Origin of the sequence: Gillisella terrae, assembly GCF_004801395.1 — a bacterium.
Lineage (GTDB): Bacteria > Pseudomonadota > Alphaproteobacteria > Rhizobiales > Rhizobiaceae > Allorhizobium > Allorhizobium terrae.
Map to the genome: position 1 here is coordinate 173,015 of NZ_SSOA01000003.1, position 115,343 is coordinate 288,357.

Consider the following 115,343-nt stretch of genomic DNA (forward strand, 5'->3'; position numbering starts at 1 on the left):
GATTGCCAGCTACGGTCTGACCGATGCCAAAGTGCTGGAAGATCCTGATTACGCCGGAAAGCAACTGCCCAATGTGGCAAGACACACGGGCGCGCTGTCACTGGCCTATGATTTTGGCGAGGTGAACGGCCGTGGCGATACGCTGAAGGTTGGCGGCGGTGTTCGCGCCGTTGGCAAGCGGGCTGGCATCAATAACAACAGCTATTATCTGCCGGGCTATGCGGTGTTTGATGCCTTTGCCGCCTATACCATGAAATTTGAACGGCCAATGACGGTGCAGGTGAACCTGAAAAACCTGTTCGACAAGACCTACTACACCTCCTCAATTGGCTCGACCAATTATGCCAATCAGGTGGGTGAACCTTTCAATGTTTCTGTGACGGCCTCTGTTAAATTTTAGGGGTATTGTCACACCAGTGTCAGGGAGATGGGCGAGAAGAAGCTCTTTTCCATCAAGGCTGATTCCCCATGTCCCCAGATAGCATTCTTCCCCGCCTTGGCCCTCACGCCTCGGATCGTCTCGTCACACTTGCTTCCACCGTGGTTGAGGCGGGCCTTCTTGCCCGCTCATCGCTCAAGCGTCGCTATTCAAGCCAGATGGTGTCGAAAGCGCCGCGCGATTATCAGACCGAGATTGATGTTGCCGTTGAGCAGATCATTGTGGATCGGATGAAGGCGGCTTTTCCCAAATATTCCATCACGGGCGAAGAGCAGGTGGGCAATGTTGAAGCCGGTGCGGATGCGCCGCGCATTTATATCGATCCCATTGATGGCACCACCAATTACGCCTGGGGCCTGCCGCATTTTGGCATTGTGATTTCCATCGTCGAGCGGGGCGAGGTGGTCTGCGGTGTGGTGTATGATTGCATGCTGGATGAGCTTTTCAGCGCAGAAAAAGGCAAAGGGGCCTATCTCAATGGGGAGCGGCTCGCTCTTACGCCTTTTTCCGATGTGCAGGATGCCTTGATTGGCGCGGGCCTGCCTGTGCCGGGGCAGGTCAAGACCATTTCTGAAGAGGCCTATCAGGCAGCGCTGCGCCGCTTGATGGATAATACGGCCGGTGTGCGCAGGCTTGGTTCGGCAGCACTGTCCACGGCCTATGTGGCCTGTGGGCGGCTGGATGGCTTTTTTGAAGACGGCCTATCCATGCATGATTATGGCGCATCCATGCTGATCGTGCGCGAAGCGGGTGGTGTTGTCACCGGCTTTTTGGGTGGAGCAATCGGTCCGTTTGGCGATCTTCTCGTGGCCAATCCGGCTTTGCATCCCTGGTTGGTTGAGGGGTTTCAATCGGCTTAGAGTTTGTCAGGGTCTATCTCCAGAGTGCGCGGCGCAATGGTTTTTGGCTTTTAAAAACCCCTCACCAACCCTCCCCACAAGGGGGAGGGGGCAGGTCGAATGCGTCGCCCCTGTTGTTCGATCCAATGATTTATGATCAAAAACAGTCACTTGCGAGAAATTAAATACTCCCTCCCCCTTGTGGGGAGGGCTGGGGAGGGGCCTTTCATTTTGGGTTGCGTGCCAAAGGCAATCTTGATCTGAAAAACTCTAAATTTGATGTTGTCAGGTTAACTTCGCCAGTCCGAGAAAGGCTAGCGGTTACAGAATTTTCAGGCGATGGAGGCCGCAATTTTCCATGCATTGAATGCTTCGAGGCGATGGTAGCGAATTGTTTGTGCGACTCGGCGGCGGGATGGAACTGAAAAGAAATTGCGGGTAGCGGAGTGCATGGAGACGAACCGTTGTAATGCTCCCGGTGATCGTTAGCCCTGCATTGTTCGTTCCCTTTTTTCGAAACGGCAGGTGGCTGTTTTCGGCCCGATTGTTGAGGCCCTTGTGCGACCAATGGTCGAGGCCGGGTGCCACGTCCGCCTTTGCCGCAGTGTATCAGTGATGATACGTTTGGGAACAAAGCAATAGCGTTTCATCAACGCCACTAGTAGCCGCTTGGCCGCCTTTTTGTTGCGTCGCTTCTGCAAGATTTCTTCAAGAACAGTGCCATGCTGATCGACTGCACGCCAAAGCCAGAATTTCTCTCCAGCGCATTTCACAACGACTTCATCCAGATGCCAAACATCGCCTGGGCGGGCCTGCCGTCTCCGCAAGTTGCGAGCGATCTGAGGTCCGAACTTGGCGATCCAGCGGCGGACGATCTCATAAGAAACATCGACACCACGCTCGAGCAGCATTTTCTCAACTTCACGCAGGCTCAGATTGAACAGCAGGTAAAGCCAAACTGCGTGAGCAATGATTTGCGCAGGAAAACGGTGATGCTTGAAACTGATTTCGGATGTTTGCATCGTTGAAATCTACGACCAACCCTAAACGTAGGTAACTTTGAGCCGATTAACGTGACAACACCCCAGCAGGGCATTGAGAGTGAGGTCTTGACACTTGACAGATCAAGGATGTTGAAAATATAAGAATTAATATTCTGATTTTATTTTAAAGTTCAGAGATGTTCGGCTCGCGCAGAGGCGTGCAGTCCTACTAGAGGGGTGTCGCCGGTGGCTGCAGCCACGGGTGGCGCTTTATCCGTCATTATGCCCATCGCATCTGTTGGGCGTCCTTTTGGAGGAGGAATGGAATGACCTATGATATTAAACGGGGCGTGAGCCTTTACAGTTTTCAGAACGATACGTTTCTGGGGCGAATGACCCTTGAGGATTGTATTCGCACCTGCGCCGAAATGGGCGCTTATGGTATTGAGATTGTCGGGGAGCAAACCTTCCATGGATGGCCGGAAGCGAGCGTAGCGGATGCGGACATTGCCGCCTGGCACGACCACATGAAACACTATGGCACGACGCCGGTTTGCCATGATTTCATGCTGGATTACAAGCGTTACAAGGGCCGCGAGATGCCTTTTGACGAGCAGGTGGCCAGTGTTCGCAAGGACATTGATTTCGGTGCGCGTCTCGGTGTGAAGTTCATTCGCTCCCTCGTCTCCGTCGATCCCTCGGTTCTGGTGGCGGCAGCACCCTATGCGGAGGAAAAGGGCATCACGATCCTCGTGGAAGTGCATGCGCCGCTGCACTTCGATCATCCGTGGATCATGCGTCATGCGGAAGCTTACGAAAAATCCGGCAGCAAGGCACTCGGTTTTCTGCCAGATATGGGCGTGTTTCTGGATCGCTATCCTCGCGTCTGGAAGGAGCGTTTCATTCGCAATGGCTGCCCGCAGGATGCGGCGGATTTCATTGAGCGCTGCTACGAAGACCGTCGCCTGAGCGAATACGTCATCAACGATGTGATGTTGAAATGGGGCCCAGGCCCGCAGGTGGCCATGGCTGAAACGCTGCGGCATAACTCTGCCTTCAGCCCCAAGCGCATGCTGGATTACATGCCACGCATTCACAACATCCATGCCAAGTTCTATGAGATGACCGAAGAGTTGACCGAATGGTCCATTCGCTACGATGAGGTCTTCGAGGTGCTGAAAAAGGGCGGGTACAAGGGCTATATCTGCTCTGAATACGAGGGCAATCGATGGGTTGAAGATGTTCAGGAGGTTGAAAGCGTCGAACAGGTGCGTCGTCAGCAACTGATGTTCTGCAAACTGCTCGGCGAAAAGGCTCCCCAGACATTGACTGCGCGTGCGGCTTGAAAGGAATTAGACCATGTTTGACCATCATATCATCTGCAAGGACGGCTTCCGCAACACGGTTGAGAACGACAGGGTCGTCGGCTTTGAGTTCCAGGCACGTTTGCCCTATTATCGGGGTCTTGGACTTTCCATGGTTGAGGACCTCATTATCACCATCGATGGCGAAGCTGTCGCACGTGAGAACATTCGCTTCTCGGTTCGCGGCCGTACATGGTCGCTGGATGAAATGGAAACCTGCTATGATGATCGCTGGAATTTTGGCGAAAAAGCCACGATCATCGTTCTGCGTGAGGGAGGCCTGAGCGCTGGCCCGCACAGGCTGAAGCTGGGCGAGCGTCTACGCATTTCCTATCTGCCCTTCGTACCAACCACCAGCTTTGAGACCCAGATCGAACTGGCTGCGTAATGAGCAGGAATGATGTATTGATTTAATCAATGCATCATTCCTCAATGATCAATTTCAAATGTGATCCATGTTTGTATGCCGTCCGGCTTCGTGTCTGCGGGCGCACGGCATTGTAACACTTTTAATATGCTGCATAATTCCTTAAATCGATTTCGATTTAAGGAATTATGCAGTGGCTGATTTTCAGAAAGATGCTGAGCGGTTTTTCGTCTGGAAATTTTGAAAAACAAAGAGTCAGAGCGGTTCACTGTTTCGTTGAAACAGTGAACCGCTCTTGATTATCTCATTCCTGTTTTCTTTTTGGGAAAAGCGGCTTCCACTTTTCCCTGAAAACTTTAGAATCTGTGCTGTAGGCGTACCCTGAACTGCACCTGATCAAGGTCATTTTTCCAGGATTTCCGATCATTCCAGCTTGTATAGCTCACTTCCGGCATCACAATCAGCTGGGGGGCCAGCGTGTAGACAATATTGGCCGTGGCCGCAAAGGTCCGGGTTCCATCGTAGCCAAGCTGCACATTCATCTTGGTCTTGTTGGTCAGCTTATACGCTAAGCCTGTCCAGCCTGCGGTACTGCCGCCCCAGGTGCCATAAAAGCTATCGACCAAACGAGTGCTTCTTCCGGAAGAATCCAGCGCATAATGATCTTCGTTGGTCTTGTAGCCAACCATGGCCCAGAGATTGAAACGATCATTCACATCATAGCTGAAGCGCGTTTTTCCGGCAAAGGCTTGATTGAGACTGTCATAGGCAGCTCGCAAAGATGTTGAAAAGCCCCCTTGCTCATAACGCACGCCACCGACGATATAGGGCATGTCACGCGCTTTGACATTGACATTTGCATCATCGTTGCCCCCTTCCTCGACCGATACGGTAAAGGCCAGGCGCGGATCGAGCTTTGCCGTGTAGCTGATCAGGAATGTGCGGTAACCGCCTGCGGGTATCACGCCATCATTGATAAATTCTCCATAGTCATCATCAATGGTTTTAAAAGCGGTTTCATCAAGACCGGCTTTGAAACCATCCACCTGAATGTAATTTCGATAGAGGCGATACCCCTGAAAATTACCATTAGAATAGCTGAAGCGATGCTCTGTCAGTGTCCTGAGCGTGCCCAATTCGCTATCGGAAGCCGTGCTGAAACGCAGCGTTGGCCGCAACACGGTAAAATAACCATTGGGATCAGCGCCTGACCCCACATCGCCACCAGCTCCAATTTCTGCACGGATCTGGCCCTGAATGGAAAGACACGTCTCTGTGCCAGGAATATAAAAATAGCCCCGACCGAACAGACTGCAGGCCCTGACATACTCCAGCGGCTCCTCCAAAAGTTGCTGCGCATAGCCTTTTGAACACGGCAGCACCGCCGCACAGGCCAAAAGACCTGCGCCGATCACTCTTCTCCCAAGCATTACATCCTCCCAAAGAGGCAACAAAAATTTGACGTGGCGGTGGGTCACCACGCACAAACGCCTCTGATCTATGTCTTAAAAAACGTCACGCACCGCGATAAGGTGACAGGCCATCGTTACCTGGCGAACTTACCTTTCATGGACGAAACAAAGGATCGTCCCGGTATTGTTATTCTGTTTGAGGTGCATAACTCACTCCCATTCATTATGCAGGCACGACATTAAGTTGCGGATCGTCAAATCAGAAATTTTAACTCTGCATAGCTGTATTTATCAGCTGAATAGGACAGGCCTATGCACCCGGCACCAAGACCTGGGTTGAGCTGCCATCCCGTTATGCCGCTTTCTCTCCGAGGATAGCACCTTGACGCCTCTATGGAGGGTTGCGGAACGGCCGCTTGACAATTGACTTCAGCTCATTATAAGAATTAATATTCTAATTCATATTTCGCATTTTTGGGAGGATTGTATGCGTTTTTCCTTGTTTCTAAATGCCCGTGCCACGGCACCTGAGCAGGACCGTTTTGTCATGATGGCTATGCGCGACCATGCCTTGCATGCTGAAGCGCAGGGTTTTGAGGCAATTTTCACGCCGGATCATCATTTTACTGGCTATGCACCCTGGGCCTCGGATCCCATGATGTTTGCGGCCTGGCTGCAACCGCAATTGAAGCGCAAGACCACGTTGGGCTTTTCTGTCACCTCGGTTCCACTGCACAGCCCGGTGCGGTTCACCGAGCGGGTCAATCTGCTGGATCAGTTGAATGACGGGCGCGTCCTGATTGGTGTTGGCTCAGGCACGACACCAGAGGAAATGATCGGCTTTGGCGTGAATTATAAGGATGCCTCTGGGATTTCAGACCGTAATCTGGACATTGCTGAAGCTCTTTGGGCCAAACAACCGGAAGACGCCCCTATCGAGTTCGACAACGGCCCTTATCAGGGTAAGGTGATCCAGCGTATTTCCCCGGTTGCCTACAGCAAGGGGCATGCGCCTTTGATGCCGGTTGCCTTTAAGGAAGCGTCCGTGCGGCGTGCAGCAGAAATGGGTTGGCCAGCTTTTATTCCGGCCTTCAGCCCACCGATCATCAACAATCTCGAACCGATGACGCATGTCACCAGGCATTTCACCAAATATCGTGATCTGTTGATGGCATCGGGTCATGATCAGGCGCGGCTTGATCACGCGTTGGCCTGGACAACTCATACCTATCAGTGTGTGCATGTGGCAGCGTCTGCCGATCAGGCACGGGCAGAGCTAGAAGAGATTTTGCGCGCCTATCAGGACGCTGTGAACCGGGAAAACGCCTTTGCGCGCAAGGCCGAGGCCGATGACGCCAACAAGAAGACGGATGTTAATCTGGATGCCTTGACTGAGGAGTGGATTGCCACCTGGTGCCTGTACGGAACGCCGGAGCAGGTGATTGAGCATCTTGAACCGTATGCTGCTCTCGGCATTGGCAATGTTCTGTGCGGCACCACCACTGGTCCTTTGACCGAGCGCCGTCTGGCGCTGGCAGAGCAGACCATTTCGCTGATGGGCCAGCGTGTGATTCCACATTTTGCCGCAAGCCGGAGGGCCGCCGCATGAGCCAGCCTTTTATTGTCGGCTTCGGTGGTACAACGCGGCCAGGTTCTTCCAGCGAAAAGCTGGTTCGGGCCGGTCTTGCTGCCTGCGAGGCGCACGGGGCGAAAGTGCGCTTGTTTGATGGTGCCTACCTTTCCACCTTGCCGCATTACGCGCCCGAAGACCCGCAGCGTACGGCGGCCCAAACCGAATTTGTCGAAGCGATCCGCCAATGCGATGGCCTGATCATTGGAACGCCCGCTTATCATGGCGGGATTTCCGGGCTGGTGAAAAACGCGCTGGATCTGTTAGAGGATCTGCGTGCAGATGCCCGCGTCTATTTTGACGCGCGTCCGGTGGGACTGATGGTGTCTGCCGCGGGATGGCAGGGAACGGGCATCACACTTTCGGCCCTGCGAGATATGGTTCATGCCATGCGCGGTTGGCCTACACCGATAGGTGTGACCGTCAACTCACTGGCAGGCCCGATTTTCAATGATCAAGGCAAAATTGCCGATCCGCAGGTGGCCGCAACAGTAACGGCACAAGCAGAGCAGGTCATCCGCTTTAGTCACGCATTCAGGGCAAGTCCTGCGCTTTCCGGCCAGGACTTGCAAAGGGCAAGCTGATGGACAACACCGTGTTGGAGAAAACCCAAAAGCCACTTGCGCAGGAAGACAAGGCACTTCTCACCGCCGGTGCCACCATGTGGGGCACGGCTGCTGTGGGCGGTCTGCCTGTTCTCAATATGGCGGATGGTCCCATGGGCGTTGCCAGCGGCCGCGTTGATGAACGTGATGTCGCCGTACTGACCCCTGCCCCCGTTGCGCTTGGGGCAAGCTGGGATGCAGATCTCGTGTACCGCATGGGACAAGTGATTGCCGCTGATGCAGCGCGTACTGGCGTCGATGCGCTGCTGGCTCCCAATCTGAACCTGCCACGCTCGCCCCTGGCAGGGCGTGCCTTTGAATATTTTTCGGAAGATCCCTTTCTGACCGGCAGCCTCGGCTTTGCCTGGACACAAGGCTTGCAGGCGGAAGGCGTGGGGGCCATTCCCAAACATATGGCCTGTAACGATAGCGAAACAGACCGCAACACGGTGGACATTCAGGTGGATGAAGCCACATTGCGCGAAGTTTACATGCTGCCATTTGAAATGCAGCTTACGGCCAGACCCGCGGGCTTTCTCATGGCCTATAATCGGGTCAACGGCTCCTATTGCGCCGAACATGCCTTGATGATGCAGCGGATTGTCAAAGGTGAGTGGCGCTATGACGGCATGCTGATTTCCGACTGGTTTGGGGTGCAGAATGGTTTGGCATCGGCGCAAAACGGGCTGGATCTGGAAATGCCGGGACCGGGCCGGCATATGGGGCAGCACGTTCTCTCCATGCTGGAAGACGGTACTCTCACACAAGAGCGACTGAATGATGCGGCGGAGCGTGTTGCATCCGCGGCCCGCCGCTTTGCGGGCAAGGGCAGACAGGCCCCACTGGATCGGGAGGCACTTGCGGAGGCTGCCGCAGCAGGCATGGTGCTGCTGAAAAATGAAGGCGATGTTTTGCCACTTGATCCTGAGCGGCATCGACGTATTGCCCTGATTGGTCCAAACTGGACTGCTCCCTGTTATCAGGGCGGCACTTTTGCCAAGATCGCGGTGGACCCGGCTTTGCCAACGCCTTATCAGGCTGTCACCTCAGCGCTCAAGGGGCGGTTTGATCTTGTCTTTGCGCAAGGATGTCTGTCAGAACCTATCCTGCCACCGATGCCAGTCAGGCCCATTCAGGACCTCGGCGATGGCCGCAGCGAGGGCATGACAGTATGCTATTTCGATAGCCATGATTTCACCCGGCAACCCGTGGCACAAGAGACCCGCGCAACCAATTCGCTGACATGGTTTGCCCGCACCGCCGTTGCCGCCATCATTGATCGTGCCGCAGGCGTGCGGGCCAGCGGCCTGTTTATACCGAAGCATACGGGCCGCCATCTGTTGTATGTAGGCGGTACAGGGTCTATCCGGGTGCTGGTCAACGGCGTTTTGTTGCATGAGGATCATGCCGTCTATGCGCCAGCGGATATTATGGGTCGGCTCAAATCCGGCGAGGCTGATTGCATTGAGGTGATGGTTGATAACCTCAAACCCATCAAAATAGAAATCGAGCTGCGCTATCCGCCAGCCCATGTGCAGGGCCTGTGGTATGGACTGGCAGAGCCGGACCGCAGCGAGGACATGTTGCGGGAGGCCGAAAAGGTAGCCGCCAGCGCCGATCTGGTGCTGTTGATGGTGGGGGAAACCTCGGATGCCAGCGTGGAATCCAAGGATCGGCAGGGGCTTGATCTGTCAACGCGCCAGCTTGAGTTGATCCGGCGGGTTTCGGCAGCCAATCCCGCCACTGTCGCCATCGTCAATGTTGGCCATGCCTTGTCGCTCGGCTTTGATGATCAGGTCAGGGCGCTGATGCTTGCCCTGTATCCGGGCCAGGAATTTGGCACGGCTTTGGCGCACGTGCTGACGGGCACGCGCGAACCGGGCGGGCGTCTGGCCTTCAGCATCGCACGCAGCGCAGACGATTACCCGGCTTTTGGCTTGCAGCCCGATGCCCAAGGCAGGCTCTCCTATGATGAGGGGCGGCTCATCGGCTATCGTGGTTTGCAGGTCCGCCAGCGAAAACCGCATTTTGGCTTGGGCCATGGGATGGGCTATGCCCGGATTGCGCTCACTGCAACGAAGTTTGCAGAAGGGCGGCTCTCCGCCACTATGACCAATTCGGCCGATCGGCCCGGAAAAGCTGTGGTACAGCTCTACGCTCAACTTTCGGGCGAGGATTTTCTTAGCCTGGTCGGCTATGCCTGCGGCATGGTGCCCGCAAAAGGTCAGAGCCAGATGACTGTTGTGCCGGATATGCGCCCGTTGCGTCGCTGGCAGAACGATCAATGGATAACACCATCCAACGTTACGTTCTACGCTGGAGAAACCCTGGAATCGGCCTTGCAGCGCGGTGAGATTGGCACACTGCCGTAAGGATCGTGCCGTAAGTAAACGGTATACTCACAAGAAAAGCCACCGCCGAGATCAAAGGCGGTGGCTTTTTCGACGTCGCATTTCTTGCTGACAGATGCTCTTATTGTTGTTTTCGCATCATAGCCACGGCATGATCTGCGGCCATAACCGCAAGGGCCACGGCCGTGAGCGTCGGGTTGCAGGCTGTAGGGGTTGGAATAATACCGTTGCCGCCCAGATAGAGATTGTCAAAACCCCAAACACGGCTGTTGGGATCACAGGTGCTGGTGCCATCATCCACACTGCCCATTCGGTATGAACCTTGATAATGGAGCGATGTGCCAGCGGGAAGAATAATGGGTTTGCCAACAACCCGGCCCAACGATGCACCAACCCGCTCAACAACATCATGCGCTTTGGCCTGAAGAGAGCGATCAGCCTCACTCAGACAATAATCCAGCCTGAACCGCGGCATTCCCAGCGCGTCTTCACCGCCATCAAAGATGATGCGATCTTCGGCTCTTGGCTGTTTGGCAGCAAACAGCCCAAGCCCGACGACAGGCCGTCCAGATCCATCAGATTTTGGCTCCAGTGGAATGGGTGACGTATCCATCTGCATCAATTGTGCATGAAAAGGAAAGTCATCATCCGCATAAGGAATCCAGCTCACACCGGTTACGCTATCGCGCTGGTCGTTTGTCTCCGCATCCTGCTGGGTCTGCCACTGTCGATCAGGATCGAGTTCAATCAGCGAGATAACCTGCGGCTGATCATTCAGATAACGCCCCAAAGCGTCAGGCCTTATGTTGGAGGCATAAAGAAGTTGTGGCGTGCGAAAAGCATCGGCGGCAATCATCACAATTCCCGAAGAAACATTATACTCCCTGCCGCTGGCCAGATCACGCAGGCTCACCCCTGTCACACGACCATTGGAATGCAGCACACTGCGGCAGAGAGTCCCGGTGCGCAACTCCACGCCCTTTTCTGCACGGGTCGCAGGATCGGCCAGAGGCCCCAAGACCACATCCACACCCGCCCAGATCGGACCATCGACCCCGGGCCGGCAGGCAAGCGGCATGGGCTGCGGCAAACGATTTGGGGTGCGGCCTGCCCCAAAATCACGGCGCAATCGCTCAACGATGAAATCGGCTTGCGGGCTGGGCGGAAATCCGTCCTGACGAACCGATAGATACTGTTCCGCCACCGTAAATGCTGCGTCCTGCTGCTGCGCGGGCAGAAAATCGATTCGCTCCGCGCCGCCGGGACGAGGGCAAGCACAGGTCCAGTGGGCAGCCATGCCGCCGACGTTGCTTGACATTGCCGCTGCAGGCATAGCCACGTCATCAGGTTCCGGCAGCGCATCGTGCCGCGCCAGAAACGTGCCGGGCCGCGCCTTCAACCTGTTGTCTGGTAAGCCATCGGGCAGGCGGGCAAGGGGAAAACTTTCCGCCTGGGCATAGGCTGCCACGCGATCCTGCGGCTGAAGATTGCGAATATTGGTACCACCGCTGCCTTTCAAATCTTCTCCGGCCTCCACCAGAAGCAACTTGCATGGCCCATTTTGTTCGATAATCCGCCGTGCAAACCCCGATCCGACCGGTCCGCTGCCAATCACGATAACATCAAAGACTTCCGGCATTTTTCCTCTCCTCCATGCGTCGTCCCATCATCTCGGCTTATCGCGGTCTTTCCTGAATCAGTAATGAAAAGCGCAGATGCATGGATCATTCCCATGAATGCATCCAGAGGATAGCCCGCAAATTTTCGAGGCGGGGGTATCAATTTCATGAATAGCCGAATCTGTAATTCTCATTTTCAAAGAAGCACCAAACGCGCGTATCCTGCGACAGATTTACACAGCAAGTTGCCACAATGTCCGTTTTCAAACAGGCCGGAAAGGACCGGTCCCTGATCGAAACCGGGTCATTTCAAGACTAAGGAGGAGAATGTCTTGAGCACTGCCCCACTTCCCCGCCAAGCCGGCGTAGCGCAAGGTCTGGTTATGGCCGTTACGTCATTTCTGCCAATCATGGCCATTATATCGCTGGTGCCTGCGGTGCCCAGTCTGATTCAGCATTTTTCAGCCACACCCAACGCGCAAACGCTGATTCCGCTGATGCTCACCGCGCCGGGCTTGATGATCGCAATCCTTTCACCCTTTGTGGGCTGGGTTGTAGATCGCATTGGCCGCCGCACTCTGCTGCTCTGGGCCACGCTTTTATATGGTATTTGTGGCACTATGCCGCTTTACATCCATGAGCTCAGTTCGATCTTCATAACACGGCTTGGCGTGGGCGTATCCGAAGCGGTGGTGCTGACCGTCGCCAACACAATGATGATGGACTATTTCGGCGTCAATCGCCGTCGTTTCTGGCTGATGATTCAGGGCCTCGTCGGCCCCCTGTTTGCTTCCGGCATCATCGCCATTTCTGGCTTTCTCACGGCTGTGCAGTGGAATGGAGCCTTCTGGATCTATGCCGTGTCCTTCCCGCTTTTCATTGCCATGTACATATGGATGTATGAGCCTGAGGTGATCGGTCGTCATGCCGACGAACCGGACATTGATGACCGCAACTTCCCCTGGAAGCGAATTCTGACCGTTGTGTCTGTCACATTTTGCGTGGCGATTCTGTATTACATCTACACCATAAACGGTGCTTCGGCATTCCATTCGCTGCAGGGTGCCCCGGTTGAACGTGTTGGTCTGATCTTGTCGATTGTCTCTCTGGTCGTGCCGATCGGTTCCCTTTTGTTCGGCTATCTTTCCAAACGCATTTCTCCCGAACACGTTCTGGGCGTCATGATGATTTTAATCGGTGTCGGCATGGGTGGTGTCGGTATCGCTACCAATGAAGTCAGGATGGGCATTGCCGGAGCTGTTCAGCAGCTCGGCTCTGGTATGGCCGTCAGCGCGATGATCTTCTGGGTCTCGTCTTTGTTTGGTCCTGCCCATCGCGGGCGCGCCATGGGGGCCTGGTGCAGTGCCTTTTTCGCGGGTATGTTCGTCAGTCCACTTTTCTTCAGTGCCCTGCGCAACATGGCCGGTAACGATGTTCTCTACCCTTTCCGGATCGCAGGACCGCTGGCGATTTTTGTCGGCGTTCTGTTTCTTGGTTTCGCTGTTTCGTCCTTCGCGCGCGCTCTTCGTTTCGCCAAAGCACAGTAACACAGCAAAGAGCACATGAAGACAAACGAGCGCGATGCATGATCATGAAGATCAGCATCGCGCTTTTTTAGCATTGCGAGTGGGAGCAAATCATTTTACCAGATCAAACGATGTGCGCCTGGTGAATACAGGGTCGCACTCGAAACAGATCGCCAGATCTGTACAGGGGCTTCACTGTCGCGGCTCCGTTTGAGCAATCTGATTGTGGCTGCACGTGCCCGCAGTCCAGCAAAATCAGCTTCGAGGAGGTAAAATGCGCAGCGCCGAGACCCGGAATAACGAACCTAAACAGGAGCGAAGTCGGATAAGCCAGGCCAAGGTTGTCAATGCAGCAAGCCATCTGCTGGCACGCCATGGCTATGACGGCTTTACCCTGCAACAGGTCTCAGCGGAGTCGGGGGTGTCGATTGGCTCTATTTATGGCCGCTTCGCCAGCAAAGACGAGCTGGTGCATTTCATCCACCGCAACCTTCTGGACCATATGGATGCAGTTCACAACAACCTTTTGGATGCGCCCGAATGGCAGGACATGCCGCTTTTTGATCTTGTGCCACCGCTTTTTGATCGGATTGCCGAAACGCTGCGGGAAAATGCACCACTCTTGCGCGCCTTCATGCTGCGTGCGGTTTATGATGATGTGATTTCCACGGTGGGCAGCCAGTCATTCAAGGGTTTCGTCAGCCAGATCACCGCTCTGCTCATGCGCCACGCCCATGAACTGCAGACAGATCAACCTGAGGCCATTTTCCGCCATTGTATCACTTCAGCCTATTCGACCTATGGCAATTTCCTCGGCCTCGGTTCCAATCGCGGCGAGCGACGGGAAGTGGATTGGGATTGGTACAAGGCTGAAACAGGGCGGATGCTGGTGTCCTATCTCGTCTCCTATGGTATGCGCGGAGCGCAAGGCTAATATTTAGAATTAGTATTTTAATTTTTATTCTTCTGTTGCTATGAGATCTCAGGGAGGTGGCGACTGCAACAAGGTGTGACTATGACAATGATTGATAAGACAATGCTGAAAACAGGCAACGCCCGCGGATTTGATGGCCAGGGCCTTGTGCGTCTCCTCATGGGCGGCCTCAATCGCAGCGGTCATCCTCTGGCAGAACTGGCCAGTGGCGAAAGGGGCAAAACCAGAACACCGAGCGCTGTGGGCTTTGGTCTGATCCTCTGAGCTGACAAACATTCCGCTTGGCTATTATCGCACGATGCCCCAGGCAGTCAAAGCGTGTATCAAGGTAAGGTCAGCTTTACCTCTCGATAGAGCGTCATGAATGAAGCCGCTCAACGGCGGCACATTCCTTCACAAGTTTTCGCAACCAGATCAGCCCCGGATCGCGAGACCTGTGCCTATGCCAACGCAACGTCTGCTCAAGAGGTGGCACCGCAATTGGCGGGGCCATGATCCGAAAACCACCCTCCGCCATGGCAAGACGTGCAAGCCGTTCCTGAATAAGGGCGATACGGTTGGTTCCCTTCAACAGATTGGCCATCGAGCTGAAAGCATAGGTGGAAATGGCCTTGCGCGGCTCGATGCCTGCGGCCCGCATCGCCAGAACAGCAAAGCTGTCCTGCCCAAAGAACGGTTCCATCACAACCATCGGCGCATCAATAAAACTTTGGCGGTCCATGATGTCTGGCCCCGGATAATCCGCACTGGCCAGCACCACAAGCTTATCTTCAAACAAATGCTCGCGTGTGTGATTATCAACGGCAATTGATGCTGGCACAACGAGCAGATCAATATCACCACGCTCCAGTAGTTTTTCTGGAGATGCCATTTGAGGCCGCAGGTTTAGGCGGACGCCGGGGGCATCCTCCATGATCCGCCGCGACAGTTCGCCGCCAAGAACCGTCAGTGAGTAATCCGAAAGCACAATGGTGAATTCCCGGTCGCTCTCGATTGGGGCAAAAGACGGACTGACAATGATGGAGCCATCGATACGCATGATAATGTCGCGCAAAGGATCTGACAGAGATTGCGCCAGCGGCGACAACTCCATCTGCCGCCCCACCTGAACCAGCAGCGGATCAGAAAAAAAAGAACGCAGACGGCCCAGGGCATTGCTCATGGCTGATTGGGTAATAAACAACTCATCAGCAGCTTGTGACACGCTTTTCGTGCGCAAAAGCACATCCAGAGCGGCAAGCAGGTTCATATCGAGTTTTTTATATCTCATGGACCTCCCACCCATAAAATAGAATATGGATTCTATTAAATGCTGGAGCGATTACGGTCAAGGGTTACTTACCTATCGATTCCGTAAATTCTCAGATTTACGGAATATGATTTATAAATGGATTGTTCCTCCCTAGACTTCTCTCCTGAGGAGACTTTGCACGCGGGTAAAAACAGAGGGTTAGCGCTTGGCGACGTTCCGGTGAAAAGCGGAACCGCTGTTACGCACGATCATGCGAAGCAAGAACGAGGAGAATGAGATGCGGATTATTGGGCCTGATTATCTGGTATTTGGTGCGGAAGATCTGAAGGGTTGCCGTCAGTTTCTGGAGGATTTCGGCCTTCATCCTGTTGATGTCGATGACACCGGCGGGCTGTTTGAGGCATTGGACGGGACCGGTGTGATCATTCGTCACCGTGATGACCCACGGCTGCCACCACCGCTGCCCACCCGCAACATGTTGCGCCAACAGATTTTTGGTGTGGAGGATGTTGCAAGCCTTGATGAGATCGAGGCGGAAATATCCAAAGATCGTCGTGTGAACCGTTTGCTGGATGGCGGCCTTGAATTTCAAGATGATATGGGGTTTGAGCTGCGTTTTCAGCTCACCAAACGCCGCAAGCTTGATATGCCCGCAGAAAAAATCAATGCACCGGGTGCACCAGCACAGCGCGGACCGAACGAACTGGGCGTCTGGGATGAAATGCCGGCAAAACCCAGAAGCCTCAGCCATATTGTGCTTTTCGTGCCGGACATTCCGAAAGTCGTTGACTTCTACACCAAGCGTCTGGGCTTTGTGATCACAGATGTCTTGCAAAATGCTGGACCGTTCCTGCGTCCACGCGCCAATGATGATCATCATACGCATTTCTTCATCCGTACCCCCGATTATATGAAGGGGTGCGAGCATCTTGCTTTCCACATGGGCGGCCCGACAGAATTGATGGTGGCTGGAGATCGATTTACCCGCAAGGGCTATCAGAGTTTCTGGGGACCCGGACGTCATAAATTCGGTTCAAACTGGTTCTGGTATTTCAACAGCCCCCTTGGTTGCCATTTTGAATATGACGCCGATATGGACAAGCATGATGATAGCTGGGTGGCGCGGGAAGCGCCCAATGGCCCTGAAGCATCACAGATGTTTCTGCTGCAATGGCGGGAAAAATGGGCTCCCGGCGGCGGACCAGAAGGCAAGCCTTAATACCGGTGCGCTGGCATCCCCTGTGTCATCGTCGCTGCGCGGTTTTCGAAGATACGGCATAGGGTTTTTCCGGTTCCGGATGCACGTTGCAAGATTATCGTGCTTCGGCGCACAGGGCAGCTTTTGCCTAACTGGACAGTCGCCCTCATGACGCAAGTGGTTCCCATGGCCTGGCGCAAAGATGCTTCTCTCAGTGGCAATGAGCAACATCTGTCCTGTCGTTCTTGCCCTGCTGAATGCCATCTGAGCCGCAGTACAATAGCCATTTCCCGCAGTGCCGTGCGTGTTGCCAAATGCACAGAAGGTTCCGTAACATTTTCAATTTTCTAGATAATCTCGAAGGAGGAAAAGATGAAACTATCGCCATGTATTGAATGGCTGTTTGCCGATCAGCATCCGAACATGTCTGATCGCATTCGTGCCGCTGCGGCGGCGGGCTATGAGAAGGCCGAATTTCATCTCTGGCGCGATAAGGATGTGGATGCTTGCGCAAGCGCCTTGCAGGAGACCGGGTTAGCCCTCACCAGCATCTGCGTTGATCCGCGCCGCTCCATGGTGGACCCGGCTCAACACGATGAACTCCTGGCTGCCCTTACGGATTCGATCGAAACTTCAAAAAAGCTTGGCCATGTGCCGCTCATTCTGGCCTCCGGCTTTACGCGGGATGGTGTTTCTCAACAAGAGCATATCGCCGCTGCCATCGATGTGTTGAAACGCGCCGCGACTATAGCCGAAAAGGCTGGCGTTCTGCTGGTTGTCGAACCGCTGAATGACCGGATTGATCATCCGAGCATGTTTTTGGTGAATACTACCCTCGCACTGGATATTCTGGAGGCGGTTGGCAGCCCACATGTTCGGCTGTTGTTCGATCTGTATCATTCACAGGTCATGGGTGAGGATCTGGCGCAAGTGCTATCGGGTCGTATGCATCTGATCCACCACATTCAGGTGGCCGATCTGCCTGGACGCAACGAGCCGGGAACCGGCCAGCACGATTGGCCTTTTCTGCTCAAAACCCTGACCGAACTTGGTTACGACGGTGCACTTGGCCTTGAATATCGCCCGACCTTGCCAACGGATGCGTCATTGGCAAAAGCTCGAGCAACACTTGGGTTATAAAATGAGAGTCTGTCAGGTTTCGATCGAACCTGCCAGACTCTAGAACAGACTCGAGAGGGGTGGGTCGCAAAGCTGGTGATAGGAGGATTTTAAGCGAAGTATACCCGCATCTTCGCTCTATTAACTGTTCAGTGCCCGGCTATTTTTAATGCTGCATAAGTGCAATGGGCGTTGTCACGTTGTTTCACTGAGGCCGACGAAGCGCTTTCATTTGAATCAGGGCGCTGCGCCGGTCACGGCCTTCCACTGCGCCATAGCGCGGATCCGATGAATGTGGGTGGCAAGGGCTGAGTGCTTCTGGTGCGAGAGGACGAAATGATTTCGGACTGCTGAAAACACCGAGATAAACCGTTGCAAGCCGCCCACGGATTGGAAGCCCTGCATCAGGCGTTCTCGTTTTCTCAGCGGCAGATGGAAATTCTCCGCACGGTTGTTGAGACCCTTGTGTGATCTATGTTCTACGGCCGGCATTACATCTCGCTTTGCCGCCGCGTATGAACGCAGTTTATCGGTGACAATCCGCTTTGGCGCGAGGCCTTGCTTCTTCAGCAGTCTGATCAGCAATCGCTTGGCGGCCTTGGTGTCGCGACGGGCCTGCACAATCTCGTCGAGAACATATCCGTCCTGATCGACGGCTCGCCAAAGCCAATGCTTTCGACCGTCGATCGTCACGACCATCTCGTCCAGATGCCAGATATCCTTTCTCGACGGCGTCTTTCTGCGCAGTCGCTTTACGTAGGCCGCGCCGAATTTGCGGCCCCAGCGCAGGATCGTTTCGTAGGACACGACAATGCCGCGTTCCAGCAGCATTTCTTCCACCAAGCGCAGGCTTAACGGAAACCGGAAATACAGCCAGACCGCATGGGCGATGATCTGCGGTGGGAAACGGTGGTTCTTGTAGCTTATGGACGGCGCGCTCATCACGTCCAATTATCCGGCAACCGTTAAGCCCTGGATAGCGTGACAGCTCCGAAACATCGCCTGGGCGGGCCTGCCGTCTCCGCAAGTTGCGAGCGATCTGAGGTCCGAACTTGGCGATCCAGCGGCGGACGGTCTCATAAGAAACATCGACACCACGCTCGAGCAGCATTTTCTCAACTTCACGCAGACTCAGATTGAACCGCAGGTAAAGCCAAACTGCGTGGGCAATGATTTGCGCAGGAAAACGGTGACGCTTGAAACTGATATCGGATGTTTGCATCGTTGAAATCTACGACTAACCCTAAACGTAGGCAACGTTGAGCCGATTAACGTGACAACACCCTAAATGTGCATCAAAGCTTCCAACCCGACGGGATCATCGGTGGTGATCTGGTCGCAGCGCAAAGCCAGCAAGCGGTTGACCACGGGCAGAGCCGCCTGATCGGCGGTTTTGATGGTGTAAGCATCGACCCGCTTGCCTTTCGCATGGAAAGCGCCAACCAGATCAAAGCCCAAATCATCTGCGGCCAGAATCAGCCGATGCTCCAGATAGATCATCTGCGTGTTGGCAATGGCGTTGACGGCATCGCTCACAAAGCCTTCGAAATCGCGCGAGGCCATAAGCCGCTCAATCGTCCCATCATGGCAGGGATCATAGCCAACGGGCAGATTTTCTACCGCATCGGCCAAAAGCGTTACCGCTTTGGCATCGCCGCAGGAGAGAATTAGGTGCTGCGCAATCGGCTGAACGGCCTGTTTGAAGGCTTCAATCTCGCGCTTACCAATCCGAGGCGCTGTTTCCTTCAAATCCAGTTGCAATACGGCACCCGCACCAACGGCTTTTTTGGCCAGAAGGGCTGCCAGATCTTCGAGCAGCATGATGTGGTGATCGGTGGGGATGCCAGCCTGATCGCGCAAGCGCAAGCCGCGTAAGTGATCAGAAGAGGCGTTTGCCACCGGCCCAAAACCAGTGGTGGCCTTTTCCAAATCCTCATCATGCAGCACGGCAAAGCCGCCGTCAGAATGGCAGAGCAGGTCCACTTCAACACTGGCACCCAGCATCATGCCTTCGATGATTCGCTCTGGCGTAAAAGAAATATCACCTGCCTGTTTATGGCCTCTGTGCCATTTGAGCATGGTGCGAAAGCCATCACGCTCAATATACAATCCCTCAGGCATGTTCCGTTTCTCTCGATACGTCATGGGTGTCTGTAGATGTATAGGCATGCTGCTGATCGCGAAAGATGGTATAGCTGTTGACCAGAACGGCAACCCGATCTCCCTTGCGCCAGCGGCTGGCGGGAGGCGTCATCGCCTTGATGCGGTGGCCATCGGCCAATTGCACATCAACCAGATGATAGCTGCCAAAATCGGTAAAGCGGGTGACAACGGCACTGGCCTCATCGCGGGTCGCCGTCAGCACCACGTCTTCCGGGCGGATGGCAAGGGTTGCCGCACCATCATTCAGCGGCACGGGCAGGCCGAGATCAGCGTGGTGGAAGCGACCTTGGCGCACCTCGGATGTGATCAGGTTCATGGTGCCAATAAAGCCCGCGACAAATTCGGTCTGGGGCTGGCGGTAAATCACATCCGCCGGGGCAATTTGCTCGATGCGACCGTCACGCAAAACGGCAATGCGGTCGGCCATGGCCAGTGCTTCGTCCTGTCCGTGGGTGACAAACAGGGTGGTAATGCCAAGGCGCTGTTGAATATCGCGGACCTCTTCACGCAAACGCTCGCGCAAATGCTGGTCAAGGCTGGCAAAAGGCTCGTCCAACAGCAGAATTTTCGGCTCCAGCACCAGTGAACGGGCCAGTGCCACCCGCTGCTGTTGCCCGCCGGAAAGCTGCGATGTCATGCGTGTGCCATAGCCACCGAGGCCCACCAGTTCCAGCGCGCTCTCGACCTTTTCACGGATCTCTGCTTTGGGCAGACGGCGCAGCTTGAGGCCAAAGGCAATATTGCCAAACACCGTCATATGCGACCAAAGGGCGTGGCTTTGGAACATCATTCCCGTGGGGCGGCGCTCGGGCGGCAGGCGGGTAACATCCTGACCGTCAATCAGAATAGCACCCGATGTTGGGTGCTCAAACCCACCAATCATGCGCAAAATGGTGGATTTGCCAGAACCGGACGGACCAAGCAGGCAAATCAATTCGCCATCTTCCACATGCAGGTTGACGCTATCGACCGCTGTGGTGCTGGCAAAGCATTTGCGAAGATTTTGAATGGTTAGCTGTGCCATATGGTCACCTGTGCGTTGAATATGAAAAATGTCATGCGCCAAACCCCTTGGCAAAGGCATCGCCGCTCATCACCCGGCGCGCAAACATCAGCGCGATAAAGGATGGCACCCACAGCATGACAGACAAGACGGCACCATATTGCACTACCAGCTGATTGTTGATGAAGCTGATCATCAGCACCGGCATGGTGCTGATTTGCGGCGCACCAATCAGCCAGGCACCTTCGGTTTCATAAAAGGTCGAAACAAAGGTCAGCAGAACGGCGGCAAAAATCGTCGGTGCCGCCTGTGGCAGCGTGATCGACCAAAACACTCGAAGCGGCCCGGCTCCAACATCGCGGGCGGCTTCTTCCATGCGCCGATCCACATTTTGAAAGGCAGCCACCGGAATCCAGATCATCAGCATCAAGGTGCCAACCAGCTGAATCAAAGCCACGCCCCAAAAGGTGGAGATCAGATGCAGTTGCAGGAAAATACCGGCAATGGTGACCAGCAGGCCAAATTTGGGAAAAGCGTGGGAGGCCAGAAACGACAGAAAGAAGATGTTGCGGCCCGGAAAATCCATGCGGGCAAAGGCATAAGCTGCCGGCAGGCAAATCAGGGCCGAGAGCAGGGTCACGGTGGTTGCCAGCCGAAGACTGAGCATCAGCGCGCTCCACACATCGGCGCGTGCCAGCGTCTGGTGCCAAAACCGCAGGCCAAACTGTTGCGGCAGCACCGATGGATAGCGCCAGACCTCGGTAAAGGCCCATGTGGCCACCACCAAAAGCGGCAGGATGATCACGATGGTCAGGGTCAATGCCAGAACAAGCCCGATCCAGTCGAGCTGTCTTGCGTGAGAGCGAAGGAGGGAGAGCGTGTTCATCGGCTCGTTTTCCCCTGATTGCGCGCGATCGAATAGACATAGAACAGGCCAAATACCAGGCAGAAGGCAAAGCAAATCACCGCTTGGGTCTTGGCGTTCAGCGGATCATAAAGATCATTAAACGTGCGCGACATGAACGGCCCCATCATCTCCGGCGAGGCGGGGCCAAGCACGTAAGGAAGGGTAAAGGACGAGAAAATACCAAGCACGGCAAAGGACGATGCTACCAGAATGGAATTGCCCATGCGCGGCAAAATAATATGGACAAACACCCGAAGCGGTCCGGCCCCGACATCGCGGGCGGCTTCCACCGAGCTGTTGGAAATGCTGCCCAATCCCGCAGTCAGCATCAAAACCGTCAAGGGCAGATTATCCCACACCAGGCCAATCACTGGCCCCCAAGGGGTGAGATAAGGTGTTGGCAATTTTGGCAGGCCAACAGAGTGGAGCAGAATATCAACCGCTCCATTGGGGCCTATGGTGCGAATCAGCGCGTAGGACAAAATCACCGACGGCACGAACATCGGAAAAATTGCCAGCCCTTGAATATAGCCCGCCAGTGGACTGCGCGAAAAGCGCAAGTAAAGCGCAATCGGCAGGCCGCAGACAATCAGCAGCACCGCGCAAACAGCGGTGGTCCAGAGCGTCAGCTTGAGATTGCCAAGGCTATAGGCATCGGAGAAGAGAAACCGATAGGAGGCGATGGTGAATTTTGCGCTTTCGCCATCGCCGACCCAGATGGTCGAGATGATGGCGGCAAAAATGGGATAGATAATCAACCAGCCGACCAGCAAAACAGGAATGGCAACAAGCAGGAGACCATTGAGCCTCCTGCTTGTTGGCATTGTGATGCTGTCCGCCGTGGAGAGAGAGGCGGTGGTGGTCATGATCAGCCGCGTGTCAGGTTTGGAGCTACGTTGCGATACCAGCCATCGTTAACCGCCGGGCTCCAATCGCCCTGCGGGAAGGTGGGGATGCTCTTTGGCACGACATCGGCGTATTTGTCGCGCAGATCCTTGGGCAGATAATCCCAGGATACCGCCGGGAAACCGCCAATTTCGGTGATAACGGCTTTTTGCATCTCGTCGGTCAGCAAAAAGGCCGCAAGCTTCATGGCTGCATCCTTGTTGGTGGCATTGGTCGGGACCACCATGCGATTGAAATCGCCGCACAGTGCCAGATCGGTCAATTGCACAAGGCCCGTGGTGTCGGGCAACACGCCTTCCTTGATGGCTTTCAGGATCTGGTCGGACCACACCGGCACCATGGTGACCACGCCTTGCGCCAGAAGCTGGATCGACTGGGTGTTGCCGGAGGTGTAGGCACCCTTGTCATAAAGATAGGGTGCGAGGTCCTGAAGCAGTTTCCAGGCCGGTGTCAGGGTCTTTTCGGCATAGGCGGGGGTGAAATTCTCAACCGTGAACTTCGACGGATCGCGACCATTGACCTCATGAATGGCGCGGCGCACGAAATTGCCACCAGAACCGCCCTTGTCGGGGCGATTGTAGATGAACTGGCCGGGATTGGCCTTGATCCATGCGGTCAGATCAGCCCAGGTCTTTGGAGCCTTCTTTGGGTCCAGTTTGGTGGCGTCATAGGCCAAAAGAACCTGAGAGCCACGATAGGGCAGGGAGTAATCACCCTGAAAGGCCATGGGGTTAATATGATCATAGAGCGGGATTTTCGACTGTTTGAAATCCACCCAAAGACCAGCCTTGATTCCGCCTGCTGGCAGCTTGGGGTCAAAAGCCTCAAACAGATCGGCGTGAGGATCAGACTTGCTGGCAAGAGCGGCCATGGCACGCTCGGCAATGGCACGCAGACCCGAATCATCACCCGCATCAATCACCTTGATGCTTTCTCCCGGATAGGCCTTGGCAAAGGCAGGACCAACGACATTGTTCCAGAAATCAACAATGTTGGCATCTGCGCCAGTGAACACATTGACCGGGCTGCCAGCAGCATAGCTTAATTTGGTCAGGGCTGGCATGATTGTCAGGGCCGAAGCGGCGGCCAAAAATCCACGTCTTTTCATCACAGTCTCCGAAGGAAAACAATTCCGCTTTCGAGAGCGGAAATAATCCCGCGGATATTTAGGGGTATTTCATGACGGCTGGATGATCAGTTGATGACAGTTTTGCGTCACCTGCGGTTTCCCAGATGAGGGAATGGTGTTTTAACCAGTGATCAAAATTCTGAAGCGAGATGCTGACAGGTGCCAATTCCAGTGTTTGAATAGATCTGATCAGAATAACCACGTTCCAATTTTCTCTGACAAATGCTGAAATTTTCATGCAATACTATGCTTATTACCAGATCTGGAAAGAATGATGACGCAGACGGCGGCCCCTGACGCCACAAACGCAAGCAACACGCATTTGCGCACGCCACAGAAGAGGCGACGTGGTCTGTGGCTGTTCGTCTGCATTTTGGCGCTGCTGGTGACGGCGCTGGGCGCAACGGTGCTTTTGGCCAATGGCGAGCGCAATCTTCGCCTATTAACGGAGCATCTCGGCATCCGCTGGCCGGTTTCTGCACCTGAGCAGGCTCAAACTGCGCCGCCGCAGCCTGTGCGCAGCCATCGGCTGGAGTCGAAAACGGTGCTTGTGCCGTCGCGGGCGTTTTTGGTGCCGCCGCTTCGTGACATGGCGGTATTTGTGCGCGACATTCCTTTTTCAGGCGAGACTTTGTGCCAAAAACTGAATGCAGATGGTCTGGCCAATAAGGGCTGGGCACAAAATGCCTATAATTCCAAAGTGTTTGATTGCTCTATTGAGATGTCTATCACGCCCGCCGAGGAAAATGCTGATGCCCCCTCTTTCTTCATGGTAGTCAATGGCGACAAGAGCGGGCAGATCAATCAAATTCGCTGGAAAATCATTGATGTGAAAGACAATCCGAAGGTCTGGGCGCTGTATCTCTCTTCCATCAACAGCATCGCCGCAATAAGCCGGTGGAGCGATTTTGCCGCCGAATTTGACCGTATGCGCGCCGTTGAGCCTTTTAACGTCAATCACTTTGGCATTGATTTCAAATTGTCGAAGGAAATGGAGGGAAAGGCGCGATACAATATTATGCTGATGCCGGAAAATGATGGCGAATTGCAACAAAATACCCGCGCTATTTTGGAGATGCAGCCCACTTTCCCATCGCCGCCTCTGCTGAAAACATTCTGGCCAAGGCAGCGGCTTGGATAAGCCCGCGCACCTCTACTGCATAATTCCTTAAATCGGAGTGGATTTAAGGAATTATGCAGCAGATTAAAAGTGTTACAGCGTCCTTTGTGCGCCATATATGGTGAGAGGCGCTGTAATAAAAAACCGCAGGCTCGGCGGAACCTGCGGCTGTCGAAGATTATAAGATCATATTCAGGTTTGTCAGGGAAAGTGGACTCCGGCTTTCCCGAAAATACAAACGAAAACAGAGGCTCTAAGCGACAAAGGTTGGTGCTGGCAAATTCGGTACAAACCGGGCTTCATTCAGCCTTTGCGCCAGAAAGTCTGTGTTTTGATTCGGATCGTCATGAGGATTCTGGAAGGATATATGGTTGATTTCCAGTCCAGCCTTGTCATGGCTCAGCACAAGCTTGGCATAGATCGTAATGTCACGAGGTTTGATTTCCAAATCAAGCGACACTTCCGGCATTTCGCCCCAATCACATTTATAGTCACCGCCAGCGCCAAAATTAACCGTACCGGGATGGAAGTATAGTTCCGCGGCCGACGAAACAAGGTCAGAAATATTGCCCAAGTAATCGAACCGTAGAAAAGATATTAAATCTGCCGCATCTAATAAACGCAACTCAGACGCGATTGGACTAAGGAATTCAGCAACTAATTTCTCACGATCTGTGGTATATTTGCATTTTTTCATGTGCTTTAGCTTAATCGCCTCTTTTTCTTAGCTTCGGCAGCGTACATTCTCTGAACGATTTCTGCTACAGCTCGGTAGAATATTGGTGGGATGACACTATCTACTGAGACTTGCGCAAACATGGAGCGGGCAAGCGGCGGGTCTTCAAAAATCGGGATATCGTTTTCGCGGGCGACTTCGCGAATCTTCAGCGCAATCAGGTCCTGGCCTTTTGCAAGCACCATTGGCGCATCCATTTCCTCTCGCACATAACGCAGCGCCACGGCAAAATGGGTGGGGTTGGTAATCACCATTGTGGCGCGTGGCACGCTGGCAATCATGCGTCGGCGCGCCTGATCACGCTGGGCTGAACGCTGCCTTGACTTGATCAGCGGATCACCCTGAGATTGCTTGTGTTCGTCTTTCACTTCCTGCTTTGTCATGCGCAATTTCTGATACCAGTCATAGCGCGTCCATGCCAAATCTACCGCCGTCAGCAAGCCGGTCGAAAACAGAATGATGATCAGCATTTCCTTGATGATTGATGTCAGCTTGACGAAAATCACTTGCGGATCGGAGAACATGGCGTCGAGCGTGGCGAAATATTCTTTGCGCAACGAAACGAACATGATGATCGCCACAATGACAATCTTGAACAGGGATTTCCCAAATTCAATCATGCCGGTAACGGAAAACAAACGGCCAAACCCTGCCTTGATCGAAATGCGCGATGCCTGGGGAGCGATTCGGTTCAAAACAAAGCCCGGCAGATGCTGGGCAAAGGATTGTGTAAGGCCAAAGACCATGAACAAGATAAGTGCCGGGGCAAGCAGGGCTGCCATGGACCAGCCAAGATGCACGAAAAGCGACATCACATCAGGGCCGGTGCCAATCAGCCATTGATCCGGCTTTTCAAACAGATCGCGCAGCGTGTTGTACATTTTCGACATGCCCTCGGGCAGAAAGAAAACGAAATAAATGTAGAAGGCCAGCGTTGTTGCAAAGAATGCGGCTTCTCTGGAAACAGGGATATCGCCCTTTTCCATCGCGTCTCGGATTTTTTTCTCCGAGGGGTCTTCTGTTTTACTGTCTTTATCCTCGTCGTCTGCCACGTTTTGACCCCTCTTTTATAGGCGGCAACGCACCGATTTTTGCGGACGCCGGAGACGTATCAAGTAATTTTACTGCCTAAGGCCTTAAACCGGCACCGATTTAAGGAGAAAATTATGCAGCAGATTAAAAGTGTTACAGCGTCCTGTTGTCTGGACACAGAAAAGGCCGCAGAACACAGCGTAACGCTGTCTTCTGCGGCCTTCAACCATTTCTGCTAAAGAACGATGAGCTCTTCGGGTTTGTGCACAGACGTTATGCTGCGGCTTCGCCTTCTTTGGCGGCTTCTGTCTCTTTCAACTGAATCTGGCCAGCATTGGCGAGACGAATCGCTTCCTGCGCCACGGCCCGCCGCGCGATGGCGATTTCTCTTGGATTGGTGCCTGCTGTTCCGGCCTGGAGATCGGATTCGATCATGCGGCGAGAGCGAGGGCTGATCGCACTCAGGACGCACTCGCGAATGTCCATAGGAGCTCCTCTGAGCGCCATGGTCAGAATATCGCCGGAGATGTCGTTGAGAAGCAGAACGCGGCTTCGCTGCGGCATGACCAGCAGATCCTCGAAGAGGAAGATCTTTGGACGAACCTTGGTTGCCGATTCCTTGCTGATCGATTCGAGCGAGTCCAGCAGGGTTTCGACCTGTGGCTTGTCGAGTTCGTTCATCAGTTCGGCCACCTTGGCGGTACCGGTCGAGTTGCGCTCGGCGTCAATTTCGCCAATCAGTTCCACCACCCGGTTTTCAATGATCTGGGCGGCCTGAGCGCTGACGTTTTTCAGGTTGACCGTACGGTTCATAATGTCAGCCCGGCGGCTGTCAGGCAGCTTGATCAGAACCTTTGCACCAAAGGACGATGGCAGCATGGAGAGAATGTAAGCCACGGTCTGAGGATGTTCGCGCAACAGGAAATTGGCGATAAAGTCAGGATCTGCATCCTGCAAGCGGTCCCAGATCGACGTCTCGAATGCCTGAAAGGCAGCGCGGCGGCCGAGAAGGCCGTCGACTTCTTCCGGGGTCAGGCCTTCTTCGAGAATTTCCTCAATGGCTTTGGCGTTGTCCATCAGACCTGCACCTTCGGTGAACAGGTCTTCGAATTCATTGACAAGTTCTGCCAATTCATCCGGCGGAATGGTGCGCAGGGTTTGCGCCGAGTTGATGATTGATTGCAACTCGGCCTGGGTGAAGTATTTCAGCAGTTTTCCGGCCACACCTTTTCCCATGGCCAGCAGCACCGCTGCGGCCTTGTCTGTCGGGCTAAGGGGCTTTCCTGCAACAGGGCCGCCAAAATCGTCAAAGTCCATCATGGTCTTTCCTCTCTGACCCAGTCAGCGGGTCAGGACGTCTTGCTGGTCATCACTTCAATCAGTTTCACACCGAATCGCGTATCATCATTTTCGAGAACTGTAATCTCACCACGGCCGATACGTCGACCATTTACCATGATCTCCACAGGCTCGCCGATCTTTTTATCCAGAGCTATGATGGCCCCTTCTTCAAGATTCATCAAGCCCGCAACGGGCATACGGCTGGTGCCAAGTACAATCTGGACATCAATCGGAATGTCCATGATCAGGCCGAGATTGGCTTCCAGAGCGCTGCCGGGGGCCTGTGGAGCAGAGCCTGCATCATCGATGCCGCCGAAGCTTGCGCCCGCACTATCGCTGCCAAAATCGCTGGTACCGAAGTCACCGCCACCGAAATCACCGCCACCAAGGCCCGTATCTGCGGTGCCACCGCCGAAGTCGCTGTCAAAATCTGACAGGCCGCCGGCTGTATCGCCACCGAAATCGCCGCCGATGTCGGAGCCGAAATCCGAACCGCCAAAATCAGCCAACGGATCGTCGCCGCCGCTTTTCAAAACGCCACGCAGATCGTCGATCGCCTGATCAAGATCGGCGTCGCCTGCCGGCATTGCCAGCGCATCATCTTCGCTCAAGGGTGTTTTGTTCGTAGCCATGCAATCATTATTCCTGTTGAAACTTGCCTCAACCTGCAGTGTTGTTCACTGCGGGGAAAAATTGTCATTTTATAAGATGACGCAGAATCTCGTTATCAGAGCTATGGGTGGATTTTATTCGGACCGTGTATTGATCACCCGCTCGCCCGAATTCACAGGCGTAGAGCTCTTTGCCATTGGCGCTGACGTCAACGGTTATATCGCCTTTTTCCAGAAAAGGAATGACATCACCGACAGCCAACCTGGAAACCGTATTCAAGCTCAGTGATTCCAGACTCACGCGGGCTTCCAGCGTGACCTGGCTTTTGCGCACCTGAATAGCCAGTTGCTCGGCCCATTCCTTGCGTGCCTTGGAAACCTGGCCCTTTGACTTTGGTGCCGTGACTTGCGTTTTCAAAAGTGCTTTTTGGGGAATGACAAGGCCAAAATCGGAGGTGATCTTGCCGAGCTTGACACTCATGTGGATAAAGGCACCGTATTCGTCAGCGTCATCCTTGTCTGGCTTTGGTCGGCTTTCCCAATTGTGGGGCCGCTCAAAAATAGGCTCAAATCCGCCAGGAGCATTGACGCCAGAGCGCAAGACGTTGGCAAAACGCTCAAACAGCATCACAGCCAGATCGATCTCGATGTTCGAGAGCGGGCGCTTGATGGGTTCGGCGATGAACTCGGCTTGCGCGCCCAGCAAGGTTTCCATCAGGGTGATGACAAAGCCATTGCCGCAGACCATGACGAAATTTGGGGACCAGTTGCGCAGCGCCGTATCCGCGAGCACATAATTGTCGCCCAGATCTGCAATCAGGTCGCGCATTAGGCCAGTTTTGTGGCCAAGATAGCCAACTTCAATGGTCAGGTTGGTTTCGCTGTGAAAAACATCCGGCAGAAATTCGCTGTAAAGCGTGCCAAAATCCTGGCACAGCTTTTCAACAGTGGCACGATCGCCCAATCCGCCCGTAAGCCGGGCGAGGAGGGCTGGATCCAGAGGTTTGACAGTGTGCTGTTTGTTCTCAGTCATGGTCAGGCTGCCTTTTCGCCACCACCGCCACCGGGGTTCATCATTTCCTGCTCTACGGCGTCAATGGAAGGACGCTCATAAGAGGAGATTGTCTTGCGGCCATACTCCAGCGCAACCTGCGGCACAGAGCCATTCATATAGGCCAGCAATGTCTGTTTTACGATGATATAGAGACGGTGTTGTTTGGTGCGAACAATTTTGATTTGGGATGTCAGAGGATTGACCACGCAATAAGACAAAAGAATACCCAGCATGGTTCCCACCAGAGCGGCACCAATCAACTCACCCAGCACGGCCGGTGGTTCGTTGATGTAGCTGAGCGCCTTGATAACCCCAAGAACCGCCGCCACGATACCGATGGCCGGAAAGCTGTCGCCAACCGCGGTGAGCTGATGATAGGGCTTCATTTTGTCGTGCAGGATGGTGTTGATTTCTTCATCCATCAGCGCTTCAATTTCGTGGCTGCGGGCATTGCCGATGATAATCAGGCGAACATAGTCACAAATGAAGGCTGTCAATTCGGTGTTTTTGAGCAGGTTCGGCGCGGTCTGGAAAATGGATGATTCGGCAGGATTGTCGATATGGGCTTCGATTTCGTTGCGTGATTTGGTTCGCAAGTCGCGCATGAGCGAATAGAGTACACCCAGAACATCCAGATAATTGCGTTCCTTCGGCACTTTATGGGCGAAGGCTTCAGCGATTGCCTTGCCCGAATCCTTCACCACTTTCATGGTGTTGGCCATGATGAAGGTACCGACACCAGCACCACCAATAACCAGCAATTCATAGGGCTGGAACAGTCGCTCGACCGGGCCATGCTCTGCCATGAAGCCGCCGATAATACTGCCGACGATAATAACAAATCCGATAACGATGATCATGTTGGGCCTGCATCCGCACGTTTCTCTATCGTTGTAACCGATAAGTAGTCTGCCTTGCGTGAAGCTGATGAATAAGGCGGTGCTGAATTATTGTCGAGCAGACAGTTTCGCGCAAGTAATGGCATGTATTTCTCGTCTCCAAACAACGGTCATCCACGTACCTTGATGGAGGCGAGCAACCGTGACGGAGCGCAGAACACTTGATGCTTGGGCAAACGGCATGATTCCGTTGACCTTGCACTGTTCAGTGAAGGTCATGCCTGCTGGTCTTGTTGGTCACCCAAGACTCGGAGGTAGCATCTGATGCAATCTGGAATGTATGTTTCGCTGTCAGCACAGCGCGCACTGGACAAGCGTCTCACAACCATTGCCGATAATATGGCCAATGTGAACACGGTTGGCTTTCGGTCAACGGAAGTCAAGTTTGATGATATCGTTGCGCGCACTGGCAATGAAATGAATGCCAAGGTGGCCTTCGTTTCGCAGGGTAATGATTACCTCAATACCGAAACCGGTGAATTGAAGGAAACAGGCAACACTCTGGATTTTGCTGTCAAAGGCGATGCCTGGATGGCGTTGGAGACACCAGCCGGTCAGGTTTTAACCCGCGATGGCCGATTTAATCTCACAACCAACGGCGAGCTTATCTCCGTGAAAGGCTATCCGGTTCTGGATGTGGGTGGCGGGCGGATCCAGCTTGATCCGAATGGTGGTGAAGCAGGCGTCGCAAGAGACGGCACGATTGTTCAAGACGGCAGGACGGTAGGCAAGATCGGTCTTTTCACGGCAGATATTTCCAAAGGGTATCTGCGTTATGACAATAGTGGTGTCAAAACTACGCAAGCGCCGCAGCCAGTGGTGGATGATCCCACTGTCGGTATTTTGCAAGGCTATGTTGAACAGTCAAATGTGAATGGCATCAGCCAGATGACCCAGCTTATCCAGGTCAGCCGCGCGTTCGAGAGCATTTCGAACTCGATGAGCCAGTCCGAGACCAACATGAATGAAGCGCTCAAGACGCTCGGCGGCAGCAAATAATCATGATTGGGTGCCTTTGCGATGAATGCTGAATTTACCCCCCAGATTTCGAAGAATACCAGATTGGCGGCCATGGCAGCCTTGGCAGAGCGTTATGCCAAGGCCGAAAATTCCGTGGCCCATGGGGGGCATGTACGCACCATTGCAGCCGGGCATTATACGGTTGCGGGCCTGTCGAGGCATTTGCATCTGGGCGATTTTGTTGCCCACCGAAGTGCAACAGGCATTCATCTGGGGGAAGTGGTGCGGGTCGAGCCGGAGCTGGCCTATGTCTGTCCGATTGAGCCAGGCGAGCCCATTGCCATCGGCGATACGGTTATTCGCAAAGGGGCTTTTCGGGTCGCGGCCCAAGACAGCTGGTGCGGTCGCACCATCAATGCCCTTGGTGATCCCATTGATGGCCTGGGGCCTTTGGCCTCCGGTCTGGTCCGGCGTTCGATTTCCAACACGGCACCTTCTTCCATGGGACGTATGCGAGTCGAAACCGGCTTTAGAACCGGTGTGAAAGCCGTTGATATTTTCTCTCCGCTTTGCCTTGGCCAGCGCCTTGGCGTTTTCGCTGGCTCAGGCGTTGGTAAATCCACCTTGCTGTCCATGCTGGCGCGTGCGGATGCCTTTGACAAGGTGGTGATCGCGCTGGTGGGCGAACGTGGTCGCGAAGTGCGCGAGTTCATTGAAGATACGCTCGGCTCCAACATGGCCAAGACGGTTGCTGTGGTGGCAACCAGCGATGAAAGCCCGATGCTGCGCAAAATGGCCCCTTTGACCGCCATCACCATTGCAGAACATTTCCGCGATCAGGGCGAAAACGTCTTGTTCATCGCCGACAGTATTACCCGTTTTGCCCATGCCATTCGCGAAGTGGCAACGGCGGCTGGTGAGCCTCCGATTGCCCGTGGTTTTCCGGCGTCCGTGTTCACCGAATTGCCCCGCCTTTTGGAGCGGGCAGGCCCCGGCGAAGAGGGAACAGGCACAATTACGGCGATTATTTCGATTCTGGTGGATGGCGACAATCACAACGATCCGATCGCAGATTCCACGCGCGGCATTCTGGACGGCCACCTTGTGCTCGATCGCAGTCTGGCCGACGAGGGGCGCTATCCGCCGATCAATCCCTTATCGTCGATTTCGCGTCTTGCCCGCAAGGCATGGACGCCCGATCAGGAAAGATTGGTCTCGCGTTTGAAAACGCTCATTCACCGCTTTGAAGAAACGCGCGACCTTCGCCTCATCGGCGGTTATCGTGCAGGCAGCGACCCGGATCTCGATATGGCGATCAAACAGGTCCCTGTTCTGTATGAAGTTTTGAAGCAAACCCCGTCCGACCTGCCGGTTATGGATGCTTACGCTGACCTTGCCAACGCCTTGAAGGCCGCCAATAGTCCAGGATACCACGATGCAAGATGAGCCTGATCTGCGCGATTCCGACGCCGATGAACCTGTGGCACCTCCTGAAAAGCCTGCGGGCCGATCTTCCGTGCTCGTGGACAGGTTGCTGGCCACGACAGGTGTTTGCCTGGCTTTTGGCTCGGCAATTTTCCCCTGGTATGTCTTTCTGAACCCGGACAAATTCGGCTTTGGCTCGGAATCGCTTAACAATGGCCGTGATCTGTCGCTGGTGGAAGCACGGAATGTCTTCAGTGTCTCGCCACTGGCTTTGATCTCCAAGGAAAAGAAGGAGCCTAAGCTCCCGGACAACTTGGACCAGATCAAAACGGCGACCGTGTCAAACGTCGGGCAGACGGCGAAAGAGGCGATGCCTGCCAAGGTTGAGCAGCCGTTTCCGGGGGCTGAAGCATTCCGGTTGCTTCATGTTGCCAATGGCCGCGCGTTGATCGAAGATGCCTCTGGCATGTTCATGGTCAAGGTCGGCTCCATTCTGCCTGACAACAGCAAGGTGGCGGTGTTGGAAAAGCGAGATGGGCAGTGGGTGATTGTTACCAGCGATGGCGCAATCTATAAAAACCAGTAGGGCAATCCTGCCGACCGCACCGCGCGCCATAATGGGCGCACAAAGCGAACAACGCCGCAGATGTCTGCGGCGTTTTGCATTTCAGGGTTGCTGCATAATTCGTTAAATCGGAGTGGATTTGAGGAGAAAAATTATGCAGCAGATAAAAAGCGTTACAGCATCCTTTGTGCACCCTATATGGCGCACGCTGCTGTAAGCACACCTCGCTTTTTCAGACATGAATACAGGATCGCAAGGGCTTGATCGACCACGCCTCAAGAAACCGGTATTTGTGAAATATCTATCTGAAATTATTGAATTATTTTTATTGTATTTTGCCGCTCATCGCAATGAGATCCGTCATTATTTCAGGCAATTTGCATTCTCATAAAATGGCAGGTTTTTCCGTAAGTCCCACGCAAGATTACCAGCCTATTCTCCACAGTGTAAATTGGAGAAAAGCTATGCAACCGATACAACTTTTTGACTTGGCATCACGGCAGGCTGAATGGCTTTCCCTGCGTCAGGAAGTCGTTGCCAGTAACATTGCCAATGCCAATACGCCGAAGTTTGCCGCGAAGGACATTACGCCCTTCAAAGCGGTTCTGGACAGTAGCCAACAAATTGGAATGGCACGTACCAACCCCAATCATTTTGCCTCCAGCGACCTGAGCACCGACCTCAATGTTGACGTGCACGATGCACCTTTGAACGACGAGATCGGACGTCAGGTATCGGGTAACTCCGTCTCGCTGTCGGACGAAATGATCAAAATGGGCGAAATCCAGCGCCAACACCAACTTAACACCAGCCTCGTCAGTAGTTTCAATCGCATGATGCTGATGACTGTAAAGAGGTAAACCATGGATTCTGTGACTGCTACCGATCCGTTGTCGGCCGCCTTGAAAATAGCTGGCGGCGGGCTTGATGTGCAATCGACGCGTCTGCGGATTGTGTCTGAAAATATTGCCAATGCCCAGAGCACTGGCGACACCCCCGGTGCCGACCCTTATCGCCGCAAAACCATTACGTTTGGCTCTGAACTGGATCGCGCCTCTGGCGCAGACATCGTCAAGGTCAAAAAGCTTGGTTTCGACAAGTCGAATTTCACAGAAACCTACGACCCCAGCAATCCGGCTGCCGATTCGAAGGGCTATGTGAAAATGCCCAATGTGAACGTTCTGATCGAGATGGCGGACATGCGCGAAGCCAATCGCTCCTATGAAGCGAACCTGCAATCGGTACGTCAGACCAGAGATTTGATTTCCTCCACACTAGACCTGTTGAAGAGCTCACAATGATTGATTCTATCGGAAAAATGAGCTCGCTGACCAAGTCGAGCAGCATGAGCGGTATCGGCGGTGAAAGCTCAAGCACATCCTCGATTTCCGGCGGCATGTCTGATCTGGGCATGCAAGGCGTTACCCAGGCCGGCACCACACCGGGCACCGCCACAGGCGTCAGCTTTGGCGAGGTGATTGGTGGGATGATGACGGATGCCGTCAAAAATTTGCGAACAGCTGAATCCAACTCTGTTGGCGGTATGTTGGGCAAGGTCAGCACACGTGAGGTCGTGGATTCCATGATGTCCGCGGAGCGGTCTTTGCAGACCGCCATCACACTGCGCGACAAGATCGTGTCGGCCTATCTCGATATCACCAAAATGCAGATTTAACCCTCTAGGAACGTAGCACATGAGAGCTCTTGCAATTGCCGCAACAGGCATGAATGCCCAGCAGACCAACCTTGAGGTGATCTCCAACAACATCGCCAACATCAATACGACCGGCTTTAAAAAGTCGCGTGCTGAGTTTTCGGATCTGCTTTACCAAAGCGAAAAGGCCGTTGGGGTTGCAAATCGTGCCAATCAATCGACTGTGCCAGAAGGTGCAAACATTGGTCTTGGTGTGCAGACGGCAGCGGTGCGCACGCTTGATAAGCAGGGCGAATTGACACAAACGTCAAACGAACTGGATGTGGCGATTGTTGGTCGTGGCTATATTCAGGTGCAAAGCCCGGACGGCAATAACACCCTCTATACGCGCGCCGGTGCATTGAACAAGGATGCCAATGGCAATTTGGTCACCACCGAAGGTTACCGGATTGTTCCAAACATCACCATTCCGGCCGATGCCACGGAAGTGAAGATCAGCGAAACGGGCACCGTGTCCGTTTTGCAGGGCAACACGGCAACGTATACTGATCTTGGCCAGCTGCAAATTTCGGCTTTCGTGAATCCAGCCGGTTTGAAAGCCATTGGCGACAACCTGTTTCAGGAAACGCCATCGTCTGGCAATCCGATCAACGGTGTTCCAGGCGATCCTGGCTACGGCTATCTGAAACAGGGCTATCTGGAAGCATCCAACGTGGATCCCGTTTCTGAAATCACCAGCCTGATTTCCGCACAGCGCGCTTACGAGATGAACTCCAAAGTCATCACCACCGCTGATGAAATGGCTCAGATTGTCAGTAAAAACCTGAAGTAAACATCAAAGGGGCAGACATGATGTTTCGCCGAATAAACAGAATGTTCAATTTGACGGGGGCGGTCCTCCTGGGCGTGGTGATGGCTATCGTCACCACAGGTCCCGCGTTGGCCGCAGATCGCTTTGCTGTCGTTCCCACGGACATTATTTATCCCGGCGAAGCGATTGCCGACAACAAGCTGCAACTGGTGAAGGTAACCAACCCCAACCTTGGCGGTGGTTACGCGGAAACCCTGTCCGAAGTCACGGGGATGCTCAGCACCAAAACACTGTTGCCCGGCAGAACAATTCCGCTGACCTCTTTGAAAAGACCCTATGCGGTGACGCGCGGCTCAAAACTCCGTCTGGTGGTCAGCATTGGCAATCTGACAATTTCGGCGGGCGGCAGCCCGATGGATGACGCCAATATCGGCGACGTGATTCGTGTGCGCAATCTCGATTCCGGGCAGATCGTGAATGGCACGGTTATGGCCGATGGCACTGTGCAGGTGATGGCAAAATGAGCATCCGGTTTTTACTCTATACAATTTTGACCGGTATGGTGCTGGCTGCGGCCGGAACTGCTGTGGCTCAGGGCTCCCGTATCAAGGATATTGCATCCTTGCAGGCTGGCCGAGACAATCAGTTGATCGGCTATGGTCTGGTTGTTGGCTTGCAGGGCACGGGCGACAGTCTGCGCTCTTCGCCGTTCACGGACCAATCCATGCGCGCCATGCTCCAAAATCTTGGCATCTCGACCCAGGGCGGCCAGTCGGCGGCCAAAAACGTCGCAGCCGTGATGGTCACGGCGACTTTGCCGCCCTTTGCCAGCCCCGGTAGCCGCATTGATGCAACCGTCAGCTCCTTGGGCGACGCAACATCGTTGCGCGGCGGCACGCTGGTCATGACCTCCCTGTCGGGTGCCGATGGGCAGATTTATGCTGTTACGCAAGGCTCTGTTGTTGTGTCGGGCTTTACGGCTCAGGGCCAGGCAGCCACCGTAACCGAAGGTGTCACGACCTCGGGCCGTGTGCCCAATGGCGCGATTATCGAACGGGAACTGCCATCCAGATTCAAGGATTCGGTCAATCTGGTGCTGCAACTGCGCAACCCTGATTTCTCGACCTCGCTTGGCATGGCGCGGCGCATCAACAATTATGCGGCTGCTACCTACGGCGGCCCCATTGCTGAAGCGCGCGATAGCCAGGAAGTGGTGATTCAAAAGCCGAAGACTGCCGATTTGACGCAACTGATGGCAGATATTGAAAATCTGGTTGTGGAAACAGACACGCCTGCAAAGGTGGTGATCAACGAACGCACCGGTACAATCGTGATTGGCGCTGACGTGCGGGTGTCAAAGGTCGCTGTCTCTTACGGCACGCTGACCGTTCAGGTCAACGAAACGCCTCAGGTCGTGCAGCCTCTGCCATTTTCAAATGGGCAAACCGCCATGCAGCCGCAAACAGATATTACGGCCCAGCAAAACGGCGGCAAGGTCGCCATCGTGGATGGACCAGATTTGCGCACGCTGGTGGCGGGCCTCAATAATATCGGCGTAAAGCCCGATGGCATCATCGCGATCCTGCAAGGCATCAAATCTGCCGGTGCCCTTCAAGCGGAGCTTGTTCTTCAATGATCTCTTCTCAGACATCGAAACAGAGTTTTGGCTTTGGTGCTATGGTTTTGGCCTGCGGATTTCTGACGCTTTCGGTTTTGCCGGGTAGCGCCCAGAACGTGGTGCCCCCCGCAAATGCGACAATGGATGACATTCAGCGGTTTTGCACCAACATTGCCGATCCGGCACGCGACCAGCGGTATCTTTTGCAAAAGCAGGATCTTGAGAAACTGCAAGCGCAAGTCGATGAGCGCATCAAAACCCTTGAAGCGCGCAAGGCCGAGTATCAGGATTGGCTGTCGCGCCGCGATGAGTTCATGAAGCGCGCCGAAGTCGGCATTATCGATATTTATAAAAACATGAAGCCGGATGCCGCCGCACCCCAGCTGGAAAAGATCAATCCCATGCTGGCCGCAGCCATTGTGATGAAGCTGCCGCCCAAGCAATCGAGTTTGATCTTTTCCGAAATGGCACCCGACAAAGTGGCTGCGATTGCCTCCATTATGGCCAGCGCCGCTGATCCTACGACCTCAAAGGACCCCTCATGATGAAGCGCAGCGCCGTGGTGTTTTTCGCCGCCATTCTTAGCGGATGCGGAAACCAGACCCTTCAGGAAATTGGCAATGCGCCAGCCATGAGCCCCGTTGGAAGTGGTCTGCGCTATACCCAGGCACCGCAAATGTCCAGCTATCCCAAGCAAAGCAAAGCGGTCAGCAGCGGCTATTCCTTATGGAACGACAATCAGGCGGCCTTGTTTAAGGATTCACGCGCCTTGCACGTGGGTGACTTGCTGACGGTCAACATTCAAATCGCCGATCGGGCGAAATTCAAGAATGATACCTCACGCAGCCGCAAAAACTCGACCTCGTTGAAATTGAAAACGGCGCTGAATATTTTTGGCATCACCGCACCGGCCTCCAGTACGGATTTGAGCACAGACTCCAATTCAAGCTCGGATGGCAAGGGCTCGGTTGATCGTTCGGAAACATTGACCTTGATGGTGGCCGCTGTTGTGACCAGCATTTTGGAAAACGGCAATCTGTTGATCAGTGGTTCGCAGGAAGTGCGGGTCAATCAGGAAATTCGTATTTTGAATGTTGCCGGTATCGTGCGTCCGCAGGACGTGGATTCCAAGAATACGATTTCCTATGAAAAGATCGCCGAAGCCCGTATTTCCTACGGTGGCCGTGGGCGCCTGACCGAGGTTCAGCAGCCTCCGATTGGCCAGCAGGTGGTCGATATGTACTCGCCGTTCTAAAACACTTCCAGGAAAAGTGTGTAACGGTTTTCGGATAAATCCGATGGGACGTCAAAATTGATGTTATCGGTCAGGAGAGGGGCGCAGTCGCTCTCCGGTAAAAAAATTAGAACCACCGTGTGGCGGGGTGCTGTGTGGAGCACGCAGAGCCATCATAGCACATCAGAGACAGGAAAATGTGATGGTTGATCCTTTAGCCTTGGAAGGCCCAAAGAAAAAGGCGTCTCCTGTTTTGCTGATTGCGGCGCTGCTGGGTTTGACAGTGGTCGGGGCAGGCGGAGGCTGGCTGGTGGGAACCATGGTGGCTCCGAAGATCAAAACAGCAAACGAAATTCAGGAAAAAGCAGCGGCAGAGGCTGCAAAAAAAGAGGGTGGCAAGGAAGGCGAGAAGGACAAGGGTGCAATCCCAACGATTCCGGCCGCGGAAAATGGCATTGTGCAGCTGGATCCAATCACCACCAATCTTGCTTATCCCTCGAATAGCTGGGTGAGAATGGAAGTTGCCCTTGTGTTTAATGGTCCGACAGATGTAAAACTTGCGGAAGACATCCAGCAGGACATCATGACCTATATGCGCACAGTGAGCTTGCAACAGATTGAAGGGCCTCGTGGCTTCAATTATTTGAAGGATGACTTGCAAGAGCGCGCAGACCTCCGCTCGGAAGGCCGGGTATCGAGGGTTATGTTCAGGACCTTTGTCATACAATGATTCGATATCTTATTCTGATTGCTGCGATGCTTGCTGTGCCAGAACTGGCGCAGGCGCAGCAGTTTCCGGGAAACCTTTTCGGTGGTCCCGTGGATGGCTCTGCCGCATCATGGATCATTCGCACGTTTGGGCTGCTGACGGTTCTATCGATCGCGCCCGGTATTCTGATCATGGTGACGAGCTTTCCACGGTTCATCATCGCTTTTTCGATTTTGCGATCGGGCATGGGGTTGGCCAGCACGCCTTCCAACATGATCTTGACGAGCCTAGCTCTTTTCATGACTTTTTACGTCATGTCGCCGACCATGGACCAGTCCTGGCGAGAGGGTGTTAAACCCTTGCTGGATAATCAACTGACGGAAACGCAGGCTGTGCCGAAAATGGCAGAGCCTTTTCGCACGTTCATGACCGCAAACACCCGTGACAAAGATCTGCGGCTGTTTGTTGATCTTGCCAATGAGCGTAACCAAAACCCGGTGGTGGACGGCAAAGTTGATTATCGCGTGCTGATCCCCGCCTTCATGCTGTCAGAGATCCGCAGAGGGTTCGAAATTGGCTTTCTGATCATTCTGCCATTTCTGGTGATTGATATGATCGTATCAACCATCACTATGGCGATGGGCATGATGATGCTGCCGCCAACCTCTATCTCTCTGCCCTTTAAAATCCTGTTCTTCGTGCTGATTGATGGCTGGAACCTGCTCGTCGGCAGCCTGGTGCGCTCGTTTCATTGACTGATCGCTCAGGCAAAGGTGAGCGTTGCGCGTGAAATATGGTGCGCAACGCCGTATAGCGTTGCAAGTGCTTCTGACGTGAAGGGGCTTGATTCCCATAGTTTCATTGTCATGCCTGAGCAAAGCCGGTCCTCGCGTTTTTTTGTGAGGCTGCGGAGTGCCAGCCGTTGCTGGCGAGCTTCCTCTGTTCCAATATCGTTAAAGCACAACCTTACGTCTGAGTTATTCCGACGTCGCGGTTGCTTGCGTCATACTGATCACTCGCATCGCAAAAATAGTCAAATTTTCAATGTTTTGTAAACCATAAGCAATGGTAACTCCTCTTGTTATCCCTTAAACGAGGGCTTTAAAGGCTTTTAAGGGTTTCTTAACTAGTTTTATTCAGTTGGTCTTAAACCGCCGCGTGGTTTTGTCATCCTCAGAGGCGAGTTAATATACACTCAGATTAACTGACATGATGTCGATCGCTTCTGTCGGTATACAAGTCCGACATGTCCCTCTTTAATATCTCGTAACCTAAGGGACAGATATCATGACAAGTATCATGACAAACAATTCGGCTATCGGCGCTCTTGCAACATTGCGCTCTATCAACGACAGCCTGGATAAGACGCAGAACGCCATTTCATCTGGCTACAAGGTGAAGGACTCGTCGGACAATGCAGCTTATTGGTCGATTGCGACCACCATGCGTTCTGACAGCAAAGCGATGTCCGCCGTTCAGGACGCGCTCGGCATGGGTTCTGCCAAGACCGACACAGCTTACACCGGTATGAATGCCGCGATTGATGTTGTCAGCACCATCAAGTCCAAGCTGGTTGCAGCCCGCGAACCAGGCGTTGATAAAGACAAGATCAACAAGGAACTGACAGAGCTGAAGAACCAGCTCGGCTCGATCGCCAAGTCTTCCTCGTTCAACGGCGAAAACTGGCTGTATGACAACAGCAACACTGCTGGCACAACTCAGGAAATGGTTGGCTCCTTCGTTCGTGGCAATGACGGCAACGTATCGGTCAAGACGATCACCTTCGACACATCGAAGTCGATGCTGATCAACGACAAGGCTGCGGCTGGCGGCTTGCTCACAGCTGGTACGACTGCAACATATGCAAGCGGCACCACCACAACAACCGGCACCTACTACCTGGTCAAGTCCACGGCTGGTAGCGGTACAGGTACCGAAATTTCGCTGTCGTCCACGACCACCAGCGCAACAATTGATGGCATGGTTGCTTCCGTTGACAAGATGTTGTCGAACATGACGGATGCGGCTGCAACGATTGGTGCAACCAAGAGCCGTATCGATACGCAGTCAAATTTTGCCAAGAATCTGATGGATACGATTCAAGTTGGCGTCGGTAAACTCGTTGACGCTGACATGAATGAAGAATCGACCAAGCTGAAGGCTCTCCAGACACAGCAACAGTTGGGCATTCAGGCACTCTCGATTGCCAATTCCAGCAGCCAGAACATCCTGTCACTTTTCCGTTAATAGGATAAGTGTTCAGTATAACGTAAATGATACGGCCGGATATTTGTCCGGCCGTACTCTTTTTGTTGAATAACTTAAAATTAATTTAAGTTTATTTTTCCTTAATTTATAATATTTTTCCTAAACCTGTTGGTGTAAATAGAAATTTAACCATCCTGGTGTTTATTAGGCTCATCAGAACGGCAGGTTAACTTTTTTAATTATTAGTTAATAGCATGACGCAACATGTCGTTCACCGGGGGAGCGAGCCCGGAATGTCCCTTCAGTTTTTTGTCACATCAAAGGGGCAAGTCCTATGACAAGTATTATGACGAATAATTCAGCTATTGCTGCACTCTCGACAATGCGTTCTATCGCTGAGGATATGGATAAGACGCAGAGCGCGATTTCCTCGGGCTATAAGGTCGAAAAGGCTTCTGACAACGCAGCTTACTGGTCGATTGCAACCACCATGCGTTCTGACAACAAGGCCCTCGGCGCTGTTCAGGACGCGATTGGTCTCGGTGCTGCCAAGACCGATACTGCCTACACCGGTATGAAAGCCGCGATTGATGTTGTCACCGACATCAAGGCCAAGCTGGTTGCAGCCCGCGAACCAGGCGTTGATAAAGACAAGATCAACAAGGAACTGACAGAGCTGAAGAACCAGCTCGGTTCAATCGCCAAGTCTGCTTCGTTTAACGGCGAAAACTGGTTGTATGACAACAGCAACACTGCTGGCACAACTCAGGAAATGGTTGGTTCGTTCGTTCGTGGCAGCGATGGCAACGTTTCGGTCAAGACGATCACCTTCGACACATCCAAGTCGATGCTGATCAACGACAAGGCTTCGGCTGGCGGCCTGCTCACAGCAGGTACGACTGCAACATATGCAAGCGGCACCACCACAACAACCGGCACCTACTACCTGATCAAGTCCACGGCTGGTACCGGTACAGGCACCGAAATCACCCTGACGACAACCACAACGAACAACACCATCGACGGTATGGTCGCTTCTATCGACAAGATGTTGCAGAGCATGACGGACGCGGGTGCAACGATTGGTGCGACCACATCACGTCTCAAGCTTCAGGACAGCTTTATCAAGAACCTGAGCGACACGATCACGACAGGTGTTGGTCGTCTGGTGGATGCCGACATGAACGAGGAATCAACCAAGCTGAAGGCATTGCAGACGCAGCAGCAGCTGGGCATTCAGTCCTTGTCGATTGCCAATTCCAACTCGCAGAACCTGCTGTCGCTCTTCCGTTAATCGGCTGAGTTGCTTCCATGAGGTTAGAAAGGTCACGCGTCAGCGTGGCCTTTTTTGTTATGAAGTAAATAAACCTCCGCCTTCGGTGGAGGACTGGACGTGTTCTACATGGTAGTTGAGAGCGCCTCCACGCTTGGACCGTTACAGCGCCGTGCGCCAAATATGGCGCACAAAGGACGCTGTAACACTTTAAATCTGCTGCATAATTTTCACCTTAAATCGATTCCGATTTAAGGAATTATGCAGTAGATTGGCCGAGACGTAGAACAGAGGTTTTATGGACGAAGGATCTCAAACACACGCGACGTGAGACTCCAAATGCCATGTGGTTTTTGCGAGTAAGTATCGCACGAAACGCCTTTACGCGGACGTGCGGCGAGAATTAGGCGACCTGTTGCATACTCTTGCTCGACAGAAGGGTTGCCGGAATGAGGAAGGCTGCCTGATGCCCGACCATGTACACATGCTGATATCGATCCCGCTGAAGTACTCGGTGTCCCATATTGTGGGCTTTTTGAAGGGCAAGACGGCGATCTCCGTGGCCAACAAGTACGCACGTAAACGCCGCTATAAAGGCTATCATTTTTGGGCGCGGGGATATTTTTTGTCCACGACGGTCTACAATAAGCAGTTCGTCAGACGCTATATCCGTAATCAAGAAAAGGTCGACAACGCTTCCGACTCTGCCGACCTGCTTAACCGTAGCTACTAACACATAGCAAAACCGCTTCTGGCGGTTCAAGCGCAGCGTTTCAAACCTCCACCTCTGGTGTAGGTTGTGGCTTGTCTTGTGTCGAAATGGCGATATCGGTCTGACGGTATGACCGCTGGATAAAGAATCAATGAACCTCCAGATGGAAAAAGCGCCTCCGCCGGACATGCCTTGGTTATTGATTGTTCATTTTTTCGGCCCCATTTTTGAGCGTAGAAGATTTTTGGCGTCCATATTTTTTTGAGTTTGTTGATTTAAATTCCTTTTAAAATCAGAAGTTTAATTATATTTCGTATTTTATTTTCGTTAATCTCTTAACGTTGCTTTCCTGCGTTTAGCGTTTGTTAACCATAATAGTATTTTCTGGCCTCACAAAAGCATTGGGCCGATCAAACAAGCACGATCACGGCGGGCATGAAGCTGACCAATGTTACCGGTACCGATCCGGTCTGTCCCTTCCAATTTCACGACCTTAAGGGGCAAATCTTATGGCAAGTCTGATGACGAACAATTCCGCAATTGCAGCGCTCTCCACCATGCGTTCGATTGCGGCCGATATGGACATGACGCAGGGCCGGATCTCGTCTGGTTTCAAGGTCGAAAAGGCCTCCGATAACGCAGCTTACTGGTCGATTGCGACCACCATGCGTTCTGACAACAAGGCCCTTAGTGCTGTTCAGGACGCGATTGGTCTCGGTGCTGCCAAGACCGATACTGCCTACACCGGTATGAAAGCCGCGATCGATGTTGTTACCGACATCAAGGCCAAGCTGGTTGCAGCCCGCGAACCAGGTGTAGATAAAGGCAAGATCAACAAGGAAATCGTTGAGCTGAAGAACCAGCTGGCCTCTATTTCCAAGTCTGCATCGTTCAACGGCGAAAACTGGCTGTATGACAACAGCAACACTGCTGGCACAACCCAAGAAATGATTGGCTCCTTCGTTCGTGGCAGCGATGGCAACGTTTCGATCAAGACGATCACCTTCGACACATCGAAGTCGATGCTGATCAACGACAAGGCTGCGGCTGGCGGCCTGCTCACAGCTGGTACGACTGCAACATATGCAAGCGGCACCACCACAACAACCGGCACCTACTACCTGATCCAGTCCACGGCTGGTACCGGTACAGGTACCGAAATCGCGCTGTCAACCGCCACCACTGCCGCCGCAATTGATGGTATGGTCGCTTCTATCGATAAGATGTTGCAGACAATGACGGATGCGGGTGCAACGATTGGTGCGACCACATCACGTCTCAAGCTTCAGGACAGCTTTATCAAGAACCTGAGCGACACGATCACGACGGGTGTTGGTCGTCTGGTAGATGCCGACATGAACGAGGAATCAACCAAGCTGAAGGCATTGCAGACGCAGCAGCAGCTGGGCATTCAGTCCTTGTCGATTGCCAATTCCAACTCGCAGAACCTGCTGTCGCTCTTCAAGTAAGGCAAGACCTGCTCTAAAAAGCACCCATATTTGTTTGACATTAAAAAGCCGTGGCGATCGCTACGGCTTTTTTTTGTTTTTTGCCGGCTAGCGCTTGAAAAATTAGGATTTTGTTTATAGTGGTTAAGAAATCAATAATGCCGTTAACCATTCGTTAACCATTTAATGATTAATAATACGTAAATAATGTTGGGTTGGCCACCAGGGCAAAAATGTGGTCGACGTGCATGATGCAAACCAATGTTGCCGGTAAATTTTGAAATCCGGTATGTCCCTTAAACGACTTGGGGCACTCTATGACCAGTATCATGACCAATACAGCCGCAATGGCGGCTTTGCAGACTCTCCGTTCCATCGACGACAATATGCAGACCACGCAGGCGAGGATTTCCTCTGGCTATAAAGTGGCAAATGCATCCGACAATGCCGCCTATTGGTCGATTGCAACGACGATGCGCTCAGACAATAAGGCGCTGGCGACAGTTCAGGACGCGCTGGGGCTTGCAGCATCGAAGGCGGACACAGCTTACACGGGTCTTCAATCATCTGTTGATGTCATCAGCTCGATCAAGTCCAAGCTCGTGGCGGCGCGCGAGCCGGGCGTCGATAAAAACAAGATCAATAAGGAAATTGCCGAGCTGAAAAACCAGCTTCAGTCGATTGCTGAATCAGCGTCTTTCTCGGGCGAGAACTGGTTGTACAACGCATCCACGGCAGCCCCCGGCACGAAGGAAATGGTTGGCTCGTTCAACCGTGCCAGTGATGGTACCGTTTCGGTTACCACCTTGAAATATGATAGCTCCAGCTCGACCCTGATCGACACCAACGATGTCAGCCGTGGTATTCTGACCAAGGGCACTGTTGCCACCTGGGCGTCCGGGACGACCACCACAACCGGCACATATTATCTGCTCAAGGTCGGGTCGGCGACGACAGCCACTGGTACGTTAATTGAAATTTCGAGCACTACAACCAATGCCAACCTGGACGGTATGATTTCAGCTGTCGACACCATGCTGCAAACCCTCACCGATTCGGCATCGACCCTCGGTGCAATCACCAGTCGTATTCAGTTGCAGGACAGCTTCGTCAAAAACCTGAGCGATACGATTGATAAGGGCGTCGGCCGTCTGGTGGATGCGGACATGAATGAGGAGTCCACCAAGATCAAGGCGCTTCAGACACAGCAGCAGCTGGGCATTCAGTCTCTCTCCATCGCCAATACCAACGCGCAGACTATTCTCACGCTGTTCAAGTAAAAGGCGAGGACAACCGGCCGGAGTTGAATCTTTTCCTCTACCGTGCCGCCGGTCATCGGCATTAGGTGGAACTGTTGGACCGCGCACTGCCCTTGCGCGGTCCAACGCCTTTTATACTGCTGCATAATTCCTGAAATCGGAGTAGATTTCAGGAATTATGCAGAAGATTAGAGTTTGTCAGGGAAAAGTGGAATCCGGTTTTCCCGAATAGACAAACTCAAACAAAGAAGTTTAGAGTCTGTCTGGTTCAATCTGAACCTGACAGACTCTAGAAGTGTTACAGCGTCCTTTGCGCGCCATATATGGTGAGAGGCGCTGTAATGCTGAGGCGCTGCAATCCGTTGCGTTATCGGCTCAATCTGTTGCACCGCGCAGGAATGGCATAGTCGCCTGATTTGAAGCCAGTAAGAGCGACAACATTGTTTCAAAAACCAGGCTTACTGGTAGAATAATAGAGATTTTGGGCTGCTCGAAAATCCTCGCGCAAGTTTGACCTCCTAACGTCGAGCGAAGCAAATGACGTTTTTGTTCGGCTTGTGAGGTTCATCGCACGTCAGAGCGATAATGCGCCTACTGTCTATCCTGAAGTCGCGATGGATTTCAGAATGAAGCAGTGGATTTGAAGTTTTACAGCAGCCTTTGTGCGTCATGCGCAGTGTGCGGCGTTGTAGGTAAGAGAGCGTTGCAGCGTTTTGGGGTGTCGCAATTGGCACTTTGCGCTGTTGGCAGGAGAAATGACAATGAGTATGCCGCTGGCCCACTATTTGAAGGATTTCTCTTCGCCCAAGCCGAGCATGCTTGTCTCTGACGCTATGGGTTTTGACGCAGATCCCTTTGGTCTGGATGACGGGCCAACGCTTGAACTGCCGCAACCAGATCCGGTCGATCTGGAGGCCGAGCGCAAACAGGCCTATTCTGAAGGATTCAACGCCGCATCAGAGCAGCTTTCTGCGCAACACGCTGAAGAGATCGCCGAGATTGAAGCGAGATATGCACAACAGCTTCAAGAAAAAGAAGAGGCACATCAGGCAGCTCTTGCACAGGTGATTGCCGAAGGGCTGGAAAAAATAGCAACCGCCATCGCCGAGACCGTTGGTGAGCAGGCGGTGACGGCTGTTGCGCCCTTTTTGGAGGAATCGCTGATTGAGACGGCCCTGCACGATCTTTCGACACTGTTGAAGGAAGCCATTCTTGAGGGGGAGGCCAGCGTCGTCACGGTGCGCGGTCCTGAAGCGCTGTTTGAACGCCTGAGAATGCAGATGGACGGCCACGAAGGTCTTTTGCGCCACATCGATGCGCATGATCTGGATTTGACAGTTGACGTGCAAGACGCCGCGCTTGTTACACGTATTTCGGCTTGGACTGCGAGCCTGAAGAAAGTTCTGGCATGAGCGACGCAGAAAATCATCACCACGGTAAAAACGAAGTCATCATCATCAAGCGTCATGGCGGCGGTGATCATGATGGTGCGCATGGTGGCGCTTGGAAAATTGCCTACGCTGACTTTATGACGGCGATGATGGCCTTCTTTCTGGTGATGTGGCTGGTCAATGCCTCGAACGAGGCCACGAAAGCCTCAGTGGCCAGTTATTTTAACCCGATCAAGCTGTCTGATGAGAAGCCTTCACAACAGGGCAAGAAAAAGCCGGTTGATCAAGCGGAAGGTGAAGAGCAAAAGCAACGCTCTAAAATCAAGGCAGATGAGGCGCAGCTGGGCAAGGCTGCGGCGACCGGCGAAGACATGACCTCCACATCGGGTGACAAGCCGGTTTATTCTGAAGCGGATCTGTTTGAAAATCCCTATTCGGTTCTTGCAGAAATTGCGCAGGAAGTTGGCCAGCAGGCCAATGTCAGCGCGAAGGGCGAGGGTGGTGCCAGTGATTCCGGCCCATCAACCGGTGCCTCTGGCGGTGAGGCCTATCGCGATCCATTTGATCCGGATTTCTGGAGCCAGCAGCGCCAGACGGTTGATGCCAAGCCCGGAAAGCAGACGCCTTCCGATGTCACCATGGTTGAAAAGAACCCCGATGTGGCGTCCGATCCAAATGCCAAAACCGCCGTCTCCAGTGCTGCTGACGTGAGTGCGCAAAACGCCAATGACAAGCAGGCGGTGAAAGGCAACGAGCAGCAGGCCGCTCTTGTCACGCCCAAACCGCGTCCTGATAGCAAAGCGCAACAGGCCCAGGATGAAGCCAAGAAGGCGGATGAGCAAAAGCAGGCCGATGAGCTGAAAGAGCAAATTGTGCAGCAGATGACGGGCGTTGTGGGCAAGCTTGCGGAAGGGTTGATCGTAACCCCTGCCGAAGGTGGTTTGCTGGTGACGTTGAGCGATCAAAATGATGATCAGATGTTCAACATTGGCTCTGCCGTGCCAAGCAAAGAAATGGTGCTGGCGATGGAAAAGATCGGAAAGTTGCTGGCTGAGCGCAAGGGTGCGGTTCTTATTCGAGGCCATACGGATGGCCGGCCGTACAAGGGCCCCGATAATGACAACTGGGGTCTCTCCATGGCGCGTGCGCATGCGGCCTATTACATGCTGGTGCGCGGCGGGTTGAATGAGCAGCGGATTACGCAGGTGTCTGGCTTTGCCGATCGTCGTCTGTTGAAGCCGGATGATCCTTATGCGGCCGCAAACCGCCGTATCGAGATCCTCGTGCAGGGGGATCAGAAGTAAGGTGAGGATCTTCAGCCCATTCCGGCTATCGAAGTTGCTATTGTGTGGCGTTGCCATGGTGCTGAATGCTGTCAGCGTCATGGCTGCTGACCAGGCGGCCGGTAGCGACAATCTACCGCCCTATCTCATGGTGCGGTCGTTGCAGTTTGTGCAGGATTCTGTGGTCATGGGAGATCACTCTGCGGCTGACATGCAGCGGTTTGTTCTTGCAAAGATTGACAAGAGGCTCCGCGCTGCTGACCCGTCCGAGTTCCGGGATCCGCGCAATGTGGATGCGGCGCTGATTTACACCATGAGCGGTGGCAATCCCGCGACACTGGAATACCTTGTATCGCGCGACGTTGATGGTCATTTTGACAATCGCGTCACGGAAGTCTTGCGCAAATACCTCAGCGGTAAAGGGGTTCTTATTACCAATACTCTGGCCGATATGGTCGGAATCTACAAGAATACGCGGATTGGTGCTTATCTTGCGCTTGTTGCAGGCAATGTGACCTTGGTGAAAGACCCGGCTGGCGCGCTGAAATTTTATGATATGGCTCGTCTATTGACGCCGGGGACGATTGTGGAGGAGGCGGCGCTTCGTCGCTCGTTCTCTCTGGCCATCGAGACTGGTCAGGTTCAAAAAGCGATGAAATACGCCAATCGTTATGCGCGCCGCTTTCTGCATTCGCCTTATGCAAACCAGTTTGCGGATATGCTGGTGCAATTGATTGTCGACCATTTCAAGCAAATGGACGAGCAGGATGTTCTGGCAACCCTGGCGACAATGGACCCGGCACGACAACGCGAGATTTATTTGCGCATTGCGCGGCGCGCGTCAATAAACGGCAATCCGGAGCTTGCGGCGCTGGCGGCCGACCGTGCGCAGGCCTTGGCTGGCTTGCCCGGCGGAACCGATCCACAGGCGCTTCTCTATGGTGGTCTGGCGCTCATTCCAACCACAGATGTGCGCAGCGCACTCAAGACAATTGAGGGTCTGAAAGAAAGCGAGCTTTCAGATTCTGACAAGGCACTTCTCGCAGCAGCCCGCAAGGTCGCGGAGGACATTGTGACCTTGCCGACGGCTGCACCCGCTGTGGAGGCACCACCTGCTGAACCCAAGCCTGAGGTATCTGCGCCCAGTGCGGGAGCAGATGTTCAGCAGGATCCCACGGCACCTCAGGCTTCTAAGGTGCAGGCGGCGGCGCAACCGCCCCAGCAAGGCCAGTTACAACGCCAGTTACAGGGCCAACCCGTTGTGACGGACAGTCCAAAGCCGGATCCCGCCTTTGACGCTTTCTTGAGCAATGGCCGTAGCAAGCTTGATGAAATTGATAACCTTTTAAAACGCAGGGGTGGAGAATAATTATGGCTGTTACCGTTTCATCGCCAAAAGCTTCAGACATTCCGACAGCCTACCCTGGTTCGCGCACGGAGCCGTCCTCGGCCCCAAGCGGCGGCTTTCGCTCGGCGCTGGAGGGTACATCCGCAGCACGTGAGCGGGGAAAGCGCGCTTCGGACGATGATGATCAGCAGGCGGAGGCTACACGCACCGCGGGCGATGCCCAAGATCGCGCAAAGAGCGAAGACAACCCCAAGCTGACCATCACTGCCGCCTGGAATAAAAAGAGTGATGATACTGTTGCTTCAGGGAAAACAACGCAGTTGAACGTTGATGCGCAGACGGCTGATGTTGCCGGTTCCGCCAAAGATGCTGCGACCACTCTTGCGGAGCTGGTGGCAGCCATGACGAAGACTGATGATGCCAGCGCCATCAATAAGGATGCAGTCAATAAGGATGCGACAGACGACGCTGCGAACAAGACCCCGGTAAAGCCGGGCGACAAGGATAATAATCAAATTGCGGCGCGTGCAGCGGCCGAGCAGGTCGTAGAAGCTGTGATGGCTGGAGCGGACGGTGCGAAGCCGACTGTAAAATTGCCATCGAACACCAAAACTGAGGCGAAGGATGCGGACGACGGCTCCAAACCCGCGCTTTCTCAGAAGGATGCCATCCCGGGTGCCCAGGACGTGTTGTCCTTGCTGGTCCAGGCGGCTCCAACGCAAACCGCAGTGCTGCCACAGCAGATCACACCGGCAGCCGATGGTCAGACAAAGCAAACTGTTGGCGGAAAGCTGAAAGACGGACTTGAGGCAAAAGTGGGCAATACCGTTCTTGGCAAGGCTTCGGATGATGTAGCCCAGCCAACAGCTGCGGCAACACCAACATTGCGCAGCAGTGCCGCGGATGCATTGCATATGGTGACAGCGGACAGCCCCGATCGAGTTGGCAAAGAAAGTGACTCATTGAAGGCCGCAGATTCTGCCACTCTTCGAAATTCAGCCATGATGCAAACGGTCGAGGTCGTTGATAGCCGACGGATCATTGCGCCGGTGAGCACCAGCAATGGCGCGAATATTGCCGCGACCATGACGGGCGACAGTGAGTGGTCGTCTGTCCTGCGCAGCCACGCAGCAAGCGATGTGGATATCCCGGACAGGCTGACAACTGATAAGACACTGAATACGTTGACAATCAAAATGACACCGGAAAGCCTTGGCACGGTCACGGCGAATTTGAAGATGGTGGATGGTCAACTCACCGTCAGCCTCGTGGTCGAGAACGGAACGGCCTATCGTAAACTGCACGAGGACCATGGCGACTTGATCAAATCGCTCAAATCGCAAGGACTGAGCGTTGATCAGATTCAGATCAGTATTGCCAGCCCGGAAAAATCGAGCAGTGACACCGCGCAGAACAACAGCCAGAATCAGCCAAACAATCAGAGCCTTGCACAGCAGAACAGCAATGGGCAAAATCATGCTGGCCATCGCCAGCAGACCCGGGCATCATTTGATAACTTTGGGCAACCGTCTGGAGGGATGGCCGATGACGCAATGTCTCCTGGTGCGTCTGGCGCAGGCAATAGCGGTTCTGGCTCTGGTCAGCTTTACCTCTAAGGCAGGCTTTGCTGCGGCCCCTGCGGGGCTTTGTGAGCGAGAAATCAGCCGTGCAGCCATCAAATATGGTATCCCCGAAGGCATCCTCTATTCTGTTGGATTAACAGAAACGGGGCGCAAGGGCTCACTCCAGCCCTATGCCCTCAATGTCGAGGGGCTACCACTTTTTCCCGGCTCGTTGAATGAGGCCTTGCGGACCTTTCATCTTGCCAAAGACATGGGTGGAAAACTGATTGATATAGGTTGTATGCAGATCAATTACCTCTATCATCACGAAAATTTTCGCTCAGTGGAAGAGATGTTTGATCCAAAACTTAACGTGGAATACGCCGCCGAGTTTCTCTCAAAACTGCACAAGAGGCACGAAACCTGGACCATGGCTGTGGCACGGTATCATGCCGGGCCGAACAATAATCCGGCTCAAAAGCAGTATGTGTGTCGGGTTATCAGCAATCTGGTTGCCACTGGTTACGGCAACTGGACGGCGAGTGCGCGTCAATTTTGTCAGTGAAAAACGTCCGTGCTGGCGGACAAATCGGGATGCATCGTCATCGATATGTTGGTGCGTTGTCAGCAAACACAACCATAAGCCTATTGCCCGTCGAAAAAATGACAAAAATAAAACGCATTTTGGACCGTGACAGGCACTGATTTTGGTCATGCATTGACCGTTGCCGTTAACCTTTTTGATGTCTAAATTGTGCCGAGTTTGAGCATGTGACACAAGATGTGGTGCAAATCACCCCTCAAAGGTTAAGCAACTATTAATAACTATCATTAACTTTCCACAGTTGTCGTTCAGAGCCGCGATTCGTACCCATTGACGTGTAGAAACACCACACTGATTCGGAGGCGGACGAATGATCGTAGTGGTTGATGAGCGCGAGCTCGTTAAAGACGGTTACACGTCATTATTTGGACGTGAAGGCATACCATCAACCGGGTTTGATCCGGTTGAATTTGGCGAATGGGTTGCATCTGCAGCTGATTCAGACATTGCAGCAGTCGAGGCATTTTTGCTTGGTCAAGGAGATCGCACAGCCGATCTTCCGCGTGCCATTCGAGATCGCACGACAGCACCGGTGATTGCAGTCAGCGATCATCCTTCGTTGGAGGCAACGCTTGCGTTGTTCGACAGCGGCGTGGATGACGTTGTGCGCAAGCCAGTGCATCCAAGAGAGATCCTGGCACGGGCGGCGGCTATTCGGCGCCGGTTGAAGGCTGTGGCCAATTATTCGGAAATTGGCGCAATTCGCGTCTATTCCGATGGGCGCGACCCGGAAATTGATGGTGAGATTTTTGCTTTGCCACGCAGAGAGCGTCGCATTCTGGAATATCTTGTCACCAACCGTGGACGTCGTGTTTCCAAATCGCAAATCTTCAATGCGATTTATGGCATCTTCGACGAAGAAGTTGAAGAAAATGTGGTTGAAAGCCACATCAGCAAGTTGCGTAAAAAACTGCGCAAGAAGCTCGGTTTCGATCCTGTCGATTCCAAGCGCTTCCTTGGTTACTCCATTGATTGGAAATAATATTTTGGCGGTTCGCCGCCAAAATTTCTGGCCTTGCATTCAATTTGCCATAAGCGTTCACTGAAACAGCTTCACGCAAGGCCCATTTCATAATCTTCTCACACGACGATCGAATTGGGGACGTGGCATGAGCCTTTCAGGCAGTATGAATTCAGCCGTATCTGGTTTGCAGGCGCAGTCCAGCAAATTGAGTACAGTGGGCGACAACGTCGCAAACGCCGATACAACAGGCTACAAGCGAGTCGAAACTGCGTTTTCCAGTCTTGTTGTTGGCTCTGCCGGATCAGGCAGTTACAATTCCGGTGGCGTGCAAACCACGACCACCCAGACAATTTCGCAGCAAGGTTCCTACCTGTCCACGACATCCGCCACGGATCTTTCGATCAAGGGTGACGGATATTTTGTGGTTCAGAACAACCAGGGCGACATTTTCCTGACGCGTGCCGGCGATTTCAAGCAGGATGCGAGGGGTTATCTCGTCAACTCTGCTGGCTATACCCTTTTGGGCTACTCTTATGCCAATGGTGAGCCAGCATCCGTTATCAACGGTTTTGATGGCCTGCAACCTGTGAAGGTTAACCTGGACAAGGGGCTTGCGACAGCGACCACCGCAGGTACAATTTCGGCGACCCTGAACTCGTCGAAGCCTGTGCACACGGGCAATGCTCCATCGAACAACGTTGCGACATCAACCTATACGGACAAAAGTTCGATGGTTGCGTACGACGCCTTTGGTAACTCGGTACTGTACGACATTTACTACACGAAGACGGCCAACAATGAGTGGAGCGTTGACGTTTACCGCAATTCTGATGCAACGCCAGGCTCGGGTTTCCCTTACAGCACGCTGTCTGTTGCGCATCAGGACATCAAATTTGATGCAACCCAGAAGCTTGATGCTGCCAGCCCGAAAACTCTGACGCTCTCGGACACGCATATTATACCGACACTGGGAATTACGCTCGATCTGAGCTCGATGACCCAGAGTAATATTTCGTTCAGCTCGCAGGGCACATTGAATGGTAACAAGGCCAGTGCTGGCGGCACCATTAGCATCGACAATAAGGGGAGCATCACCTCGACGAGTTCCGATGGTGTTGTTTCGAGCCTTTACAAGGTGGCCATGGCCAATGTGGCCAGCCCGGACAATCTCAAGTCTGTGAGTGGTACGGCTTATCAGGTCACGGCGGCTGCGGGAACAGTTGTGGTCGGCTTTGCCAACACTGGCAGTTTCGGCACCATCAATTCCAGAACGCTTGAAGCATCCAACGTCGATCTTGCTTCCGAATTGACAAACATGATCCAATCTCAGCGTAGCTACAGCGCCAACTCCAAGGTGTTCCAGACGGCTGCTGATATGTTGGATACTCTTATCAGTTTGAAGCGTTAATCGTTACAATGTAAAGGCAGTATCATGACGCTCTCGACTACTATGAACACGGCAAATGGAATTTTGGGCAACTCCAGCACCCAATCGCAGGTGGTGTCCAAGAATATTTCCAATTCCCAAACTGTGGGCTATGTAAAGCGTGATGCTGTCACCGTTGTGAACGCCACGGGTGGGTCTACGGTCAAGATTATCCGCGCTGAGGATGTTGTTTTACAAAAACAAATGCTCACGGGGCAGTCTACAGCCGAAGGCCAGGCGACGCTCAACAAGGGGCTTGACCAGTTAAAGGCCCTTCTTGGTGGCAATGATTATGACTTGGCACCAAGCACCTATATCTCCAAACTCCAGACGGCCCTGCAATCTTACGCAGCGCAGCCGAGTGAGACAACTCTTGCTCAGACGGCTGTGAGTACAGCTCAGGATCTCGCCAATTCGATTACGGCGACATCACAGGGGATTGCCAAGATCCGTGTTCAGGCAGATACGGACATCAAGGGTGGCGTTGATAGTCTAAATGATTTGCTGTCGCAGTTCATGACGGTGAACGAAGCTGTCATCAAGGCAAAGGCCGCGGGCGAAGACCCAAATGATGCCCTTGATCGTCGCGATAAGCTGGTTTCGGATATTTCCAAGCTCGTTGGCGTGTCAAAGACCGAACGCCCTAATGGCGACATGGCCCTTTACACCAATGAAGGCACTGTGCTGTTTGATAAAATTCCGCGTTCAATAACCTTCGATCCACGGGGATCTTACGGCGCTGGCATTGCGGGCAACTCGGTCTATATCGATGGTGTTCCTCTGAAGGCGGGCGTTGGTGGCAATACATCTGCGCAAGGCTCATTGGCAGCAAACCTGCAAATTCGCGACACGATTGCACCTCAGTTTGAGCAGCAATTGGATGAAACATCCCGTTCGCTGATTTCGATGTTTTCTGAAAAAGAAAAAGCCACGGGCAATAATCCCATGCCTGGTTTGTTTACCTGGCAAAATGGAACAACGCCACCGGCTGGCGCGCTTCAACCAGGCATTTCGGCAACCTTTGCTGTCAATCCGGCTTATGTGAAGGAGCAGGGTGGAGATCCTGTTCGATTGCGCGATGGCGGTGTCAATGGCGCATTGTATAAATGGAATACTGACAATACCGCCAGTTATTCTACTCTTCTTAACGGTTATGTGGCGGCTTTTGATACAAAGGTCGGCTTTGATGCAACGGTTGGTTTGGAAAGTTCTGCTACGGTAGGCAAATATGCCGCAAGCTCCGTTGGCTGGCTTGAGGCTTATCGTTCAACCGCGGATTCGGCCAACGAGACAAAAGCGGCACTGTCGCAAAGGGCCACTGAGGCCTATCAGAATAAGACCGGCGTGAGCCTCGACGAGGAATTGTCGAAAATGCTGGATATTGAACAATCTTATAAAGCATCAGCCAAACTGATCAGTACCGTTGATGAAATGCTGAAATCGCTCCTGGGGATCGCGTAAGTCATGAAGACATCAAGCATATCCAGTCTGACAATTCAAAATGCTATGCGGCTCACGATTGCTGATGCGCAAAAGCAGATGTCCGACGCGCAGAAAGAAGTTACGACGGGTAAATATGCAGATGTCGGCACGGCTTTGGGCGCAACAACATCAAATGCCGTCGATTTGACGAGTGATTCCTTGAGGCTGCAATCGCTGATCAGCACGAATTCAATCGTGAACACGCGGCTTGATGCATCCCAGAGCGCGCTTAATCAGATCGCAACCTCCGCACAAAACATTCAGCAGACTCTGGTTGGTCTGGGCAATAGCTATGAGAGCATCACACTCAGCTCGGCGAAAAAGTCCGTGAACGATGCGCTCGACATGTTTATTTCCGCGGCAAACACATCGGTGAACGGGGAATATCTGTTCTCCGGCGTCAATACTGATGTGAAGCCAATGAGTGACTACAATGCCGTGGATTCAGCCGGAAATCCATCTGCCGCCAAACAGGCATTCAGAAACGCCTTTTTCACGACATTTGGTATGAATCCGGAAGATCCAGGTGTGAGCTCCATCACGCCTGCCGCGATGAATAACTTTTTGACCAATACGCTGGAGCCCATGTTTACCGGTGCCGGCTGGAACACCAACTGGTCTGCCGCTTCGGATGATACAATGACAAGCCGGATCAGCAAGACCGAGACGGTGCAAAGCTCGACATCTGCCAACACCAATGGCTTTCGCTATCTCGGCCTGGTGGCCGTGGTCGGTAGTGAGATACTGGCGTCCAATTTCTCCGCAGAAACCCGCACCGCCATGGTTAACAAAGCGGTCGAATATTCGGGCAAAGCGGTGTCGGGCATTAATGAAGATCGCACGAAGCTGGGGTTGTCGCAGCAGCGCGTTAAAGAAGCGAATACCTCTTTGGGCGTGCAGAAAGACATTATCGAGACCCAGCTCGGCAAACTTACGGGTGTTGATGTCTACGAGGCATCAACACGTCTCAACAACCTGAAGTCTTTGATTGAAACGTCATACAGCTTAACATCGAGACTGCAGAAACTAAGCCTTGTAAGCTATCTCTGATGATCAGAGATAGGCAGGAGTAAAGGAAATCTAGATGTACCAGTTTTCCTACAATGAGATCATGGAGGACGGAGTCGCCGACGCCAGAGAGCGTGAGCGACAGGTTCTTGAAAGGTCGATGGAACTGCTGGCCCAGGCACGTGATGCCGGACGTTACGGGCGCGAAAGCATTGAGGCTATCTATTATACGCGGCGTGTGTGGATCCGCTTTATTGAGGATCTGAAACAGCCGGACAATCAGCTTGGCACGGAATTGCGTGCCAATCTTATCTCAATCGCCCTTTGGATATTGAAGGAATGCGACCGCATCAGACAGCGGGAGTCCGAAAATTACCAAGGCATTATCGATGTGGCAACCATCATCAGGGATGGACTTAAATGAAGAGCACCTTGCGAATCTCGCTGAAATCCGGGGAAAGAATCTTTATCAACGGTGCAGTGTTGCGCGTTGATCGCAAGGTTGCCCTTGAGTTTCTGAACGATGTGACATTCCTTTTGGAAAACCACGTGCTCCAGCCGGAAGACGCCAACACGCCTCTGCGCCAGCTGTACTTCATTGCCCAGATGATTCTGATCAACCCGGAAGGCAAAGAGCAGACGCTCTCCATGTTCCGCAAGTCGATTGTGATGTTGCTGACCTGCTTCCAGGACGACGAAGTTCTGGCCGAATTGAAGCGCATTGATGCCATGGTTGCGTCGGGTCGCGCCTTTGATGCTCTGAAGGCGATTCGTGGTCTTTATCCAATCGAAGACCGGATTTTGAACAATCAGGAAATGACACCTGGTACCATCGAGCAGATTCGTCGGGAAATTGCACCATGGCGGTAACAAGCACAGACCCTGTCGGCAGCGCGACTGCTTCTACGGCGACCTTCACGAACCCTTGGGCCAATGCGTCGGCAAACTCCGACGCGGCCAGCGCTTCGATGAACTACAACAGCTTCCTAAAGCTTCTGGTTGCGCAAATGCAAAATCAGGATCCGACAAAGCCAATGGATGCAACATCGCAAATCCAACAGCTTGCAACCTTTTCGCAAGTTGAGCAGTCGATCAAAACCAACACTTTGTTGCGCAGCATGCTGCAAGCGGATGCTTTGACAAAGGCTGGCGATATGATTGGCAAGACCGTGACAAGCTCCGACAATGCGACAACGGGCGTTGTTTCGGATGCGAAGGTGAGCGATGGTGCAGTGACGCTGACCACGGCAACTGGCGGTTCTATCAACCTGGAAACGGGTGTGAAAATCTCCAAGGGGTCTTAATGGATGTATTGCCGTTTGCCGGCTCTCATCCACCGTCAACAACAAGGCCTGAAGCCAATTTGGGTTCAGGCACACTGGTTAAGACGACCGGAAGATGATATCGTTTCTCGAAATCGGTCATAGGCATCGTTGCGTGCTGTGCAGTAGATGATTATCATGACCTTTGCGGGATAATGCCGCAGGAGAGACGTCAATGAATGAAGCTGATGCGCTTGATATTATGCGCACTGCCGTCTGGACAATCTTGATCGCTTCGGGGCCTGCCGTTCTTGCGGCCATGATTGTGGGTGTTACCGTCGCGCTTATTCAGGCCCTGACTCAGGTTCAGGAAATGACACTGACATTTGTGCCAAAAATTCTGGCAATCCTGATCACCATCGGCATTACGGCTCCCTTTGTCGGAGCGCAGATCTCGCTGTTTGCCAATCTGGTGTTTTCACGGGTACAAACCGGCTTTTGATGCCGCCCCTCTTTTGCCGTGCCTTCTTTTGTCGTGCCTGACCATCTTCGCGCAAGCTTTCTTCTATAGCTCTATCCGTAGTATGGGCGGATAATGTTGATCCGCCTCCTTCTCATGAAGAGACGGAACAGGATATGGCGCAAGCACCCACGACTGGAATCCCTCTAAAAATACCATCGAATGGCCGAGATATCGGCTTTGCGTTGGGTATTGTTACGATCCTCTGCATTCTCTTTTTGCCGATTCCTCCCTTCTTGATCGATATGGGATTGGCATTTTCGATTGCTTTTTCCGTCTTGATTCTGATGGTGTCTTTGTGGATCCAGCGTCCGCTTGATTTCTCGTCTTTCCCGACCATTTTGCTGATTTCGACTATGATCCGTCTGTCGCTCAATATTGCGACGACGCGCGTGATTCTATCGCATGGTCATGAAGGCCACGGGGCGGCGGGTAATGTCATTGCCGGTTTCGCCAGTCTGGTCATGTCCGGCGATTTTGTGATCGGTTTGATCGTCTTTGCCATTCTGGTCACTGTGAACTTTATCGTTATCACCAAGGGTGCCACCCGTATCGCCGAAGTTGGCGCGCGCTTTACCCTTGATGCTATTCCTGGCAAGCAGATGGCCATCGATGCCGATTTGTCGGCGGGCAATATCGACGAAGTGGAAGCTCAGCGTCGCCGTAAAGAACTGGAGCAGGAAAGCTCTTTCTTCGGTGCCATGGACGGTGCGTCAAAATTCGTCCGTGGTGATGCGATTGCCGGTCTGCTGGTCACGGCCATCAACATCTTTGGTGGTATCGTTATCGGCTATTTCCGCCATGGTATGCCGATTGGCGAAGCCGCAGACGTCTTCGTTCGCCTCTCGGTGGGTGACGGTCTTGTTTCGCAAATTCCTGCTCTGATCGTATCGCTCGCCGCAGGCTTGCTGGTGACGCGCGGTGGCAATGCGGGCTCGGCTGACGAAGCGGTTATCGACCAGCTCAGCGGCTACCCTCGGGCGTTGACGGTTGCTTCGGGCCTGATGTTTTTGCTGGCGGTTATTCCGGGTCTTCCTTTGTTGCCATTTGCTACTCTGGGCGGCCTCATGGCCTTTGGGAGCTGGTATATTCCGCGTCAGGTGGAAGCTGCCAATCTGGCCAAGCGGCAGATGGAAGAACAAAAGGTTAGCCAGATCAAGGAAGCCGACAAGGATTCGGTCAAGAGCGTGCTCAAGACCTCTGAAATCGAGCTGGCGCTTGGCAAGCTGGTATCAACCCGCCTGCTGGGCTCGCATCAGGAACTGGCCTTCCGCGTTGGCAAGATGCGCAAGAAATTCGCCAGCCAATACGGTTTTGTGGTGCCGGAAATCAAGGTGTCCGATGATATCGGCATTCCTGATAAATCCTATCACATCCGCATTCATGGAACGACGATTGCCTCCAATATCCTGCGCCTTGGCGAAGTGCTGGTGGTTACCGGCAATGGCCGTAAGCCGCGGATTCCAGGTGATGAAATTCGCGAACCAGCCTTTGGCATGCCCGCCGTATCGATCATGGAAACCTTTACGGAAGATCTGAAGCGTGAAGGCTTCCATCCGATCGACAATGTATCGGTGGTTCTGACCCATCTCAGCGAAGTCATTCGCAACAATCTGCCGCAGCTTCTGTCCTATAAGGATGTCAAAATCCTGATTGATCGGCTCGATCCTGAATACAAGAAACTGGCCGATGAAATCTGCTCGTCACATATGTCCTATTCCGGTCTTCAGGCCGTTCTCAAACTGTTGCTGGCCGAGCGCGTTTCTATCCGTAATCTTCATCTTATTCTCGAGGCGGTGGCCGAGCTTGCGCCGCATGTGCGCAAAACCGAGCAGATTGTTGAGCATGTGCGTGTACGCATGGCGCAGCAGCTTTGCGGTGACTTGACCGACAATGGGGTGCTGCGGGTTCTGCGTTTGGGCAGCAAGTGGGATATGGTGTTTCACCAGGCCCTCAAGCGTGACAATAAGGGTGAAGTTGTCGAATTTGATATTGACCCGCGCTCGCTTGAGGAGTTTAGCGAACAGGCAAGCAAAGTCATTCGCGAGTTCATGGATCGTGGCCTGCCTTTCGTGCTTGTCACGTCGCCAGAAACACGGTCTTATGTGCGCATGATTATAGAACGACTTTTCGCAACCTTGCCCGTGCTGTCTCACGTCGAGCTGGCCAAGGGCATCGAAATCAAGATCCTGGGATCCATTTCATGATCACAGACCCACAAGGAACAGTGCTTGCACTGTTCCTGGTCTTTTGTCGCATTGGTTCTTGTTTTATCACGCTGCCGGGATTTTCCTCTTCGCGCGTTCCTCCGCAGGTGCGCCTTCTGATCGCGGCGGGCGTGTCTATGGCCTGTCTGCCTTTGTTGTGGGATACGGTCTATCCCAAGGTGCAGGGCGGCGGTGTTATTTATATCGCCCTGATTGGCACTGAAGCGCTGATTGGTGCGATGTTTGGGCTGATTGCGCGTTTTTTCTCGCTTGGCCTGCAATTCGCCGGTTCCATTTTGACCATGATGATTGGCTTTAATGGATCGCCTGCACCAGATGTTTTGGAAGATTCGAGCGAAAATCAGCTCACCAACATGATCAGTTTTTGCGGGCTGATGATGTTGTTCATCCTGGATTTTCACCACGTTGTTTTTCGTGTGTTGATTGATAGCTACAATGTTATGCCCATGGGCGGGGTTCCCAATACCCAAAAAATGCTGATCACGCTCACCGACACCATCGCCAAAACCTATTTGCTCATGCTGCGGCTGACCAGTCCCTTCATTATTTATGGTCTGATGTTCAACGTCGGGGTTGGCCTGGTCAACAAACTGGCCGCGCAAATTCCGATTTACTACATCTCCGCACCCTATTTGATCGGTGGCGGTTTGCTGCTGGTCTATTGGTCGATTGGTGCCATGATGCACCAGTTTGCTTTGGCGTTCATGCCCATGATGCTTGGCAATTGATGAGGGTGTGCGATGGGACCGGCCAAAAAATCTCAAAAACTGAAACGACTGGTGGCCGTGCAACGGCATCTGGAAAAAATTGCCGAGCTGGATTTGGCCGATACTGCCCGCCAGCGTCAGGAGATCTCGGCTGGCCTGAACAGGGTGATTGACGCGCTTGGATCGATGGATCCGGTTCATCGGCTCTTTGCACAATCCTATGCCGAACGCTTCTCACGCCTGTCCAGTGATGATCGGCGTATGGCAGACGTTCAGCGCGTGCAGGAAAATGTCGTTTTGCGCCAGCGTACCAAAGCGGAGCGGCTGGAGGACAAGATGATTGAGGCCAGAGATCATGAAGATCGCGAAGCACAAGACAACACGCTTCAGGACTTAATTGATCTGACGTTCGCTACGCCAGCCTCCAGCAAGGTTCACGAGAGATAGTTATCCCAATGCACTAACCTATAGCCATTCTGATTCATGATGTGGGATCGGGGGCTGTATGAAAAGCGCCAATCAACCTCGCCGAGGCGAATGGATGCTTTGGCGCGTTTTGGCAAAATCTGATTTTCAGGGGACGAATACGGTGGCAATTTCTCCTTCAAGCGACCTTGTTATGGATGTTGTGCGAGCAGCGGATCCTTCCGCGATGGCCGAGGCGCAGCAAAAGCTTCAATCTGCGAAAGCAAGCCTTCAGGCCTCGCGTCTGAATGAAAAAAATGCTGGCTTTGAAGTGGCGATGAACACCATGAACAGTGCCGCTGCAGATGCGGGCCTCGGTAATCGTGCGACCAATGCCATCAAGACCGAAGATATTCCAAAGCCATACCGCCAGTATGAAGGTGTCGTTTTGCAAAACTTCATTTCCAGCATGCTGCCCAAAGACAGCGAGGCGGTTTTTGGCAAGGGCAATGCCGGTGAGATTTGGAAAAGCATGATGGCTGAGCAAATCGGCAACACAATTGCCGAGCGCGGCGGTCTTGGCATTGCAAAGCAGATGTATGCTGAGGAATTGTCAAAAATCAGAAACAAGGGCGCGCAGAACGTCACGACCGGTGCCGCTGACAAGCATCTCTCGCAACTGCGACTGGATGAAATCGAGCGCAAAGCGCTTGGTTTTGACAAAGCCAATGAAAATAAATTCGGTCAAGTGTTTGCATCCAGCATTGGATCAACAACGGCCTGAGCCTGCAAACCGGTATCAGCAGGTGATAATCTCCGGACGTTCCTGCTGAATTCCAAGCCCTTTCCAAGCCATTGAGCCTTCTTATAGCTCTTGACGTAAAAACATCTTGGTGATGCGTGTTTTGTGCTGCGCCTTCTCCAAGGATTCAAGGACGAAATTTACATGGAACATGTGTCCAACGATTACCGGATCAAGACAGTTCTCGGACGACTGGAAATGATTGTCGATAATGAGAATGTGCGGATCGGTACAGACCCGGAATTCGACCTTAAAGTGTCAAATGCCCACAAAAGTCGTTGCTTGTATGAATTGACCATGCTGTTTCGGGATACGGATCCAAAGGAAGTTGCGGACAATTATGTTGAGCAGATGCATGACCTCAAGCAGAAGCTGGCGCTGAATGCCCGCCGGGTTGAGGCCCATCTGCATGCCGTGCGCGCCGTTGCCGATATCTTGCGCAACGCCGTGGAAGAGGCTGACGGCGATGGTACGTACAGTCAGGAACAGTTTCTGTTCAGGGAAAATTGATGATCAAGATTGTCCTCGCGGGTGTCTGGGCCTGCATTGCCACGCTGGTTGCCGTCTATTTTTCGGTTCAGTTGGCCACCGCTCCTGCTCCTGCCGATGACGGGAACAAAAAGCCTGAACTGGAACTGGTTCGGGGAGAAGCCGTGACAATACCCGTCTTTTCCGACGGGAGTGTCAAAGGGTACTTTCTGTGTCGTTTTTCCTTTATGGTTCAAAAGGAAAAAGTTGAAAGCATCAAGCTGCCTCTGCCGCCGATGATGACCGATGAATTGTACCGGCTTTTGGTTGATAACAAAATCGTCGATCTGACCCAGGCAACCAAACTGGATGTGGAGGGCTTTCGCAACACCATCAAGGCCGATCTGAATAAGCATTTGGGTGATGGCGTGATTGCCGAGGTGCTGGTTGAGCAACTGGATTATCTTGCCAAGGCAGAAACGCAGGATGGTGGTGGCAAGCCAAAGCTGAAGCCAGCGGTGAAAATTGTCGAAGGCCAGGATCCTGCCGCGAAAACGGCCGAAAAATCCGGTCATTGAGCATAAACTTATCAGAAAACGGCGCTGCGAAGCGCCGTTTTCTACCTGCGAGAATGACGCAGCAGATTAAAAGCGTTACAGCGCTGTCGATGATTAAATTTTCCTTAAGCGGGAATGCGCAATTGTAGTGCGCGAGTTAAATCAGGTTTTATCCTTGGATGGTAATCTGAAACCAGTTTCAATCTGGTTCTCCAAGGTATATGAACAGAATTCACCAAAACTCAGTTGCCGTATTGGATGCTGATGAACAGGTTAACACTGCGCGCCTTATTCATCGGGTGCGGCAGGATCTGTCCCTCAATCTGCTGCGTCTTGGGCCATCCCCCTCTGATGATGAGTTCAGTCCGATGAATCTGATTGCCGCCGCAGAAAAGCTTGCTCGCAAGAAGAACATGTTTGGCGTGGATGTCTTCGATTTGTCGTGGGCGTCGGCGCTCAGCCTGATGGCGCAATATGCCTCAACCCGTGATGCGCATGCAAAGGTGTCGTTCCTCAACGCCAACAATGTCAATATCATGCTGGAGGATGAGGCCTATTTTCGGGTGCTTTCGCATCATCTTGTGCTTGCCGACGGTATTGGCATCGATCTGGCCGCAAAAATGCTGGATGGCGAGGCTTTTGCAGCCAATCTGAATGGAACGGATTTCATTCCAGCGCTCCTGACCTATCTGGAGAAGCCAAGCCGGATTGGGCTTTTGGGGGCCAAGCCGGGCGTTCTTGCCGGTGCAATTGCCAGTTTTCGCAAGCATACGCCTTGGCACCAGTTCATTCCGGTGGCCGATGGCTATTTTGATGCCGATGAATTGCCCGTCATTCTGGAGCGCCTGAAAGAAGCTGATCTCGATATTCTGCTGGTTGCCATGGGCACACCATTGCAGGAAAAATGGATCGACGAGCATATCAATCAGAGCCACGCCCGGCTGGTTTTCGGTGTGGGTGCGTTGTTTGATTTTGTCTCGGGCACTGTGCCGCGCGCACCTGTGTGGATGCGCAAGCTGCGATGCGAGTGGCTTTATCGGCTGACCCGTGAGCCAACCCGGCTGTGGCGGCGTTATATTATCGGCATTCCGGTGTTTCTTGCACATGTTTTGCGCTTCAGGCGGCGCAAAGCTGGATAAGCTGCGGTGTCTGGCGATTGAAGAAATCGCTGATCACCGATGTTTTTTCTTTTGATGGGCTTTGGACGGTGGTAGCTACTGCGTGGCGCTTTAAATAGCGCAAATTGTGCAGCAGATGAAAGATTACGGCGCATTCTGTGCGGTTTATAAAACGCAGGGCGCTATAATGCCGACCGATGAAGCTTTCAGCAAAGGGAATGCAGACGTGGCGACGGTGATTGACGGAAAACAGGTGGCGGCTTCGGTAATCGAGGCGATCAAGGCGAGCTCCGAGACGTTTGTGAGCGAAACCGGCGAGAAAATTGGCCTTGCAGTGGTGATTGTGGGCGACGATCCTGCCAGTCACGCTTACGTCAATTCCAAAGGCAAAATGGCCAAGGAATGTGGTTTCAACTCCATTCAGCATACATTGCCAGAAGAAACCACGCAGCAAGAGCTGCTGTCGCTGATTGCCGAGCTGAACAATGATGCCAGCATCCACGGCATTCTGGTGCAATTGCCTTTGCCAAAGCATTTCGATTCAGACGCGATTATCCAGTCCATCCTGCCGGAAAAGGATGTCGATGGCCTGCATATTGTCAACGCTGGCAAGCTGGCGACTGGCGATCTCAAAACCGGGTTGATTTCGTGCACACCGGCAGGCTCGATGTTGCTGGTGCGTCAAATCCATGGTGATGACCTCTCCGGCCTCAATGCGCTGGTGATTGGCCGCTCCAACCTGTTTGGCAAGCCGATGGCGCAGCTCTTGCTGAATGCCAATGCCACAGTCACCATGGCCCATTCCCGCAGCCGCGATTTGCCAGTCCTTGCGCGACAGGCCGACATTCTGGTGGCAGCCGTTGGCAGACCGGAAATGGTCAAGGCCGATTGGGTCAAGGACGGGGCAACGGTGATTGATGTGGGCATCAATCGTGTACCGGCTCCCGAAAAAGGCGAGGGCAAGAACAAGCTGGTGGGCGATGTTGCCTTTGCGGAGTGTGAGCCAAAGGCAGGGGCCATCAGCCCTGTTCCCGGCGGTGTTGGCCCGATGACCATTGCGATGTTGATGGCCAATACGGTGATTACCGCCTATCGCAGTGTCGGCAAGCAGCCGCCAAAATTTTAATTACACGCTGTTTGGTGCTGGGCCGGTTGAGGCCCGCACCACCAGTTCAGCCTGCCAGAGCTCCTGAAGGGGAGGGCCAGAGGTTGGCGCTGTCAGATCGGCAATCAGCCGTTCGGCAATGCGCCGACCGGCATCACGCAAAGACGAGCGGGTGGTGGTCAGGGGAACACGGAAATGTTCAGGTTTCAGCAGAGGCAGGTCATCGTCATGGGCGATGACGGAAATATCCTCGCCGACCACCAGCCCGGCATCATTGATGGCGCGCACAGCCCCCAAAGCCAGCACGGTACTGGCGCATAAAATCGCTGTTGGTGGTTGCTGCTGGCGCAACAGATCGGTCATCACCAGATAGCCATGCTCATCTGTCATCACAGTGTTGCTGGTTGCCGATGGTAGCAGATGCAGGCCGGCATTTTTGAGTGCCCGCTCGACACCCATTTGGCGGCGCACGGCAAAATCCAACTCCTTTGGTCCATTCAGAAGTGCGAAATGGCGATGGCCCAGGTCCAGCAGCATTTTTGTCGCATGGGCAAAGGCTGCTTCATTGTCGACATCGAGATAGGGATAGTCCTCGGCGACGCCAAAGGAACGGCCATGGACGATGAAGGGAACCGAGAGCGATTTTGCCATGGCGATACGCGGATCATTGGCCCGCAGATAAGCCATGTAATAGGCATCAACCGCGCCGCTGTGCACAAGGCCGCGGATGGCTTGCTCTTCTTTGGACGGATGGGCCGGAATGATCACGAAGTGAAATTCATGGGCCAGGCATTCCTGCGCCAGCCCGTTTTGAAATTCGGCAAAGTGAATATCTGAAAAGCGGTCTTCTGACACCGGCATAACCAGACCCAGCGAGCCAGCCTTGCCGGTGGCCAGACGCAAGGCAGCCCGGCTGGGCCGATAGCCCGTCTCGCTTGCGGCCTTTATCACCCGTTCGCGCGTTTCCGCATTCACCTCGGGATAGCCGTTCAAGGCGCGGCTGATCGTGGTCTGCGACAAGCCCAGCAGCTCCGACAATTGTTTCAGATTCACCGGTGTAAACTCTCCCATGCGCGTCCCAAAGCGCTTTAATAGATTACTATTCCTGTTGAGGCGTGCAACCGAAAAGAACATTTGTCCAGCGCAATGCTGTTTTCCACCCATTCGCTGGCCGTTGATTACAATTTTAGCGTCCGCGCGAAAAGAGCTTGACTCAGTGGCAAACTATGGAAACAATCGGCCCCCAAAGCGCTTTGAAAGCTTTGGAATGTGACAGGGTAGGATTGTTGCAGGCTGGGAGCAAAGTGCAGGATTGAAGCAAGGGAGGCTTTCCATGAAGACCCGTTTTTTGTTGGGGGTTGCAGCCGCGTGCCTTTTGGCAGGCAGTGCCGGTGCCGTTGATTTGAAGTTCAAGCCCGGTGAGGATAAGAAGTTCAATTGGGCCAGCTATGAGGAATTTGCCAAAGCGCATCCTCTGAAAGGTCAGACGCTGACGATTTTTGGCCCATGGCGTGGCGAAGATCAGGCGCTGTTTGAATCGGTGCTGAATTATTTCCGTGAGGCCACCGGTGCCGATGTGAAATATTCTTCCTCTGAAAATTATGAGCAGCAGATTGTTATTGATACGCAGGCCGGTAGCCCGCCCAATATCGCGATTTTGCCGCAGCCGGGTCTGATTGCCGATCTCGCCGCCAAGGGTGCGCTGGTGCCGCTGAGTGCGGATACCAAAAAATGGCTTTTGGACAATTATGCCGCTGGCCAGTCCTGGGTTGATCTCTCAACCTATAAAGGCAAGGACGGCAAGGAAGCCATCTATGCTTTCCCCTACAAGATCGATGTGAAGTCGCTGATCTGGTACGTGCCGGAAAACTTTGAGGATGCGGGCTATAAAGTGCCCAAAACCATGGAAGAGCTGAAGGCGCTGACCGAAAAGATTGCCGCCGACGGCGGCGTGCCATGGTGCATTGGTCTGGGTTCTGGCGGTGCCACCGGCTGGCCGGCAACCGACTGGGTTGAGGATATGATGCTGCGGCTCTATCCCGCCTCTGACTATGATAAATGGGTGAAAAACGAGATCAAGTTTGATGACCCAAAGGTGGTGAAAGCCATTGAGGAATACGGCTGGTTCTCGCGCAATCCAAAATTTGTTGATGGCGGCACGGCCGGTGTGGCTTCAACCGACTTCCGCGACAGTCCCAAGGGCCTGTTTACCTCGCCGCCCAAGTGCTATCTGCACCATCAGGCGTCGTTCGTGCCATCCTTCTTCCCGGAAGGCACGGTGGTGGGGCAGGATGTTGATTTCTTCCCGACCCCCAATTATGCCAGCAAGCCAGAACTGGGCAATCCGGTTGAAGGCGCAGGCACGCTGGTGATGATCACCAAGGAAAATCCGGCGGCCAAAGCCTTTATCGACTTCCTCAAAACCCCGATTGCCCACGAAGTGTGGATGGCGCAATCCAGCTTCCTGACACCATTCAAGGGTGCCAATCAGGATGACTATGCCAATGCGCCGATGAAAAAGCAGGGGCAAATCCTGCTTAACGCCACCACGTTCCGCTTCGATGCGTCCGATTTGATGCCGGGCAAAATTGGGGCCGGTGCCTTCTGGACCGGCATGGTCGATTATGCGGGTGGCAAATCTGCCGATGACGTTGCCAAAAGCATTCAAAAAGCCTGGGATGGCCTGAAAAACTAAACCACGGCGAGGAACCGCTGCAAATTTCGTGCAGCGGTTCTGATTGTTGCACAACGATAACAAACAGGCTGCATACGACCGGACGGGGAGGAGAGGGCTGTGGAACAATTGCTCAGCGCATTGGTAACAATTTTGATCGGCGTCGGGGGGGCGCTGGTCTATTTCTTTGGCTCAAACCTGATCCTCGATCGGATTTTTCCAGCCAATGCGTCTGATCTGAGTGTTGCCTCGCGCAATATGCGCGTGGCGGCGCTGGTGCGGCCCTGGCTATTTTTGGGTCCGGCGCTGATCTCGCTGGGTGTCTATCTCGTCTATCCGTTGTTTGCCTCGATCATCTATTCCTTTCATGGCCGCGATGGCGTGGAATTTGTCGGGCTGGATAATTACCGCTGGCTTCTTTCTGATCGCGAATTTCGCGAATCCATCTTCAACAATATCCTGTGGTTGATTGTGGTGCCGACCTTTTCCACCCTGTTCGGCTTGATCATCGCCGCCCTGACGGATCGCATCTGGTGGGGCAATATTGCCAAGTCGCTGATCTTCATGCCGATGGCGATTTCCTTTGTTGGCGCATCGGTGATCTGGAAATTCGTCTACGATTACCGCGACGCAGGCACCGCCCAGATCGGCTTGCTCAACGCCATTGTGGTCTATTTCGGTGGCAATCCGCATGTGTGGATCTCCATGCCGTTCTGGAACAATTTCTTTTTGATGGTCATCCTGATCTGGATTCAGACCGGCTTTGCCATGGTGCTGTTGTCAGCGGCCTTGCGCGGTATATCGGAAGAAACGGTGGAAGCGGCGGTGATCGACGGGGCTAACCCGTGGCAGATTTTCATCAAGATCAAAGTGCCGCAAATCTGGGGAACCATTGCCGTGGTGTGGACCACCATCACCATTCTGGTGTTGAAGGTGTTCGACATTGTTTTGGCCATGACCAATGGCCAATGGCAGAGCCAGGTTCTGGCCAATCTGATGTTTGACTGGATGTTCCGAGGCGGTGGTGATTTTGGGCGCGGGGCGGTGATTGCCGTGGTCATCATGCTGATGGTGGTACCGATCATGGTGTGGAACATCCGCAATGCGCGGCGCGAAATGAAGGGCCACTGATATGAGAACCAAAGCCCTTTCACCTCTGAACATTGCCGTTCATCTCTCTGTCCTGCTGCTGGTGATCCTGTGGACCCTGCCAACGCTTGGTATTCTCGTCACGTCGCTGCGCGATAAAAACCAGATTGTCGCCTCCGGCTGGTGGACGGCGCTGTCCAGCTCCAGCCAGAATTCCATGTATCGTGCGCCGGGAGCGGACGCTCAAAAGCAAGATGGCAACCTCTTTGTCATTGCTGGTAATATTCTCGAAGGCGCTGGCGGCACGGTGACGGGCTTTGGCACCAGCAGCCTCAAGCCCGAAGAATATAAAGCAGGCGAAACTGCCGATCTCAAGGATGGCGAAAAGCTGACGGTTGAGAAAAACGGTGATTTTCGCCTCACCTCCGAGACAAAATTTGAAGGCAATCGCGGCCAGCGTATTTTCTACACGGCCACCACGCCGCCGCGCTTCACGCTGGATAATTACCGCACGGTGTTGTCGGCAGAAGGCATTGGTCGTTCCTTTCTCAATTCGCTTACAGTCTCCATTCCGGCCACCATCATTCCTATTCTGGTGGCGGCTTTCGCGGCCTATGCGCTGGCGTGGATGCCGTTTCCGGGTCGCTCCCTGCTGCTGGCGGTGATTGTCGGCCTGCTGGTGGTGCCGTTGCAAATGTCGCTGATCCCGCTACTCAGAATGTATAACGACATCGGCTTGTTTTTTGGCGTGCCTTCAAAGACTTATCTCGGCATATGGCTGGCGCATATGGGCTTTGGCCTGCCGCTCGCCATCTATCTGCTGCGCAATTACATTGCGGGCCTGCCGCGCGAAATCATGGAATCGGCCAGGGTGGATGGTGCCAGTGATTTCGAGATCTTCATCAAGATCGTGTTGCCGCTGTCCTATCCGGCGCTGGCGTCCTTCTCGATTTTCCAGTTTCTCTGGACATGGAACGATTTGCTGGTTGCCATGGTTTTCTTAGGGACTGGCAATGATGAATTGGTGTTGACCGGACGTCTGGTCAATCTGCTCGGCTCGCGTGGCGGGAATTGGGAAATTCTGACGGCTTCTGCCTTCATCACCATCATCGTGCCGGTTTTGGTGTTTTTTGTCTTGCAACGCTATCTGGTGCGCGGCCTGCTGGCCGGTTCCGTCAAGGGTGGTTGATGTTGCGCTTTTGGTTTGTCGCATTTTTGAGAGCAAAATTTTGAAACCTGTTTGCTCGAAATGCGTCTCTTCTAACAGGATGATTGTTTATGAATGCACATTTTTCCCCGGTGTCTGCCGCTGAAAAGGATTGGTGGCGTGGTGCGGTGATCTATCAGATTTACCCGCGCTCCTTTCAGGATTCGAATGGCGACGGCATTGGCGATCTGAAGGGCATTACGGCGCGTCTGTCGCATGTAGCAACGCTGGGTGCGGACGCCATCTGGATTTCGCCCTTCTTCACATCGCCGATGAAGGATTTTGGTTATGACGTGTCCAATTACACCGATGTCGATCCGATGTTCGGCTCGCTCTATGATTTCGATGCCCTGATTGCCGAGGCCCACCGCTTGGGCATCAAGGTGATGATCGATCTGGTGATTTCCCATACCTCCGATCAGCATCCCTGGTTTATCGAGAGCCGCTCCAGCCGGTTTAATTCCAAATCGGACTGGTATGTCTGGCACGATCCCAAGCCGGATGGCACGCCGCCCACCAATTGGCTGTCGATTTTTGGTGGCTCTGCCTGGCAGTGGGATGCCACGCGCATGCAATATTACATGCATAACTTCCTGACCTCGCAGCCGGATTTAAACCTGCACAATCCGCAGGTGCAGGATGCCGTGCTGGAAGCCGTGCGCTTTTGGCTCAAGCGGGGTGTGGATGGTTTCCGTCTGGATACCATCAATTTCTATTTCCATGACCGGCTGTTTCGCGACAACCCGCCTTTGGCACCAGAGCGGCGCAATGCGGCAACGGCACCTGCTGTGAACCCCTATAACTTCCAAGACCACATCTATGATAAAAACCAGCCGGAAAATCTCGAATTTCTGAAGCGCTTCCGCGCTGTGCTGGAAGAGTTTCCAGCCATCGCTGCCGTGGGTGAAGTTGGGGATGGCCAATACGGTCTGGAGATTGTTGGCCAATACACGTCTGGCCATGACAAGATGCAGATGTGCTACGCTTTTGAGTTTCTCGCCCCCGATCCTTTGACACCGGCGCTGGTGGCCAATACGCAACAGGCCTTTCAGAAGGCCGCACCAGAGGGCTGGGCCTGCTGGGCGTTTTCCAACCACGATGTGGTGCGCCATGTGACCCGCTGGGGTGCGGAGGTGTCTGACCGCGAAGCCTTTGCCAAGCAGATGGCTTCCATTCTTCTCACCCAGCGCGGGTCGGTGTGCATCTATCAAGGCGAAGAACTGGGCCTGACCGAGGCCGACATTGCCTATGAAGATCTTCAGGATCCCTATGGCATTCAGTTCTGGCCCGAATTCAAGGGCCGCGATGGCTGCCGCACGCCGATGGTGTGGGATTCGCTGGCCCATCACGCAGGCTTCAGCTCTGGCGAAAAGCCATGGTTGCCCATTCCGCTGGAACATACGCTCCATGCTGTCTCCACCCAGGAGCACAAGAGCGACAGCGTGTTTGAACATTACCGCCGCTTTCTGCACTTTCGAAAGGAGCTGCCTGCGCTGATCAAGGGCGAGATCGCCTTCCATACGGTGAGCGAAACCGGTCTGGTTTACAGCCGCTCGCTGGATGGCCAGACGGTGCTGTGCGCCTTCAATCTCTCGCCGGACGCGGCCGAATTGCCGTTGCCAGAAGCAGACTGGCAGGCGTTGGAGGGTCACGGGTTCGAAAGCTCCGTTACGGGCGGCAAAGTCAGCCTGCCGGGCTGGGGTGCCTATTTTGCGCTGCGGAACCAAAAATAAACAAAGAGAAGAAGGGGGAGGATCATGGCTAGTCTGGTTCTGAAAGATATCCGCAAGGCTTATGGCGAGGTCAAGGTCTTGCATGGCATCAACCTTGAGATCGAGAAAGGCGAGTTTGTGGTGTTCGTTGGCCCCTCGGGCTGCGGCAAATCCACATTGCTCAGAATGATCGCGGGTCTTGAGGATATCACCAGCGGCGAGATGATGATTGACGGCCAAATCGTCAATGAGGTGCCGCCCTCCAAGCGCGGCATTGCCATGGTCTTCCAATCTTATGCGCTCTATCCGCACATGAGCGTCTACGACAATATGGCCTTTGGCATGCGGATTGCGGGTGAGAGCAAAACGGAGATTGATCGGCGTGTGCGGGCTGCCGCCAGCATTCTCCAGCTTGAAACCTATCTTGACCGCCTGCCCAAGGCGCTTTCCGGTGGTCAGCGCCAGCGCGTGGCCATTGGCCGCGCCATCTGCCGTGATCCAAAGGTGTTTTTGTTCGACGAGCCCTTGTCCAATCTGGATGCAGCGCTGCGCGTTGCCACCCGCATCGAAATCGCCAAGCTCAGTGAGCAAATGGCGGATACCACGATGATTTATGTCACCCATGATCAAGTGGAGGCCATGACGCTGGCCGACCGCATTGTGGTCTTGTCCGCTGGCCGTATTGAGCAGGTTGGCGCGCCGCTGGAGCTTTACGAGCGTCCGGCCAATCTCTTCGTTGCGCAGTTTATTGGCTCACCTGCCATGAACATCCTGCCAGCCACCGTTGTTGAGGGCGGTTCCAGCACCCGGATTGCGCTTCGCGACAAATCGGTGATCTCCGTTCCCATTGCCACGGATGCGGCAGAGGCGGGCAAGGCCTGTAGCTTTGGGGTGCGGCCGGAGGATTTGACGATTGCCGCCGATGGGCTGTCATTGTTCGAAGGCACGGTCTCTCTGGTCGAGGCTTTGGGCGAGGTCACGATGCTTTATGTCGACGGTCCGATAGAAGACCAGCCCGTTGTTGTGAAGCTGCCCGGCATCGCCTCCATCTCCAAGGGCGATAGACTGCGGTTTGCCGCAAAGCCTGACAAGCTGCACCTCTTCGATGCTGCTGGGCAAAGCTACAAGCGTTGATCTGTTGATATTATGAGTGCATTAACCAATCAGGTAAAGAACTCATCCCCCCGAATAATGGTGGGTTCTGCGCTCATTTTCTGTTAAGCTCACTCTTCTAGCGTAAGGTCATGTTTTCAGACGTGGTTGGGGTGGCTAAAATGGCTGTAGTTGGCGGTGGGGCAAACTATCTTCGGCGCGAAGAATCCTTCATGTACGACCGGGAAAACCGGTTCCGCATGGAAGACACAATGAATGCCGCGCGGATCGAATTTACCGAAAAAGGCATGACCCATGTGGCGTCACGCCGTTGTGATGTGGTTCGCATTTCGCTGAGCGGTGCGGTCATTTCTCTGCTCACCCAGTTCAATCTGCCGCAGCAGTTTTATCTGGATATTCCCGATGCGCGCATTACCAAGGTTGGCAGTTTGCTGATGAAAACCTTTGCCAATAATACGGCTGAGGTGCGGTTTTTGCGGCTTTTGACGCAAAAGGAGCTGGACAGGATTTTTGTTTTCAGCACCCATCCAGCCCATAAAGACCGGGTTCTGGATGTCCGATCCTGGTAAACATTTCGCGATATAAAATGTGATCGTAAAAGGGTGGCTTTGGCCGCCCTTTTGTTTTTTCAACACAAATCGTCAAAATTCAGCTCGTTTTTACGCCTACCGCTGGCGGCCAAGACAGAATGAACGAGTTTGTAAACACTTTAGTTACCAAGTTTCTTCATCCTTTATCTCAAGCGCATGTATCTCGTTTGCCGATGAGGCGGGCGGTTGCTTGTTCGTATTGAGTAAGGGTGTGGCATGTGAGCCGCCGGTCCTTTGTCGGGCTGTGAAGTGTAATGAGTTGCGAGTATGGCGTTGGCGATGGATTTTTTTCCGGGATCTTATGGTGCCCGGCGTGGCGTTTCCAATATGATTCCCCGGCTCATGTCAGGTGCTGCTCTGGTTGGCGGTGGCTTGGCGGCCAGCCTGTGTGTGGCGATCACCTTTAGCGCTCTGCACGGAGTAGGCGCTTCGTCCGTTGCTAAAATCGGCAATTACGAGCGCGATATGGCATCCGATTTGCGCGCAAGTTTAATGCTGCCGAAGGCTCCGGTTTTGGCTGAGCATGACCGTCTGGCTCTGCAAAATCGCGTCGTGCCAACATGGCACGAGCAAGCCAGCAAGCGTCAGGATATGGGCTTGACCATGCCACAATCTCGACCGCTTGACTCTGCCGGTCGTGCCATTCTGGAGCAGGCTTTGGCGGTTTCTATTGCCGAGAGAGCATTGGCTGAGCGCTGGAACACCGACACCGGCGCGCAGATTGCGCTGGCGGCTGCCAAAGCTGCCACGCCTGCCATGCCACCCAAGCAGGTGGCTGAAGCAATTTTGAAAAATGCAGCACCATTGAAATTGGCGCAGGCCCTCCCTGCACAGTTGCAAGCACCGGCCCCGTTGATGGCGACTGAGGTGCCACGCCCCTCCGTGCAGGTGGCAATGCTGCCAAGCTCGGGTCCGTCGCCCATCATGCGCCCGCGTGAAGATCCGTTTGTAAAAGTTCTGGCGGATGAGCGCAGTGTGGCAGGCGACAAGCCGGCAACCAAAACCATTCCCCTCAAGCCAGCCCCTGAGCGCACCGCGCCAAAGACGCTGATGGCCTATGCCCGCTCGGAAGACACGATGGATGGCGATGACAGCCCATCGATTTTCGGTCGACGTGCCTCGCTTCCCGGTCGCGGCAGCGGTGTTGCCGTTTATGATATTTCGGCGGCAACGGTATATATGCCAAATGGTGAAAAGCTGCGGGCGCATTCGGGGCGTGGTGAAAATCGTGACAACCCGCGCTCTGCGCACATTAAAAACCGTGGCGTGACGCCTCCGAATATCTATCGCTTGTCTATGCGTGAAAGCCTTTTCCACGGCGTACAAGCCCTGCGGATGACCCCAGTGGGCGGCAACAACATGTATGGCCGCGACGGATTCTTGACCCACACCTTCATGCTGCGCGTTCGCGGCGATTCCAGTGGCTGTGTGGTGTTTGAACAATATCCGAAATTCCTCAGCGCTTACAAGCGCGGCGATATCAAGACATTGATTGTGGTGCCATCTGTCTCGGAACTGCCCAAATATATGGCCAAGCTATAATAGCGATAAAAGAAGCGGCGGGATGGATCATCCCGCCGCTTCTTTATTGTGAGGCTGTCAGCCTCAAGATTCATTGTTTTGAGTTTGTCTTTTGGAAGCCGGATTCCACTTTGTCCCTGACAAACTCTATACGAGATGCTGAAATGCCAAAATGGCGCAGGTAACGGTGATGGCGCCGCCAATGCGGGTGGCAATCTGCGAAAATGGCATCAGGCTCATGCGGTTTGCGGCGGTGAGAATGGCAATATCACCAGTGCCGCCCTGGCCGCTGTGACAGCCCACCACCACCGCAACATCAATCGGAAACATCTTGACGAGGCGAGCAGAAACAAAGCCTGTGCCAATCAGCGTCAATACGGTAGCGACCACCGTGACCACGGTTTGAAGCGTGAAGGCGCTGACAAAGGATTGCCATGGTGTGTAGGAAATGCCCATGGCAAACAGCAGGGGCCATGTCACGATACGCGAGAAGAAGGCATAGACCTCCCGGCCACCATCTTCAAGGCTTGGCGAAATCAGTTGAGCGAGCTTTGCCGCGACAATCAAAAACAGCATGGTGATAGGGGCGGGGAAATCGAACAATCTTTGAGCCAGAACACCAACCAGATAGAAACTGACAATGGTGACGCCCGCCGTTGCGATCATGGCGCGATCAATCGGTTCAGGGGCCACGGCTTTGCGGTTGACATCCACGTTCAGCAGGCCAGCCTGCAAGCGTCCTTCGCCGGTGAGGGTGGGATAGCGCTTGCCCAGAACATTGAGAAGGCCGCAGGTGACAACAGCGGTAAAACTGCCCAGCATGACCACCGGGATGATTTGCGCAAAGATCTCGGTCTGCGGTTGCGACAGAACGCCGGAATAGCCCATGGAGAGGGGGATAGCACCTTCGCCAAGCCCGCCCGCCATGATTGGCAAAACGACGAAAAACAGGCTGTGCTGAAAAGTCATGCCCATGGCCATGCCAATCAAGGTGCCAACCACCATGGCAGTCACGGAACTGATCGCCAAGGGCACAAAGATTTTCAAAAAGCCGGCAATCAGTACGCTCCGGTCCATGCTCAAAATGCTGCCAACGATAATGGCTGCGATGTAAAGATAGAGAAAGTTCGAGCTTTTGACAAAAACATCAATGGCTTGAGCAACAGGTGGCGGGATGATGCCATAAAACACCATGGCCGACGGCACGACAAAGCACATGATGGCAGCACCGCCCATCAGGCCCAGCCATGGCAGCCATCGACCAAGCTGCATGAAAAAGAAACCGCCAAAGGACAAAATCGCGATCGACATGGTCAGGTCTGACGGCACCTTGCCGGTGAGGGTGAAGGCGACGATCAGCAGAAAAAGCAGAATGTAGATGGGCACAGGAATGACGCCGATCTTCATATCCACGATGCGCCACCATTTTTCCCGCCATCCCGCATCATGGACGTCAAATGTTTCGCTTCCCTGGCTATTGGTGTTGGAACCACCAGATTGATCAGGACGGGGGATGCCTGCGTTGTGACCGCTGTTTGAAAGTGAAGACACTCTGAACTCCTGTCTGTCTGTGTTTTTTTGTTCTACAGAACCAGCAGCAAAGGTAAATTGAAATTCGTCGTGATCAGCGACAGCACCTAGCGCCCTATATGGTGCTCAAAGGATGTTGTCGCGCTTAAATCTGCGGTATCATTGCTTAAATCGATGCCGATTCAAGCAATTATGCAGTCGCCAGCCATGATGGTGTTGCGTTGTGTGGAATCACAAACGGCGGAGCTGAAGGCCCCGCCGTTTTCATCATAACGCCTTTTGTGATGGTGTTCTCAGGCCGCCCGGCGCATGCCGTGGTTGCTGGCATCAATTTTGAAGCGGGAAATCAGATTGAGGAGATTGATCGTTTCATCCGCAAGCTTTGAGGTGCTGGCAGCGGCCTCTTCAACCATGGCAGCGTTTTGCTGGGTGACCTGATCCATCTGGTTCACAGCTGTGCTGACCTCGCCAAGGCCGGTGGATTGCTCGTTGGCAGCTGTGGCGATGGAGGTGACCTGGGCTGCAATGCCGATTACTTTTTGCTGGATTGACCACAGAGCCTCGCCGGTGCTGGTCACCAGTTTGACGCCGGTTTCCACCTCGTTGGAGGATTTGGTGATCAGGGATTTGATGTCTTTGGCGGCGGTTGCCGAGCGCTGAGCCAGCTCGCGCACCTCTTGCGCCACGACGGCAAAGCCCTTGCCAGCTTCGCCAGCGCGCGCAGCTTCAACGCCCGCATTGAGCGCCAGAAGGTTGGTCTGGAAGGCGATCTCATCGATCACGCTGATGATGCTGGAGATCTCGCTGGAGGCCTGTTCGATACGGCTCATCGCAGCGGTGGCATCCTTGACAACACTGGCGGAGCTTTCGGCATATTGACGTGCCTCGGTCACCATATTGCTTGATTCCTGCGCCCGCTCTGTTGATGTTTTGACGGCTACAGTGATTTCTTCAAGCGCTGACGATGTTTGCTCCAGCGATGCGGCCTGGGTTTCGGTGCGGCGTGACAGATCATTGGACGCCTGGCGGATTTCATCTGCACCACCATTGATAACGTCTGCTGATTGCCGCACCTGCTGCATCAGGCTTCGCAAAGTGGACATGGTTTCATTGACATGGGTTTGCAGCTCGGCAAACACGCCTTGGTAGGTTCCCGCCATGCTCTGCGTCAGGTCACCTTCGGAAAGGGCGGAAATCACGCGCTTGGTTTCCGAAACGCTCTGATCCACAGATGTTACCAATGTGTTGACGTTGCGCGCAAAGGCTTCCAGGTCGGGGTTGTCGTAATGCTTAGTGATGCGTTTGGTGAAATCACCGGCCACCGCAGCCGATACCACACCCGCGATATTGGATTGCAGGTCGGCTTTTTCTTCCTGCAACGCGGCCTCTTGCAGGGCGAGATTGCGAATTTTAATGGCATTTTGTTTGAAGACATTCACAGCCTTGGCCATGCTGCCAATTTCATTGTCGAGCGTGATGCCAAGAACCTCGGTGTCGAGCTGGTTTTCAGCAAGTTTCCCCATGGCTGAGGTCAGCTTTGCAATGGGACTGTTGATACTGCGGGCAATGATCAGCGAGAGAGCGATGGCAATAATGAGGGCGAGGACTGCCGCCGCTTCCGAGGTGTAGACCGAGTTGCTCATGGCTTTCTCAATCTGCGGCCCGAGCGTGTCTTGCTTGGCAAGCTGCGCGCGCCTAAAGGCCTCGGCGTCCGAAGCCATTTGCGGGCCGACGACATTCATTACATCGCGTATCACAGCATTACGGTTGATAATGACGGTTTTAACCTTTTCCAGATCAACAATATAACTGTCGAGGTCTTTCAACGTCGCTTCCAGTATTTTTTTGTCGTCTGGAGTCTTCAGCGTCGATAAAAGCTCTTTGCCTTCTGTGCGCGCTGCTTTTGAATTGTCCATTCCTGCTTCAAAATCTTTAATATCATTATTGAGGAGGAATTTTGTGACAGAAAGACGCATTGAATAGATTGAAGCTGTAAGCGTACCCAACTTCAGGTTTGCATCAATATCTTTCGCGGCGATCAGGTGGCTGTTGATCTCGGCAAGATTGCCAAGGATATTGGCCCCCAGCTTGATCAGGCTGGCATTTACCAATGCATCCTCTTCCACCTGGGCTTTGGTGACGGCGTCAAATCCGTTGCCGTAACGTTCAATTTGCGCGACCAGCTTGGCGACGGCGGATTTTTCTGGTCCATCGTTTACCAGTGCCGTCAATGTTTTACTGATGTCCTCAACTGCTTTCATCTGCGTTTTGAAGACTGCGATGCTTTCAGGAGACGGCTGCTGCCTGTATTTGAAGAAAGCAATGCGCGCATTCAGCATATTGGTTTGAATGTTTCCAGCCTCGTTTGAAAGACCGGCTGCATGACGATACTCCGAAAAATCAGAGCCGCTGGTTGTGTTGGAATAAACAGATATGCCCGCAATGATCATCAAAATTGTGATGACAATGCCAAAGCCGCCATAAATTTTCTGGTTGAGCTTCATATTGTCGAGCATTCTACAAAATCCTCTCATGCGTGCAGGCGTATATGCCCGCAACTCTTATTTCACCTTTTCAAAGGAAATACAGAGTGTGTATTTAAAAATAGTGAATGCAATCTTAGATTTAAATTATTGAATGTATTATATTATTTTTAAGAATTTCGGATTGGGATTAACTTGAATAAAATTGATCTTTGCTAATCGGGAACACAATAGGAAAGCCCCAATCGCATTCTTACAAGAAATATGAGGGGAGTTTTCTCTCCTGTAACATTCCTTAAATCGATTCCGATTGAAGGAATGTTACAGGAGAGCCTGACGGAGACTTTGAAAAAGGCCTCCGCCAGCCAGGTTGTTTAGAATAAAACGCTGGCACCCTGATCTGCCGGACCGGCAAGGCGGCGCAATGGTGCGAAAAGCTCGCGGCCCATGCCGAATTCATTGTCAGAGAGGTCTGCCACAATAGCAGGTCGTGCGGCAAATTCGCTGGCATCCATCAGAACCTCAAGGGTTCCTGCCACCGCATCAAGGCGGATCATGTCGCCATCCTGAATCTTGGCAATCGGTCCGCCGTCCACGGCTTCCGGTGTGACATGAATGGCGGCGGGTACCTTGCCCGATGCGCCCGACATGCGGCCATCAGTGATCAGGGCCACCTTGAAGCCACGATCCTGCAACACGCCGAGCGATGGCGTGAGCTTATGCAATTCCGGCATGCCATTGGCTTTTGGACCCTGGAAACGCACAACAGCGACAAAATCGCGGTTCAGCTTGCCGTCCTTGAAGGCATCCAGCAAAGCCTGCTGGGTGTGGAAGACCACGGCAGGGGCCTCGATAATATGGCGTTCCGGCTTAACGGCCGAAATCTTGATCACCGCCTTGCCCATGTTGCCGGTCAGCATTTTCAAGCCGCCATTGGCCTGAAATGGCGCTTCAATCTGCGACAACACCTTGGGGTCACCGCTTTGTTCTGGCGATGGCTGACGCAGCACGGTGCCATCTTCGTTCAGATGCGGCTCGATAGTGTAGGCGGCAAGGCCCTGACCAAACACCGTGCGCACATCATCGTGCACAAAACCGGCTTTGAGCAATTGCTTGATCAAAAAGCCCATGCCGCCCGCGGCGTGGAAATGGTTCACATCGGCAGAGCCATTGGGGTAGACGCGAGCCAGCAGCGGCACGATGTCGGAGAGATCGGAAATATCCTGCCAGGTGAGCTGAATGCCGCCTGCACGCGCCATGGCAATCAGGTGCATGGTGTGGTTGGTGGAGCCACCGGTGGCATGCAGGCCGACCACGCCATTGACGATGGAGCGCTCATCGATCATCTCGCCAGCCGGGGTAAATTCATTGCCCAGCGCTGTGATGGCCAGCGCCCGCTTGGTGGCTTCGCGGGTCAATGCATCGCGAAGCGGCGTGCCGGGATTGACGAAGGACGCGCCGGGCATGTGAAAGCCCATGATTTCCATCAGCATCTGGTTGGAATTGGCGGTGCCGTAGAAAGTGCAGGTGCCGGGGCCGTGGTAGGATTTGGATTCCGACTCCAGCAACTCAGCGCGGCCAATCTTGCCCTCGGCATAGAGCTGGCGAATGCGGTTTTTCTCGTCATTGGGCAGGCCGGAGGTCATCGGGCCTGCTGGAATGAACACCGATGGCAGATGGCCAAAGGTGAGGGCGGCAATCATCAGGCCGGGCACGATTTTGTCGCAAACGCCGAGAAACACCGCCGCATCAAACATATTGTGCGACAGGCCAATGCCTGCCGCCATGGCAATAATATCGCGCGAAAACAGCGAGAGTTCCATGCCGGGCTGGCCCTGGGTAACGCCATCGCACATGGCTGGCACACCGCCTGCCACCTGCGCCACGCCGCCAACCTCTGCGGCCGCCTTGCGGATCAGATCGGGGAAATGCTCGAACGGCTGATGGGCTGAGAGCATATCATTATAGGCGGTGATAATGCCGAGATTGGGGACGGTGTCGCCAGCCAGTGCTGCCTTATCCCCGGGGGAACAGACCGCAAAGCCGTGGGCGAGATTGCCGCAGGCGAGTGCGCCGCGTTTCACACCCTTGGTGGAGGCGTGGCGAACCCGTTCCAGATAAGGCTCGCGGGTTGGCTTGGAGCGTTCAACAATACGCTTGGTGATAGCCTCAATACGACGGTCGGCACTCATAGGGGTATATCCTTCCTGATGAGAGCATTTCCAGCAACGTGGGATGCGGTTTTGCGTCCGGAAATGCATAAAAACAAACAGCAACTGCGCGGATGAAGGCTCTTCAGCCACGGTGTGACCCGATTGAGGGTCTAAAAGAGGGGCCGCCCACTCAGGCGGCCATTTGCCCGGCATAGGCCAAAAGGGCTGGCACTTTACGGTGCCCAGTAAATCTCGACAGGGGTTTCAGCCCGGCCCAGCACGGCACGGATCGGCATTTCGGCCTCATCCTCTCCGCTCAGAGCCTTTTCCAGCACGGATTTTTTCTCAGGCCCTTCGATATGCACGACCAGAAGACCAGCATCGGCGATGCTTGAGAACGACAAAGTCAGCCGTGGCTCGCCTGCGCCGGCCGCTTCCATGGTCATCACCCGTGGCGGTAGTTCAAGGTCCAGAGCGTCCTCGAGATTGTCACCGCCCGGAAAGAACGAAGCCGTATGACCATCGGCACCCATGCCGAGGATCACCACATCCAGCGGCGTTCCCATTTCAGAAACGGCATCGGTTGCCACAGTGGCCGCCGCTTCAATATCGGCTTCCGGTTGATACAGCGGAATGAAATCCGCTTCGCTGGCCGCATTCTTCAAGAGATGGGTGGCAACCAACAGGTGGTTTGAGCGCGGATTGTCCGCTGGCACAAATCTCTCATCCACCAGTGTCACCGATACTTTGCTCCAATCCAATGGCTTTTTTGAGAGCGCCTCAAAAAAAGCCTTTGGGGTGGAGCCACCAGACACCGCCAATGTGGCGTTGCCACGGGTTGTGACCGACTCCGACAATGTTGCCGCAACCTTGTCCGCTAACGCTTCCGCCAGCGCCGGGCCATTGTCAAAGCTATGCAATGTATGCGCCATGTGATGTTTCCTCAGTCCAGCTCGTGCCATGTGCGACCATCGCGCTCAATCAGCGCAATCGCCTGACTTGGACCCCAGGTGCCGGATGTGTAACCCTGTGCCTTCTGACCAATTTCTTCCCAGGCCTTCAGGATCGGATCGACCCAGTTCCATGCGGCTTCCACTTCGTCGCGGCGCATGAACAGCGTCTGGTTGGAGCGGATTACGTCCATCAACAGGCGCTCATAGGCATCGGGATTGCGCACGCCAAAGGATTCGGCAAAGCTCATATCCAGCGAGACATGGCGAAGGCGCATGCCACCTGGACCCGGATCTTTAATCATCAGCCATTGCTTCACCCCTTCATCGGGCTGCAAGCGAATGACCAGCTGATTGGCCTCAATGCGGCCAGCAGCTTCATCAAAGATTGAATGGGGGATTGGCTTGAACTGAATGACGATTTCCGACATGCGGGCAGCCAAACGCTTGCCGGTGCGCAGGTAAAACGGCACACCCGCCCAGCGCCAATTGTTGATCTCGGTCTTGATCGCCACAAAGGTTTCGGTATCGGATGCTGCTTCCAGCTCTTCGGTATAGCCCTTGACCGGGCCACCTGCCGAGGCGCCGGCCTTATACTGACCGCGCACGGTCATCTTCTCAACATTGGCAGCGGTGATAGGCTTGAGCGCGCGCAGCACTTTCAGTTTTTCATCGCGCAGCGCTTCCGAATTCATTGAGGATGGAGGCTCCATCGCCACAAGGCAAAGCAGCTGCAAAATGTGGTTTTGCACCATGTCGCGCAGCGCGCCAGCCTTGTCGTAATAGGTGACGCGGCCTTCAAGGCCGACGGATTCGGCAACCGTGATCTGCACGTGATCAATATGGGCCGAGTTCCACAAAGGCTCATAGAGCGCATTGGCAAAGCGCAGCGCCATCAGGTTCTGCACGGTTTCCTTGCCGAGATAGTGGTCAATACGGAAGATCTGCTCTTCCTTGAAGGCCTTGCCAATGGTGTCATTGAGCACTTCAGCAGAGGCCAGATCGCGGCCAATCGGCTTTTCCACCACGATACGGGTGGTTTTGGTAATCAGCTTGTGATCGCGGATCTTGTCGGCAATATCGCCGAAGATGGAGGGGGAAACGGCCAGATAAAAGGCGCGCACAATCTCTTTGCCGCTATCCAGCAGCTTTTTCAAAACATCCCAGCCCTTGTCGGACTTGGCATCCACCGAGACATAGTGCAGACGGGCGAGAAAGCGCTTCACTTCGCTCTCTTCCAGCTCGTCTTCTTTGAGGAATTCCTTCAAGGCCTTATGGGCAAATTCGCGATATTCGTCATCGGTCATTGGTGAGCGCGATGCGCCGATAATGCGGGTTGGTTCCGTCAATTGCCCGGCAAGCTGGCGATGGTAGAGCGCTGGCAAAAGCTTGCGTTCGGCAAGGTCCCCGGTGCCGCCAAAGACGACATAGTCAAACGGTTCGACAGGAATAATCTGGCTGCTCATAAGGGCATCTCTCACTTACGATGGTGCACGACGGGTCGCACGGTGTTGAGGGCTTTATATAATTCAATCGATTTAAAAATGCCAGTGGGTCTGATTATAAATCCTTCACCCCTGCATTTTTCAAAACCGGTCACGCAGGGCATACCAGCTAAGGGCCAGCACAAGAAGAGGCGATCTCAGCCATTGCCCACCGGGAAAGCGTGGAATTTTCAAGTCCTTGAACAGGTCGAGCTCGCTGCTTTCACCCAAAACCGATTTGGCAAACAATGTACCGCAATAATTTGACAACATCACGCCATGGCCGGAAAAACCTGCAACAGAGATGACACCGGGCATGACTTCACGCGCATAGGGTTGGCGGTTCATGGTGATGCCCACCGAGCCGCCCCAGGCATGGGTCATCTCAATGTCTTTCAAAGCCGGATAAAGCTCGGCAATCTGGCGGCGGATATGGCTGGAAATATCGCGGGGGCTATCCGCCGTATAAGCCTCACGCCCGCCAAACAGCAGCCGCCCATCACGGGTTTTGCGAAAATAACGCACCACAAAGCGCGAATCCGCCACCGCTTCAGAGCCGGGAATAACCTTTGGAAATTGATCCAGCGGCACGGTGGCACCAATGAATGAGCGGATCGGCATGACATGGGCGGCAGTCACAGGTTCAAGATTGCCAATATAGGCATTGGTGGCAATCAACACTTTGTCGGCGGTGATGGTGCCGTTCGGCGTTTCAATCATGGTTTTGCCGCCCGATTGGCGAATGCTTTGCGCCTTGGTCATTTCAAACAGCGACGCCCCGGCATCCTTTGCGGCCCTTGCCAATCCCACCAGCAATTTCAGCGGATGGATATGGCCGGTGCCGACATCGCGGGTGCCGCAATAATAGCGGGTGGAGCCCAAACGGTCCGCTGTCTCTGCTTTATCCATGAAGCTCATGTGCGGATAGCCAAACCGCTCGGTAAAGATCTCCACGCTTTTACGCACATGGTTTTCGGTGCCGCGCTTGTGCTCAACATTGAGCTGGCCGGGCATGAACTCCATGTCGATCTGGTGGTTACGGGCAAAATCCAGCACATAGGCTTTGGCATGTTCGGCCATGTCAAACAGGGCCTTGGCGCGCTCAAAGCCGAATTCGGCTTGCATCTCTTCGGGATAAGCGCGCTGACCGGTGCCAAACTGGCCGCCATTGCGACCGGATGCGCCATCGCCAAACCGCCCGCCTTCGATCAGCACCACGCTGACACCGGCCTTGGCCAGCGTGTAGGCTGCCTGCAAGCCGGTGTAGCCGCCGCCAATAATGGCGACGTCAGCCTTTCTTGATCCATCCATGGCCGGATATTCCGGCCGCTCACCAACACTTGCCTGATACCAGGACAGGCCGGGCGCAATCGGGCTTTGCCACATGGGAGGCTCCTTATTTAATTTCGGGTTGATGGATGGCTATCGTTTTCATGTGAGGTTACCCCCCTCTGGCTTGCCAGCCATCTCCCCCTCAAGGGGGGAGATGCCCGGCAGGGCAGAGGGGGGTAACTTCCGCACCCACGTTAGTTCTAAACATTCAAAAGCAAAAACTCCCGCTCCCAGGGGCTGATCACCTGCATGAAGGTTTCAAACTCACCGCGCTTGACGCCTGCGTAGATGTCAATGAAACCCTGACTGAAGACGGTGGCAAAATCGGGCTCGGCTTCGAGCAGGGCGACGGCTTCCAGCAAACCGCGTGGCAGCTCGATGGAGCCTTCATTGGCGGAATCGTAAGTCGGCTCGGTTGGCTCAATGGCATTGCAAATTCCTAAATATCCGCAGCCCAGCGATGCCGCCAGAGCGAGGTAGGGATTGGCATCCGAGCTTGGCAGGCGGTTTTCCACACGGCGCGCGCCCGCATCCGATACCGGCACACGGAAAGCCGTGGTGCGATTATCATAGCCCCAGGCATTGTTGACCGGGCAGGCCATATCGGGGGTCAGGCGGCGATAGGAGTTGACGTAAGGGGCCATCATCACCAGCGCGCTTGGCACATATTTCTGCATGCCGCCGATGAAGTGGAAAAACTCTTTCGATGGTGAGCCATCCGGGTTGGAGAAGATGTTTTTGCCTGTGTCCTTATCGACCACCGATTGGTGAATATGCATGGCCGAGCCGGGCTGTCCCTGCATGGGCTTGGCCATGAAGGTCGCATAAATCCCATGCTTCAATGCTGCTTCACGAATGGTGCGCTTGAACAGAAACACCTGATCGGCAAGCTCAATCGGGTCACCATGGCGCAGGTTGATTTCCAGCTGGGCCGGGCCTTCTTCATGGATCAGCGTGTCAATTTCCAGCCCTTGGGCGGCCGAGAAATGATAGATATCGTCAATCAACTCGTCGAATTCATTGATGGCGGCAATCGAATAGCCCTGACCACCCACAATCGAGCGGCCCGAGCGTCCTTTGGGCGGATGCAGCGGATAATCGGGGTCGTCATTGACGGCAACCAGATAGAACTCGATTTCCGGTGCCACCACCGGCTTCCAGCCCTTTTCCTCATAGAGCGACAACACGTTTTTCAACACATTGCGCGGCGTGTAGCTGACGTTTTCGCCCTCGGTGCCGACAATGTCGCAAATCACCTGGGCGGTGGGGTCGGTTTCCCATGGCACGACGGAAAGCGTGGAAAGATCGGGTACCAGTTTGATGTCGCTATCGCGGGAATCATAGCGGAAGTTGCCGGTTTCTTCGGGATATTCGCCTGAAATCGTGTGGCGATAGAGCGCCGATGGCAGTGCCAGCGAGGTATTGCTGGTGAATTTCGAGGTGGGCATCATCTTGCCGCGCGGCACACCGGCCAGATCGGGCGTGATGCACTCAATATCCTCAATACCACGGCTGCGAAGCCAGACTGCGGCTTCTTTCCAGCTGCTGACGCCACGGGTTGCACTGATGTCTGGTGGAATGCTTGCTTTTTTGGATGCCGCGCCTTTGGGTCTGAGCATTGTTTTCTTTGCAGGCATGTTTCACCGGTTTTTGTTGCAGGTAGCCTTATCATATCGCTCTAAAAGCAATTGGCGAGAGGCAAAGCGCGATTGACAGCGTAATCTATATGGAAAAGAGAGAGGTTTGATTGGACAGGAGCAGGTTTTGAGCAAAACAGTCGATGTGGTGATTATCGGGGCCGGTGCCGCGGGCATGATGGCGGCCATTCGGGCCGGTCAGCGTGGGCGGCGGGTGTTGGTGCTGGATCACGCCAAGGCTCCCGGTGAGAAAATCCGCATCTCCGGCGGCGGACGCTGTAACTTTACCAATATCCACGCCGGACCGAAAAACTATCTCTCCGCCAATCCGCATTTTGCCAAATCCGCCTTGGCGCGGTTTACCCCGCAGGATTTTCTGGCGATGGTGGAGGCGCATAAGATCGGGTGGCACGAAAAGACTCTGGGCCAATTGTTTTGCGATGACAGCGCCAAAGATATTATTCGCATGCTGCTTGAAGAAATGAAGGCTGCCAACGTCAAACTGCAATTGCAGACCGAGATTGAGGCGGTACGCAAAACCGGCGACGGCTTTGATATTGTGACCAATCAAGGCGCATTTGCCTGCCAATCGGTGATCATTGCCACGGGCGGCAAATCCATTCCGAAAATGGGTGCCACTGGCTTTGCCTATAAAATTGCCGAGCAATTTGGCCTCTCTCTGATCGAGACCCGGCCCGGACTGGTACCGCTAACCTTGGAGCCGGGGCTGTTGGGCGAGCTTGCAGTGCTTGCTGGGGTGGCTGTTGATGCCTCGATCAGCCATGGGAAAACGGCGTTTGACGAGGCTTTGCTGTTTACCCATCGGGGTTTAAGCGGGCCAGCCATCTTGCAAATTTCATCTTACTGGCGCGAGGGCGATCATATTACCCTGTCGCTTCAGCCTGACACCGATTTTCTGGGCATTCTCAAAACGGCGAAGCGTGACAATGGCCGTCAGGCGGTGCAAACCGTGCTTTCAGGGCATCTTCCAAAACGGCTGGCGCAATATTGTGTCGAGCGAGCAGGGATCACAAAGCCACTGGCCGATCTCTCTGATAAAGCCCTGATAGGCTTAGTGGAATCCTTGCAAAAATGGGTTTTGAAACCAGCCGGATCAGAAGGCTATCGCACGGCAGAAGTCACGCTTGGTGGTGTCGATACCAAGGATCTGGAGTCCAAAACCATGCAGGCCAAAACCGTTCCCGGCCTTTATTTCATTGGTGAAGCGGTGGATGTCACTGGCTGGCTGGGAGGCTATAATTTTCAATGGGCCTGGGCATCCGGCCATGCGGCAGGGCTGGCGGCATAATTTGGATTTTGTAAACTATATTTCAGCATGGCGGGCAATGTTTGCGCTGACCTCACTTTCACCACGATTTCTTTCAACAGTTGTTAATATGACTGGCCCATCGTGATGTCACACAAACGTCTTTTTCTTTTACAGAGGAAGCCTTTTGAGGTTAGGATCGGCCTATGGGATTGATTCCCAACCCAGCTTCTGGGTTAACTTTTGGAAAGTGCTGCCAATGAACAGACAAGTCCGGAAGCCTCGCGCCATTGCCATTGCGAAAGCGCGTGAAGATCAGAACAAAATCATTGTCCGCACTGCGGCCCTCGGACTTGCGGCAAGCTTTCTTGGCTATGGATTAATGGCCCTCGGCTTTTTGGGGTGAAGCGCCTTTTCCGCGCAATCAATCTCATTGACATTTTCCAGGCGCGCCGCACCCTTGGAAAGGACGCGCTTGCGTAAAATTGATAATACGCCTCCTCTGTCTCAAGGGGCTTTGAGCGGCTGAATGTCTGCTGTGCGGCAAGCATTCCTATAAAATCCATCATGATAACCTCGGCAGCACTGTGTTTTACCAAGCGCAGAAAGAACGCTGTAACACTTTTAATCTGCTGCATAATTGCTTCATTATGCAGCGGTGATGAGGTGAGTTTAGTTTTTCATTTTTGATGGATATACGAGGGATATTGCACTATATTTTTCAATTATGAAAAACATATCCTGGGATAGCTATCAGCTTTTTATCAAAGTCGCCAACGCTGGCGGTTTGAGCGCGGCGCAGGCGGCAAGCGGTTTAAGCCCGGCCACCTTGAGCAGGCGCATGCTGACGCTGGAACAACAGCTGGGCAGAAGCCTGTTCGACCGCAGCCAGACCGGTTATGCGCTGACACGCGACGGGCGCGCCCTTCTGGAACATCTGAAATCCTTCGAGTCAGCTGAGAGGGCTGTGGACATCTGGAGCCAAAACACCAGCGCTCCGGCTCTGGTGCGCATTACAGTCGGCACTTGGATCGCCTGGTTCATGGCGAAAGATTTTGCCCGCATCCAAAAAGAGCAGGATAATGTCCGCATAGAATTATGCGTGACGGAAGAGCGCGCCGCTCTTGCGCATCGAGAAGCCGATATCGGCATTCGTGCTGTGGAGCCTCAGGAACTCAATCTGACGAAAACGCTGCTGGGCGAGGTGGCCTATTGCGCTTATTGCCACCGCAATGTCAGCGACTGGCAGCATTTGCCCTGGCTTGCCGTTTTGCCCCATCACGCCATTTCCGCCTATCTGCGCTGGCCCCATGAGCATTGTGCCGGGCAGATCACGGTGATGGTCAATCGGCCTCGTTCCTTGATGGACCTGGCCATTGCCGGGGCCGGGCGCGTGGTTCTGCCGTGTTTTGTCGGGGATCACGATCCGAATTTGCAGCGCGTAGGGGATGAAATTGTTGCATTGCGCCACAGACAATGGCTGGTGACCCATAATGATGACCGCCACCGAGCGGAAGTTCGCCTACTTTCCAAACGAATAGTGGGTTTGATCAAGGCGCAATCCGATATTTTCCGGGGAAGAAGCGCCTGAATTTCTAAACTCAGGCCCTCCGAGCTTTATCCCTCTAAATCTAGGGAAGCTCTTTAGACTTTTTTTAGGTGCATATGCGACAAATTAGAGGCGGAATATTGTTTTTATTTAAGTAATATACGTTTCGCCACAATGTCTGTGGGGTACTGCTATGTTTTTTGATCGTCTTCTGTCTCGCTGGAATATTCAGACGAAAGTTCTGGTTTTCATTGTGCCTTTTGTTTTGAGCATCAGCACGGTCGGGCTTGCGGGGTTTTACGCCTCCCGTATTCTGCAAAATCAGATGGAAGTGTCCAAGACTGTCGTTGAGACATTGGGCGGTTTCAAAAACGTCTATGCCGCCATGACTGAATTTCTCCAGCGCACGACAGCGGAGAATAAATCGGCGCTGGACAGCAAGATCAGTGACCAGCTTGGCCAATTGAAAGCCGCGCGCGCAAATCTTGACGACGGCGATGGCCGCACACAGATTGATGCTGCCATTGCCGGAACCGAGGCCATTGCAAGCCGCGTAGATCAATTGTGGAAGCTCAACCACGATGAGCTGGAGTTGCGCACCACAATCGAGACGCAGACCGACCAGCTTGCAACACAGAAAAACGATTTGCTGGCCTTTGCCACCAAGCTGCGCGAGTCGCTGGCGGGGGATGAGAGCAAGGCCAAGACCATGCTGTTCCAGTCTGAAGAATTGATCAAGGGGGCCGACTTCATCTCGGAAGTGGTGGCCAGTTTCAATTCCGCAGAAACGCCCGATGCAAAAATGGCTGGCCTCAAGAGCCAGATGAATGAGTTGAAGGCTGTGGGGGCCTATATTGTCGCCGATTTGCCGTATAGCCGCAAAAACATCGGTGATATGCTGACGGAAAACATCAAGCAATTGGCTGGGCTGGTCGAGCAGGGTGATGCCTCTGACGCCACCATGGCCTCTATTGATCAAACCATCAACCTGTTGCGGCCGGTGTCGGTGCGCTTGCAGGGCGCAACCATTATCAAGGCGCGCGAAGCGTCCAAGCTGTTTGTGTCGCTGAACCAGCCCATCGCAGAAGCAACAACGCTGTTGAACTCCACCCGCCAGACAGTGGATATTGCTGATGGTGTCGAGCTGAGAAGTTCGCGCTTTTTGGCGGCTCCTTCAGGCGAGAACATGCAGAAGCTTCAAGCTGCCCTTGGTGGCTTGGCACGTCGTGCCGATGCCAGTGCAAAAAGTTCAACCGTTCCTGCGGAACTCAAGGCCAAATTGACAGCCATCAGTCCATTGACGCAAGCGATGGGCGAGAATGCGAGAAAACTGACTGCCATTACCACCAGCCGTATTAACGCCTTTCAGTTGGCCTCAGCCGATATCAATTCGATCTGGTCGAAATTGACCGATTTTGCCGCATCCCGGCAGCAGGCCGCCGAGCTTGATCGTCAATCTGCAAACACGTTCTCTGTAACTGCCACGCTGATCGGTCTTCTCGTTGCGGTGATTGCTGCTTTTGGTCTGATCTCGACCTTCAAGGGGCCTTTGACCCGCATCACCAACGCCATGCGCCAACTGGCGTCTGGCGATCTCGAGGTGGTGGTTGAAGGCGGCAAGCGTCCCGATGAAATTGGCGATATGGCGAGGGCACTCGGCGTGTTTAAAGACAATGCTGTTGCCAAAATTCGTGCGGAGGCCGAGGGCGAACAGATGCGTGCCGAAAGTGAGGCAGAGCGCGCCCGCAATGATGCCGAAAAGCAGAAGGCAGAGCAGGATGTGCAATTTGCTGTGGCAGAGCTGGCGTCGGGGCTGGAGCGTTTGGCCAATGGTGACGTTTCCAACACGCTGGATCGTCCGTTTGCAGGCCAGATGGATCAGTTGCGCTCCGACTTTAACCGCTCGCTGAATCGGCTCAAAGAAACCATTAGCCTCATTCAGGGCAATGTCACCGCCATTCAAGGCAATGTGCAGCAGATGGCATCCTCGACCGATGATCTGTCGCGCCGCACTGAAACACAGGCCGCATCGCTGGAAGAAACCGCCGCTGCCGTGAACGAAGTCACCTCCAACGTCCGTCAGGCCGCGGAGAAGGCGCGCGAGGTTAATGCCATTGTTGGCGAAACCCGCGTCAATGCCGAGAAATCGGCAGTGGTGGTGGGCAACGCCGTTTCGGCCATGGGCCGCATTGAAGATGCGTCCAAGAAGATCGAGCAGATCATTAGCGTGATTGAGGAAATCGCCTTCCAGACCAATCTTTTGGCACTCAACGCAGGCGTTGAGGCGGCCCGCGCTGGTGAAGCTGGCAAGGGCTTTGCGGTGGTTGCCCAGGAAGTGCGTGAACTTGCGCAACGCTCTGGCAATGCTGCAAAGGACATCAAGACGCTGATCACCACATCATCGGAAGAAGTCAACGCGGGCTCCAAGCTGGTGCAAGAAACCGGGGCGGCACTGACCGTGATCAGCCAGCAGATTGCTACCATCAGCGCCCATGTGGAAGGCATTGCCAGCGCCAGCCGCGACCAATCGGCAGCGCTTGGCGAAGTCAACGGTGCCGTTGGCCAGATGGACAGCCTGACCCAGCAAAACGCTGCCATGGTGGAAGAAACCTCTGCTGCCAGCCGCCAGCTGGCCGACGAGGCCGACCAGCTTGTCAGCCTGTTGCAACAGTTCCGCATCGACGATGTGCCGCAGCAGATCACGCGGCGGGAATGGGCGGCTTAACCACGCCTTTATCGCAAAGCTTGAACGCCCTTGTGACGTCTCACAAGGGCGTTTTTGTTGCAATTGCTTATGACTGTTCGGCGATGAAGCGGGCGCGATAATCGCTGGGGCTGATGCCAATTTTCTGGCGAAAATGATGGCGCAGCGTGTGGGCTGTGCCGAAGCCACAGGCCTGCGCAATGCTCTCGATATCGGCCTGTTTTTGGCAGAGCAGGCGCTTGGCCTCAACAAGGCGCTCGTCAATAAGCCAGTTTCCGGGTGTCTGCCCGGTGGCTTCAGAAAAGCGCCGCAGAAAGGTGCGCAATCCCATGCGACATTCCAAGGCCATGCGCTCTACGCTCCAATCAGCGTTGAGGCTGGTGCGGATTGTTTCCAGCAGCGGCGCAATGGTTGCTCCCTCCCGGATCGCCACCGGACGCTCCAGAAACTGAGCCTGTCCGCCATCACGATGGGCGGGAATCACCAGCCGACGTGCCACGGAATTGGCCGCCACGGCCCCAAAATCCTGCCGGACAATATCGATCATCAGATCGATCCCCGCCGCGCTGCCCGCCGAGGTATAAATGCGGTTATGGGCGCGATAAAGCGAGGCATCATCCACCGTAATATCGGGATGGGCCTGCCGTAATTTATCAGAGTAACGCCAATGGGTGGTGGCCGTGCCGCCCGACAACAGCCCGGTGGCCGCCAGCACAAAAGCCCCGGAGCAGATCGAGGCCAGCCGCGCTCCGCGCTGGTGGGCGGCGCGAAGCCGCTGACACAAGGCTTCCGGCACAGGCACATCGGCTCCCTTCCAGCCGGGAACAACAATCAGATCGGCCTGTTCGATCAGTTCCGGGCCGCTATCGGCCATGATCACAAAGCCGCCATGCGCCCGCATCGGCCCTTCATCCACGGCGCAACTGGCAAAGCGATACCAGTTTGGCCCCATCTCTGGCCGGGGCAGGCCAAAAATCTCGGCAGTGATGCCGAATTCAAAGGTGCACAGCCCATCATACAGCAGGGCGACAACAAGAGGACCAGTCAGTTTTGTCATGATTTGTACGTATATCGTCATTCATGACAATTGCAAAGCGGGCGTGTTTATTGCGAGAAAATGGGTGAAAGGAGAATATCTCATGACCTCATCTGTCACCGCAATTCCACCCGCCGATAGCGCTCTCGCCCGCGCCCATTTTGCCGCAGAGTTTACCTTTGAAACCGATTGCTGGGATGTGCATGATGCACTGGAAAAGGGCGCAGATTTCGTGCTGCTCGATGTCCGCAGCCCCGCGCTCTTTGCCAAGGGCCATATCCCGGGAGCCATAAATTTGCCGCACGGCAAAATCGTCCGCTCCAAAATGGCGGCATGGCCGGAAGAGACGATTTTCATCACCTATTGCGCCGGACCCCATTGCAATGGTGCCGCCCGTGGTGCGCTGCGCCTTGCCCAGCTCGACCGCCCCGTCAAAATCATGGCAGGCGGCATCACCGGCTGGCTGGATGAAGGGTTTGAACTTGCCACAGATGCTGCACCATGAACGGCCTACTGCATAATTCCTTAAATCGGAATCGATTTAAGGTGAAAATTATGCAGCAGATTAAAAGTGTTACAGCGTCCTTTGTGCGCCATATTTGGTGAGAGGCGCTGTAACTGGCGGAGGTGATCCGCCAGCCCCTCGCTTGCAAAGGAATGCCCTTATAGCGGGAAATGACAAATGATAAGTGTCTTAAATAGATGTTTAACGCTTCCCTCATATTCTCACGGCGACGTCACTCTTTGGGATCTGGTCCATGCTTCGCTTGCCTTTTGTCAATTCGCTTGCCGCATCGCATTACAACGCCATTTCGCGTTCTCATGCTATTGTCTGGTTCAGCCCAGATGGCACCGTGCAAGGTGCGAATGATAATTTCTGCAAAGTGATGGGCTATACTGCTCACGACATTGTTGGCAAACATCACCGGATGTTTGTCGAGAAGGCGGTGGTTGATACGCCTGAATATGGCATGTTCTGGCGTGATCTGGCAGCGGGCAAGGCCAATCGCGGTCAGTTCCGGCGCATCAGCAAGAGTGGCGATGACATCTGGATCGAAGCCTCTTATGATCCGATCGTCGAAAACGGCAAGGTTGTGGGTGTTGTCAAAATCGCAGCCGATATTACCACCACCAAGATTGCCTCACTGCACAATGAAAATATCCTGCGCGCCCTGGAGCGTTCTGTTGCGGTGATTGAGTTCGATCCCGAGGGCGTGGCGCTTGAGGTCAATTCGGCTTTTTGCAAGGCCATGGGCTACGAGCGCAACGAAATTCTGGGGCAAAAACATCGCATGTTCTGCGATGCGGATTATGTTCGCTCCCAAGACTATGAGGACTTTTGGAAGCGGCTGCGCGCCGGTGAATTTTTTGCCGATACCTATAAGCGCGTTGGAAAAGGCGGCAAAGAGGTCTGGATTCAGGCCACCTACAATCCCGTGTTTTCATCGCGCGGCGTGGTTTATCGCATTGTGAAATTCGCAACCGATGTGACCGAGCGCATGAAGGCGGTGGGCATGTTGAGCGGCGCCATTGGTCAACTTGCCGATGGTAATCTCACCTCACAACTGGTTGTCGAGCTCGATCACTCGATGGAGAGCACGCGAAAAGATTTCAACAGTGCCGTTGCCAAGCTGGACCGGGTGGTGGGAGAGATTGCCGGAGCCTCAAAGGAATTTGCGCTGACCGCCCGTGAATTGCTCGATAACTCTGGCTCAATTGCCAAGCGCACAGAACAACAGGCGGCAGCGTTGGAAGAGACAGCCGCAGCGTTGGAAGAGATCACCCAGACAGTCAATGATTCCAGCCGCCGGGCCTCTGAAGCCGGTGAACTTGTGCGGCAAACGCGCCAGTCGGCGGAAGAATCCGGCCGGGTTGTGTCTGATGCGGTTGCTGCCATGGGCCAAATCGAAAATTCTTCAACGGAAATTTCCTCGATTATCAGCGTTATCGACGAGATTGCCTTCCAGACCAATCTTTTGGCCCTGAATGCCGGTGTGGAAGCGGCGCGTGCAGGCGAGGCAGGCAAGGGCTTTGCTGTTGTGGCGCAGGAAGTGCGCGAACTGGCCCAGCGCTCGGCCAAGGCCGCCAAGGAAATCAAGGATTTGATCACCACATCCTCCGCGCAAGTCAAGGCGGGAGTTGATCTCGTGGGACGGACCGGCACAGCCTTGAAGGAAATTGTCGGGCGCGTGCAGGAGATTGACAGCAACGTATCAGCCATCGTTGAGGCCAGCCGCGAACAATCAATCGGAATCAAGGAAATCGGTCAGGCCATCACCCAGCTGGATCAAGGCACGCAGCAAAATGCGGCCAGCGTGGAAGAACAAAATGCCGCGAGCCACCAGCTCTCGGACCGCGCAGAAACCCTCGCAACCCTGATCGGCCAGTTCCGAACCTCCGGCTCCCACACATCCGCCGCCCCCGTCCGCACCCAGCCACAACCAGCCTACAACACCAAACCCGCAACACCCGCCCCGGCTCCCCGCCAAGCGGTGCCTGCGAAGAAAATGGTGGCAGGTGGCAACAGTGGCGCGAGTTGGGAAGAGTTTTGATTGATCGTTTGCGGCCTTTGCCCTCTGGAGTGATCCACCGGATCTCTCCAGAGGGTTTGTCGTAATGTCATCTCGTCTGTTTGGAATCGGGGTGCCAACCGGCTTTGTTAGGGAGTTGGTGGTGTCGGGTGGTCGAAAGTAAGCTTCACCGTGACGTGATATTGTCCGATACGGGCGTTCCTATCTGCCGTTCACTCCCCCCTCTGTCCTGCCGGACATCCCCAACATCGGAAATCTCTAGCTATCCAATGTATATGGGCTGGTGCTCCCGTCCGATCTCCACACCTGTGGGGGAGTTGCCCGGCAGGGCAGGAGGGGGGTGATTTGGTCAAATGGTTTTGTGTCGGATTTTCTTTTCACTTCTCCATTAGCCTAAACCAATCCCGTACAGTTAATCTCAGTCGGACCTCTTCGTCTTCTGCAAGAGGGCAGCAGTGAGCAATTGGATTTCGTAGGGCATTGAGACTGGCAAAAACTTTCTCTATCGCCTTCTTGCTGTTGAAAATGGACCCAAATATACTCCAATTCGAGGTGATTATTACTGATAGTTCGCCAAACGTTGTGTAATCTAACGGCTCTTGAGAGCGTCGGCTAACTCCAGCATCCAGCTCTTTTTTGATGCGCAGGGTAACATCATTTCTTGTGGCTTCAGGTACTTTTTCGTTCCACCAGTCAGAAATTGATAAGTCTGCCTCAAAAGTTTCAGTTACCAGACGGCGTATCGAGGTCTCCAAGCTATAAAAAATCTCATAATGTTTAGACATCCTAGCGCCTTCTGCGCGAAGATCAGCGTCGAGTTGAGGGTAGTATTCGTTTTCGACATTTTCTGTAATTTTAGGAAGGTGTCCAATTTCGATGTCAAATTTTTTTTCGATGGAGGACAAGTCTTCGGCAATCATCTGATTTGTCATGCCAAACGACTTGATTTTATCTAACGCTTCTCTATTCGCCATTTAGCAGGTGCTCTCGTAAGCTTCGGAAGATTGCATTGAACACGGCTTGGTCAGTGGTAGCTGGAAGATTTAGGTTTATTGTGTATGAGAGATTCAGTCCTAGGCTGCGATCTTGGGTTGGTGGTTGTGAGTATGGTGTATTAGAAAACGGTTCGGCCTCCTGAACCAGATCAGGAGATTTATGTGCGATATTGAAATCCGCAAAGATTTTTAGGTTTTTAAATGTCGCGACCGTCAACTTTGCGACAGGGCTATCAGCCGCAGCACCTGTGACTTGGCACACAAGTGATTGCAGATCTATGTCGTTCATATCGTAACAATATTCGTTAACATCAAACATCTCACGGTAGCCCGCTTTAATTGCTTCCGCGATAGCTGCTCCAGCAGTTTTAGAGTTTCGAAATTTATGGTAGAGCGGCGATGGTGACCCGTCTGAATTCACCAATCCGATTTTTTTTAAAAATGGTGGGATTGCGGTACCTGTTCCGCCTTTAATTTGAAGTTTTGTTTTAATGAACTCTTGTGTGACTCTTTCGGGAGTAGCAGCTGTTTTAATTTTTTCGAGTGCTATTTTGATTGAGCCTGGGCTGGCGAGGTACGGAAGGTTGGCAGCCATAATACTAACTTCCTTTAGGTGGGACTGATGCACGTCTAGGCCGCATTAAGCCTCCCTTGAGTGTTTTATTCAAGTATCTCGCCGCCATGCAAATACTCAATATTTCTCAATCGAGATAACATTGATTCAATCATCATGATTTTCTCGTGCGTTTGCAATCGTGGGCTATAAAAATAGCTCCACATCGGAGGTTCTTTGCTCTTGCCTCAAGCTCGTCTCAGCCCAGCCAAATCACTCGCCTCAAGCGCCGTTAAATTGGCCTCAATCTTTTCAACGGGCCAATCCCACCACGCTAGGGCCAGAAGCTCGGCAATCACCTCGTCCGGGTATCGCATCCGGATCAAACGGGCAGGATTTCCACCCACCACCGTGTAAGCTGGTACATCGCGAGCAACCACCGCGTTGGCACCGATGATGGCTCCATGGCCAATGGTGACGCCGGGCATGATGGCGGCGTTGTGGCCGATCCAGACATCGTGGCCGACCACCGTGTCTTTCACAGGCAAGTCTTTGTAACCAAACGTCTCTGGCTTGAAAATGCGAAAGGGATAGGTGGTGAAACCGCTCATCGGGTGGTTGGCGGAACTGGTGATGAAATAGCAGCCCCTGGCAATCTGGGCGAATTTGCCGATGATCAGCCGTTCGCGGCAGCCATGGCCCAGATAGGGTGCAAGGATTTGCGCGGTGTCTTCTAATTTGCCGGAATGGGTAAAGTAGCTGAACTCACCAATCTCCATGCGGGGATGATCGATGACATTCTTGAGATACACCGTATCGCGATAGATCGTGCCGTCAGGCAGCGTGATGGGATGGATCGCAGTCGCGTCGAGAAGGGGCATCCGAAAACCTGTTGCTGGAACTGCACAGATTTTGAGAATACCGGACTTGGCTTCGAGCGCAACCATTTGTGGCGCAAACAAAAATAGCCCGGCCTCCCAGCCGGGCTATCCTCCCACGTCGCCCCTCAGGCTGCCTTAACACCTTCCGCCGCAATCCCTTGCGTCACCACAACGGGGATCAACAAATCCCCCCAGTTGCCGTCGCCGCCGTGGTGGCGGGCGGAGCGGACGAGTTCCACGGAAACGCCAGCTTCAACCGCTTTCATCACGGAATGGTTCAGCCGGTGCAGGTCATTGGCCAGCATGCGGATCATGGCTTGTTGATCGGCGCTCATGCTGGTGGCTTGCTCTTCGGCACGTTCTTTAACGCGGGTCTGTGGGGTCATGGTCTTTCTCCTCTTATCTTGGGGGTTCTTGAAGGGGTACCCTCCCGTTATCGGGAGGGGATTGCTTTGAGCGCGGCCATCAGGTGCGGCTGAAGGCTGTATGCGGCGGTGGAACTGAAGATCAGCGCAAGCGCCCAAAACTCATTCAGCAGCAGGGCGGAACTGGTCATGTTCGGTCGATTCCTTCATGGCCGTGGTGGAAGACTTGCCGCCCGAGATTGCCATGGAGACGGCATCGAAATAGCCGGTGCCAACCTCGCGCTGGTGTTTGGTGGCGGTGTAGCCATTGGCTTCCGATGCAAATTCGGCCTCTTGCAGCTCGGAGTAAGCGGCCATCTGCCGGTCTTTATAGCCCCGTGCCAGTTCAAACATGCCGTGGTTGAGCTGATGAAAGCCCGCCAGCGTGATAAACTGGAATTTATAGCCCATCGCACCCAGCTCGCGCTGGTATTTGGCAATGGTTGCGTCATCGAGGTTCTTTTTCCAGTTGAACGACGGTGAGCAATTGTAAGCCAGCTTCTTACCCGGATGCACCTTATGCACGGCTTCGGCAAACTTGCGGGCCTGTTCCAGATCGGGCTTGGAGGTTTCCATCCAGATCATGTCGCAATAGGGCGCGTAAGCAATGGCGCGGGCAATGCAAGGCTCAATGCCGTTTTTGACCTGATAAAAGCCCTCTGTGGTGCGGCCTGCATTGTAATCGACAAAAGGCTGATCGCGCTCGTCAATATCTGAGGTCAACAGTTTTGCCGCTTCAGCATCGGTGCGGGCAATGATTAGCGTCGGTGTGCCCATCACGTCGGCGGCAAGACGAGCCGCACTCAGGTTGCGGATGTGGGCTGCCGTCGGGATCAAAACCTTGCCGCCCAGATGGCCGCATTTCTTTTCAGACGCCAGCTGGTCCTCATAGTGTACGCCCGCTGCACCCGCTTCAATGAAGGCCTTCATGATTTCGAAAGCGTTCAAGGGGCCGCCAAAACCGGCTTCAGCATCGGCTACAATTGGTGCAAACCAGGTGTCAACGGAAAGGCCCTTGCCTTCCTGCGTTTCAATCTGGTCGGCGCGCTGCAAGGTCTTGTTGATGCGCTTTGCCAGCTCCGGCGCGGCATTGGCCGGGTAGAGCGATTGGTCGGGATACATAGACGATGCCGTGTTGGCATCGGCAGCCACCTGCCAGCCAGAAAGGTAGATGGCCTTGAGGCCAGCGCGTACCATCTGCATGGCCTGATTGCCGGAGAGCGCGCCCAGCGCGTTGACGAAGCCATCTTCATTGATCAACTGCCACAGGCGGTTGGCTCCCATTTCGGCCAGCGTATAACGGATTTCCACAGAGCCGCGCAGGCGCTTGACATCCTCCGCCGTGTAATTGCGCTCAATGCCGTCAAAACGGCCCTTGGGGGCGGTGGGGATGATGTTGTAAAAATCAGTCATAGTCCTATCCTCCTGGGTATCATGGTCTGGCGGCATCGGTGCTTTGCGCTGTGTAATGCCGTTTGCCTCTGTGACTTGTTTTACAATGCACCGCGAAAAACCGAAAGAAAAATGCGCAATTGCGGCCTTTGAAAGAGGTTAGGGTGTCTTGTCTTTCACAAAGAGACGATGTAAATTTGTAAAAATTGTAAATGTGTGGATGTCGTCGTTAGAAATGGTGTCCTGTCAATTTTTGTGGGGGCATGATGGTTGAGCATAAGATTTTTGCCGGTCCCAAGGTGCGCCGCATCCGCAATGGTCTGGGTGTTACCCAGACGGCCATGGCCGAAGCGCTGGGCATTTCGCCGTCCTACCTCAACCTGATAGAGCGCAATCAGCGGCCTCTCACCGTGCAGCTTTTGCTCAAATTGTCGTCTGTGTACAAAGTGGATCTGGAAGAGCTGCAAAGCGATGGTGCCGGGGCTGCCCCCCTGCGTGAGGTGTTTTCCGACCCGCTGCTGTCGGGCGAAATTCCCGGTGATCAGGAGTTGGTAGAGCTGGCGCAGGCCGCGCCCAATGCCGCAAGCGGGGTGGTGAAACTCTACCGGGCCTATCGCGAGCAAACCAAGCGCCTGTCTGAACTGGCCGAGCTTTTGGCGCGCGAGGGGCATCAAACGGCGCTGGCCGGTGCACGCCTGCCGATGGATGAGGTGCGCGATGTGCTGGAGGAGCGAGCCTTTCATTTTCCCGCCATTGAGGCCGCTGCGGAAGGGTTTTATGCAAATCTGGATGTGGGTGATGATCTCGAAGGGGCGTTGAAGGGATGGCTGCGCAAACAGCATGGCATTGTGGTGCGGGCGCTGCCGGTGCATGTCATGCCCAATTTGCGCAGGCGCTATGATCGCCATTCGATGCGCCTGTTTTTGTCTGAGCGCCTGTCGCCGTTTGATCACCTGCGCGAGGTGGCCATGGAGGTCTGTCTGCTGGCCTTTGCCGATGATATTCGTTTGGAGCTTGATGCCCTGCCGCTGACCTCAAGCGAAGCCAAGCGGATTGCCCGGTTTGAACTGGCGCGCTATGCGGCACATGCGCTGATGATGCCCTATGGTACGTTTTTGGCAGCCGCCCAGCGGGCGCGCTATGATATTGATGTGCTGCGCTCGCGTTTTCGCGTGTCATTCGAGCAAGCGGCAGCGCGGCTGGTGAGCCTGCAAAGACCCGGCAGCGTCGGCATCAGTTTTTTCATGATGGAGATTGATCACGCGGGCAATATCATTCGAAGGGCTGGCGGGCAGGGTTTTCCCAAGTCCAGCTTTGGTGGGCAATGTCCGCGGCTCAACATTCACGCCACCTTTGCCCAGCCGGGGCAAATTCTGGTGGAGCCGGTGGTGATGCCGGATGGGGCGGCTTTTCTCACCCTTTCGCGCACATTGGAGGGGCCGCAAGGGGCATTTCAGGAGCGGTTGCGGCGCACGGCGGTGCTGTTGGGCTGCGATTTGGCCTTGGCCAGTGACATTGTCTATCGGGAAAGCCTGCCGAGATCGGTGGAGATTGGCCCTGCCTGCCGTCTTTGCGAGCGTCAAGGCTGTCTTTCGCGCGCAGAAGCGCCGGTAACGCGCCCATTGGGCCTGGATGAAATGACGGCTGGCCTCAGCGCTTTTGATTTTCAATAACGGGTTTTCGATTGCTCTTTAAGTCCGATTTTGGTGATGAAATGGGCTGCAATGCAATGTGATCAAATTTTACGCTTGTCGGCAGCATTTTTCCTTTCTAGTCTGTGGGAATAACGGGAACGAAAGTGCCGCAAATGCGGCTTTTAAACAGGAGATCTTATGAAATCCGCCATCCTCCGTCTGACTGCCGCCGCCGTGACGGCTTTGTTAATCGGCTCTGCGGCCAATGCCGCCGACCGCGAAGTGCATGTCTACAACTGGTCGGATTATATTGATCCCCAGATTCTCACAGATTTCACCAAGGAAACCGGCATCAAGGTTGTCTACGACGTCTTTGACAGCAATGACCTTTTGGAAACCAAGCTGCTGGCTGGTGGCTCTGGTTATGATGTTGTGGTGCCGACGGCTCCGTTTCTGGCGCGGCAGATCAAGGCTGGCGTATTTCAGAAGCTGGATAAATCCAAACTGCCCAACCTGAAAAACATGTGGCCGATGGTCATGGAGCGCCTGTCCAAATATGATCCCGGCAACCAATATGCGATCAATTACATGTGGGGCACCACGGGCATTGGCTATAATGTGAAGAAAATCAAAGAGATTTTTGGCGATGACGTGAAGGTTGATAGCTGGGATTTCATTTTCAAGCCAGAAAATGCCAAGAAGCTGCAAAAATGCGGCCTGAACATTCTTGATGCATCGGATGAAACCTTTGCCATCGCCATGAACTATATTGGTAAAAATCCTGACAGCAAGAAAACCGCTGATCTGGAGGCGGGAGCCAAGGTGTATGAAGGGATCCGTCCCTATGCCAAGACGTTCAATTCCGCAGCCTATATCAATGATCTGGCCAATGGCGACATTTGCGCCACCATCGGCTGGTCCGGTGATATTATCCAAGCCAAAAGCCGTGCAGAAGCTGCCAAGAATGGCGTTGAGATCCAATACGTGATTCCCAAGGAAGGAACCTATATGTGGTTCGATAACCTTGCGATTCCGGCAGACGCCAAAAATGTGGAAGAAGCCCATGAGTTCATCAACTATCTGATGAAGCCTGACGTGATTGCAAAGGCATCGGACTATGTGTCCTACGCCAACGGCAATCTTGCTTCGCAGCCTCTGATCAGCAAGGATGTGTTTGATAATAAATCGGTCTATCCCGATGAGGCTACGATGAAGAAGCTTTTCACCATCTCGCCTTACGATCCAAAGGCGCAGCGTGTGCTGAACCGCCTCTGGACCCAGATCAAGACTGGTAAATAAGAATGGCAGCGGGGCACCCTGCATAATTCCTGACATCGACACCGATGTCAGGAGGAAATTATGCAGAAAATCTGCGATGTTGCAGCATCCTTTGTTCGTTTTACAGAACGCCCGGTGCTGCAACTGCCCCGCTTTCAATTGTCCTGACGCGCGAGAAGGGGGGCTGAATGGCCAAGACTTTAGGACCGGTAAAACGAAAATTCTCGCCCTGGACAGATACGGCGCAGGTGCCGTTCATCCGCTTTGAAAATGTGACGAAAAGATTTGGACCATTCACGGCGGTCGATAATCTTACATTGAATATTTATGAGCGGGAGTTCTTCTCGCTGCTTGGCCCATCCGGCTGTGGCAAAACCACTTTGATGCGTATGTTGGCCGGTTTTGAAGAGCCAACCGAGGGGCGCATTTTGCTTCAAGGGCAGGATCTGGCAGGTGTTCCGCCCTATCGCCGCCCCACCAATATGATGTTTCAGTCCTACGCGCTTTTTCCGCATATGACGGTGGAAAAGAACATTGCTTTCGGTCTGGAGCAGGACAATCTGCCCAAGGCCGAAATCAAGGCAAGGGTGGAAGAAATGCTAAGGCTGGTGAAGCTGGAAAACTTTGCCAAGCGCAAGCCCAATCAGCTTTCAGGCGGTCAGCGCCAGCGCGTGGCCTTGGCGCGCTCGCTGGCCAAGCGGCCCAAAGTGCTGCTGCTGGATGAGCCATTGGGGGCGCTGGATCGCAAGCTGCGCGAGGAAACCCAATTTGAACTGATGGATATTCAGACCGAGCTGGGTTTGACGTTTTTGATCGTGACCCATGATCAGGAAGAGGCGATGACAGTGTCTGATCGCATTGCCGTGATGGACAAGGGCGAGATTGTGCAGGTGGCCGCGCCTGCCGAAATCTATGAGGCACCCAATAGCCGTTATGTTGCTGATTTTATTGGTGACATTAATATTGTCGAGGGCCGCCTTGAATGCCGGGGAGAGCAGAGTGCCGTGATCGGCACGGATTTCACCGCTGTGATTGATCAACCTTGCGATCTGGCAGATGGCGCAAGTGTCGCCTTTGCCATTCGGCCAGAGAAGGTGCGCATATCAACCGATCCACCGGCAGAAACAGTGACCAATGCGGTCTATGGCGAAGTCTGGGATATCGCCTATCTCGGTGATTTTTCGGTGTTTATCATCAAGCGAGAGGATGGTTTTGTCTTCCGTGCGGCCCAAGCCAATGTGTCGCGTCTGGTGGATCGCCCGATTACCTTTGGCGATATGGTTTGGCTTACCTGGACCGCCGATGCCGGTCTGTTGTTGACGAGGTGAGATGATGGCAGAGCCCGCTACTTCGCCCTCAACCGGATCTGCGCGGTGGTTGATCGTCATCATTCCCTATCTATGGATGGTGGTGCTGTTTCTTGCGCCCTTCTTCATCATTGTCAAAATATCGCTCTCAGATACGGCGATTGCCATGCCGCCCTACACCCCGGTGTTTGAGGGCTTTTCCAAATTGTGGGATTTTCTGTCTCAGCTTGATCTGGAAAACTTCCAGATGCTGGGTGAGGATCCGCTCTATATCGAATCCTATTTGTCGTCCTTGCGCATTGCGGCGATTTCAACCGCGCTTCTGTTGTTGATTGGCTATCCCATGGCGCTCGCCATGGCGCGGGCGCGGCAGGATCTGCGGCCAACATTGTTGATGATGGTCATTCTGCCGTTCTGGACCTCGTTTCTGATCCGGGTTTACGCATGGATCGGGATTTTGAAGCCAGAGGGCCTGTTGACCCTGCTTTTGCAAAGCCTGCATATCTATGGGCCAGACCAACAGGTGCATATATATCAAACCGACACGGCAGTGTTTATTGGTATCGTCTATTCCTATCTGCCATTCATGGTTTTGCCGCTCTATTCCGCTTTGGAAAAAATGGATGGAACGCTCTTGGAAGCCGCCAGTGATCTGGGATGCCCTCCCTGGAAAGCGTTTTGGCGCATTACCTTTCCCTTGTCTTTGCCGGGAGTGCTGGCGGGATCGATGATCTGCTTCATTCCGATTACCGGTGAATTTGTGATCCCCGATCTTTTGGGCGGTGCCGATACGCTGATGATTGGCAAAACCATGTGGACCGAGTTTTTCGGCAATCGCGATTGGCCTTTGGCGTCGGCGGTGGCGATTGTGCTGCTGGTGTTGCTGGTGGTGCCCATTGCCCTGTTCCAGAACCAGCAGAGCAAAGTGTGAGGATGGTGCAATGAAAGCAAGCCGCCTTGATCCTGTTGTCCTCACGCTGGGCTTCGTATTTCTGTACGTTCCCATTCTGATTCTGGTGATTTATTCGTTCAATGCCTCCAAACTGGTAACGGTCTGGGGCGGGTTCTCGCTGCAATGGTATCGTGAGATCTGGTATAACCAGAACCTGATGGATGCCGCCTGGGTGACGCTCAGGGTTGGCATTGTTGCGGCAACGGTTGGCACTGTGCTGGGCACAATGGCGGCCTTGGCGCTGGTGCGCTTCGGGCGCTTTCGCGGGCGCATGCTGTTTTCCGGCATGATCTATGCGCCATTGGTGATGCCGGATGTGATTACCGGTCTGTCGCTCTTGCTGCTGTTTGTGGCGATGGGGGTGGATCGCGGCATTATCACGGTCATGCTCGCCCATACCAGCTTCACCATGTGCTATGTGGCCATTGTCGTGCAATCCAAACTGGTGACCTTTGATCGCAGTCTGGAAGAAGCGGCCCTTGATCTCGGCTGCCCGCCGGTCAAGACATTTTTCCGCATTACCTTGCCTTTGATCCTGCCTGCGGTGGTGTCCGGCTGGATGCTGGCGTTTACCCTGTCTCTGGATGATCTGGTAATTGCCAGCTTCACCACTGGCCCCGGTGCCACCACACTGCCGATCAAGATCTATTCGCAGGTGCGATTGGGCGTAACACCCGAGATCAATGCGGTGTGTACGATCCTTATTTCCATCGTTACCCTTGGGGTGATTGTCGCATCCATTGGCACCAAGCGCCGCGAGTTGCAGCGCCAGCGTGATGAGCATATCGCCGCAGCCGGGCGGTGACACTATGTCATGATCACGGCGTCGTTGTCACCTGCGGCAGCGGCGTTTGAATCGGTGACAGGATCAGATTTGGCCACGAGCCGGCAATAAAAAAGCGAAGTGGCTTTTGCGCAGTGCTCGTCAATGGGTCCGTCGATGTGCTGGACGACGTGGGGAGAGGGACAATTTCGGTGGAAAGCGCCAACCCCTTGAAAGCATAGGGAATGACCCCTGTGAAGGATGAGGTGAGGTCGGTGCTTTTCAGGCTGCCCTCACTGATATTGATGGCTCCATCGGCAAGATCAGCTGTCACGCTGAGGCTATCAAAGGGCAAATCCCCTTTTCCTGCATCTTCCAATTTGAAGAAGAAGCGATTGCCAGCAAGGGAGCGGATGCCATCCATATTCACGCCGGTGATGCGGCCCGGACCTACCGTGAGCTTCAGGGTGCCGGTGATATCTTCGGGGCGCGTTCGCCAGATTGCGCGTTTGGTTGAGACTGAAACAGTCAAGGAGCCGCTGCCAAGCGGCAGGGGGCCGCTCAAGCCCAACTTGTTTTCAAGATCAGAGAGATCGGCATTGGTGATCGAAAGATCGAGATGTGCACCGTTTTCAAAGCCACCGTTCTTGCCTTCGAGATGGCCAATCATGGTGCCGCCCGCAAGCGTGCTGTCGCCAATGTCAAACACCATGGCACCGTCGGTGGCCAACACACTGGCCCCCACATCGGTCAGGGTAAATTGCGAAAGGCTGGCGCGCCGAGCGGATAGCGCCAGATCAAACTCCAGCCAGTTCAGCAAGCCGCTTTTGCCGTTGACCGCTTGGCTATCGGGTGCAGAAAGCGCAAATGCCGCCAGAAATGTCGGAATATCCATTTGGCCGAAGGCCAGCGTGCCGCTGACTTTGGGCTTGCCGCTCTTGCCTTGCGTGATATCCACCAGTCCCGTCGCATTGGTCTCATTGGCGCTCAAAGACAGATCTTCCAGCCGCACGCGGTCTGCTTCTGCGGTCACCGTGGCCTTGATCGATGCCGTATGCAGGGCTTCCATTCCCGGCAGTTCTGCGCCTGTCCACGCCAAAAAACCTGCTACATCGGACATGGTCATATCAATCTGGCCGGAGGCAAATCGCGCCGGCATCAGGCTGGTTCGCCCGCTGAAACTGGCTTTAACGGTGGGAGCTGTGATCGAAACGCTGGCTTGACCCATATGCCCACCCATCAGCAACAGGGGCTGCGCCGAGGAAAAGTTCACCTGAGTGGCCATGCCCCCAATCACCATATTGGCAGAGCCTTTGATGGCGGATGACATTTTTGGCCAGGTGACTTGCGAGAAAATTCCCTCGATGACAAATTTCCGACCGCTCGCGTCGTCGGCAATGTCCAGACGGCCATTTTCAATCGAGAAAGACCCGATGGTGCCGTCGTCTTCCTGTGCCAGGCTCTGGCCACCATCGGCGGTTTCCGTGACATGGGCGATGGCCTTGGCCAGCGGCCCGCCGTTGCTCCAGTCTATGTGGCCCTCGCGATCGCGATGAAGATGGACGGTTGCGCCGGTGAGGGTGAAATCATCAAACACCGGGTGGCCCATGACGGCATTGAGCAGACCAAACGTCGCAGAAAGTTGATCGATTTGTGCGACAATAGAATTTTTGCCCGCTCCAGAGTGCGGGCCGGCGCGTGTCAAGGTGAGGTGCGCCAGCGTAATTTTCGGTTGCGGCCAAAATTGCAGCTCAGGTGTGCCAGCAATCTGCACATCATGGCCACTCCACCGGCCAACGACCTTTTCAATACTGCCGCGCACCAGACTGCTGGACACAATATAAGGCGCTGCAATGCGTGACGCGACGAAAGCACCGAGCGAAACAACAGCGACAACCAGGGCAATTCGCAGAAGGCGCGGTCCAAGCGGGCCTTTGACGAAATGTGGTGCCGAGCGCTTTTGTGGTGGTTTCACTGTCACGTGAGGCCTTTCAGATCGTGCTTGCAAAATTCGCTGCCCCGCCTCTGTCCAGATATAGCAAAGCAATTTGCCATGCAAATGCAACAGACAGTGACGACATCAATAATTTCACCAGACACGGCGAAGCAGGTTCCGATTTACAGCGCCGTGCGTTTTTTCAAGCGCACAAAGCACGTCGTAGCACTTTTAATCTGCTGCGTAATTTCCGCCTTAAATCGATTCCGCTTTAAGGCGGAAATTGTGCAGCAAGGAGAAAATTATGCAGTAAAACCTTGAGAATGATCGAGGTAACAAGCCGGAAATGTGGTTTGTAAACCGTCTGTTAACGTGGCTTTGTCAACACTCGGCTTCTGGATGATCCAGGCAATGACCCGGACCGAAAAGTCGCGTTGTTGTTGGCAGAGTGATCTTGCCCGCCACACAGTGTTTTGCGCCGTTGCAGTATTGGTCCCAAAAGGGAAACCCGATTTCGGGAAAATCCGATACTTGTGAGGTGCGAGGTGTGGTTTTTCCAATATTGACAGCGCATTGGTGTGTGTTTGGCATGCGCCGCCCTGTTGATTGTTGGGTTGAACAGCATCAACTTCAAGGGCAGCTTCGGCTGCTCTTTTTTTATCCCGCGAGTACCCGCGGAGAGGGGAAGCTGATTTCCACCAAAGTGCCTTCATTCGGCGTGGAGTGAATGGCAAAGCTGGCGCGGTTGGCGTCGGCCATGGCTTTGGTCAGGGGCAGGCCAAGGCCGGTGCCATCGCCGCGCAGGCGTGCGCCACCGGGCGAAACCTGCCGAAATGGCTTCATGGCCTGATCCAGCTCGGCGCGGCTCATGCCAATGCCGGTATCACGCACCCGCAAGGTCACGCTGCCATTGGATTCATAGGCCGTGGACACAATGATTTGCCCACCGGATGGCGTGAAGCGAATGGCGTTGGACAGAATGTTGAGCACAATCTGTTTGATGGAGCGCAGGTCTGCCACCACATTGGGCACCGATTGCGAGAGCGCGGTGCGGATAATCACCCGCTGGGCATTGGCCTGCGGCTGCACCAGCGAAACGGCTTCCGCGATGGTTTCGTTTAACCCGACCGAGACGAAATCCAGATCCATCTCGCCCGCTTCGATCTTGGAGATATCGAGCAGGTCGTTGACGATATCCAGCACATGGCGACCAGAGCGGCCAATGTCGGATGAATATTCGGCATAGCGCGGATGGCCAATCGGACCAAACCGCTCATCGGCCATAATATCGGCAAAACCGATAATGGCGTTCAGCGGCGTTCTGATCTCGTGGCTGACGCGCGCCAGAAAATCGCTCTTATGGGCGTTGGCGGTCTCGGCGACGCGCTTGGCATTGCGCAGCTCTTCTTCGGTGCGTTTCCATTGGGTAATGTCGCGGATGACCGCGCAAAAACCATTGGAGGAGGAAAGGCGGCCAATGGCCATGAAGAGCGGGATAAAGCCGCCGGAGGCCTCGCGACCAATCACTTCGCGCCCGTCGTTCAGCACGCTGGCAACGCCGTGGCCGGTCAAGCCGTTGAGATAATCCAGAATGGCGCGCTGGCTCTCATGGGCAAACAGCGTCACAAACGGCTTGCCGCGAATGTCGGCCTCATCATAGTTGAAAAGCGCGCTGGCGGCTCCATTGACCGAGCGAATTTCGCCATCGGCATTGATGGTGACAACGCCATCTGTGGCCGTTTCCAAAATTGAGCGCAGCTCTTCTACTTCAACCCGCAAGCGCGCTGCATCGGTAAGCGACGCATTCAGGGGTGCATCGTCGTGGATTTCCTCTGCGGACTCTTCTACAGGCTCGTCATCAACGTGTTGCTCGGCTGTGTCAGCCTCAGCTCCATGATCTTGAGATTTGCGCACGTGAGATTGCGGCACCAAAGCCAGCAGCAGCGCGCTGGCATCTTCCCAGCGGATAGATTGCAGCCGCGCCGACACCGGCAGGTGCTGGCCATCGGCCCGCACCGCAACAAGTGTTCCGGCCCCTTCATCTTCAGGCGAAATGTCTGAATGCTGCAACAGCGCATCCAAGCCACCGTCAGTTTCCAAAGCGTCCAGATCGGCATAACCCGTCAGCGCCAGAAATTCAGGATTGGCGTGAATAAGCCGATCACCGCGATGGGCCAAAAGCGCAATTGGCAGCATATCCAGAACCTCCGGCGAGAAGGTCACATCACGCTTGCTGATGGCAGGGGCGCGCGTGGAGGTTACCACGTCTGGCACTGGCACTGGCACTGGCATTGACACGGGCAATGGCGGCTGCGGTGCAGATGGCACGTCCACTGTTTCGGCCTTGGGTGGCTCGGCGTTTTTCTCCAACGGCGCATCAATGGCTGGCCTATCGGCGATAGGCGCGGCAGGTCTGTTGTTGTTATGCGCTTCAAGCTGGATGCTGTCTTCGCCGTCTTCAATCCGATATTGCGATGGTTTTTCCCCATTGGCAGGCTTGATGCCCAGCGCATCCAGCTTGCGCGCAATTTCGCGAAAAGCAGCCTGCTCTCCCGCCGACAGACCATCGCTATTGCCGGGGCGGCGTGCGCTGAGCGGAATGATCTTATCCGATAGGCTTGGTGCGGGCGTGGGTGGAACTGGCTTCGATGGAGTTGGCGGCTCGGAAGGCGAAACCTCGTCCGTTACCTCTGGGCTTGGCACCGATTGCTGGGTGACATCGCTGTCTGTCTTGAGTTCTTGGACAGCCTCAGGCGTGGCCTCCACGGCGTCTTCAAGTTCATCCGATTGCGCACCATGCTCGGCCACACTCTCACGATCGGCGGACACCGCATCAATTGTTTCAATTCGGGACGCGCTGCTGTGGATAAATGTCAGGCCGACCTGATCAGCATCTTCCATGGCATCGGCCAGACGCACAACGCCAAAGCCGCGAAAACCATCAAAATCACGGTTGCGGGTGTAGGTCGGCAGGGCTGCCAGATCCACCGGCACTTTCAGGCTCGTGCCTTCAATCGGCCAATAGATGGTCTTGCCGGACCAGGTATCACGCTTTGTCAGCAATGCGGTGATGTGGCCGTCTGGATCGAGATTGAACAGGGCAGCCAGATCAGAAAATGTCTGGCCTTCTATATCAGCGGCCCGTGGCCCTACGGCGGAGGCAAACTCGGGAGAGATATCGCTGAAGCGCCCAAGCGCATCAATCTTCCACACAAAGCGAACCGCCCGTGCCGTTGGCTGAAAGGCAAACGAGCCGGTCTCTTCAGCATTCTCATGCTCCAAAGCGGTTTCTGTTGCGGTCTGCACAGGCGTTTCAGCCGCTTCTGCCTGTTGCGCATCGTTGGCCTCCGACACCGGTTCTTCAACCATATCCGCATGGATATCCTGCGCGACAATGGTCTCAAGCGTCTCGGAATGCTCTTGTGGTTCCACCGTCTCACCCTCCTGAACGGCTTCAGGATCAGTGGTCTCCAGCGCAGTCTCTGGCGCGTGGGCTTCCACGGGGGTGACGTGATCTGCGGAAATATCCTCTGGCGCGGTTTCCAGATCAGCAATATCACCAAGCGCCGTGACCACATCTTCAAATGCAGCTTCTGACGTTGGCTGCTCGGATGTCGCCTCAGTCAATAGCTCCGGTGATGTCTCCATCTCCGGCGATGTTTGGGGCACTGACACCTCCGCTAAAACGGGAGGCTCAACGATTGCGTCCTCAACAGCAACGTCGTCAGCCACAGGCTTTTCTGCCGCAACAGGCTCGGCCGGTGGTTCAGTGGCGAACCCCTCGGACACATCCAGCGAGCCGAGCAGCGTTTCCACAGCAAACAGCAGATAGATTGCGGGCGCATCAGCAATTTTGCCAATCGCGGCGGGCAGATAGCCGCGCGCTGTGGGAATGGGTCTTTTGATCAGGCCAGCCGGATGGCTGCCCGCCATCTGCACAATGGTGTTTGCGGTGCGCGGCGTGATGCCGAGCCGCTCAAAATTGCGCGAGCTGCGCACCACATCGCCATTGCCGTCCAGCAAGGCCATATGGGTATCAGGATCATCAAAACCGCGCAGCATGGCATCGGCTTTGGCGCTCTCATCGGCATGAGCGACGGGGATGGAAAATAATGTGACAGGCTCGCCTTCGCGAATTTCCAAGCGCTCCAGATGGGCTTCCATCGGCACAAGGCGAAAGCCGGAGCCAGCGCGCACCACCAGCTTGCGTTTGTCGCCATTGGCTTTCAATTGCCGGGCCATGGATGTGATCTGGCGGAACGTGACATCCTGCTTTGGCGGGCCATCTTCCAGCAGATCATAAATCGAGGCGGTGCCGAAAAAAGCAGCCCCCGCGCCATTGGCCCAAAGCACCCGCTCCAGATCGTGCGAAAACAGCGCCAGCGCCTCGCCCCGCGCAAAGCGATCACGCACTGCGCCGTGTACGGCGATATCAATGAACGGATATTGAATGGCGGGCATGATCAACCTGTCGAGCGATTAAGGCAGATCTGAAGGCTTCAAAAACCAAGCACTCAGATCAGCCCTAACATTTCACATTTGCTGTATAATTTTCCCTTAATCCTCTTGGGATTGTTTAAATCATACAGTGCCACAGATGCGGCAAATTAACAGATTTTTAATAAACATGCACCTTGATTTGGTCCAGTGTGTGGCGTTTTAATCGCGAAACAAGGTTAATGAAAAATTCCTTATTGTGCATCGCAGCAATATGTTGCAATGCACAAAAGATGATGCTATATAATGCCTATCAAAAAAGCAGGGCCGCGAAGATAGGCCCCTCTCAAGGAGTATATATCATGGCTAGCAACAAGACCGCCGACGTTTTCTCAATGCCTTCTTTCGATCCTGCCAAGGTCACAGACAGCTTCCGCGAATTTGCGGAAAAGGGCGCTGCCCAGTCCAAGGAAGCCTATGCAAAGATGAAGACGGCTGCTGAAGACGCCTCCAAGACCGTTGAAGCCACGCTTCAGAACGCCCAGAGCGGCAGCATGGAACTTGGCCTGAAGGCCATTGACGCTCTGCGCACCAATGCCGAACTGCAACTGACCCACATGGAATCGCTGATGGGCGTCAAGTCTGTTGCCGAACTGGTTGAACTTCAGACCGCTTTCTTCCGCAAGCAGGCCGAAGTGACTGTTGAGCAGGCCAAGGCCATGCAGGAAACAGCCAAGAAGGTTGCTGAAACCGTGGCAAAGCCCGGCAAGGAAGCCGCCGAAAAGGTCATGTCGAGCTTCAAGAAAGCCTGATCACCGATCAGCCAAGGGTTTTCCCATACACAAGGGGTTTTCCCACACAGAACAAGAAAAGGGGTCGGCATCGCTGGCCCCTTTTTGTTGATGAAGTGAAAAAAACGCTTGAAACTTTCCGCAGACCCCCGTATGTGACCCCTCAACAGCGCTTGACGCGCTTGTGCGGTTGTAGCTCAGTTGGTTAGAGCGCAGGTTTGTGGCACCTGAGGTCGGAGGTTCGAGACCCCCCAACCGTACCATTTTCTATTTGAGACTCGAAGTAACAAGAGCTTACCGAAAAAGCAAAATCCTTTTTATTCCGACAATCATGACTAAGCTGGCTTGTTATTGGGTTGGCAACATGCTCATAACATTTCGTGGGTGTTTAAAGCGCTTTCGCCACAAGAGGCAAATGTCTGGCGTGATGGCACGGCGAGTCCTCTGTTTCAAGCTTCGCGTGGGATGTAAATGCATATTGGTTTACCTGATCGAGATTAACCAGCGTCCATTTCGTCCACACTGTGTAAAGCTTCAGCCAATTTCCCTGTTGTCTAATGTCGAATCAGTCGCTAGCACGTAAACTACCGCAGCAGTAGTATGATCTTGATAGGTGCAAGCATAGAATGGCCATATGGAACTGGGATCAGGGACGGCTCGATTACTTCCAATTCGATGAGCTGAGGAAGATCGCAAAATTTGCGATAAAGAACGATTTACGCTCAACTAACGTGGCTGCACTCAGTACAGCGACAGGGCTACCGTTCCGGCCCGCGAGCGATCCCTTGTATAAGCCGTGGAGA

At 53.9% G+C, this 115,343-nt stretch carries 103 protein-coding genes, 1 tRNA gene and 2 pseudogenes (2 of these 106 running past the window's edge); 73 read left to right on the top strand and 33 right to left on the bottom strand.

All coding sequences use genetic code 11. The features are described from left to right. Positions 1 to 400 carry the 3' end of a TonB-dependent siderophore receptor gene (locus E6C51_RS08040; RefSeq protein ID WP_407920786.1) on the top strand. It extends 1,748 nt beyond the left edge of the window, so the window shows 400 of its 2,148 coding nt (coding positions 1,749-2,148); its start codon lies beyond the left edge, outside the window; it ends in the stop codon at positions 398 to 400. Positions 401 to 468: 68 nt separating this feature from the next. Continuing rightward, positions 469 to 1,299, top strand: a complete 831-nt coding sequence (locus E6C51_RS08045) for an inositol monophosphatase family protein (RefSeq protein ID WP_190235605.1) — start codon at positions 469 to 471, stop codon at positions 1,297 to 1,299. A 311-nt stretch (positions 1,300 to 1,610) separates the two neighbouring features. Here E6C51_RS08045 and E6C51_RS08050 read toward each other — a convergent pair. Next, positions 1,611 to 2,300 (bottom strand): annotated as a pseudogene (locus E6C51_RS08050) (IS6 family transposase). A gap of 287 nt (positions 2,301 to 2,587) precedes the next feature. Between E6C51_RS08050 and E6C51_RS08055 the strand changes: the two are divergent. After that, positions 2,588 to 3,607 (top strand): sugar phosphate isomerase/epimerase family protein, encoded by a 1,020-nt coding sequence (locus E6C51_RS08055; protein WP_190235606.1) that lies wholly within the window; start codon positions 2,588 to 2,590, stop codon positions 3,605 to 3,607. Positions 3,608 to 3,620: 13 nt separating this feature from the next. Continuing rightward, positions 3,621 to 4,013, top strand: coding sequence for a C-glycoside deglycosidase beta subunit domain-containing protein (locus E6C51_RS08060; RefSeq protein ID WP_190235607.1), 393 nt, complete (start codon positions 3,621 to 3,623; stop codon positions 4,011 to 4,013). Between the two features lie 335 nt (positions 4,014 to 4,348). Here the strand turns inward: E6C51_RS08060 and E6C51_RS08065 are convergent, their stop codons facing one another. After that, positions 4,349 to 5,422 carry a porin gene (locus E6C51_RS08065; RefSeq protein ID WP_190235608.1) on the bottom strand — a complete coding sequence of 358 codons (1,074 nt, stop codon included), beginning with the start codon at positions 5,420 to 5,422 and terminating at the stop codon, positions 4,349 to 4,351. Between the two features lie 469 nt (positions 5,423 to 5,891). Here E6C51_RS08065 and E6C51_RS08070 point away from each other — a divergent pair, with 469 nt between their 5' ends. The 3 genes from E6C51_RS08070 to E6C51_RS08080 are packed head-to-tail and all read left to right on the top strand — an operon-like array spanning position 5,892 to position 10,011. Continuing rightward, the gene (locus E6C51_RS08070; RefSeq protein WP_190235609.1) at positions 5,892 to 7,013 is read left to right on the top strand and encodes an LLM class flavin-dependent oxidoreductase; all 1,122 of its coding nucleotides are present in this window, start codon (positions 5,892 to 5,894) and stop codon (positions 7,011 to 7,013) included. Next, positions 7,010 to 7,618 carry an NADPH-dependent FMN reductase gene (locus tag E6C51_RS08075; protein WP_190235610.1) on the top strand — a complete coding sequence of 203 codons (609 nt, stop codon included), beginning with the start codon at positions 7,010 to 7,012 and terminating at the stop codon, positions 7,616 to 7,618. The genes E6C51_RS08070 and E6C51_RS08075 overlap by 4 nt, the downstream gene beginning before the upstream one ends. Continuing rightward, entirely contained in the window at positions 7,618 to 10,011 is a 2,394-nt protein-coding gene (locus E6C51_RS08080; protein WP_190235611.1) for a beta-glucosidase, read from the top strand. The genes E6C51_RS08075 and E6C51_RS08080 overlap by 1 nt, the downstream gene beginning before the upstream one ends. A 100-nt stretch (positions 10,012 to 10,111) precedes the next feature. On the opposite strand, the gene E6C51_RS08085 is transcribed toward E6C51_RS08080, so the two are convergent. After that, positions 10,112 to 11,629, bottom strand: coding sequence for a GMC oxidoreductase (locus tag E6C51_RS08085; RefSeq protein ID WP_190235612.1), 1,518 nt, complete (start codon positions 11,627 to 11,629; stop codon positions 10,112 to 10,114). Between the two features lie 312 nt (positions 11,630 to 11,941). Between E6C51_RS08085 and E6C51_RS08090 the strand changes: the two genes are divergently transcribed. The 3 genes from E6C51_RS08090 (at position 11,942) to E6C51_RS08100 (ending at position 14,333) form a co-directional block, all read left to right on the top strand. Beyond that, positions 11,942 to 13,156, top strand: coding sequence for an MFS transporter (locus tag E6C51_RS08090; protein ID WP_210234990.1), 1,215 nt, complete (start codon positions 11,942 to 11,944; stop codon positions 13,154 to 13,156). 253 nt (positions 13,157 to 13,409) lie between these two features. Further along, positions 13,410 to 14,069, top strand: a complete 660-nt coding sequence (locus E6C51_RS08095) for a TetR/AcrR family transcriptional regulator (RefSeq protein WP_190235613.1) — start codon at positions 13,410 to 13,412, stop codon at positions 14,067 to 14,069. An 81-nt stretch (positions 14,070 to 14,150) separates the two neighbouring features. Beyond that, positions 14,151 to 14,333, top strand: a complete 183-nt coding sequence (locus tag E6C51_RS08100) for a hypothetical protein (RefSeq protein WP_190235614.1) — start codon at positions 14,151 to 14,153, stop codon at positions 14,331 to 14,333. Positions 14,334 to 14,427: 94 nt separating this feature from the next. Here the strand turns inward: E6C51_RS08100 and E6C51_RS08105 are convergent, their stop codons facing one another. Beyond that, entirely contained in the window at positions 14,428 to 15,339 is a 912-nt protein-coding gene (locus tag E6C51_RS08105; protein WP_190235615.1) for a LysR family transcriptional regulator, read from the bottom strand. A gap of 259 nt (positions 15,340 to 15,598) precedes the next feature. Between E6C51_RS08105 and E6C51_RS08110 the strand changes: the two genes are divergently transcribed. Both E6C51_RS08110 and E6C51_RS08115 read left to right on the top strand, forming a co-directional pair. After that, complete coding sequence (locus E6C51_RS08110) at positions 15,599 to 16,540, top strand: VOC family protein (RefSeq protein ID WP_190235616.1); 942 nt, start codon at positions 15,599 to 15,601, stop codon at positions 16,538 to 16,540. Between the two features lie 351 nt (positions 16,541 to 16,891). Then, positions 16,892 to 17,659, top strand: coding sequence for a TIM barrel protein (locus E6C51_RS08115; RefSeq protein WP_190235617.1), 768 nt, complete (start codon positions 16,892 to 16,894; stop codon positions 17,657 to 17,659). A 216-nt stretch (positions 17,660 to 17,875) separates the two neighbouring features. Here E6C51_RS08115 and E6C51_RS08120 read toward each other — a convergent pair. The 6 genes and pseudogenes from E6C51_RS08120 to E6C51_RS08145 form a co-directional block, all read right to left on the bottom strand. Continuing rightward, positions 17,876 to 18,626: pseudogene (locus E6C51_RS08120) on the bottom strand (IS6 family transposase). A 296-nt stretch (positions 18,627 to 18,922) separates the two neighbouring features. Continuing rightward, a complete protein-coding gene (locus E6C51_RS08125; protein ID WP_190235619.1) occupies positions 18,923 to 19,759 on the bottom strand; it encodes a glycerophosphodiester phosphodiesterase in 837 nt (278 codons plus the stop codon). Continuing rightward, positions 19,752 to 20,825 carry an ABC transporter ATP-binding protein gene (locus tag E6C51_RS08130; RefSeq protein WP_190235620.1) on the bottom strand — a complete coding sequence of 358 codons (1,074 nt, stop codon included), beginning with the start codon at positions 20,823 to 20,825 and terminating at the stop codon, positions 19,752 to 19,754. The genes E6C51_RS08125 and E6C51_RS08130 overlap by 8 nt, the downstream gene beginning before the upstream one ends. A gap of 31 nt (positions 20,826 to 20,856) precedes the next feature. After that, on the bottom strand, positions 20,857 to 21,690 hold the full coding sequence (locus E6C51_RS08135; RefSeq protein WP_190235621.1) for an ABC transporter permease: 834 nt from the start codon (positions 21,688 to 21,690) through the stop codon (positions 20,857 to 20,859). Next, complete coding sequence (locus tag E6C51_RS08140; RefSeq protein WP_230987170.1) at positions 21,687 to 22,535, bottom strand: ABC transporter permease; 849 nt, start codon at positions 22,533 to 22,535, stop codon at positions 21,687 to 21,689. The genes E6C51_RS08135 and E6C51_RS08140 overlap by 4 nt, the downstream gene beginning before the upstream one ends. Before the next feature lie 44 nt (positions 22,536 to 22,579). Then, positions 22,580 to 23,680 carry an extracellular solute-binding protein gene (locus E6C51_RS08145; RefSeq protein WP_407920787.1) on the bottom strand — a complete coding sequence of 367 codons (1,101 nt, stop codon included), beginning with the start codon at positions 23,678 to 23,680 and terminating at the stop codon, positions 22,580 to 22,582. 340 nt (positions 23,681 to 24,020) lie between these two features. On the opposite strand from E6C51_RS08145, the gene E6C51_RS08150 reads away from it, so the two are divergent. Continuing rightward, positions 24,021 to 24,887 carry a DUF6030 family protein gene (locus E6C51_RS08150; protein WP_190235623.1) on the top strand — a complete coding sequence of 289 codons (867 nt, stop codon included), beginning with the start codon at positions 24,021 to 24,023 and terminating at the stop codon, positions 24,885 to 24,887. A gap of 232 nt (positions 24,888 to 25,119) precedes the next feature. Here the strand turns inward: E6C51_RS08150 and E6C51_RS08155 are convergent, their stop codons facing one another. The 6 genes from E6C51_RS08155 to motA form a co-directional block, all read right to left on the bottom strand. Further along, entirely contained in the window at positions 25,120 to 25,563 is a 444-nt protein-coding gene (locus E6C51_RS08155) for a hypothetical protein (RefSeq protein ID WP_146931899.1), read from the bottom strand. A 5-nt stretch (positions 25,564 to 25,568) separates the two neighbouring features. Then, entirely contained in the window at positions 25,569 to 26,654 is a 1,086-nt protein-coding gene (gene flhB / locus E6C51_RS08160) for a flagellar biosynthesis protein FlhB (RefSeq protein ID WP_146931897.1), read from the bottom strand. 253 nt (positions 26,655 to 26,907) lie between these two features. Continuing rightward, the gene (gene fliG, locus E6C51_RS08165) at positions 26,908 to 27,954 is read right to left on the bottom strand and encodes a flagellar motor switch protein FliG (protein WP_146931895.1); all 1,047 of its coding nucleotides are present in this window, start codon (positions 27,952 to 27,954) and stop codon (positions 26,908 to 26,910) included. A gap of 29 nt (positions 27,955 to 27,983) precedes the next feature. Then, positions 27,984 to 28,607, bottom strand: a complete 624-nt coding sequence (fliN, locus tag E6C51_RS08170; protein ID WP_190235624.1) for a flagellar motor switch protein FliN — start codon at positions 28,605 to 28,607, stop codon at positions 27,984 to 27,986. A gap of 64 nt (positions 28,608 to 28,671) precedes the next feature. Then, on the bottom strand, positions 28,672 to 29,625 hold the full coding sequence (locus E6C51_RS08175) for a FliM/FliN family flagellar motor switch protein (protein ID WP_407920788.1): 954 nt from the start codon (positions 29,623 to 29,625) through the stop codon (positions 28,672 to 28,674). Then, positions 29,622 to 30,500, bottom strand: a complete 879-nt coding sequence (gene motA, locus E6C51_RS08180) for a flagellar motor stator protein MotA (protein WP_146931889.1) — start codon at positions 30,498 to 30,500, stop codon at positions 29,622 to 29,624. Before motA ends, E6C51_RS08175 begins: the two co-directional genes overlap by 4 nt. Before the next feature lie 303 nt (positions 30,501 to 30,803). On the opposite strand from motA, the gene flgF reads away from it, so the two are divergent. The 39 genes from flgF (at position 30,804) to folD (ending at position 66,676) form a co-directional block, all read left to right on the top strand. Further along, positions 30,804 to 31,538 (top strand): flagellar basal-body rod protein FlgF, encoded by a 735-nt coding sequence (flgF, locus tag E6C51_RS08185; RefSeq protein ID WP_190235626.1) that lies wholly within the window; start codon positions 30,804 to 30,806, stop codon positions 31,536 to 31,538. A gap of 21 nt (positions 31,539 to 31,559) precedes the next feature. Further along, positions 31,560 to 32,945 (top strand): flagellar protein export ATPase FliI, encoded by a 1,386-nt coding sequence (fliI, locus tag E6C51_RS08190; protein WP_146931885.1) that lies wholly within the window; start codon positions 31,560 to 31,562, stop codon positions 32,943 to 32,945. Further along, the gene (locus E6C51_RS08195; protein WP_407920781.1) at positions 32,935 to 33,510 is read left to right on the top strand and encodes a flagellar protein; all 576 of its coding nucleotides are present in this window, start codon (positions 32,935 to 32,937) and stop codon (positions 33,508 to 33,510) included. Before fliI ends, E6C51_RS08195 begins: the two co-directional genes overlap by 11 nt. Positions 33,511 to 33,953: 443 nt before the next feature. Further along, a complete protein-coding gene (flgB, locus tag E6C51_RS08200) occupies positions 33,954 to 34,349 on the top strand; it encodes a flagellar basal body rod protein FlgB (protein WP_146931883.1) in 396 nt (131 codons plus the stop codon). Positions 34,350 to 34,352: 3 nt separating this feature from the next. Further along, a complete protein-coding gene (flgC, locus tag E6C51_RS08205; RefSeq protein ID WP_146931881.1) occupies positions 34,353 to 34,790 on the top strand; it encodes a flagellar basal body rod protein FlgC in 438 nt (145 codons plus the stop codon). After that, complete coding sequence (locus E6C51_RS08210) at positions 34,787 to 35,164, top strand: flagellar hook-basal body complex protein FliE (RefSeq protein ID WP_146931879.1); 378 nt, start codon at positions 34,787 to 34,789, stop codon at positions 35,162 to 35,164. The genes flgC and E6C51_RS08210 overlap by 4 nt, the downstream gene beginning before the upstream one ends. A 19-nt stretch (positions 35,165 to 35,183) precedes the next feature. Then, complete coding sequence (gene flgG / locus E6C51_RS08215) at positions 35,184 to 35,975, top strand: flagellar basal-body rod protein FlgG (RefSeq protein ID WP_146931877.1); 792 nt, start codon at positions 35,184 to 35,186, stop codon at positions 35,973 to 35,975. 17 nt (positions 35,976 to 35,992) lie between these two features. Further along, positions 35,993 to 36,478: a flagellar basal body P-ring formation chaperone FlgA gene (gene flgA / locus E6C51_RS08220; RefSeq protein ID WP_190235627.1), complete on the top strand. Its 486-nt coding sequence runs from the start codon at positions 35,993 to 35,995 to the stop codon at positions 36,476 to 36,478. Further along, positions 36,475 to 37,590, top strand: a complete 1,116-nt coding sequence (locus tag E6C51_RS08225; RefSeq protein ID WP_146931873.1) for a flagellar basal body P-ring protein FlgI — start codon at positions 36,475 to 36,477, stop codon at positions 37,588 to 37,590. Before flgA ends, E6C51_RS08225 begins: the two co-directional genes overlap by 4 nt. Positions 37,591 to 37,631: 41 nt before the next feature. Then, positions 37,632 to 38,117, top strand: a complete 486-nt coding sequence (locus E6C51_RS08230; RefSeq protein ID WP_230987173.1) for a MotE family protein — start codon at positions 37,632 to 37,634, stop codon at positions 38,115 to 38,117. After that, a complete protein-coding gene (gene flgH, locus E6C51_RS08235) occupies positions 38,114 to 38,827 on the top strand; it encodes a flagellar basal body L-ring protein FlgH (protein WP_146931867.1) in 714 nt (237 codons plus the stop codon). Before E6C51_RS08230 ends, flgH begins: the two co-directional genes overlap by 4 nt. A 181-nt stretch (positions 38,828 to 39,008) precedes the next feature. Beyond that, the gene (locus tag E6C51_RS08240) at positions 39,009 to 39,536 is read left to right on the top strand and encodes a flagellar basal body-associated FliL family protein (RefSeq protein WP_146931865.1); all 528 of its coding nucleotides are present in this window, start codon (positions 39,009 to 39,011) and stop codon (positions 39,534 to 39,536) included. Further along, on the top strand, positions 39,533 to 40,270 hold the full coding sequence (gene fliP, locus E6C51_RS08245) for a flagellar type III secretion system pore protein FliP (protein WP_190235628.1): 738 nt from the start codon (positions 39,533 to 39,535) through the stop codon (positions 40,268 to 40,270). The genes E6C51_RS08240 and fliP overlap by 4 nt, the downstream gene beginning before the upstream one ends. 532 nt (positions 40,271 to 40,802) lie before the next feature. Further along, positions 40,803 to 41,762 carry a flagellin N-terminal helical domain-containing protein gene (locus E6C51_RS08250; protein ID WP_146931861.1) on the top strand — a complete coding sequence of 320 codons (960 nt, stop codon included), beginning with the start codon at positions 40,803 to 40,805 and terminating at the stop codon, positions 41,760 to 41,762. Between the two features lie 295 nt (positions 41,763 to 42,057). Continuing rightward, positions 42,058 to 43,017, top strand: a complete 960-nt coding sequence (locus E6C51_RS08255) for a flagellin N-terminal helical domain-containing protein (RefSeq protein WP_146931859.1) — start codon at positions 42,058 to 42,060, stop codon at positions 43,015 to 43,017. 325 nt (positions 43,018 to 43,342) lie between these two features. Continuing rightward, positions 43,343 to 43,729 carry an IS200/IS605 family transposase gene (tnpA, locus tag E6C51_RS08260; protein WP_190235629.1) on the top strand — a complete coding sequence of 129 codons (387 nt, stop codon included), beginning with the start codon at positions 43,343 to 43,345 and terminating at the stop codon, positions 43,727 to 43,729. A gap of 488 nt (positions 43,730 to 44,217) precedes the next feature. Then, entirely contained in the window at positions 44,218 to 45,177 is a 960-nt protein-coding gene (locus tag E6C51_RS08265) for a flagellin N-terminal helical domain-containing protein (protein WP_146931857.1), read from the top strand. 296 nt (positions 45,178 to 45,473) lie between these two features. Continuing rightward, entirely contained in the window at positions 45,474 to 46,436 is a 963-nt protein-coding gene (locus E6C51_RS08270; RefSeq protein ID WP_146931855.1) for a flagellin N-terminal helical domain-containing protein, read from the top strand. A 740-nt stretch (positions 46,437 to 47,176) separates the two neighbouring features. Further along, entirely contained in the window at positions 47,177 to 47,827 is a 651-nt protein-coding gene (locus E6C51_RS08275) for a GTPase (protein WP_146931853.1), read from the top strand. Next, on the top strand, positions 47,824 to 49,110 hold the full coding sequence (locus tag E6C51_RS08280; RefSeq protein ID WP_190235630.1) for a MotB family protein: 1,287 nt from the start codon (positions 47,824 to 47,826) through the stop codon (positions 49,108 to 49,110). Before E6C51_RS08275 ends, E6C51_RS08280 begins: the two co-directional genes overlap by 4 nt. 55 nt (positions 49,111 to 49,165) lie before the next feature. Next, positions 49,166 to 50,458, top strand: a complete 1,293-nt coding sequence (gene motC, locus E6C51_RS08285) for a chemotaxis protein MotC (protein WP_230987126.1) — start codon at positions 49,166 to 49,168, stop codon at positions 50,456 to 50,458. 2 nt (positions 50,459 to 50,460) lie between these two features. After that, the gene (gene fliK, locus E6C51_RS08290; protein WP_190235631.1) at positions 50,461 to 52,053 is read left to right on the top strand and encodes a flagellar hook-length control protein FliK; all 1,593 of its coding nucleotides are present in this window, start codon (positions 50,461 to 50,463) and stop codon (positions 52,051 to 52,053) included. After that, the gene (locus E6C51_RS08295; protein ID WP_190235632.1) at positions 51,983 to 52,564 is read left to right on the top strand and encodes a transglycosylase SLT domain-containing protein; all 582 of its coding nucleotides are present in this window, start codon (positions 51,983 to 51,985) and stop codon (positions 52,562 to 52,564) included. Before fliK ends, E6C51_RS08295 begins: the two co-directional genes overlap by 71 nt. Before the next feature lie 349 nt (positions 52,565 to 52,913). Then, on the top strand, positions 52,914 to 53,585 hold the full coding sequence (gene rem / locus E6C51_RS08300; protein ID WP_146931838.1) for a transcriptional activator Rem: 672 nt from the start codon (positions 52,914 to 52,916) through the stop codon (positions 53,583 to 53,585). Between the two features lie 127 nt (positions 53,586 to 53,712). Then, positions 53,713 to 54,975, top strand: a complete 1,263-nt coding sequence (locus tag E6C51_RS08305; RefSeq protein ID WP_146931835.1) for a flagellar hook protein FlgE — start codon at positions 53,713 to 53,715, stop codon at positions 54,973 to 54,975. A gap of 24 nt (positions 54,976 to 54,999) precedes the next feature. Beyond that, positions 55,000 to 56,454: a flagellar hook-associated protein FlgK gene (flgK, locus tag E6C51_RS08310; RefSeq protein WP_146931832.1), complete on the top strand. Its 1,455-nt coding sequence runs from the start codon at positions 55,000 to 55,002 to the stop codon at positions 56,452 to 56,454. 3 nt (positions 56,455 to 56,457) lie between these two features. Next, complete coding sequence (locus E6C51_RS08315; protein ID WP_146931829.1) at positions 56,458 to 57,525, top strand: flagellar hook-associated family protein; 1,068 nt, start codon at positions 56,458 to 56,460, stop codon at positions 57,523 to 57,525. Positions 57,526 to 57,559: 34 nt separating this feature from the next. Then, positions 57,560 to 57,907 (top strand): flagellar biosynthesis regulator FlaF, encoded by a 348-nt coding sequence (gene flaF, locus E6C51_RS08320; RefSeq protein ID WP_146931826.1) that lies wholly within the window; start codon positions 57,560 to 57,562, stop codon positions 57,905 to 57,907. After that, complete coding sequence (gene flbT, locus E6C51_RS08325) at positions 57,904 to 58,353, top strand: flagellar biosynthesis repressor FlbT (protein WP_146931823.1); 450 nt, start codon at positions 57,904 to 57,906, stop codon at positions 58,351 to 58,353. The genes flaF and flbT overlap by 4 nt, the downstream gene beginning before the upstream one ends. Further along, positions 58,344 to 58,787: a flagellar hook assembly protein FlgD gene (gene flgD, locus E6C51_RS08330; protein WP_190235633.1), complete on the top strand. Its 444-nt coding sequence runs from the start codon at positions 58,344 to 58,346 to the stop codon at positions 58,785 to 58,787. Before flbT ends, flgD begins: the two co-directional genes overlap by 10 nt. A gap of 193 nt (positions 58,788 to 58,980) precedes the next feature. Beyond that, positions 58,981 to 59,247, top strand: a complete 267-nt coding sequence (fliQ, locus tag E6C51_RS08335; RefSeq protein ID WP_146931817.1) for a flagellar biosynthesis protein FliQ — start codon at positions 58,981 to 58,983, stop codon at positions 59,245 to 59,247. 134 nt (positions 59,248 to 59,381) lie between these two features. Beyond that, a complete protein-coding gene (gene flhA, locus E6C51_RS08340) occupies positions 59,382 to 61,472 on the top strand; it encodes a flagellar biosynthesis protein FlhA (RefSeq protein WP_146931814.1) in 2,091 nt (696 codons plus the stop codon). Beyond that, complete coding sequence (locus E6C51_RS08345; protein WP_146931811.1) at positions 61,469 to 62,221, top strand: flagellar biosynthetic protein FliR; 753 nt, start codon at positions 61,469 to 61,471, stop codon at positions 62,219 to 62,221. Before flhA ends, E6C51_RS08345 begins: the two co-directional genes overlap by 4 nt. A gap of 12 nt (positions 62,222 to 62,233) precedes the next feature. Next, on the top strand, positions 62,234 to 62,647 hold the full coding sequence (locus E6C51_RS08350; protein ID WP_146931808.1) for a hypothetical protein: 414 nt from the start codon (positions 62,234 to 62,236) through the stop codon (positions 62,645 to 62,647). A gap of 172 nt (positions 62,648 to 62,819) precedes the next feature. Further along, a complete protein-coding gene (locus E6C51_RS08355; RefSeq protein WP_230987128.1) occupies positions 62,820 to 63,389 on the top strand; it encodes a rod-binding protein in 570 nt (189 codons plus the stop codon). Positions 63,390 to 63,551: 162 nt separating this feature from the next. Continuing rightward, a complete protein-coding gene (locus E6C51_RS08360) occupies positions 63,552 to 63,917 on the top strand; it encodes a hypothetical protein (protein WP_146931801.1) in 366 nt (121 codons plus the stop codon). Continuing rightward, positions 63,917 to 64,453, top strand: a complete 537-nt coding sequence (locus tag E6C51_RS08365) for a hypothetical protein (protein ID WP_190235634.1) — start codon at positions 63,917 to 63,919, stop codon at positions 64,451 to 64,453. The genes E6C51_RS08360 and E6C51_RS08365 overlap by 1 nt, the downstream gene beginning before the upstream one ends. A 200-nt stretch (positions 64,454 to 64,653) precedes the next feature. Continuing rightward, positions 64,654 to 65,571 (top strand): WecB/TagA/CpsF family glycosyltransferase, encoded by a 918-nt coding sequence (locus E6C51_RS08370; RefSeq protein ID WP_230987131.1) that lies wholly within the window; start codon positions 64,654 to 64,656, stop codon positions 65,569 to 65,571. Between the two features lie 205 nt (positions 65,572 to 65,776). Next, positions 65,777 to 66,676 carry a bifunctional methylenetetrahydrofolate dehydrogenase/methenyltetrahydrofolate cyclohydrolase FolD gene (gene folD, locus E6C51_RS08375; RefSeq protein WP_190235775.1) on the top strand — a complete coding sequence of 300 codons (900 nt, stop codon included), beginning with the start codon at positions 65,777 to 65,779 and terminating at the stop codon, positions 66,674 to 66,676. On the opposite strand, the gene E6C51_RS08380 is transcribed toward folD, so the two are convergent. Next, positions 66,677 to 67,708 (bottom strand): LacI family DNA-binding transcriptional regulator, encoded by a 1,032-nt coding sequence (locus E6C51_RS08380; protein WP_190235635.1) that lies wholly within the window; start codon positions 67,706 to 67,708, stop codon positions 66,677 to 66,679. A 280-nt stretch (positions 67,709 to 67,988) separates the two neighbouring features. Between E6C51_RS08380 and E6C51_RS08385 the strand changes: the two genes are divergently transcribed. From E6C51_RS08385 to E6C51_RS08415, 7 genes are all read left to right on the top strand, one after another. After that, the gene (locus E6C51_RS08385) at positions 67,989 to 69,350 is read left to right on the top strand and encodes an ABC transporter substrate-binding protein (RefSeq protein WP_190235636.1); all 1,362 of its coding nucleotides are present in this window, start codon (positions 67,989 to 67,991) and stop codon (positions 69,348 to 69,350) included. A gap of 99 nt (positions 69,351 to 69,449) precedes the next feature. Then, entirely contained in the window at positions 69,450 to 70,460 is a 1,011-nt protein-coding gene (locus E6C51_RS08390; RefSeq protein ID WP_190235637.1) for a carbohydrate ABC transporter permease, read from the top strand. A 1-nt stretch (position 70,461) separates the two neighbouring features. Next, on the top strand, positions 70,462 to 71,607 hold the full coding sequence (locus E6C51_RS08395) for a carbohydrate ABC transporter permease (protein WP_190235638.1): 1,146 nt from the start codon (positions 70,462 to 70,464) through the stop codon (positions 71,605 to 71,607). An 89-nt stretch (positions 71,608 to 71,696) separates the two neighbouring features. Further along, positions 71,697 to 73,358: a beta-galactosidase BglA gene (gene bglA / locus E6C51_RS08400; protein WP_146931788.1), complete on the top strand. Its 1,662-nt coding sequence runs from the start codon at positions 71,697 to 71,699 to the stop codon at positions 73,356 to 73,358. Between the two features lie 24 nt (positions 73,359 to 73,382). After that, positions 73,383 to 74,471 carry an ABC transporter ATP-binding protein gene (locus E6C51_RS08405; RefSeq protein WP_190235639.1) on the top strand — a complete coding sequence of 363 codons (1,089 nt, stop codon included), beginning with the start codon at positions 73,383 to 73,385 and terminating at the stop codon, positions 74,469 to 74,471. 191 nt (positions 74,472 to 74,662) lie between these two features. Beyond that, entirely contained in the window at positions 74,663 to 75,019 is a 357-nt protein-coding gene (locus E6C51_RS08410; protein ID WP_146932715.1) for a hypothetical protein, read from the top strand. Between the two features lie 288 nt (positions 75,020 to 75,307). Next, positions 75,308 to 76,582 (top strand): DUF2778 domain-containing protein, encoded by a 1,275-nt coding sequence (locus E6C51_RS08415; RefSeq protein WP_190235640.1) that lies wholly within the window; start codon positions 75,308 to 75,310, stop codon positions 76,580 to 76,582. Positions 76,583 to 76,708: 126 nt separating this feature from the next. On the opposite strand, the gene E6C51_RS08420 is transcribed toward E6C51_RS08415, so the two are convergent. The 7 genes from E6C51_RS08420 to E6C51_RS08450 form a co-directional block, all read right to left on the bottom strand. Beyond that, the gene (locus E6C51_RS08420) at positions 76,709 to 78,112 is read right to left on the bottom strand and encodes a 2-hydroxycarboxylate transporter family protein (RefSeq protein WP_230987132.1); all 1,404 of its coding nucleotides are present in this window, start codon (positions 78,110 to 78,112) and stop codon (positions 76,709 to 76,711) included. Between the two features lie 272 nt (positions 78,113 to 78,384). After that, positions 78,385 to 80,607, bottom strand: coding sequence for a methyl-accepting chemotaxis protein (locus tag E6C51_RS08425; RefSeq protein ID WP_190235641.1), 2,223 nt, complete (start codon positions 80,605 to 80,607; stop codon positions 78,385 to 78,387). A gap of 341 nt (positions 80,608 to 80,948) precedes the next feature. Then, entirely contained in the window at positions 80,949 to 82,766 is a 1,818-nt protein-coding gene (gene edd, locus E6C51_RS08430) for a phosphogluconate dehydratase (protein ID WP_190235642.1), read from the bottom strand. Between the two features lie 194 nt (positions 82,767 to 82,960). Further along, positions 82,961 to 83,659 carry a 6-phosphogluconolactonase gene (pgl, locus tag E6C51_RS08435; RefSeq protein ID WP_190235643.1) on the bottom strand — a complete coding sequence of 233 codons (699 nt, stop codon included), beginning with the start codon at positions 83,657 to 83,659 and terminating at the stop codon, positions 82,961 to 82,963. Positions 83,660 to 83,670: 11 nt separating this feature from the next. Further along, complete coding sequence (gene zwf, locus E6C51_RS08440; RefSeq protein ID WP_146931765.1) at positions 83,671 to 85,143, bottom strand: glucose-6-phosphate dehydrogenase; 1,473 nt, start codon at positions 85,141 to 85,143, stop codon at positions 83,671 to 83,673. A gap of 120 nt (positions 85,144 to 85,263) precedes the next feature. Beyond that, positions 85,264 to 86,547, bottom strand: coding sequence for an NAD(P)/FAD-dependent oxidoreductase (locus E6C51_RS08445; protein WP_190235644.1), 1,284 nt, complete (start codon positions 86,545 to 86,547; stop codon positions 85,264 to 85,266). 146 nt (positions 86,548 to 86,693) lie between these two features. Further along, entirely contained in the window at positions 86,694 to 88,112 is a 1,419-nt protein-coding gene (locus E6C51_RS08450) for a glutamine synthetase family protein (protein WP_407920782.1), read from the bottom strand. Positions 88,113 to 88,305: 193 nt separating this feature from the next. On the opposite strand from E6C51_RS08450, the gene E6C51_RS08455 reads away from it, so the two are divergent. The 4 genes from E6C51_RS08455 to E6C51_RS08470 all read left to right on the top strand — a co-directional run bounded on the left by E6C51_RS08455 (position 88,306) and on the right by E6C51_RS08470 (position 93,671). Beyond that, positions 88,306 to 89,439 carry a BaiN/RdsA family NAD(P)/FAD-dependent oxidoreductase gene (locus E6C51_RS08455; protein WP_407920789.1) on the top strand — a complete coding sequence of 378 codons (1,134 nt, stop codon included), beginning with the start codon at positions 88,306 to 88,308 and terminating at the stop codon, positions 89,437 to 89,439. A 217-nt stretch (positions 89,440 to 89,656) separates the two neighbouring features. After that, positions 89,657 to 89,803, top strand: coding sequence for a hypothetical protein (locus E6C51_RS08460; protein ID WP_186827679.1), 147 nt, complete (start codon positions 89,657 to 89,659; stop codon positions 89,801 to 89,803). A 321-nt stretch (positions 89,804 to 90,124) separates the two neighbouring features. Beyond that, positions 90,125 to 90,988 carry a LysR family transcriptional regulator gene (locus E6C51_RS08465; RefSeq protein ID WP_190235647.1) on the top strand — a complete coding sequence of 288 codons (864 nt, stop codon included), beginning with the start codon at positions 90,125 to 90,127 and terminating at the stop codon, positions 90,986 to 90,988. A 151-nt stretch (positions 90,989 to 91,139) separates the two neighbouring features. Then, positions 91,140 to 93,671, top strand: a complete 2,532-nt coding sequence (locus E6C51_RS08470; RefSeq protein WP_190235648.1) for a methyl-accepting chemotaxis protein — start codon at positions 91,140 to 91,142, stop codon at positions 93,669 to 93,671. Positions 93,672 to 93,738: 67 nt separating this feature from the next. Here the strand turns inward: E6C51_RS08470 and ftrA are convergent, their stop codons facing one another. Next, positions 93,739 to 94,707 (bottom strand): transcriptional regulator FtrA, encoded by a 969-nt coding sequence (ftrA, locus tag E6C51_RS08475; protein WP_230987135.1) that lies wholly within the window; start codon positions 94,705 to 94,707, stop codon positions 93,739 to 93,741. 82 nt (positions 94,708 to 94,789) lie between these two features. Between ftrA and E6C51_RS08480 the strand changes: the two genes are divergently transcribed. Together E6C51_RS08480 and E6C51_RS20250 are read left to right on the top strand one after the other, a co-directional pair. Then, a complete protein-coding gene (locus E6C51_RS08480) occupies positions 94,790 to 95,191 on the top strand; it encodes a rhodanese-like domain-containing protein (protein ID WP_146931743.1) in 402 nt (133 codons plus the stop codon). A gap of 253 nt (positions 95,192 to 95,444) precedes the next feature. Beyond that, positions 95,445 to 97,238 carry a methyl-accepting chemotaxis protein gene (locus tag E6C51_RS20250; RefSeq protein ID WP_190235650.1) on the top strand — a complete coding sequence of 598 codons (1,794 nt, stop codon included), beginning with the start codon at positions 95,445 to 95,447 and terminating at the stop codon, positions 97,236 to 97,238. 356 nt (positions 97,239 to 97,594) lie between these two features. Here E6C51_RS20250 and E6C51_RS08490 read toward each other — a convergent pair whose 3' ends face one another. The 6 genes from E6C51_RS08490 to aceA form a co-directional block, all read right to left on the bottom strand. Then, a complete protein-coding gene (locus E6C51_RS08490) occupies positions 97,595 to 98,191 on the bottom strand; it encodes a Swt1 family HEPN domain-containing protein (RefSeq protein WP_190235651.1) in 597 nt (198 codons plus the stop codon). Then, the gene (locus E6C51_RS08495) at positions 98,181 to 98,807 is read right to left on the bottom strand and encodes a DUF5343 domain-containing protein (protein ID WP_190235652.1); all 627 of its coding nucleotides are present in this window, start codon (positions 98,805 to 98,807) and stop codon (positions 98,181 to 98,183) included. Before E6C51_RS08495 ends, E6C51_RS08490 begins: the two co-directional genes overlap by 11 nt. 206 nt (positions 98,808 to 99,013) lie before the next feature. After that, positions 99,014 to 99,646: a CatB-related O-acetyltransferase gene (locus tag E6C51_RS08500; RefSeq protein ID WP_190235653.1), complete on the bottom strand. Its 633-nt coding sequence runs from the start codon at positions 99,644 to 99,646 to the stop codon at positions 99,014 to 99,016. Between the two features lie 125 nt (positions 99,647 to 99,771). Then, the gene (locus E6C51_RS08505; RefSeq protein WP_190235654.1) at positions 99,772 to 100,032 is read right to left on the bottom strand and encodes an SMc00767 family acetate metabolism repressor; all 261 of its coding nucleotides are present in this window, start codon (positions 100,030 to 100,032) and stop codon (positions 99,772 to 99,774) included. Between the two features lie 47 nt (positions 100,033 to 100,079). Further along, positions 100,080 to 100,202, bottom strand: a complete 123-nt coding sequence (locus tag E6C51_RS20210) for a hypothetical protein (RefSeq protein WP_269141821.1) — start codon at positions 100,200 to 100,202, stop codon at positions 100,080 to 100,082. Next, entirely contained in the window at positions 100,174 to 101,463 is a 1,290-nt protein-coding gene (gene aceA, locus E6C51_RS08510; protein WP_190235655.1) for an isocitrate lyase, read from the bottom strand. The genes E6C51_RS20210 and aceA overlap by 29 nt, the downstream gene beginning before the upstream one ends. 245 nt (positions 101,464 to 101,708) lie before the next feature. Between aceA and E6C51_RS08515 the strand changes: the two genes are divergently transcribed. The 5 genes from E6C51_RS08515 (at position 101,709) to E6C51_RS08535 (ending at position 107,418) form a co-directional block, all read left to right on the top strand. After that, positions 101,709 to 103,115 carry a helix-turn-helix domain-containing protein gene (locus E6C51_RS08515; RefSeq protein ID WP_190235656.1) on the top strand — a complete coding sequence of 469 codons (1,407 nt, stop codon included), beginning with the start codon at positions 101,709 to 101,711 and terminating at the stop codon, positions 103,113 to 103,115. Positions 103,116 to 103,274: 159 nt separating this feature from the next. Next, positions 103,275 to 104,375 carry a polyamine ABC transporter substrate-binding protein gene (locus tag E6C51_RS08520; protein ID WP_146931725.1) on the top strand — a complete coding sequence of 367 codons (1,101 nt, stop codon included), beginning with the start codon at positions 103,275 to 103,277 and terminating at the stop codon, positions 104,373 to 104,375. A 167-nt stretch (positions 104,376 to 104,542) separates the two neighbouring features. Next, positions 104,543 to 105,682 (top strand): ABC transporter ATP-binding protein, encoded by a 1,140-nt coding sequence (locus E6C51_RS08525; RefSeq protein WP_190235657.1) that lies wholly within the window; start codon positions 104,543 to 104,545, stop codon positions 105,680 to 105,682. A gap of 4 nt (positions 105,683 to 105,686) precedes the next feature. Further along, entirely contained in the window at positions 105,687 to 106,592 is a 906-nt protein-coding gene (locus tag E6C51_RS08530) for an ABC transporter permease subunit (RefSeq protein WP_190235658.1), read from the top strand. A 10-nt stretch (positions 106,593 to 106,602) separates the two neighbouring features. Beyond that, positions 106,603 to 107,418 carry an ABC transporter permease gene (locus E6C51_RS08535; protein ID WP_190235659.1) on the top strand — a complete coding sequence of 272 codons (816 nt, stop codon included), beginning with the start codon at positions 106,603 to 106,605 and terminating at the stop codon, positions 107,416 to 107,418. 13 nt (positions 107,419 to 107,431) lie between these two features. Here the strand turns inward: E6C51_RS08535 and E6C51_RS08540 are convergent, their stop codons facing one another. Together E6C51_RS08540 and E6C51_RS08545 are read right to left on the bottom strand one after the other, a co-directional pair. After that, entirely contained in the window at positions 107,432 to 109,357 is a 1,926-nt protein-coding gene (locus tag E6C51_RS08540; RefSeq protein WP_190235660.1) for an AsmA family protein, read from the bottom strand. A gap of 612 nt (positions 109,358 to 109,969) precedes the next feature. Next, on the bottom strand, positions 109,970 to 113,773 hold the full coding sequence (locus E6C51_RS08545) for a PAS domain-containing sensor histidine kinase (protein WP_190235661.1): 3,804 nt from the start codon (positions 113,771 to 113,773) through the stop codon (positions 109,970 to 109,972). Positions 113,774 to 114,111: 338 nt separating this feature from the next. Here E6C51_RS08545 and E6C51_RS08550 point away from each other — a divergent pair, with 338 nt between their 5' ends. The 3 genes from E6C51_RS08550 to E6C51_RS08560 form a co-directional block, all read left to right on the top strand. Then, entirely contained in the window at positions 114,112 to 114,561 is a 450-nt protein-coding gene (locus E6C51_RS08550; protein WP_190235662.1) for a phasin, read from the top strand. Between the two features lie 165 nt (positions 114,562 to 114,726). Then, positions 114,727 to 114,803, top strand: a tRNA-His gene (locus E6C51_RS08555). 363 nt (positions 114,804 to 115,166) lie between these two features. After that, positions 115,167 to 115,343: the 5' portion of an HNH endonuclease signature motif containing protein gene (locus tag E6C51_RS08560; RefSeq protein ID WP_230987137.1), read on the top strand. The gene runs 996 nt beyond the window's last position; the window shows 177 of its 1,173 coding nt (coding positions 1-177); the start codon lies at positions 115,167 to 115,169; the stop codon falls past the right edge of the window.

Excerpts from the sequence above, each read along its gene's own strand:
- E6C51_RS08045 (WP_190235605.1), top strand. The coding sequence starts at position 469 with ATGTCCCCAGATAGCATTCTTCCCCGCCTTGGCCCTCACGCCTCGGAT.
- E6C51_RS08055 (WP_190235606.1), top strand. The coding sequence starts at position 2,588 with ATGACCTATGATATTAAACGGGGCGTGAGCCTTTACAGTTTTCAGAAC.
- E6C51_RS08060 (WP_190235607.1), top strand. The coding sequence starts at position 3,621 with ATGTTTGACCATCATATCATCTGCAAGGACGGCTTCCGCAACACGGTT.
- E6C51_RS08065 (WP_190235608.1), bottom strand. The coding sequence starts at position 5,422 with ATGCTTGGGAGAAGAGTGATCGGCGCAGGTCTTTTGGCCTGTGCGGCG.
- E6C51_RS08070 (WP_190235609.1), top strand. The coding sequence starts at position 5,892 with ATGCGTTTTTCCTTGTTTCTAAATGCCCGTGCCACGGCACCTGAGCAG.
- E6C51_RS08075 (WP_190235610.1), top strand. The coding sequence starts at position 7,010 with ATGAGCCAGCCTTTTATTGTCGGCTTCGGTGGTACAACGCGGCCAGGT.
- E6C51_RS08080 (WP_190235611.1), top strand. The coding sequence starts at position 7,618 with ATGGACAACACCGTGTTGGAGAAAACCCAAAAGCCACTTGCGCAGGAA.
- E6C51_RS08085 (WP_190235612.1), bottom strand. The coding sequence starts at position 11,629 with ATGCCGGAAGTCTTTGATGTTATCGTGATTGGCAGCGGACCGGTCGGA.
- E6C51_RS08095 (WP_190235613.1), top strand. The coding sequence starts at position 13,410 with ATGCGCAGCGCCGAGACCCGGAATAACGAACCTAAACAGGAGCGAAGT.
- E6C51_RS08100 (WP_190235614.1), top strand. The coding sequence starts at position 14,151 with ATGACAATGATTGATAAGACAATGCTGAAAACAGGCAACGCCCGCGGA.
- E6C51_RS08105 (WP_190235615.1), bottom strand. The coding sequence starts at position 15,339 with ATGAGATATAAAAAACTCGATATGAACCTGCTTGCCGCTCTGGATGTG.
- E6C51_RS08110 (WP_190235616.1), top strand. The coding sequence starts at position 15,599 with ATGCGGATTATTGGGCCTGATTATCTGGTATTTGGTGCGGAAGATCTG.
- E6C51_RS08115 (WP_190235617.1), top strand. The coding sequence starts at position 16,892 with ATGAAACTATCGCCATGTATTGAATGGCTGTTTGCCGATCAGCATCCG.
- E6C51_RS08125 (WP_190235619.1), bottom strand. The coding sequence starts at position 19,759 with ATGCCTGAGGGATTGTATATTGAGCGTGATGGCTTTCGCACCATGCTC.
- E6C51_RS08130 (WP_190235620.1), bottom strand. The coding sequence starts at position 20,825 with ATGGCACAGCTAACCATTCAAAATCTTCGCAAATGCTTTGCCAGCACC.
- E6C51_RS08135 (WP_190235621.1), bottom strand. The coding sequence starts at position 21,690 with ATGAACACGCTCTCCCTCCTTCGCTCTCACGCAAGACAGCTCGACTGG.
- E6C51_RS08140 (WP_230987170.1), bottom strand. The coding sequence starts at position 22,535 with ATGCCAACAAGCAGGAGGCTCAATGGTCTCCTGCTTGTTGCCATTCCT.
- E6C51_RS08145 (WP_407920787.1), bottom strand. The coding sequence starts at position 23,680 with ATGCCAGCCCTGACCAAATTAAGCTATGCTGCTGGCAGCCCGGTCAAT.
- E6C51_RS08150 (WP_190235623.1), top strand. The coding sequence starts at position 24,021 with ATGACGCAGACGGCGGCCCCTGACGCCACAAACGCAAGCAACACGCAT.
- E6C51_RS08155 (WP_146931899.1), bottom strand. The coding sequence starts at position 25,563 with ATGAAAAAATGCAAATATACCACAGATCGTGAGAAATTAGTTGCTGAA.
- fliG (WP_146931895.1), bottom strand. The coding sequence starts at position 27,954 with ATGATGGACTTTGACGATTTTGGCGGCCCTGTTGCAGGAAAGCCCCTT.
- fliN (WP_190235624.1), bottom strand. The coding sequence starts at position 28,607 with ATGGCTACGAACAAAACACCCTTGAGCGAAGATGATGCGCTGGCAATG.
- motA (WP_146931889.1), bottom strand. The coding sequence starts at position 30,500 with ATGATCATCGTTATCGGATTTGTTATTATCGTCGGCAGTATTATCGGC.
- flgF (WP_190235626.1), top strand. The coding sequence starts at position 30,804 with ATGCAATCTGGAATGTATGTTTCGCTGTCAGCACAGCGCGCACTGGAC.
- fliI (WP_146931885.1), top strand. The coding sequence starts at position 31,560 with ATGAATGCTGAATTTACCCCCCAGATTTCGAAGAATACCAGATTGGCG.
- E6C51_RS08195 (WP_407920781.1), top strand. The coding sequence starts at position 32,935 with ATGCAAGATGAGCCTGATCTGCGCGATTCCGACGCCGATGAACCTGTG.
- flgB (WP_146931883.1), top strand. The coding sequence starts at position 33,954 with ATGCAACCGATACAACTTTTTGACTTGGCATCACGGCAGGCTGAATGG.
- flgC (WP_146931881.1), top strand. The coding sequence starts at position 34,353 with ATGGATTCTGTGACTGCTACCGATCCGTTGTCGGCCGCCTTGAAAATA.
- E6C51_RS08210 (WP_146931879.1), top strand. The coding sequence starts at position 34,787 with ATGATTGATTCTATCGGAAAAATGAGCTCGCTGACCAAGTCGAGCAGC.
- flgG (WP_146931877.1), top strand. The coding sequence starts at position 35,184 with ATGAGAGCTCTTGCAATTGCCGCAACAGGCATGAATGCCCAGCAGACC.
- flgA (WP_190235627.1), top strand. The coding sequence starts at position 35,993 with ATGATGTTTCGCCGAATAAACAGAATGTTCAATTTGACGGGGGCGGTC.
- E6C51_RS08225 (WP_146931873.1), top strand. The coding sequence starts at position 36,475 with ATGAGCATCCGGTTTTTACTCTATACAATTTTGACCGGTATGGTGCTG.
- E6C51_RS08230 (WP_230987173.1), top strand. The coding sequence starts at position 37,632 with ATGGTTTTGGCCTGCGGATTTCTGACGCTTTCGGTTTTGCCGGGTAGC.
- flgH (WP_146931867.1), top strand. The coding sequence starts at position 38,114 with ATGATGAAGCGCAGCGCCGTGGTGTTTTTCGCCGCCATTCTTAGCGGA.
- E6C51_RS08240 (WP_146931865.1), top strand. The coding sequence starts at position 39,009 with ATGGTTGATCCTTTAGCCTTGGAAGGCCCAAAGAAAAAGGCGTCTCCT.
- fliP (WP_190235628.1), top strand. The coding sequence starts at position 39,533 with ATGATTCGATATCTTATTCTGATTGCTGCGATGCTTGCTGTGCCAGAA.
- E6C51_RS08250 (WP_146931861.1), top strand. The coding sequence starts at position 40,803 with ATGACAAGTATCATGACAAACAATTCGGCTATCGGCGCTCTTGCAACA.
- E6C51_RS08255 (WP_146931859.1), top strand. The coding sequence starts at position 42,058 with ATGACAAGTATTATGACGAATAATTCAGCTATTGCTGCACTCTCGACA.
- E6C51_RS08265 (WP_146931857.1), top strand. The coding sequence starts at position 44,218 with ATGGCAAGTCTGATGACGAACAATTCCGCAATTGCAGCGCTCTCCACC.
- E6C51_RS08270 (WP_146931855.1), top strand. The coding sequence starts at position 45,474 with ATGACCAGTATCATGACCAATACAGCCGCAATGGCGGCTTTGCAGACT.
- E6C51_RS08275 (WP_146931853.1), top strand. The coding sequence starts at position 47,177 with ATGAGTATGCCGCTGGCCCACTATTTGAAGGATTTCTCTTCGCCCAAG.
- E6C51_RS08280 (WP_190235630.1), top strand. The coding sequence starts at position 47,824 with ATGAGCGACGCAGAAAATCATCACCACGGTAAAAACGAAGTCATCATC.
- motC (WP_230987126.1), top strand. The coding sequence starts at position 49,166 with ATGGTGCTGAATGCTGTCAGCGTCATGGCTGCTGACCAGGCGGCCGGT.
- fliK (WP_190235631.1), top strand. The coding sequence starts at position 50,461 with ATGGCTGTTACCGTTTCATCGCCAAAAGCTTCAGACATTCCGACAGCC.
- E6C51_RS08295 (WP_190235632.1), top strand. The coding sequence starts at position 51,983 with ATGACGCAATGTCTCCTGGTGCGTCTGGCGCAGGCAATAGCGGTTCTG.
- rem (WP_146931838.1), top strand. The coding sequence starts at position 52,914 with ATGATCGTAGTGGTTGATGAGCGCGAGCTCGTTAAAGACGGTTACACG.
- E6C51_RS08305 (WP_146931835.1), top strand. The coding sequence starts at position 53,713 with ATGAGCCTTTCAGGCAGTATGAATTCAGCCGTATCTGGTTTGCAGGCG.
- flgK (WP_146931832.1), top strand. The coding sequence starts at position 55,000 with ATGACGCTCTCGACTACTATGAACACGGCAAATGGAATTTTGGGCAAC.
- E6C51_RS08315 (WP_146931829.1), top strand. The coding sequence starts at position 56,458 with ATGAAGACATCAAGCATATCCAGTCTGACAATTCAAAATGCTATGCGG.
- flaF (WP_146931826.1), top strand. The coding sequence starts at position 57,560 with ATGTACCAGTTTTCCTACAATGAGATCATGGAGGACGGAGTCGCCGAC.
- flbT (WP_146931823.1), top strand. The coding sequence starts at position 57,904 with ATGAAGAGCACCTTGCGAATCTCGCTGAAATCCGGGGAAAGAATCTTT.
- flgD (WP_190235633.1), top strand. The coding sequence starts at position 58,344 with ATGGCGGTAACAAGCACAGACCCTGTCGGCAGCGCGACTGCTTCTACG.
- fliQ (WP_146931817.1), top strand. The coding sequence starts at position 58,981 with ATGAATGAAGCTGATGCGCTTGATATTATGCGCACTGCCGTCTGGACA.
- flhA (WP_146931814.1), top strand. The coding sequence starts at position 59,382 with ATGGCGCAAGCACCCACGACTGGAATCCCTCTAAAAATACCATCGAAT.
- E6C51_RS08345 (WP_146931811.1), top strand. The coding sequence starts at position 61,469 with ATGATCACAGACCCACAAGGAACAGTGCTTGCACTGTTCCTGGTCTTT.
- E6C51_RS08350 (WP_146931808.1), top strand. The coding sequence starts at position 62,234 with ATGGGACCGGCCAAAAAATCTCAAAAACTGAAACGACTGGTGGCCGTG.
- E6C51_RS08355 (WP_230987128.1), top strand. The coding sequence starts at position 62,820 with ATGGATGTTGTGCGAGCAGCGGATCCTTCCGCGATGGCCGAGGCGCAG.
- E6C51_RS08360 (WP_146931801.1), top strand. The coding sequence starts at position 63,552 with ATGGAACATGTGTCCAACGATTACCGGATCAAGACAGTTCTCGGACGA.
- E6C51_RS08365 (WP_190235634.1), top strand. The coding sequence starts at position 63,917 with ATGATCAAGATTGTCCTCGCGGGTGTCTGGGCCTGCATTGCCACGCTG.
- E6C51_RS08370 (WP_230987131.1), top strand. The coding sequence starts at position 64,654 with ATGAACAGAATTCACCAAAACTCAGTTGCCGTATTGGATGCTGATGAA.
- E6C51_RS08385 (WP_190235636.1), top strand. The coding sequence starts at position 67,989 with ATGAAGACCCGTTTTTTGTTGGGGGTTGCAGCCGCGTGCCTTTTGGCA.
- E6C51_RS08395 (WP_190235638.1), top strand. The coding sequence starts at position 70,462 with ATGAGAACCAAAGCCCTTTCACCTCTGAACATTGCCGTTCATCTCTCT.
- bglA (WP_146931788.1), top strand. The coding sequence starts at position 71,697 with ATGAATGCACATTTTTCCCCGGTGTCTGCCGCTGAAAAGGATTGGTGG.
- E6C51_RS08405 (WP_190235639.1), top strand. The coding sequence starts at position 73,383 with ATGGCTAGTCTGGTTCTGAAAGATATCCGCAAGGCTTATGGCGAGGTC.
- E6C51_RS08410 (WP_146932715.1), top strand. The coding sequence starts at position 74,663 with ATGTACGACCGGGAAAACCGGTTCCGCATGGAAGACACAATGAATGCC.
- E6C51_RS08415 (WP_190235640.1), top strand. The coding sequence starts at position 75,308 with ATGGCGTTGGCGATGGATTTTTTTCCGGGATCTTATGGTGCCCGGCGT.
- E6C51_RS08425 (WP_190235641.1), bottom strand. The coding sequence starts at position 80,607 with ATGCTCGACAATATGAAGCTCAACCAGAAAATTTATGGCGGCTTTGGC.
- edd (WP_190235642.1), bottom strand. The coding sequence starts at position 82,766 with ATGAGTGCCGACCGTCGTATTGAGGCTATCACCAAGCGTATTGTTGAA.
- pgl (WP_190235643.1), bottom strand. The coding sequence starts at position 83,659 with ATGGCGCATACATTGCATAGCTTTGACAATGGCCCGGCGCTGGCGGAA.
- zwf (WP_146931765.1), bottom strand. The coding sequence starts at position 85,143 with ATGAGCAGCCAGATTATTCCTGTCGAACCGTTTGACTATGTCGTCTTT.
- E6C51_RS08445 (WP_190235644.1), bottom strand. The coding sequence starts at position 86,547 with ATGTGGCAAAGCCCGATTGCGCCCGGCCTGTCCTGGTATCAGGCAAGT.
- E6C51_RS08450 (WP_407920782.1), bottom strand. The coding sequence starts at position 88,112 with ATGCTCAGACCCAAAGGCGCGGCATCCAAAAAAGCAAGCATTCCACCA.
- E6C51_RS08455 (WP_407920789.1), top strand. The coding sequence starts at position 88,306 with ATGATGGCGGCCATTCGGGCCGGTCAGCGTGGGCGGCGGGTGTTGGTG.
- E6C51_RS08460 (WP_186827679.1), top strand. The coding sequence starts at position 89,657 with ATGAACAGACAAGTCCGGAAGCCTCGCGCCATTGCCATTGCGAAAGCG.
- E6C51_RS08465 (WP_190235647.1), top strand. The coding sequence starts at position 90,125 with ATGAAAAACATATCCTGGGATAGCTATCAGCTTTTTATCAAAGTCGCC.
- E6C51_RS08470 (WP_190235648.1), top strand. The coding sequence starts at position 91,140 with ATGTTTTTTGATCGTCTTCTGTCTCGCTGGAATATTCAGACGAAAGTT.
- ftrA (WP_230987135.1), bottom strand. The coding sequence starts at position 94,707 with ATGACAAAACTGACTGGTCCTCTTGTTGTCGCCCTGCTGTATGATGGG.
- E6C51_RS08480 (WP_146931743.1), top strand. The coding sequence starts at position 94,790 with ATGACCTCATCTGTCACCGCAATTCCACCCGCCGATAGCGCTCTCGCC.
- E6C51_RS20250 (WP_190235650.1), top strand. The coding sequence starts at position 95,445 with ATGCTTCGCTTGCCTTTTGTCAATTCGCTTGCCGCATCGCATTACAAC.
- E6C51_RS08490 (WP_190235651.1), bottom strand. The coding sequence starts at position 98,191 with ATGGCGAATAGAGAAGCGTTAGATAAAATCAAGTCGTTTGGCATGACA.
- E6C51_RS08495 (WP_190235652.1), bottom strand. The coding sequence starts at position 98,807 with ATGGCTGCCAACCTTCCGTACCTCGCCAGCCCAGGCTCAATCAAAATA.
- E6C51_RS08500 (WP_190235653.1), bottom strand. The coding sequence starts at position 99,646 with ATGCCCCTTCTCGACGCGACTGCGATCCATCCCATCACGCTGCCTGAC.
- E6C51_RS08505 (WP_190235654.1), bottom strand. The coding sequence starts at position 100,032 with ATGACCCCACAGACCCGCGTTAAAGAACGTGCCGAAGAGCAAGCCACC.
- E6C51_RS20210 (WP_269141821.1), bottom strand. The coding sequence starts at position 100,202 with ATGACCAGTTCCGCCCTGCTGCTGAATGAGTTTTGGGCGCTTGCGCTG.
- aceA (WP_190235655.1), bottom strand. The coding sequence starts at position 101,463 with ATGACTGATTTTTACAACATCATCCCCACCGCCCCCAAGGGCCGTTTT.
- E6C51_RS08515 (WP_190235656.1), top strand. The coding sequence starts at position 101,709 with ATGGTTGAGCATAAGATTTTTGCCGGTCCCAAGGTGCGCCGCATCCGC.
- E6C51_RS08520 (WP_146931725.1), top strand. The coding sequence starts at position 103,275 with ATGAAATCCGCCATCCTCCGTCTGACTGCCGCCGCCGTGACGGCTTTG.
- E6C51_RS08525 (WP_190235657.1), top strand. The coding sequence starts at position 104,543 with ATGGCCAAGACTTTAGGACCGGTAAAACGAAAATTCTCGCCCTGGACA.
- E6C51_RS08530 (WP_190235658.1), top strand. The coding sequence starts at position 105,687 with ATGGCAGAGCCCGCTACTTCGCCCTCAACCGGATCTGCGCGGTGGTTG.
- E6C51_RS08535 (WP_190235659.1), top strand. The coding sequence starts at position 106,603 with ATGAAAGCAAGCCGCCTTGATCCTGTTGTCCTCACGCTGGGCTTCGTA.
- E6C51_RS08545 (WP_190235661.1), bottom strand. The coding sequence starts at position 113,773 with ATGCCCGCCATTCAATATCCGTTCATTGATATCGCCGTACACGGCGCA.
- E6C51_RS08550 (WP_190235662.1), top strand. The coding sequence starts at position 114,112 with ATGGCTAGCAACAAGACCGCCGACGTTTTCTCAATGCCTTCTTTCGAT.